Here is a 109,483-nt window from a genome sequence, read left to right as displayed (position 1 = left end):
TCTTTCCTTTTGTTCAAAATATACTAACTATACTTTATGGACATTACTCTATTTGTCAATATCACCTCGCGGGCCTGGGCGTTGCCGGTTTTATCCTGCCTCCACGACGGGGTCGCAGGACGTCAGGCCCCATTGCTGAAAGCTACTGGGGCCAGCAGAACCGCCTTTTCCCAAAGCGTGGACCATTTGATCAAGCTAGAGCTACTGGAACGCAACCCGGGCTATGGCCACCCTCTGCGTCCCGAATTTCGGCTAACCTCGTTCGGCAAATCTATAGCAGCGCTCTCTCACAGCATTCAAAGAATTTCACCCCAGACAGATCACGGCCTGCTGCGCCGCTCTTGGACGCTTCCTGTTTTGACGACATTGCAGACTCCCAACCATTTTAATGATATCAAACGGCAGCTCGGAACCATCACGGATCGCGCCCTGTCCCAGTCGCTCAAAACGATGGAAGATCGGCAATGGGTCAGCCGCACGGTCGACTACATCGCGCGGCCGCCCAAACCGATCTACACTGCCGTCAACACCGGTGCGCACATCAGTCAAATCACGGGGCCCAAGATCGTTTTTGCGCCCTAGAAAGAACCCAGATTTTGTGGGTTAATTTACCGCACTACTCCAGAATTCGGGACTCTCCCTAGCGGCAACCCTTTTCCTTTTGAACCACACGATCTACCTCATCATCAACCAACGGGGGTTGTTATGAGCAAATCCATTTTACTGACCTGTGTCACCGGTTTTATTGCCAAGAAGATTGCCGCTGACCTTTTAAACGCCGGGCATTCCGTGCGCGGCTCATTGCGGTCGATGAAACGCACCCAAGAGGTGAACGCCGCTGTGGCGTCCCAGCTCAAAAACCCCGCCTCGCTTTCCCGTCTCAGCTTTACCGAGCTGGACCTGACCAAAGGCGCGGGCTGGCGCGATGCAATGGCTGGCGTTGATGCCGTCATCCACACGGCCTCGCCGTTTCCTGGTGCCGCGCCAAAAGATGAAAACGAATTGATCCGCCCTGCAGTTGACGGTACGCTTCAGGCTTTGCGCGCCGCGCAAACAGCGGGTGTCAAACGGGTGGTCCTGACCTCGTCGATGGTCGCCATCATGCACAAAGACCTCAATGCTGGTGCGACCCTCGGCGCAGACGATTGGTCCACAATCGACCACCCAACCATGGGCGCCTACGCCAAGGCCAAAACGCTTGCAGAGCAAGCCGCTTGGAGCTTTGTCGCCGAACACCCAGAGATGCAGCTAACGACGATCAACCCCGGTCTCGTGCTTGGCACGCCGACCGATGCAAACTACGGCACGTCGCTCGATCTCATTAGCCAATTCCTGACCGGCAAATACCCGATGATCCCAAATTTTGGCCTGCCAATTGTTGACCTCGCCGATGTCAGCACCGCACATGTCCGCGCGCTCGATATCAACGCCAGCATTGGCAAACGCTTTGTCCTCGCTGATAGCTACATGATGGCGCCTGCCATGGTGGACGTGTTGAAAACCAAACACGCTGACAAAAAGCTGCCCAAACGGATCGCACCTAAATTTATGGTTCGCCTGTTGTCGCTCTTTGATGCGCAGATCAAAACGATCCTACCGATCATTGATTTGGAATTGAACATCGACAACAGCCAGACGCGCGACATCCTCGACATTGATTTCACGCCGTCCCATGACGCGATCATCGCGGCGGCCGAGGCTGTGAGCAAACCGGTCAAACCACTATGATCCGCTTAGCAATGATCTGTGCCATGGCCCTCACGCTCACCGCCTGTCGCGCGGACGAGAGCATCGCGGCCTACGGCGCATCTGGCAAGGTTTGGACCCTCGTCGAACTAGATAGTGATCCGTTTACAGCCACAGCCACACTGACATTTCCCGCACCCGGGCAGATCGCTGGTCGCGCACCTTGCAACCAGTTCTTTGGGTCGCAGACAGCACCATACCCGTGGTTCGAAACTGGCACACTTGGCAGCACCAAGATGGCCTGCCCTGATCTCGCCGCGGAATCTCAGTACCTCACGGCGCTTGGTGAAATGACACTGGCAGAAGTCTCTGGCCCGACGCTAATCTTGTCCAACGACGCAGGGCGCAGCATGGTCTTTACCGCTCAGGAATAGCGCACTAGCGCGTCGACCATTCGACCGCGCGCATCAGGCACAGGCCGGTCACCCAACGCACGCGCCAACCAGTGCTCTAGGAAATATCCCGTCGTCTCGAGCCCTTGCAGGATCTCGGCGTCTGGTGCTGAACCGACCCCCAACAAGACATCCGGCAACGGCAACAACCGATCCGCCCATTCACCTGCACCCTCGGCACTGACTGCACGACCGGATTTGGGCGACACATAGCAGAGCCCCTCGACCGATCCCGTCACAGCGCACGAACCGAGGTCCAGTCCAAACCCCAATTCTTCGAGCAGGGCCAATTCCCACCGCAGATAGGCCAGTGGCCATGCGTCCGTGTTCCCAAGAAGGTCCATCAACACCGTGCTCTGGCGGTAGAGGCTCGGATGCGCCTCGCGCTCGGGCATCGCAAACGCCAACAGCGCGCAAACGGCGTTCAGACCCGCCAGCGCCAATCGGTCGGACATCACCGCCGCTGCACGGCTGCGCACGGGCTCGACACTGAATGATCCTAGATGCTCTTCCAGACGGGCCTTCCAGACGACATCCAGTTGCGCACCGGGTTGCAGAATTGGCGCGATCTTGCGCGACGTGCCACCTCTGACAATGCCGGCATGACGCCCATGTTCTGCAGTAAAGATTTCGACAATGGCGGCGCTCTCGCCGTGGCGACGCACGGACAACAATGCCCCTTCATCCCGCCACTGGATCACGCGCTCTGCCCCCTACTCTAGACCGGGTGCGTCCAACAAATGACGCCCCTCACGGTCCTCGACCTCGATCACCCAGCAATCTGGATCAAACGATCGTTGCTTGTCCAATGCAGCGTCGACATCCGCCTCGACCCCTTCAGCCAACACGACCCAAATCCGCTCGCCGCTCATCAAATCAAATGACCTCTGATAGCAACACGCCTGACCATCCAACGTGTTCATCTTGATCAACACGGCTCCGGCTGTATCATCGCCACGCTTGACCACAAAGACCGGAATATCCTCGACCCGCAGCCGCGTCAGATAGGCCGCAACCCAAAAGTCGGCGGTCAGCCTGCTCAAGCGTTGCCGTCCTTGAAATTCAGCCCCATCTCGTCATAGCGCTCGGCCTCATCCAGCCAATTTGGCCGCACTTTGACCTGCAAGAACAGGTGCACCTTGCGCCCCAAAAACTCGACAAGCTCTTCGCGCGCAGCTTTGCCCACAGCTTTGATCGTCTCGCCCTTGTTGCCCAACACGATACCTTTGTGGCCGTCACGCATGACATAGATCACTTGATCAATCTTCACTGACCCGTCCTTGCGCTCTTCCCAGCTCTCGGTCTCGCAAGTCATCTGATACGGCAATTCTTGGTGCAGTCGCAGGGTCAACTTTTCGCGGGTCATCTCGGCCGCAATCATCCGCATCGGCAGATCGGCAATCTGATCCTCTGGATACAAAAACGGGCTTTTTGGAATGCGACCAGCAAGCCAAGTGCGCAGAGTATCCACGCCGTGACCTTTTTCCGCCGAGATCATGAACGTCTCGGCAAAATCAAAGCGGTCGTTCATTTCTTTGGTCAGACCTAACAAAACTTCGGATTTCACACGGTCGATTTTGTTCAGCGCGAGCGCAACAGGCGCATTGCCGCCACGTTCTTCGAGCGCCTCTAGGATCGCCTCAACACCTTCGGTGATACCGCGGTGCGATTCGATCATCAGGACCACAACATCGGCATCTGATGCGCCGCTCCACGCGGCGGCGACCATGGCGCGGTCCAGCCGGCGGCGCGGTTTGAACAAACCAGGGGTGTCAACGAACACCAGCTGGCTTTGCCCTTCCATTGCGACTCCGCGAATGCGCGCGCGTGTGGTCTGTACCTTGTGGGTCACGATCGACACCTTGGCGCCCACCATCCGGTTCAACAGCGTGGACTTGCCTGCGTTCGGCTCGCCAATCAGCGCGATAAATCCCGCCCGAGTACCTGCGTTCGTCTTTGTCATTTGGTCACCTGTTTTAACAGAGCCTCGGCTGCTGCTTGTTCCGCTTGGCGTTTTGATCCGGCCTTGGCTCGATAGCTCTGACCGGCTTCTAGCCGCACTTCAATTTCAAAAATTGGCGCATGATCGGGGCCCGTACGCGACACTTCGGTATAGTTGGGCGGACCCTCGCCGCGGCCCTGCGCCCATTCTTGCAACGCCGTCTTGGCATCGCGCGCGTCCGCTTTGACCGTGTGAATACGCGTGCCCCACAATCGCAGAACCATCTCACGTGCGGCTTCGAACCCAGCGTCCAGATAGACGGCAGCAATCACCGCCTCCATCGCATCGCCCAAAAGCGCCAGCTTGCGGCGCCCACCTGATTTCATTTCAGAGCGGCCCAGCTTCAAAACTGCGCCCACATCAACCTCGCGCGCCACATCGGCACAGGCCTCTTTGCGCACCAGTGCATTATAGCGCGGGGCCAAAATACCTTCGGGGGCCATCGGGTCCGCCGCCAGCAATGCCTCGGCCATCACCAATCCCAAAACGCGGTCGCCCAAAAATTCCAGACGCTGATTATCGTCACGGTTTGGGCTGGACATGGATGCATGGGTCACGGCCTGCACCAACAACGCAGGCGTCTCGAACCTATGGCCCAACCGCCCTTCAAAGGCTTTGAGGTCGCCGCTTAGTTTCACTCAATTGCCTTGAAATAACGATCTGAACGCCACGTCCAGAACTTGAGCATGCTTGTACCAGCAGACGAGAACATGATGCGGTCTGCCCGTCCGATCAGATCTTCGTAAGGCACAAAACCAACGCCGCGCGCTGTCTGCGCAAAACGGCTGTCATTCGAATTGTCGCGGTTGTCGCCCATAAAGAAAAACTGGCCCTGCGGCACGGTAAAGACACGGGTGTTGTCGCCCGGTCCATTGTCCGTGATGCTGAGGATCGAGTGGGCCACACCATTTGGAAGCGTCTCAGTCCGACGGCTCTTGATGCAATCCGCACCCGGCCCGACAGTACCGTTTTCACAACGGGTCGGTGAATTCTGCGGACCTTGAAGACCGAAGGGCTCAATAAACGGATCCTCATCGACCAACGCGACAGCCTCGCCATTGATCTGCAAAACGCCGTTGATCATCTGAACACGATCACCCGGCAGGCCGATCAGGCGTTTGATAAAATCTGTGCCAGTGACGGGATGACGGAACACGACAACATCGCCGCGCTCGGGATCGCCGCCCCACAAACGATCATTACCGCCCTTGGCAAAGCCACAGAAATCCTCGGCATCGATATCCAGACCCACCGCAGGGATCTTGATCGACGGGCAAGACGCATAGGAATACCCGTAGGCCATCTTGTTCACGAATAGGAAATCGCCGACCAACAATGTGTCTTTCATCGACCCAGATGGGATCCAGAACGGTTGAAAGAACAGCGTGCGGAAAATTCCTGCGATCAGCAACGCGTAGACAACCGTCTTCACGGTCTCAATCACGCTGCCTACGACACTGGTCTGTTCTGACATAAAATGCTCCGGTTTCGGTTTGTCGCTACATGCGGATTGGACGGGTCCGAGTCAAGGCAAACCCTTTATGATCTTGGCTGAATCACTCTGCTACGGGTCGCGCTTCGATGACCACAAACGCCTGCGCCCATGGATGATCATCGGTCAGCGTCACATGAATAACTGCCTCATGGCCCTCGGGGGTCATCTGCGCCAGCCGCTCGGCAGCCCAGCCCGTGACCGCCATTACCGGTTGGCCAGTGCGCATGTTACTGACCGCCATATCCTTCCACGAGATCCCCATGCGTAGGCCCGTGCCCAGCGCCTTGGAACAGGCCTCTTTTGCGGCCCAGCGTTTTGCATAAGTGCCAGCCACATCACGGCGGCGCTCGGCTTTGGATTGCTCGACGTCGGTGAAAACACGGTTGCGGAACCGGTCACCATGACGGTCCAGAACGCCCTGAATTCGGTCAATATTTGCCAGATCTGTGCCGATGCCCAAAATCATTCGATACCCAACGTCTCTTTGACTGTGACCGTGCCGTGCGCTTGGTTGATCGTGACGTCTAATAACACACCGTTGCCAAAGTTCGCTTCGGCATCATAGAGCCGCGATGGCACGCTGATCATCAGTCCCGACTTCGGATTATAGGCTGCTGTTGCGTCAGACAGATTGATGTTGAGATACCCCAAGCTCGGCGTCCAACTGATCAACCGACAATCTTGATAGTAGTCATCCAAGTTTGGGAACAGCACCATCAAATGCGCCCCACAACACACCGGCTCTTCGACAAATAGGTTTAGAAACACGATCCGCCCATTGGCAAATTCGCGGACTGCTTCGTCGTAAGGTACTGATAAATTACGCGCATTCGCGGCATATCCGTCGCACTGACCAACATGGGCGGCTTGGGCGGCACCCGCCGTCAGACCGCACACCAATGCAGCGGTACGCCACATGCTCATGTCAGTCTCGTGGTCAAAATCTTGACCCCCGCCACACCAAAAAGCACGGCAAACACGCCGTCAAATCCGCGCCGCATCCGTGCATATCCAGACATCATCCCCGGCACCGAAAACAAAATCGCCAGCAGATGGAACATCACCATGCTTTGCACACCCACCGCCATAATAACGATAGCCAGATCCGCAAACCCTGCGCCCTCGGGTATTCCGATCGCATAGAGCGCGCCGAAGAACAAAATCGCCTTTGGGTTTGTTAGGTGCAACGCAAGTCCCATCAGATAGGCAGTCCGCCGCGTGCCTTGCACGACCTTGGCCACAGGTGCAGGGCCACGGCGCAGCGCGCCCTTCGCTGACTTGAACGCGAGCCACAACAGATAGATCGCACCAGCATAGCGCACGACCTCTAACATCCAGACATTCGCGGCCATCACAGCGCCCAGCCCTAGGGCGGCGGTCACGGACCAAATCAACGATCCCGTTGTGATCCCCGACGCCAAGGCCAATCCCTGACCGCGTCCACGGCTCATGGATGTGTTGGCAATTGCCAGCGTCGCGGGGCCAGGGCTGACCGACGCAACCAGTGCTGCCAACAGAATGAGCGCTAACGCCGACGCAGTCATCCTCGTGCCTCGTCCATCAAACGGCGCATTTCGGCCATCGCATCGGGCAGTCCACGAAAGATGCTCTCACCAATCAGAAAATGGCCAATGTTCAATTCCTTGAGTTGGGGAATTGCCGCCACTGGCAAAACACAGTCATAGGTCAGCCCGTGCCCCGCGTGCACTTCGAGACCCAGCTCGTCTGCGACGGCGGCCATCTCGACCATCCGCGCCAATTCGGCGTCCCGCAGGGCGATGTCACCATCTATGTGAGCGTGACAATAGGCCCCTGTGTGAAGCTCAATAATGTCCGCACCGATCCGCGCAGCTGACTCGATCTGGCGTTGATCCGCTGCGATAAAGATCGAAACGCGCGATCCTGCCTCACGTAGCGGCGCAATAAAGTCAGCCAGCTTGTTTTCATCACGCGCGACCTCTAGGCCACCCTCGGTCGTGCGCTCTTCACGCTTTTCCGGCACGACGCACACAGCATGCGGTTTGTGCCGCAGCGCGATAGCCTGCATTTCATCTGTCGCGGCCATCTCGAAATTCAACGGGATGCTCAGCGCGTCCATCAATGCATCAATATCCGTATCCACCATATGGCGACGGTCTTCACGCAAATGCGCGGTGATGCCGTCAGCTCCGGCCTCTTGGGCCAGCAAACCCGCGCGCACAGGATCAGGCACAGCCCCGCCCCGCGCATTGCGCACGGTCGCCACGTGGTCGATGTTCACACCCAGTCTCAACAGTTCGGTCATTGCAGCCCCTCGCACTTTGATGCAACTGACCCAACCTTAGCCAGCCCTAGGTCAGTCGTCAGCCTGATTTTGATGTAGCTTCTCTAGTTTCGCACGCAAGGCTTTGCGGCGACTGTTCTGATAAGCGCGGATCACAGGGACACTGACGTAGTAACAAATCGTCGCGGCAATGATCCCCGGCAATATGCCCCCGACCATATACGGCAAAAACACCTCGTCATAAAACATCAACAATCCGTGCCAGTCAGTCTTTTCGTGGGTAAAGATCGCCTTGAAATTATGCCACAGATCGCGAAACGCATTACTGAACTGGCACCCGATACCACAAACAGATTTATCCTCGGGGGCTGCCAACAGATTCAGATCTAGCCGTGTCCCCAGCATCCAATGACCTGTCGCCAACGACGCATAGGCGATCGGCAGATATGTAAGTGGGTTGCCAAAAAACGTCGCCATCAACGAGGCCACAATGTTGCCGCGCATGACCAATGCGATCACCGCACCAATGACCATATGCAGCCCGTAGAACGGCGAAAATGTGATAAACACACCGGCCCAGATGCCGCGGCTGATTTTCTCAGGTGTGTCAGGGAGCCGTTGAACGCGATGGCGCACGTAATTGAATGCGCGACCCCAGCCGCCACGGGGCCAGACGAAATCGAGGATGGCCTTGCCTATCGACCTCCGATCTCTTCGCTTGAATACCACCCGTTTTGATCCTTTTGCCGCCCCGTTAAGGGGCCGGTTACGTCTGAGCTTCGTCCAACGCGTGCTGCGCATGATCGCGCGATGCGTCGCGGTGTCGCAAAATCGCTGCAACGTCCGTGTCTGCCTCTAGCACGGTCAATACGTTATGTAGATGCGCCGCATCTCTTAAATCGACATCAACAAAGAGACGATAGTAATCCGGCTTACGATCTTTAAACACTAGGTCCGAGATATTGGCGCCCTGCTCGGCAATCAAGGTGCAAATCCGACCTAAAACACCCGCAGCATGACTGATTGTCAGATCCAACGTGACGGCGTGGTTCGCGGGATGTTTTCCATCATGCCAATGCAGATCAACCCAGCGGATTGTCTGATCTTCATAGCGGGTCAATGACGCACAATCGATCGCGTGGACCACCGCCCCCTGTCCTTTGAAATTGATCCCCACGATCCGCTCGCCCGGGACCGGCTGGCAACATTGCGCGCGGGCAAAAGGTTGATCAGGACGCAAACCGATGACTGCGCGACGACCATCAATCTCTTCACCTTTGGCCTCGGCCAGATCGGGGTAAACGGCTGCAACCACTTCGCGCGCCGTGATTTCGGCACTGCCAAGGCGCGCCAACATCTCGGGCATGTTCGGCATCGCCAAACCCTTGGCCGCTGTGCGCAGCGCCTTGTCTGTGGCCTTGCGACCAATATGTTCAAAAGCCACTCGCGCTAATTCGCGTCCCAAGGTGATGAACCGATCACGGTCTTCTTCGCGCAACGATTTGCGAATTGCCGCTTTGGCCTTACCCGTCACCGCGATATCAATCCACGTCGCCTGCGGGGTCTGGCCCTCGGCTGTGATGATCTCGATTGACTGGCCGTTCTTCAGTCGCGTCCACAACGGCACTCTGATGCCGTCAACTTTGGCACCGACACAAGCCGCGCCGATCCGTGTGTGGATCGCATAAGCGAAATCAATCGGTGTCGCACCACGCGGCAGCTTGATCACATCCCCCTTGGGCGAGAAACAGAACACTTGGTCCTGATACATCTCTAGCTTGACCGCCTCGAGGAATTCATCGTGATCCTGCGCCTGATCCAAACGCTCGGTCAGTTGGCTGATCCATTTCGCTGGATCCACCGCAAAGGGGTTTTCGACCCGCTGACCATCACGGTACGACCAGTGCGCAGCCACGCCCGCCTCGGCAACTTCGTGCATCTGCTTGGTCCGGATTTGAACCTCGACGCGTTTGCCATCACGGCCCGACACGGTCGTATGAATAGACCGGTACCCGTTCGACTTTGGCTGGCTAATGTAATCTTTGAACCGACCTGGAACAGCATACCACCGCTGGTGAATGGCTCCGAGCGCACGATAACAATCTGCCTCGCTTTCGGTGATGATCCGGAATCCGTAGATGTCCGACAGCCGGGAAAAGCCCTGATCCTTTTCCTGCATCTTGCGCCAGATCGAATAGGGCTTTTTGGCGCGGCCAAAGATCTCGGTTTCGATATGAGCAGCGGCAAGCTCGTGCATCATGTCCTGCGTGATCTTGCTGATCACATCACCGGTCTCTTTTTGCAGCGTGATGAATCGCCGAATTATCGAATTACGCGCCTCTGGGTTCAGCACCCGAAACGCGAGATCCTCAAGCTCTTCGCGCATCCACTGCATACCCATACGTCCGGCCAGCGGTGCATAGATATCCATCGTCTCGCGGGATTTCTGAACCTGCTTTTCAGGCCGCATCGCTTTGATCGTACGCATGTTGTGCAAACGATCTGAAAGCTTGACCAATGTGACACGCAAATCGCGGCTCGTCGCCATGAACAACTTGCGAAAGTTCTCGGCCTGTTTGGTCTCGGTCGAGCTTAGCTGCAGATTGGTCAGCTTGGTGACCCCGTCAACCAATTCGGCGATCTCGGCACCAAACAGGTCAACCACGTCTTTGTAGGACGCGCGGGTGTCTTCGATTGTGTCGTGCAACAACGCGGTGATGATCGTAGCATCATCCATTTGCTGTTCAGTCAGGATAGCCGCGACAGCAATCGGATGGCTGAAATACGGCTCGCCTGAATGACGAACCTGTCCGTCATGCATCTCCATGCCATACGAATAGGCACGGGCGATTAGCTCTGAGTTGGTGTTCGGGTTGTAGTTGCGGACCAGCGCGATCAGATCATCAACGTCGATCATGGGGCCCGCTTACTCCACCGCAACAGGGGTCTTACTTCTGACCCTGTGCTTCCATCAATGCGCGCAACATCTTTTCCTCAGACATGTCGTCTTCGGCTGGCTTGTCGGTTTCGGCACCCATGAGCAACGCCATTGCGTCCTCTTCGGGCTCGTCCACTTCGATCTGTCTCTGATTCGCTTCGATCATCCGCTCGCGCAGATCGTCAGCTGCCTGTGTTTCGTCCGCAATCTCACGCAGCGACACAACAGGATTTTTATCATTGTCACGGTCCACTGTCAGTGGCGCACCAGTTGAAATTTCGCGTGCTCGATGAGCTGCCAGCATGACCAACTCGAACCGGTTTGGAACCTTGTCGACGCAATCTTCTACAGTAACGCGAGCCATTGGCGAACCTCATTTGACGAATGTAAGTATCTATGAAGGACCGCACATACGCCCGAATCCCCGCTTTGACAAGGGCTTGATCGCTATTCCAAGGGCACAACTTCATCGCGTTCAGCCCGCGGCAATGCCTCGACCATCTGATGGATCGTGCGCCCTGACACCGGATGCATCCAATTAGGTGCCACGTCCATCACAGGGACCAAAACAAAGCCCCGATCCTGCAGCCGCGGATGTGGCAGAATTAACTGATCCGGCGCGCGCATCTTTTGCGTCTCAACTGGCAAATCACGCCACGCCTGATATTCCTCCAAATCGGGTGCAATCAGGTCGTCATAGGCTAACAAATCTAAATCCAGCGTCCGCATTCCCCAGCGCTCTTGCCTGATCCGACCAAAGCGCATTTCTACTTCATGCAACGCAACCAGAACGTCAGAGGGTGGCAAATTTGTTTTTACGGCCCACGCGGCGTTCACATATTCGGGACCTGCTCCTGCGGGAAAACACGGCGTCCGAAACGACCGGCTCGCGAAAACATCAGCATTCAGTGCCATTTCAAGTGCAAATCGCGCCATTTTCTGAATTTCGCGCGGCGTCCCCTCGTCTGACGTCACGTTGCCACCGACCCCAATGAGTAGGTTTCCACCCGAAATTGCCATTACTGAGGGTTGCGACATCGTGTATTTCTCGTATTTTATTGCAGGGCTGTTCACGGTTCTAAACACTCACTCACAAGCGTGACCAGCGGATATCGGAAGGACACTATATGTTTTATCGGGACGAGCGCTTAGCGCTCTTCATCGATGGGTCGAATTTATACGCCGCAGCTAAGGCACTCGGATTTGACATCGACTACAAATTATTGCGTACCGAGTTCATGCGTCGCGGGAAAATGCTTCGCGCATTTTATTACACAGCGCTGTTGGAAAATGACGAATACTCGCCGATCCGCCCTCTTGTTGACTGGTTGAATTATAACGGCTTCACGATGGTGACAAAACCGGCCAAGGAATTCACTGACAGCATAGGTCGCCGCAAGATCAAGGGCAACATGGACATCGAATTGGCCGTGGACGCGATGGAATTGGCGCCGCATGTTGATCACATCGTGATCTTCTCCGGCGACGGTGACTTCCGCCCGCTGGTAGAAGCAATCCAACGCAAAGGCGTTCGCGTTTCGGTCGTCTCGACCATCCGCAGCCAACCGCCAATGATCGCGGACGAGCTTCGCAGACAGGCCGACAATTTCATCGAACTTGATGAACTGCGTGACGTCGTTGGGCGCCCACCTCGGGAATTCACTCCCGACCCTGCGCGCGAGCCCGCTCACGCCGAAGAAGACTGATACGGATGTCGCGCCCCACGGGGCGCGATTTTCATTTAGGGCCGCGGCATTGGCGTCACTTTACCTGCGCCCACAGAACGCTTACCTCTGTTACAACGACGGAGAGAGCCTATGACCAAGCCACCCCTCACCCTCTATATGGCCGCCCCGCGCGGGTTTTGCGCCGGTGTTGATCGCGCGATCAAGATTGTTGAGATGGCCCTCACCAAATGGGGGGCGCCTGTCTATGTTCGCCACGAAATTGTGCACAACAAATTTGTCGTCGACAGCCTGCGCGATCAGGGCGCTGTCTTTGTCGAAGAGCTGGACGAATGTCCCGATGACCGCCCTGTGATTTTCTCTGCACATGGCGTGCCTAAAACTGTTCCCGCCGCGGCCCAAGCGCGCGAAATGATCTATGTCGACGCCACCTGCCCGTTGGTGTCCAAGGTCCACATCGAAGCGCAGCGCCACGCCGACAACGGCTTGCAAATGGTCATGATCGGCCACGCGGGTCACCCTGAAACAGTTGGCACGATGGGTCAGTTGCCCGAGGGCGAAGTCCTGTTGGTCGAAACCCCCGAAGACGTCGCAACAGTCACCCCGCGTGATGCGGATAAACTTGCCTTCGTCACCCAAACCACGCTGTCCGTCGATGATACCGCCGATATCGTCGCGGCGCTTCATGCGCGGTTCCCCAAGATTGTCGGCCCTCACAAAGAAGACATCTGCTACGCCACCACCAACCGCCAAGAAGCCGTCAAAGCCATGGCGCCCAAATGCGACGCGATGCTGGTGGTTGGGGCGCCCAATTCGTCGAACTCCAAGCGCTTGGTCGAGGTCGGCGCGCGTGCTGGCTGTGATTATGCGCAACTGGTGCAGCGCGCCACAGACATCGATTGGCGCGCACTCCAAGGGATCAAAACGCTGGGCATTACCGCAGGCGCATCTGCCCCCGAGGTGTTGATCAACGAAGTCGTCGACGCCTTCTCGGACCACTACACCGTCACAGTCGAACAGATCGTAACAGCCGAGGAAAACGTCGAATTCAAGGTCCCACGCGTGTTGCGCGAACCGGCCTAGACCTCTGTTTCCGACACATTTCGTCGATTCCGGTCTATCTCTTTTCGCGCGGGCTATGTGACACTGGTCGCACCCAAACAGGAGAGACACGATGACAGCCTTGGCCAATCCGCTGCCGTTCCCCACCAAAATGCCCGAAACTTTCGAGCCTTTGGCGAACGAGCCGATATTTGATCCGGCCAAGCATCTACAGATCGAAATGCCCGAGGACGTGCTGTCACTGGCCGATTTGGGGTATGGCGCAGATGCAATCGCCGAGTGTCCTACCGATTTTGGCGTCGCCTCGATCTTTCGTGTGCTCAGTGACGAAGGCGCGGCCTGTCTTTTGGATGTGTGTCGCCAACTCGAAGCGTTCACGACCTCAAACGCACGCATCGCCCGCAATGTACGCGGCGGGACCTACCGCAGCCGCTTTCTTCGCAATCTGTGCCAATCACCCGAATTGACCGACGCAATGTCCAAAATCACGGGCATCCCTCTGTTGCCGCATACGATCCCACACCAAATGGGACACTTGAATTACAACCCGCTTGAGATCGGTGAGAACGTCGACAAATGGCACGTCGATACGCTTCGCTTTGACTTTGTGATGTTTGTCACCAACCCCACCACCGTCGAAGGCGGGCAGTTCCAATACTACAAAGGCACCAAGGACGAGGTCGCGGAACTTGCCAAAGCAGGCAAGCCGCTAGACCCCGCCAAAATGGTATCCCCCAACATGCCCGGCCCCGGATACGCAGTGATGCAACAGGGCAATATGGTGGTGCACCGCGCTTGTGGTCTAAACGCACCGGGCGAACGGATCACAATGGTGAATGGCTATGTACCTCGCGATGTTAGCTTTCCCGACTTTAGTCGCTTTGACCAACTGATCTTCGCCGATCCGATGGACATCGTGGCCAGCGAATACGGGCGCCACGTAAATTGGATGGCCCGAGAGCGGGCCACTGCCGCGTTGGATGACTTTGCCTTTGGCGCGAACCCCGACGATCTCGCGACCCACTTTGAAGAGCTGGCCAGCCTGATGCTGGAATCCGCCCGCCAATTGCGCAGCGTAGACACCGCCAAGATGGAGCATTTCGGCGACGGCTAGGCGACCTGTCGGCTTGCCAAACCGCCCGTTCCTGTGAAAACAGGTACACATGGAAAACAGCACAAGAATCCCTCGCTCGGCCCTGATCCTAGGGTTTGCCGGCCTCATCCCATTCCTTTGGGGCGCCATCATCGAGCTTGGCCTTTTTAGCGTCCAAATGGGCGATCCCAGCTCTGGCAATGGCTATCCCCTGCTCGTGCCGGGTGACGGCCGTCTGCTGATGATCCGCTACGGCACAGTGATCTTGTGCTTTATGTCTGGCGTCCTTTGGGGGTTCGCAACCAAGACCGAAGGCACTCAGGCGACCGCTGGCTACATCCTGTCGGTGCTTCCTGCACTCTGGATCTTTGCTTCAATCGGCCGTGGCCCAACCGAAGCTCTCTTGAACCTTGTTGCAGGCTTTGTCGCCGTGCTGTTCCTCGACTACGCATTTTGGAAATGGGGCCTCGCCCCGCGCTGGTGGATGAAACTGCGTATCCCGCTTAGCGTCATCGTCACCGCCTGTCTGCTTGTAGGAGCGTTTTAATGCCCGATCGTGAAACCCTTGATGTCTACGACGCCCGCGCCACGACATACGCGGATCATTTTGCTCGCACCAAACCAGACGCCGACCTGCAACGTTTTATCGATGCCGTCCCTGCTGGCGGCACGGTTCTCGACCTAGGCTGTGGGCCTGCAAATTCTGCCGCGATGATGCAGGCTGCGGGTCTGGTCGCTGACGCATGGGACCCCAGCGCTGGCATGATCAAAGTGGCTCTCGAAACCTTTGGCATGACCGTTCAAAATCGCTCGTTTGATGATTTGGACGCGACCGACCACTATGACGGGATATGGGCAAACTTTAGCCTGCTGCATGCGCCGCGCGCTGACATGCCCCGCCACCTCGCCGCGATCAAAACTGCCTTGAAATCTGGTGGCGTGTTCCACGTCGGCTTGAAAGTTGGCGATGATACCGACCGCGACCATTTGGGGCGGCGCTATACCTACTACACCTTGGACGGGCTGACCGAACTTCTGACCGCCGCAGGCCTGACCATGGAATTTTCGCGCCAAGCGTCCGACATTGGTCTCGCTGGCACCAATGACCCTTTTGTGATTGTACTCGCCCGTGCCTGACCTGATCGCCTACACAGACGGAGCCTGCAGCGGCAACCCAGGCCCCGGTGGTTGGGGTGCGTTGATGATAGCGCGCGATGGCGACACCGTTCTCAAAAAACGGGAACTCAAGGGCGGCGAAGCGCACACCACAAACAACCGGATGGAGCTTTTGGGCGCGATCAACGTGCTTGAAACCCTCGCCAAGCCCAGCGTCATCACGATCGTCACCGACAGCGCCTATGTCAAAGGTGGCATCACCGAATGGATTTTCGGATGGAAACGGCGCGGCTGGAAAACATCCACCAAGAAGCCCGTCAAAAACGAAGATCTGTGGAAGCGTCTAGACGAGGTGACCCAACGCCACACGGTCACGTGGGAATGGGTCAAAGGCCACGCAGGGCACCCCGAGAACGAGCGTGCCGACGAACTTGCCCGTGCTGGGATGGAGCCGTTCAAACCGGCCAAATAGCCCGTCAGCTCTACAGCTGCCGAGGTAATGTTAGTCCCTTGAGAACCTCTGCCGCATCCATCGGCTTTTTCCCAGCCCGCTGTGCGCGCGTGATTTCAACAGCACCTTCGCCGCACGCCACGGTGAACCCATCTAGCACCGCACCAGCGGCACCAGACCCATCCACAACACGTGCGCCCAGCAATTTCACACGCTCGCCCGCAACCTCGATCCATGCCCCCGGAAATGGCGACAGCCCACGAATATGTGCGCTGACCTGAGCCGCCGACAGGTTCCAATCAACCCGTGCTTCGGCTTTGTCGATCTTGGCCGCATAGGTCACGCCCTCTGCGTCCTGAGACACAGCCATCACATCATCGCGCGCTAACGCGTCGACGATCATCCGCGCGCCCAAGGCGCTCAGTCGGTCATGCAATTCACCGGTGGTTTCCTCGTCACCAATGGCAAAGCTTTCGCGTGACAGTACCGGCCCTGTGTCCAGACCCGCCTCCATCTGCATGATGCAGACGCCAGTCTCTGCATCGCCCGCCAGAATGGCGCGGTGAATGGGTGCAGCACCGCGCCACCGCGGCAACAGTGATGCGTGGATGTTCAAACAGCCCCACTTGGGCGCATCCAACACGGCTTGGGGCAGGATCAAACCATAGGCCACAACGACTGCAATATCCGCCTCTAGTGCTGCAAAATCAGCCAACTCTTGGGGTCCTTTGATCGACACCGGATGGCGCAACTCGATCCCCAATGCCTCGGCCCGCGCTTGCACGGGTGACGGCCGATCTTTTTTCCCGCGACCGGCTGGGCGTGGTGGCTGGCAATAGGCCGCGACAACGTCGTGACCCGCCTCAACCAACGCGTCGAGCACCGGCACCGAAAAATCAGGCGTTCCCATGAAAATCACACGCATTGCATTTCCTCTCGGGTTATCCGCACAGCTTGGCAGACTTCTTGATCAGCATATCGCGTTTCGTGCGGCTGACGTGATCGAAATACATCCGCCCCGCCAAATGATCGATCTGATGCTGGACGCTCGTGGCCCACAGACCAACCAAATCCCGCTGCACAAGTTCTCCGTTTGCATCCATGAACTGAACCGTGACCGCACGTGGACGCCCAACAATCGCAGACACGCCAGGTAAATTGGGCGAGGCTTCTTGGTGCGTCCGCATCTCGGCGCTGGCGAACAGGATTTCAGGGTTTGCCATGCGGATCGCCTGACCGCGCGCATCGCTCGCATCCACCACGGCCAATCGTAGCGGAACACCGATCTGAACCGCCGCCAATCCAACGCCGGGCATGGCATCCATCGCCTCGATCATTTCGTCCCAAATCGCACGAATGTCATCCGTGATCTCTGCAACATCCGACGCTGCGGTGCGCAACCGCTTGTCCGGCCACATCACATACGAACGGGTCATCCCCGCGCCATCTCGCGTTTGAGCTTTTGCATCTTGCGGGTGATCATCTGACGCTTGAGCGGCTTGAGATAATCAATGAACAGCTTGCCGTCCAAATGGTCGATCTCGTGCTGCACACAGGTCGCCCACAATCCGTCAAATTGCGCCTCGTACTGGGTGCCTTCAACATCTTGCCAAGTCACTTTGACCTCGGCAGGGCGGTCGACCTCGGCATATTGCTCCGGGATCGACAAACAGCCCTCGTCATATGTGTTCATTTCGTCCGATGTCCACGTGATCTCTGGGTTGACCAGAACCATCGGCTTGGGCTCTTCGCCCTCTTCCTTGACGCAATCCATAACAAAGACGCGGGACATCACACCGATTTGGGGTGCGGCCAAACCAATGCCCGGCGCATCATACATTGTGTCCAACATATCGTCGCCCAACACGCACAGCGCATCGTCGAATTCAGTCACTTCATCGGCCCGCTTTTTCAGTCGCGGGTCAGGATGGATCAGGATCGGTCGTATACTCATGCGCCTGATCTAAAACACCCGTCCGAAATGCGCAATCACTCCCTCTTGCACCCAGCAAAGGCTGCGTTAACGTGGCGACACCAACCAACGGAGAAATCTAATGTCATTTGACGACCCTATCGACCGCCGCGGCACACACTGTGTGAAATGGGACGCAATGGAGACGCTCTATGGCGTCTCCCCCGACGACGGCATCGCCATGTGGGTCGCAGACATGGAATTCCAACCGCCACAGTGTATCCAAGACGCCGTCTCGGCCATGCATGACCACGGCGTCTACGGCTACTTTGGCGACGAAAGCAAATATCGCGCCGCAATCCAGTGGTGGATGAAGAACCGCCACGACTGGGACATCGACCCATCATGGATCTTTACGACCCACGGTCTGGTCAACGGCACAGCGCTGTGCGTTGATACCTACACCCAACCCGGCGACGGCGTTGTGTTGTTCACGCCAGTCTACCACGCCTTTGCCAAGGTGATCCGCGCCAATGGCCGCGAAGTCGTTGAATGCGATCTAGTCAATGACTATGGCCACTACACATTCGATTTCAACGCCTATGATGCGCAAATGACCGGCAACGAACGTATGGTCATCTTGTGCTCGCCCCACAATCCCGGGGGCCGCGTCTGGACCCAGTCCGAACTCAAGGCCGTCGCCGCCTTTGCCGAGCGTCACGAACTGATCATTGTGTCGGATGAAATCCACCAAGACCTCACCTTTGGTAGCCACAAACACATCCCAACCGCCAAGCTCAGCGGTCTGTCCGAACGGTTGATCACTATGACAGCGACGACCAAGACCTTTAACATTGCAGGTAGCCACTCGGGCAACGTGATCATCGAAGACCCCGATTTGCGCGAACGCTTTGCCAACCGCATGCTGGCATTGGGCATCTCTCCCAACAGCTTTGGCCTCTTTATGGCGACTGCGGCCTATTCACCCGAAGGCGCCGAATGGGTGGATGAACTGCGCGGCTATCTCGACGGCAATCGCAAAATCTTTGATGCGGGCATCAACGCGATACCGGGCCTCAAATCCATGCCGCTCGAGGCGACGTATCTCGCTTGGGTCGACTTCAAAGACACTGGCATGTCGCGCGAAGAATTCACAACGCGCGTCGAGAAACACGCACGCATCGCAGTGAACCACGGGCCTACATTTGGCTCTGGCGGTGATACATTCCTGCGCTTTAACTTTGCAGCGCCGCGCGCTCAAATCATCGAAGCCGTGACCCGCATGCAGGCGGCATTCGCCGACCTACAGTGACCTGACAAACGCCCCTTAACGGGGGCGCCACGCCTGCCCGAAAACTTGCGGCCTATTCGGCCGGAATGCGCGCCAGTCGGCCGCCGGTCGACGGCACGATCCAAACTTCGTCCATTGGATACTGACTTTCGTCCTTGGCCCGCAGCTTGCTGATCACTTCGAACTGAAACTCGATCCAACCCATGCGGTGGACAGTCCCTGCCGCGTCTTCAATCTTTTCGTTCAACGCCTTGAGCTGCCAAAACGGTACAGCAGGAAAGGTGTGATGCGCGGTGTGGTATGGCATCTGCCAGCACAGCCAACGGATCAACGCATTGGCCCGCGTCGAACGTGTGTTTTCCAGAATGTCGCTTTCGTGGCTCAGGCCCAAATGTTCGATTGTGTTTTGCAATTGGTGCACCGGTTTGGTCAGAACCATAGGCAAGATCCAGAAAGTCAAAACAGCCCAGCTGCCCGTCAGGGCAGATACCAGCGCGATCACCAGATAACCAAGCATGTGCAAGCGGCTCTCGTGGATGATCTTGGCCTCTTCATTGGGTTTGATGAACGGCTCGAGGATGATCCCACGCGTGCGGCGGACCAATCCAAAGATACGGTTCCGCCAATAGGTGATCCCAGACAGCCACAACAGATAGGTCGTCAGCGTATAAGGCTCGCGAACAAGCTCGCCATCACGCTCCCAATCTTGGGTGTATTGATGGTGCGCAAAATGCATGACCTGATCAAAATCACGCGGGAACACCATGAAGAACCCGACAAACCGGCCAAAGAATTCGTTCAGCTTGCGCGTCTTGAACACCGTTGCATGGCTTAGCTCGTGTTGTGCGGCATATAGAAAATTGATCAGCACACCTAGAACGGCACCCGTCACCCAGACCCAGCCGGATCCCATCGCCATAGCATGCAGCAGCCCCACAACAACGATCGCACCCAAATGCGATGCCATTTGCATTCCGCCCCATAGGTCAGAGCGTGCGGTCAGTGCCCGCATTTCAACGGGGGTCAACAGTTTACGTCTTGAGAATTCAGCTTCCATCGGGGCGGCTCCTTTTCTGGTGCCGCCAGCCTAACCGCAGAAATGCCTGTCAGGAAAGCTTTTAACCGAGCAGAGCGATGGGTGCGCCGTCTGGTCGCACGAAATCCAACGGGGCCGTATCGCGCACCATGGTGTTGCGCTTGAACTCATAGTGGATCTCGCCGTTCTCTTTCTCGGAACGCACGATCAAACACTGATAGAGATGGCGCGCACCGTCATAGAGATCGACCAAGCCGCGCAAATCTGGGGTCGTGTCTGCATCCAGAACAAAGCCACCGTCCGACATGCGCAAAACACGGTACATGTTTTCGCCTACAACAATCCGCAAACGGCTTGCGCGTTTCAATGATGCTTTGCGAGCCATCTCTAGCCCGTCTTGAACCTCACGAGAAACATATGTCGACATCACAGCAGCTCCTTTGACGTCCCCAGTAGCGCCCAATCATTAAGCTACTGTGAAATTTTCAGAAGGCCAGCACTTTTTTATGTCTTTTCAATAACTCGCGGGCGCAACACATGTGGCGTGTCTGGATCATATAACGCGGAATCAACAAAATCTTTGACCTCGCCCAGCGCCGGACCAACCATGATCAACGCCGTGCGTGTGATCTTTTCTGCGCGCACCTTTTCCCGAATATCCGACAGCGTCCCACGCAGGTACAATTCGTCCGGCCAAGAAGCACGATATGCCACGACTACAGGGCAATCCGCACCATAATAGGGGATCAATTGCCGCTCGATTTCACGCAATGCACGGATGCCAAGGTGAATGGCCAACGTGGCACCCGAACGCGCAAAATTCTCTAGCGTTTCACCCTCTGGCATCGACGTGGATTTCATCGACATACGGGTCAGCACGATCGACTGGGCAACCTCAGGAACGGTCAGCTCTGTCCCCATCGCAGCAGCAGCCGCGGCATAGGCTGGAACGCCCGGAATGATCTGATAATCGATGCCATCGGCCTTGAGGCGGCGAATCTGTTCCGCAATCGCGCCATAGAGCGACGGATCACCGGAGTGGACACGCGCAACATCTTGGCCGTTCTTGTGAGCGGCCAGAATTTCAGCATGGGTGTCGTCCAATGTCATTGGCGCTGTATCCATTACACGCGCGCCTTCAGGCGCACAGGCAACAACCGCCTCGGGGACCAGCGATCCCGCATAGAGACAGACGGGGCATTCGCCAATCACACGCGCCGCCTTGAGGGTCAGCAACTCGGGGTCACCGGGACCCGCACCAATGAAATAAACAGTCATAACTTTGTCCTCTTTCGGGATGGATGGGTGGGGTGTCGCCGCAGGCGCACGTCAGCCAGCCAAATCCCCATCAATCTTGCGCGCATACCCGCGCGGTGTGAACATCCGTGGGCCTTCACCCAATTGCGCCAAACGTGAATGGGACGAGCCGACCAAAACCACGGTCAACATATCGACCTCGTCGACTTCCAATTCATCCAAACGGCGGTACCGCACATGTTCCTCGGGCCGACCCAGTGAACTGGCCAACATCACCGGCGTGTCAGCGGGGCGATGTTGCAATAGGATGTCGCGCGCCTCGGCCAGCAAGGTCCGCCGCCGCATAGATACAGGGTTGTAGAACGCGATCACAAAATCGCCCTCGGCCGCCGCATGTAAGCGCTTTACAATATCCTCGCGCGGGGTCAGCAGATCGGACAAGGAAATCGCACAGAAATCATGTCCCAACGGCGCGCCCGCTCTTGCAGCCGCCCCTTGCAACGCGCTCACACCGGGCGAGCTTACGACCTCGACCCGCCGCGCGGCATCGCTAACACCCAATTCCGCCTCTGAGCGATCCAGCAATTCAAACACCAGTGCGCCCATCGCATAGATGCCCGCATCGCCCGAACAAACCAGTGCGACGCTCTTGCCCAGCCCTGCCTGTTCCAATGCATAGCGACAGCGGTCTTCTTCTCCGCCCAGTGGGAAATCTGATAGGTCCTTGCCCGCGGCCAACGGCCCCAGCAGATCGATATATAAACCGTATCCCACCAGTTCTTCGGCATCCGCGACAAGCCGCGACACCTCTGGCGTGCGCCACGTCGCCTGACCCGGACCAATACCCACAATCGACAGTTTCCCTCGCGCCCGACCGCGCATTTCGGTCACCGGCTTTTCGCATCGCGCCAACGCACAGGTGGTCGTGCCTGTCTTGCTCTTGGCGACGGACAATTCTGCCTCTGCGCCACCTGCGGCCAAAGCGGCCCCTTCACACACGCCGTGGCATCCGACCTCGGCAAAAACCACATCTGACGGTGTCGCCAATCGTCCGGCCTCGGCCTCTAGCTCGGCTGCGGTGAACACGCGAAACGGCACACCCAAACGTGCCGCCACCGACAGGATCGCAGGCTCGTCTGCCTTCAGGTCAATAGACGCCACACAGGCCACTGCCCCTTCGGCGACATCAGCCTCGGCCAACATGCCTTGCACATGTGTCCACATCTCGTCTGCGTCGGCATTGCGCGCGCATCCCAATCCCAGCGTGAAACGCTGTGGATGATAGACTAACCGCGTCGATGACCCCTGAGCCTCGGCTTCAGTCACCAACAATTCGACCTCGTCCCCTTCTGGCAATTCAGCGTCAAAGAGCTCTTCGTCGGTCCATGTCACCCCACCACCGGCCAACAATTCGGCCATCACGCCTTGGGCGTCTTGCGGGTTTTTCAAACGGTAGCCTGCGGGCGGCTCATCCAGTGCCACACCCAGTGCAACATCACCTGCGGTCGTGACAGCCGACACAGCGCCTAACGCGGCAGATAGCTCGCCCGCGATCCGGTTGGCGCCACGGTGCCCACCCAAAAGCGGCACAACAACGCTGCCATCATCGGCCACGGCCACCACGGGCGGCTCGACCCGTTTGTCCGCCAACAACGGCGCAACCGCGCGCACCAAAATTCCAGCAGCACAAACACCAACCACTGGGACGCCTGCCGCAAACAAATCACGCACATGGTCCAAGGCATTGGGGAAAAAGGCATCCGCCTGATCAACACGCCCTTCGCGTCCATGAACATCAGCGCCCAGCACATCTGCGATACGGTGCGCGACAGCCTCGCCAGATCGCGATAATGCGACAACAACAGGTTTCACAGACGAATTTACAGCCATGGATCGGCCCCTTTGGTCACAAGTATCATTGAAAAATATGGCGCTGCTTCGGGTGCATCCGCCAACGGGCATACGACCTCTTGAGGCAGGCTCGCCCGTTCGACATACACAGCCTGATCCAACAGACCCAAACTGTCGATCACGCTCCGAATTTTGGTCAGATGACGTCCCACCTTCATGATGGCGACACTCTCGGCCCCCTCAATCCGGCTGCGCAATTCACCCTCGGCCAGCGGGCCTGGCAAAACGGTCAACCGCTCGTTGCGAGCAACCAGCGGCATACCAGCGCGGGCCGCACAGGTCGTGATGCTGGTCACGCCCGGCACAACTTCAACCTGAAACTCGCCCTTGAGACGAGCAAACAAATACATGAACGACCCATAGAAAAACGGGTCACCCTCGCACAGGCACACCACATCGTCGCCGTCAGCCAAGGCTTTTGAAATCGTGGTTGCACCTAGATCATAGGCCGCCTGCGCAGGTCCCCGTTCAACAGTCATGGGGACATCCATCACGATCTCGCGGGCCCCATCTGGGATCACGTCTTCCGCAATCGCGCGCGCAAAACTGTTGCCGCCTGCCAATGTCGGATAGGCGATCACACGCGCCTGCGAAATCAGTTTGCGCGCGCGCACCGTCATCAGATCCGGATCACCCGGACCCAGACCAACACCATAGAGAACACCGCTCATGTCGCCGCTCCTACACTGTTCAACCACTGTCGCCCCGTCATCGCTTTACAAGGTTCCACTGCGTCACGGGCATCGATGGCCGCCAGCCGGTCATACGCCCAACGGGCTCGGCCCGCTGCACAATGATCCGCACCAGTTCACCACCATGCTCGGCGTGCAATTGCGTCAGAACGGCCTCGCTTTCGAGGGTGACCGCATTGGCCACCATCCGCCCCAACGGGCGCAGCGCAGCCCATGCCGCGTCAAAGGTTTCGGCACTTAGACCGCCACCAATGAAAATCGCGTCTGGCGCCTCTAACCCGTCAAGGGCCGCAGGCACCGTTCCGTCCAAAATCTCTAGCTTTGGCGCGCCCAGCGCCAAAGCATTGGTCGCGGCCATTGCGCGACGATCGGCACGTGGTTCAATCCCGATGGCCCGCGCATACCGCGCCGCACGCATCCATTCGATCGCCACCGATCCGCAGCCTGTGCCAATATCCCACAACAACGCCCCGCGCATCGGCATCAGCTTGGCCACAGTGGCCGCGCGCACCTCTTGCTTGGTCATTGTGCCGTCGCTGACAAACAAGGCATCCGCCAATCCTGGCACCCGCGGCAACAACGCCGCATCAGGGGCCGCTACACATTCCACAGCAAGCGTATTGAACGCCGGAACCTCGTGATCCCAACTCTCTGAAACACCGTCAAAACGCAGTTCATTCTCGCCACCCATCGCGGCAAGAACGCTCATCCGTGATCCGCCGAAACCCCGCTCGGTCAGGAACGATGCGATTTGTGCCGGCGTTTGCGCACCCGTCGTCAAAACCAACAACCGCTGATCCGGTTGAATAAACGCGATCATCTGCTCGACGGGGCGACCATGAACGGTCAGCGTCTCAACGTCGGCAAGGCTCCAACCCATCCGCGCCGCGGCAAGCTGAAACGCGCTAAGTTGCGGGTGATAGGTAATCTCAGAGGGATCAATCTCGCGTCCGATCCGCGCACCCACAGAAAACCACAGCGGATCACCCGTCGCCAACACAACAACCCGCTTGCCGCGATACCCGTTCAACACATCAATCAACGCGTCAAAGGGGCTGGGCCACGCAACACGCTCAGACTCGACAGCAGCACTTAAATCATGATGGCGGTCGCCACCGATGATGATCTCTGCAGCCTCGACCACGGACCGCGCCGCCGGAACCAAGCCATCCAACCCGTCCTCGCCAATCCCAACGATATGTAGCCACGCAGCGCTCATTGTTTGTCCTCCGGCAGTCCCGCAGCCAATGCATTCACCGCAGCCGATGCCATCGCTGATCCACCCTTGCGACCCCGCAGAGCCACGAAATCACAACCGCGCGGATCGCCAGACAATTCGGCTTTGCTCTCAGCTGCACCAATAAACCCGACGGCAAACCCTAGGATCACCGCAGGTTTAGGAAACCCCTGATCAATCAGTTCAAGCAGATGAAACAGCGCCGTCGGGGCATTGCCCACAGCCACGACAGCCCCCTCGATATGCGGCTCCCACAGCTCGACCGCAGCTGCCGAACGTGTGTTGCCAATCGACTTGGCGCGCTCGGGCACAGAGGGATCGTTCAATGTGACGACCACATCGTTTTCCGCTGGCAAATAGCGCCGGATCACGCCCGCGCCGACCATCTCACAATCGCACAGCACAGGCTTGCCCGCGACCAACGCCGCGTGCCCTACATCCATCGCCGTATCGGTAAAGGCCAAGCGATCAGCAATCTCGACCATGCCGCACGAATGGATCAACCGCGTGACCATCGGCTGCATCGCCTCAGGAAACCGTTCCATCTTGGCTTCACGACGAACAGTCGCAAAGCTCTCGGCGTAAATCGCCATCGGGTCTTTGATGTAGGGTCTCATGGTCTTGGGTTAGCCATTTGTCTTGCGCACGCTCTCAGGCCCATGCGGATGCTTGGCGTGAGGATATTCAGCATGGTCGTGATGATGGTGATGCCCCTGATCATGGTCGTGCGAATGATCGTGATGATGGTGGTGTGCGTCCTGCATTTCTAGGCGACACATCCCCGTGCAGAATGCATCACACAGCGCACAATCCGCCACGTTCGACCCCGGCGCCGATGCGCCCTGACCTTCGACATGGTGGTGATGGCTTTCTTGCACCGCACCAACCTCAGCTTCAAAGCCCAGCACCTGCGTCCGGTATTTGCACAACACACAGGTTGGCGGCGGAACGTCGGCAAAGGCGGGATGATCGCGACCTTTTTCTTTTGCCATCGCTGCACGCTCGGCTGGGGTGACAGATTGCACACCCTCGTCTTCGATCTCGAGAACCTGAGTGCGGTACTGACACAATCCACAGTTCGGGGGCGGCGTCGCAGACAACTGTTCTGTCACTCGCTCGGCAAACGTCGCCAGCACCTGCTCGTGGTCGTTCAGATAACCCGCTTTGACAAAGGTGATATCCGTGTGCTCGGCCGCAACCTGATCGGTAAAGCCATAGATACGGTCAATCAGAATGCCCGAGAATAGGAAATACGGGAACACGATGACCCGTTTGTAGTCCAGCTTGGACACATGCTGCAGGCATGGCTCAACCAACGGAAAAGTCACGCCGGAATAACCGACTTCGCACCAGCCAAAGCCCATGCCCTCTTGCAGCATCCGCGCGATCTTGGCGACGTTGCCGTTGGCATCAGGGTCCGACGCACCACGCCCGATCACAACCAAACAGGTTTCTTCCAGTGGCAGTTCGCCATGCTCGGTATTGGCCGCATCAACCGCTTCTTGGATACGCCCACCGGCCGCTGCGATCATCTTGGGGTCGACACCCAGCTCGCGACCATACCGCACGTCGATGCCGTGCTTGGCGGCATAGGTGTTCAGAACTGTCGGAATATCGTTCTTGGCGTGCATCGCAGCAAACAGCATGCCGGGCACTGCCAAAATCCGTTCGCACCCCGCCTCACGCAGCTTGTCTAGGCCGTCACGGATCACAGGGTTCGCAAATTCAAGATAACCGTATTCGACCATCCAATCATCGGGGAAATATGCAGGAAGACGTTCGGCCAAAACGCTGAACTGATCCACAGCACTTTTGCTGCGCGACCCGTGGCCGCAAATCATGACACCGGTTTTCATGCGGGTACCTCTTCGCTTTCGTCTTCAACATCGACTGCTTCGTCGTCGCGTGCTTTGGCCCGCTCGCGCAGCTTGCCCGCTAGACCAATCGCAATCGCAATCCCGATGGCCGCACCTGCAGCCCAATGATCATGGCCCACTGCATCCGCGAGATGCCCGACGTGCGCCTGCGCCATACTGCCCAGAACCACCAAGAAACCTGTCAAAAGAATGCGCATCTGCGTCCCCCTATTGTTGTCCATGCGATCAGAGACGGCGGATGCCGATTCAACGATGTGGCGCGTCGGTCTCCGATCTGGATCAACCGCGAGGCCACCAACCTCTCTGGCCCAATGGGCGTCGTTCCCACTCATATACGCGGCCCCCAAAAGATGAGCAAACCAGAATACGCCCCGCCACAGCCCTTTACCGACCTGTGCGCGCTCGCACCAATGCTGTTCGCGACTGTGGGTGTGTTGAATCACAACCACGGGCTACATCGTCCCATAACCGAAGGCTAAAGACTCGCTCAGCGGGCAAGTATCGAAAAAAGGAACAAACCCATGGGGCAACTCGTCGACGGAAAATGGCACGACGTCTGGTACGACACCAAAGCTTCGGGCGGAAAATTCGTCCGCTCAACCGCTGGGTTTCGCAACTGGATCACCCCAGACGGCAGCGCAGGCCCAACGGGTGATGGTGGGTTTCAGGCGGCATCTGGCCGGTACCACCTCTATGTCTCTTACGCCTGCCCTTGGGCGCACCGCACTCTGATCTTTCGCGAACTCAAGGAATTAACGAGCCACATTACAATCAGCGCCGTGCATCCAGACATGTTGTCCGATGGCTGGACATTTGAGAAAGACGACCACGGCGCGACAGGCGACACGCTCTATAACTTGCCATTCGTGCGCGACATTTATACCCACGCTCAACCAGATATTTCCGGCCGCGTCACTGTGCCCATCTTGTGGGACAAAGAACGTGAAACGATCGTCTCGAACGAGTCGTCAGAGATCATCCGCATGTTCAACTCGGCCTTTGACGTCATCACCGGAAACACCCAAGACTACTGGCCCAAAACGATGCGCGATGCGATCGAAGAAGTGAACACCCGTGTGTATTCTGACGTCAACAATGGCGTCTATAAATCCGGCTTTGCCACGACACAGACCGCCTATGACGACGCTGTTGGCAAACTCTTTGCGACGCTCGACTGGCTAGACACGCGGCTCGCTGATCAACGCTATCTTATGGGCGCACGACTGACCGAAGCAGACTGGCGGTTGTTTCCTACGCTTATGCGGTTCGACCCCGTCTATCACCTGCATTTCAAATGCAATGCCAAGCGGATCATCGATTACCCAAACCTCTGGGCCTACACTCGCGATCTCTATCAAACGCCGGGTGTCGCCGCGACAGTGAACATGAACCACATCGTGCGCCATTATCATTATAGCCACGAGACGATAAACCCGCACCGGATCATACCGATCAACCCTGACCTAGACTTTGACGAACCACACGGACGGGGCTGATCACGTCAGACAAATGTGCGGGCTAGTTGCCCCCCGCGTAATGCTCGACAATCGCCGCCAGATCTTCTGGTGGCGCACTGCTTTGAACAAAGGCGCAGGCATTCGGGATGTGTTTATAAATCGACCCATCTGAAAAGAAAGTGGTGTTGGTGACAAACACAACGCGGGTCTGTTCCGAACGATAGGCCGCGAAATCGGCAACCGCAAAAGCACTGCCGTCTTCTAAAACCAAATCCAGAACAATAATGTCGAACGTCCGGTGCTGCATCTCAGCAACCGCGTCGTCTTGAGATGAGGCACAGAACACCTGGGCCCCTAGCCGCCTGAGATGGTCGGCCCAGATACCACGCAGTTGATCATCGCTCTCCACGATCAGTACATTCATTTTAAGCTCAAACCTCATTTACCGCATACAGTACACACCCGCGCTCCGCGATACGTCAGAATTTACTAACAAACTGTTAACAACTTCCTAAGCTAAATTTATCGTGTGTTTGTGACTTGCGATTCCGGCGCTTTTCCGCTTGGAGTTAACGATCAACAGGCAAAGGGCAGCGACATGACAACTTGGATAACAATCTGTGACACTTGCAAACGTGACGATTGGAATGCCGAGACCGCAACCCAAACTGACGGCGAAACGCTCGCCGCTTTGGTCGAGGCGGCAAACTCGGACGGCGCTGATGTCAAAACCCGCCGCGTCTCGTGCCTTATGGGGTGCAAACACGGATGCAACGTCGCGATCCAAGCGAACGGTAAATTGAACTACACGTTGGGCGACTTTGAGCCAGACGCGGACAGCGCTGCAGCCATTGTTGAATACGCGCAGAAACATAGCGCCAGCGAGACCGGCCAAGTGCCGTTTCGCGAATGGCCCCAAGGTGTCAAAGGCCACTTTGTCACCCGTCACCAGCCCATCCCAGAATGACCCAACCCCGCGACCACGGTGGCGGGCTTGATGCCGCAATCGCTGAATTCGGCGGTACCCGTGACGGATGGCTTGACCTGTCTACGGGCATCAATCCGGTGCCTTATCCCGTCGGCGATCTGCCCAATGACGCGTGGACAGCACTGCCTGACAGCGGCGCGATGGACAGATTGCTAAACGCCGCACGGGCGTTCTGGAACGTGCCGGACACAGCTCAGATCTTTGCGGCGAACGGTGCCTCGGCGCTGATTTCGCAGATGCCACGCATTGCACGCGGGATGTCTGTTGATGTCCCCAAGCCAACTTACAACGAACACGCCGCCGCGTTTGACGCGGCGGGCTATGACTTTGACGAAACGTCCCCCGATGTCCGCGTTCTGGTGCATCCGAATAATCCCGATGGCCGTTTGTGGGGCCTATCCAAACCCGCACCTCTGACCATCGTCGACGAGAGCTTTTGCGACGTCAAACCTGACGTCTCACACATTGCAGCAACAGCTAAGCCAGGCACGATTGTCCTCAAGAGCTTTGGCAAGTTTTGGGGCCTCGCCGGTGCGCGACTTGGGTTTGCCATCGCGCACCCTGATACCTTGTCAGGCCTCTCCGATTTGATCGGTCCTTGGTCGGTCAACGGCCCGACATTGGCTATCGCAGAACGCGCTTTGTCTGACCACGATTGGGCCGAGGAAACTCGCACACGTTTGTCCGCCGATGCTATGCGTCTGGATGCATTGATGGCGCAACATGGCCTCATCGCCCAAGGTGGCACGTCGCTGTTTCGCCTCTATGACACAGAAAATGCCGCCAACGCGCAACGCCACCTGGCACAATCCCATATCTGGTCCCGCGTATTTCCATATTCGGACCGCTGGTTGCGTCTCGGCTTGCCCGCACCTGACCGTTGGCGCCAGCTTCACGACGCACTATGATCACCGCGCTGCCTCTCTTGATCGCGCTCATTCTCGACGCGCTTTTGGGCGAACCACGTGTTCTATGGGACCGCGTCCCTCACCCCGCAATCCTCATGGGTCGGGCTGTGGCATGGTGCGATCGAAGGTTAAATTTCGGATCAACACGGCGCATCAAAGGTGTCATCGCGTTGTTGATCCTCACCCTGTCCGCGCTGCTCATCGGCTTGGTCCTCATGGCTCTTCCGGGTCAGATCATCGACGTGGTCATCCTAACCATTCTGCTTGCACAAAAATCGTTGGCCCAACACGTCACAGCAGTCGCCAGCGCCCTCCGATTGTCGCTCGGGGACGGCCGTAAATCCGTCGCAATGATCGTCGGACGTGATACCGCAGACATGCTGCCGGACGCTGTTGCACGCAGCGCGATTGAATCCGCAGCCGAGAACCTTTCCGATGGTGTCATCGCACCTGCCTTTTGGTTCTTGATCGGTGGTTTGCCCGGTCTAATGGTCTACAAAATCACAAATACCGCAGACAGCATGATCGGCTACAAAACCGAGAAATACCGCGATTTCGGGTGGGCTGCTGCGCGGTTTGATGATCTGTTGAATTTGGCGCCCGCACGCCTCGCCGCCCTCATGATTGCACCTTTCAACTGGCAGTCGATTGCCAAGGACGCCAAATTGCATCGCTCGCCGAACGCTGGCTGGCCCGAGGCCGCGATGGCGCAAACCCTTGATATTGCTCTCTCTGGGCCCCGTTCCTATGATGGCGAGATGCGCAATTTCCCCTTCGTCAATCCACGCGGCCGCCGTATGCTGGCCCCAAATGACATCGACGACGCAACCCATATTCTCTGGCGGACGTGGGCCATCGCGTTGGCCGCAACTGCGATTTTAGCACTTCTTTAGATTGGACTTTTTATGCGCCTTGCTCTGACCCTAGCTGCAACACTTCTTGCTACATCGGCCAACGCTCAATGCGGTGGGAATTTTGGTAATTTCGTCGCCGGTCTCAAAGCCGAAGCCACGCAAAAGGGTCACCCAAAGTCTACCGTCGATCGCTTCTTTTCCTCTGCGCGTTTCGAACAATCCGTGATCAATGCTGACCGCTCGCAAGGTGTCTTTCAAAAAGATTTTCTCGCCTTTTCCCAAGCCGTCATTTCACAGGGCCGACTAAACAATGGCGCGCGGAATTCGGATCGTTTCAACAACACATTCCGCCGGATCGAGGCCGAATACGGTGTTCCTCGTGGCGTGCTGTTGGCCTTTTGGGCGCTCGAAACAGACTATGGCGCGGTCCAAGGAAACTTTAACACTTTGAACGCGCTCGTCACTCTTGCGCATGACTGTCGCCGCCCCGAATTGTTCCGCCCCCAGATCTTTGCCGCTCTGGAACTCTTTGAGAATGGCGACTTTGACCCTGCGCGTACAACAGGTGCTTGGGCCGGGGAAATCGGGATGGTTCAAATGCTGCCCGAGGACCTATTGACCAACGGTCGTGATGGCGATGGCGACGGTCAGGTCAGCATCAAGACATCCGCACCAGACGCTCTGACCTCTGCCGCGTCCATGCTGCGCGACCTCGGCTGGCAGCCCAACCAACCGTGGCTGGTTGAAGTAACAGTGCCCACAAATCTCGACTGGTCCCAGTCAGGTTTAACCACCAAGAAAGCGGCTCGGGACTGGGCCGCAATGGGCGTGCGTGCGCGGCGTGGAAACCTCGACAACGGCCTGCCGACCTCGCTGGTCTTACCGATGGGTCGCAACGGTCCGGCCTTCATCGCCTACCCCAATTTTGACGTCTATTTTGAATGGAACCAGAGCTTTGTCTACGTGACATCCGCCGCCTACATGGCAACCCGTTTGTCAGGTGCACAACGCTATAATGAGGGCACGCCCCCACGTGGTTTGTCCGGTGCCGAAGTCGAACAGCTGCAGCGGAAATTGCAATCTCGTGGCCACGACGTTGGCGGTGCCGACGGCATCCTAGGGTCCAAAACCCGTGCTGCTGTGCAGGCCGAACAATCGCGCCTTGGAATGCCCGCAGACGCCTGGCCAACGCGGGAATTGTTGGGGCGCCTTTGATCCGCCCACAGTACCATTTCAGACAGGTCGGCACACAGGTCCATATCTGGGATGTGCGCCGCCTAATCGCGTTGTCCGAAAACCTGCCAGTTGTACAATTGGCGATTTCTGACATCACCGAATTGGACAAGCCCTATTGGCATGCTCTTCCTCCATCGTTACCGGAAATCCGCAATATTGCCGCCCACATGGTGCAAACCCAAGAGGCCGATCTCAGCTATCCGATATTGCTATGTGCAGATGGTTGCGTGATGGACGGTATGCACCGCATCGTGCGTGCCATGACGTTGGGACAGAGCCAAATCAACGTGCGCAAACTTACAGAAACGCCACCGCCCAACTATGTCGATGTAGCGGCTTCTGATCTGCCCTACGACTAATCAACGGACCAGGAAACGGTCGCTATCCTGTGTGATCAGGACCAACCCTCTGGCGTCCTGAACATAGAGATCACACCGTTCAAATCCATGCCTGAAGAACGTGCAAACGACACCATCTTCGCCCAGCTCATAGCGGCCAAAGGCGCGGCCTCCGTCAGGGTAGGTATAGGAATAGTCGACGCTGATCGAATAGAACGAAACGCCGCCATCATAGAATTCGTGGCTCTTCTCGACAATGACGTCGCGCGTCGCGTTGGTGTCGAAAATCTCGTCTCCGCCACGGGTCGGAAACTCTTGTGCCGCGACCGGTGTCGCCATCAAAATCATCGCTATGAATCTCAGCATCATTGTCCCCTTTGGAACCAGCCTAGCGATCAATTGTTAACGCAGGCGTCACAATCCCGCGAGAAGCATCAAGAAATCCTAAACAAAAAGTAATGAACCCTATCGTTCATTTACCATTCGATCAGAACCACAGGATCTAGCAGAAACGGACAGCACGCATACCAAGTCGAAATTATGCAAATTGCGAAACATCGACGCTGAAATACATAAAACTCGTAAATTCCAGACCGCCTTAACGATCTGTTCTACAACCGCCCCAAAAGGGTTAAGCGACCATCGTTTCTGCTTGTTTAAGGTCCACAGACACCAGTTGCGACACACCCTGTTCGCCCATCGTCACACCGAACAAGCGGTCCATGCGACTCATTGTGACCGCGTGGTGGGTGATGATCAGGAACCGCGTATTCGTGCGGCGTGTCATCTCGTCCAAGAGGTCACAGAAACGCGTCACGTTGGCATCGTCCAGCGGCGCGTCGACCTCGTCGAGCACACAGATCGGCGCAGGGTTCGCAAGGAACACAGCAAAGATCAGGGCAAGCGCCGTTAGCGTCTGTTCGCCACCAGACAGCAGGCTCAAGGTGCTCAACTTCTTGCCTGGTGGTTGGCACATAATCTCAAGCCCAGCCTCGAGCGGATCGTCTGATTCCACCAAGACCAGTTTGGCCTCGCCGCCACCAAACAAGTGCGAGAAAAGCACGCCGAAGGAGGAGTTTACCTGCTCAAAAGCAGTCAGCAAACGTTCGCGGCCCTCTTTGTTCAGGCTCGCAATACCGACGCGTAATTCGCGGATCGCACCTTCGAGATCGGCCTTTTCGTTGACCAATTCGTCATGCTCGAATTGGACCTCTTTTGCGTCCTCTTCGGCCCGCAGGTTCACCGCGCCCAATGCATCGCGCTGGCGCTTGTATTGGTTCACATCCGCTTCGATTTTGTCGGACGCAGGCATCTGGTCTACATCCACCTCTAGCGTTTCCAACAGCTGCTCCGGCGTCGTCTCAAGCGCTTCTTGAATGCGCTCGGCTGCATAGGCCACAGTCTCGCGGGCGGCGTCAGCACGGGCCTCGGACCGCGCACGCGCTTCACGTGCTTCTGATGCCAAACGTTCGGCATCGCGCATGTTACGGTCCGCTTCACGCGCAGCGGTTTCCGCTTCGGCCAATTTATCGGCGGCGGCCTTGCGACGCGTCTCGGCTTCATCAATCGCGTCGGCCAACTCGGACCGTTTCGCGGCAATTTCTTCGGGTGCTGCAGTCGCATCTTTCAACTCGAATTCAGACGTTTCCTTGCGCTCGCGCAGCTCGGATGTTCGCGTGTTTGCAGTCTCGAGCCGGTGCTTCCAGCCGCTCGTTTCTTTGGTGATCTCTTGGCTACGACGGGTCCGTGCTTCGCCCTCGCGGCGGACCTCGTCATGGGCCGACCGTTTGGACATCATCGTCATCCGCGCCGCTTCAACAGTCATTTTGACGTCTTCAACTGCCGCACGAGCCGTGTCGAGATCGGCCAATTCCGCAACGCCACGTTCGGCCTCGGTCAAAGTCTTACGAGCCGCTGTCGCCTCGTCTTCATGACGGGTCACTGCCAGCCCCAAACTCTCGAGCCGCCCTTGCGCCAGATTGCGATCCGCCTCGGCCCGCGACAGGCTTCTGTTCGCCTCGGCGACCAAACGATCCGCATCACGGCGCGCTTGTCGCGCGGCCTGATCTGCAGCCGTCAAGTCAGCCATCCGCTGCGTCAACGTCTCGTGTGCCATGCGCGCGCCGTCTGCCCGCGCCGATGCATCTTCGAGATCACGCTTGAGCTCGACCAGACGGTTCAACTGTTGCAGGCGCAATGCAGCCGCTGACGGCGCATCCTCAGCACCCGCACGAAAGCCATCCCAGCGCCACAGGTCACCTTCGATCGAAACGAGCCGCTGACCCGGCAACAAATCCTGTTGCAAGCGCGGGCCATCCGCCGCAACGACCAAACCAATCTGCCCCATACGGCGCACCAGCACCTCGGGGACCGACACGAAATTGGTCAGCGCATCAACACCCGCAGGCAGGAATTGCGCGCTTGCATAGCCAGGTAAAACGGCCCAACCCGACTTGGCATCTGCGCGCACTTGCGGGGCGCGCAGATCATCCGCCAATGCGGCACCCAGCGCCTTTTCATAGCCGCCCTGAACTCGCAGGACATCTAGAATCTGGCCGCCTTCGGTCGCGTCGCGTTCAACCAGTTTTGCCAATGCGTTGACCTCGGCCCGCAGCGCGTTTGCCTCGCCTTCGGCCTCTGATCTTTCGGCCCGTGCATCCGCTTCGCGCCCTTGGGTTTCCGCCCTTGCGGCCTCGGCTGCAACCAATGCCTCATCTGCAGACGCCGCTGTTTTGACCGCCGTCTTCTCGGCTTCTTCAGCCAAACCAAAATCAGTGATAGCTTTTTCAACGGCACCTTGGGCATCGCGAACAGTACCTTGGGCGCGTTCGGCTTCGGCCTCTGACTTTGCCAGTGTCTTTTTGCTGTCATCCAGCAGGCGTGCCGCCGATTGGTGGCGTGCCGCAAGCCGAGCAACATCTTCGGTCAATTGGCTTAGGTCCGACTCGCGGTCTTGCAAAACCTTGGCCGCATCGCGTGCTGCTTCGGACGCTTCGGCCAACCGTTGATCGTGTCCTTCGCCAGCCTTGGCAATCTCGCGGGCTTCCCATTCGAGCCGCTCAATCGTCTCGCCAGCATCCTTGTTCAGACCGCTTTCACGCTCGATGTCGCGGGCCAATTGTTCGATCCGCGCTTCCAGCGTCTCAATCGTCGCAAGCGCGCGTTCCTCTTGATCGCTGAGGGTGTCGCGCTGAACCTGCAATCGTTGCAATACTGCGGCCGCAATCGCCTCTTCTTCCCGCAAAGCAGGAAGCGCCTCGTCCGAAGCAATCCGCGTTTTCGATGCCGTGCGGGCCAGCCCTTCGGCTTGCGCCGCTTGGGTGGTCCGCGTAGTCAATTCGCCCGCAGTTTCGGCGCGCGATTCATCGGCCTCGCGCCACCGACGATACAAAAGCAAACCCTCTGCCTTGCGTAGCGCTTCGCCGATCTCGCGATACCGCGCCGCCTGACGTGCCTGACGGGCAAGCGAGGACAACTGAGACGCCAATTGTTCGATCACATCATCAACGCGAGCGAGGTTTGTCTCGGCCCCACGCAGCTTTAGTTCGGCCTCGTGACGTCGCTGGTACAGGCCCGAAATGCCTGCGGCTTCTTCCAGAATACGGCGCCGTGCCTTTGGTTTGGAATTAATTAGTTCCGATATCTGACCCTGCCGCACCAACGCGGGCGAATGCGCACCGGTCGAGGCATCCGCAAACAGCATTTGTACGTCACGGGCCCGAATGTCTTTGGTGTTCGCCTTGTAGGCCGAACCCACATCCCGCGTGATCCGGCGGATAATCTCGAGATTGTCACTGTCGTTAAACGCCGCCGGCGCCAGACGCTCACCGTTGTCGATGATCAGCGACACCTCGGCAAAGTTACGTGCCGGTCGTGTTGCAGCACCCGCAAAGATCACGTCCTCCATCCCGCCGCCACGCATCGCCGTGGGGCGGTTTTCGCCCATCACCCAGCGCAACGCCTCGAGCAGGTTGGACTTGCCACACCCATTGGGTCCGACAACACCTGTCAGGCCATCCGCGATAATCAAATCGGTCGGATCGACAAAGCTTTTAAAGCCATTTAGCCTGAGTTTCGAAAAGCGCACGTTGCGATGCCCTTGTGATTCCTAGAGTTGAGCAAGCCTGACCGCCCACACTGGCCCAAGTCAACGCCCCAGACACAGCATCTGCCCGTTTCCGCCTACTTATCCACAAGATATTGCCAAACATCTGCGTCTTTATTCACACAAAGCGGGATCCAGAGGCATGACTGGTTCGAAAAACGCCGTTTGAACTGTACGACATGTCGGAATCCTTCTTGACGCCTCCTGCAGCTAAAGCGCAAACCAGAACAGCATGGTTCCCCGCTGTGGCGCAAAGCGTCTGGGGATCAAATGGGAATGTGGTGCGGACCGATCCAAGTCGGGGGTCTCATGCCACAGCCGCCCCCGCGACTGTATGTGGAGAGCGCCCGTCACACGCCACTGGATCACTCCGGGAAGGCGACGACGCGCATCGACCCACAAGCCAGGAGACCAGCCGTGCACGCGTCCAACCTATGGCGTGCGATTTTATCACCCGTCGGGGATGACGGGAGGAGGAGACGACATGAACGATCTGGCTAGGGCGATGCCACCATTCCGCCCGTCCACGCGAACTGCAGCACGGTCTGCGCGACCCGCAGTGCTACTCTGAAAATCTCTTCTTGTGCTTCGAGGGGCTAACGCACCTTCGCTTCACCCTGTTTAATCTATCGAACCAAACGATACCTTGCCGCTCTACGAAAGTTACCGATATGCCCGCTAAAATTCCTGCCACCGTCGTCACCGGCTTTCTAGGTGCTGGTAAAACCACTCTGATCCGCCACATGCTAGAGAACGCGAATGGCAAACGGATCGCGCTGATCATCAATGAGTTCGGCGACTTGGGTGTTGATGGTGACATCCTAAAAGGGTGCGGTGACGAGACCTGCACCGAGGACGACATCATGGAGCTGTCGAACGGGTGTATCTGTTGTACCGTTGCCGAGGACTTTGTCCCAACGATGGAAAAATTGCTCGCTAGAGAAAACGCGCCTGACCACATCGTGATCGAGACCTCTGGCCTTGCCCTGCCACAGCCGCTGGTGCGCGCATTCAACTGGCCCGAGATTTCGACCAAAGTGACGGTCGACGGAGTTGTAACCGTTGTTGATGGCAAGGCCGTGACCGAGGGGCGCTTTGCCCATAACGTCGCCGCCGTCGATGCCCAGCGCAAGATGGACGAAAACCTGGACCACGAGACGCCGCTGTCAGAACTCTTTGAGGACCAGATCGCCTGTGCCGATATGATCGTCGTGAACAAAACTGACCTGCTGGATGGCCCCGAGGCAGAGGCGCTTGTTGCTACGCTCAAATCCGACAGCCGCACGGGCGTGCAGGTCGTGAAAACCTCGATGGGCGCACTGCCGGTTGATGTTCTGCTGGGCCAAGGGATTGGGTCCGAGAATGATTTGGAAGCGCGTCACGAGGTGCATCATCACCATCACGATCATGACGATGATCACCACGACGACCATCACGATGACGATCACCACCATCATCACCACGACCATGATCACAACGAATTCGAGAGCTTTGTCGTCACCCGTTGCGAGATCACCGACGCCGGCGCATTTACAGAACAGGTTGCCGATGTGATCCGTGCCCATGACATCCTGCGGCTCAAAGGTTTTGCAGCAGTTCAGGGCAAACCCATGCGCCTGACGTTGCAAGCCGTTGGCCCTCGCGTTGACACATATTTCGACCAACCCTTTGGCACCAACCCGCGTGAAACCCGTCTGGTCGTCATCGGTCAAGCTGGCCTAGATCGCGCCGCGATTGAAAAGGCATTGGGATGACCGCCACCGTCGAAAAGGGTGATCCTCATCACCCACAGGCCACCGCCCTGCTACAAGCCAGCCATGCATTGATGGAAAGCCTCTTTCCACCAGAGGACAACTATTACCTCGAGGTTGACGCGTTGGTCTCGCCCGACATTTCGTTTCTCGTGGCCAAACGCGACGGCACTATCATTGGCACCGCAGCGCTCGCCAACAAAGGTGACTACGGCGAGGTGAAGTCGATGTTCGTATCCGAGGATGCCCGCGGCTCTGGTGCGGCGGACGCATTAATGACCGGGCTGATCGACGAGGCGCGCGCGCTTGGGTTGGCGACAATGAAATTAGAGACCGGCAACGTTCTATATGCGGCGCACAAACTCTACCGCCGCCACGGGTTTACCGACTGCGGCGTCTTTGGCGACTACGTCGAGGCTAACAGCAGCATCTTTATGGAACGCGTCTTGTGATCCCGTTACTTGGCCGCTTTGTTCTTTTCCACGTTCGCCTTCATACGCGCGAGCAGTTCGGCCTTGTCGGGACGCGATCCAAACGGCTTTTTCGAACTGCCAAAGCTATTGTGTTCGCGGTGACGCGGCGGTTTGCTCGGGCCCTTGGGCGCGCCTGCGGCTTTGTAGTCCATATCTCGTCCTCTAGCGGTGTGGCGCAGCCTGTGCCGCAAATCGCAGCCTAACACAAGGGTCGGCTCATGCATCTTCTTGCCGCCACACCGGGTCAAATCGACGATGGATCAGAACCTATTGATCTAGGTCAAACACCTGCCCAAGTCGTGTTCATCAGTGCGGCTGATACCGAGCTTGCTGCATTGTCCCAAGCGCGATCAGAAATGGACGCCCCGCCAACGTTGCGGTTGGCCAGCATGATGTATTTGCAACATCCGATGTCGGTTGATCTGCATCTCGAAAACTGTGCCGATAAATCCGAACTGGTGATCGTGCGTGTGCTCGGCGGATCGGGCTACTGGAAATACGGATTGGCGCAATATTCCGCGACGCTGCATGCGTGTAATGTCCCTGTCGCGTTCCTGCCGGGTGACGACAAACCCGACGATGAATTGCGCAGCCTGTCATCGGTGTCCGACGCGGACTACGACGCGCTCTGGGCCTATTTGGTCGAGGGTGGCCCCGACAACGCAACCCAGTTTTTGACCTACGCCCGCGCGATGGTGCAGGGCACCGAACGCCCGCCTGCAGCGAGCCCGCTCTTGCGTGCTGGTGTCTATTGGCCCGGTGCTGGGGTCAGTGATCTGACCACAGCTCAGGCAGCATGGACCGACGGCGCGCCAATTGTGCCGCTGGTATTCTACCGCGCGCTCGTCCAAGGCGCGGGACTAAACCCGATCAACCGGATGACCAAGGCGCTTCTAAAGCGAGGATTGAACCCGCTGCCGATTTTTGCGGCCTCGCTCAAAGATCCGGTTTCGCAGGCGACCCTAGAACAGTTGTTCACTGCCGCGCCGCCCAGCGTGATCCTAAACGCCACCAGCTTTGCAGTAGGTTCGCCCCATGCGGGCGACACCGGTCCCGCGAACCCGCTGACACACGCCTCAGCGAACAAGGCGCCCGTCTTTCAAACCGTGCTTGCCGCTGGCACCCAATCGACATGGGAAGACGGGTTAAACAGTCTATCAGCCCGCGACATCGCTATGAACGTGGCCCTGCCCGAAGTGGACGGTCGTATCCTGTCGCGCGCAATCAGCTTTAAGGGCGAAGCCTATTTCGACGAAGCAACAGAATGCGCGATCGCCAGCTATCAGGCCCACGGGAACCGCATCGACTTTGTCGCCGATCTCGCAGCCAATTGGGCACGGCTCAGAACGACCGAAACCACAGATCGCAAGGTCGCATTGATCCTCGCGAACTATCCGAACAAAGACGGGCGTCTCGCCAATGGCGTCGGCCTAGATACCCCTGCGGCAACGGTCCATGCTTTGGGCCTGTTGGCGGCAGAGGGCTATGCAATCGGTGACGTCCCAGCCGACAGCGATGCATTGATGAAACGCGTGATCGCGGGGCCAACGAACTGGCTGACGGATCGGGCGGACCGGACAGGTGGCGAAGCGCTATTACTAGAGCTGTACCAACAGTATTTCGACGCGCTCCCTTGGGACGTCAAACAACAGATCACCGAGCGTTGGGGCAATGCGGCAGATGATCCATTTGTCGATGGGGATGGCATCAAACTGTCGATCCTCAAGTTCGGCAACGCCATTGTCGGGCTGCAACCTGCACGCGGCTATAACATTGATCCGACCGAGACCTACCACTGTCCGGACCTCGTCCCACCGCACAACTATCTCGCGTTCTATTTTTGGATCAGACACCATTGGGGTGCCCACGCGGTGGTGCACATGGGCAAGCACGGCAATCTTGAATGGTTGCCTGGCAAAGCGTTGGCGCTGTCTGAGACCTGCCTCCCCGAGGCGGTGCTTGGGCCGATGCCCCATGTCTATCCCTTTATCGTCAATGACCCCGGCGAAGGCACACAGGCGAAACGTCGTGCGCAGGCGGTCATCGTCGATCACCTGACCCCACCGCTGACCCGCGCCGAGACCTATGGCCCGCTGCGCGATCTCGAAGCGTTGGTCGACGAATACTACGAGGCCGCTGGCATTGATCCACGGCGTATCGAACACCTGCGTCGCGAGATTTTCTCGCTCACGTCAGCGACGGGGTTGGCCGCCGACGTTGGCATGGACACTGGCGACGAATACCGTGATTTGGCCAAGCTAGACGCCTATCTGTGTGACCTGAAAGAGGCGCAAATTCGGGACGGCCTTCATGTCTTTGGACTTTCGCCCGATGGACGTCTGGAACGGGATCTGAGCATCGCTCTGGCGCGTGTGCCACGCGGGGACGGAACCGGCGTAGACGCGTCGCTGTTACGTGCCATGGCCGATGACCTGTCTCTTGGGTTTGACCCGCTTGATTGTGAAATGTCTGGAACCTGGGATGGCCCACGCCCGCAAGTCTTGTCCGATTTGACCGATGACACATGGCGCACAAATGGTGACACTGTTGAACGGTTAGAGCTATTGGCCATTGCCCATTTGGATCGGTTGATCCCAGCCACGGGTGCAGCCAGCCAGCAGGTCTTAGACCACATAGAGACGACGATCCGCCCAACTGTCAGAGCCTGCGGCGGGTCCGAAGCTGCGGGGCTTCTCACCGCTCTTGCAGGGCAGTTCATAGCCCCGGCCCCGTCGGGCGCGCCCACACGCGGGCGGCTTGATGTTTTGCCAACTGGGCGCAATTTCTTTTCTGTCGATAGCCGCGCCGTGCCGACGCCAACGGCATGGGCGTTGGGTTGGAAGTCAGCCAATTTGTTGATTGAAAAGCATCTCCAAGATCACGGTGACTGGCCCCGCACGATGCTGGTCAATGCTTGGGGCACTGCGAACATGCGCACGGGTGGCGATGACATCGCGCAATGTCTCGCGCTCATGGGCGTCAAACCTAAATGGGACAGCGCCAATCGCCGCGTCACAGGCTTTGAGATTTTGCCATCGGGTGTGTTGGGGCGGCCTCGTGTGGATGTGACCTTGCGCGTCTCTGGCTTTTTCCGCGATGCCTTCCCCCAGTTAATCGCGTTGGTCGACAGTGCGGCGCGGGCCGTCATGGCGCTGGACGAACCTGACGATCAAAACCCCGCCGCTGCACGAGCCCGTGCCGAAGGTCAGATGTCGCGGGTATTCGGGTCCAAACCCGGTGCCTATGGCGCGGGTTTACAGGCGATGATTGACGAACGATTATGGGGCGACAAATCCGACCTCGCCGAAGCCTACCTAGAATGGGGCAGCTATGCCTATGGTGCAGGTGGCGAAGGGGTGTTTCATCGCGACGAATTTGAGGCGCGATTGGGTCAAGCAGAAGCGATTGTTCAAAACCAAGACAACCGCGAACATGATATTTTGGATTCCGACGACTACTATCAGTTCGAGGGTGGAGCAGCCGCCGCAATTTCAGCCCTGCAAGGGCGCGACAGGCCAATTTATCACAATGACCATAGCCGTCCCGAACGACCTGTGATCCGCACGTTGGACGATGAAATCGGACGCGTCGTGCGGTCCCGCGTTGTGAACCCAAAGTGGATCGATGGCGTCATGCGTCACGGCTACAAGGGCGCGTTCGAAATGGCCGCGTCGTTGGATTATCTGTTCGCTTTTGCAGCGACGACTGGTGCGGTCAAGAATCACCATTTTGATTTAGTCGAGGCCGCGTTTCTCGAGGACGAAAAGGTCCGTGACTGGATCGAAGAACATAACCCGACCGCGCTGAGTGAAATGGCCGAACGGCTACAAGAAGCGATTGATCGGGGGCTTTGGACCCCGCGGTCGAACTCGGCTCGCGCTAGGATTGATCAAATCACGGCCAAGCGATCTTAGACGATCAACTTGGCCCATTCACGGACCGCAGCCAGCCGTTTGTCATGCCGCCGGTTTTCGTGAATGACGCTCCAGATTTCGCGATAGACGGGTTCAACGCTCTCAACTTTCTTGAGTTTCGGGATTTCGCTCATAACGCGTTCGGGGCCAACGGCCGCGATACCAAGCGCTGCGGCGGCTTCGCCCAATGCAGCAAATGATGTCACCCGCACGAGCGGCGGCCCAGAGAATACCTTGTGCGCCAATTGCATCTCAGGGACCCAGTCCAGAGGTTCGTCCAGCCCCACCCATGCGTCTGGCAGCGCCCCAGTCTCTGACCACAAGTAGAATGGCATTTCAGAGATTTTTGACGCGACAAGCTGCCCTTCGACAGGTCGCGCAAACCGCAGTGCGAGGTCTGCCTCGCCATAAGCTAGGCTAAGTCGTTTGTCCGATCCACGGAGCTTGATCAAGGTATCGGGATAGCAATCGATCGCCTCGTTTATACGTGGTGCAAGAAAGTAAGTCAGCAAGAACTCGATCGATGTAATAGTGATCGTTTCCTGTCTCGATCGACGCTCGCGTAGATCTTCGAGACGATCCACGCGCTCTTGGAAATCGCTGGCCAACTCGAGCAGAGTTTTGCCTTCGTCGGTGATTTTCCATTCACCACCTTGGCCCTGAACAAAGATCATGTAGCCGCTCATATCATTCAATTTTTTGATATGGCGCGACACCGTTGTCGGATTGGTCCCGAGCAATACTGCGGCACGTTTCATCGTGCCGGCTTCGTTCAATGCGAGAACGTATTGAAAATTATTCCAGTCGTACATTCCTAAAAAATATCCTTGGTACACTTTGAAAAACCGTTTGACGGAAAACTAGTGAACCACTGTCGGGGTCGACAGAACATATTACGGACAGGTGGCTATCGGAAAGTATATGACGCTGTATCTAAATATATCATATTAGATACGTCGAAGTCGCAAAAAAGCACGATATCGTCACACTGCAAAAAAGCAATTCCACTACTGCGCAACTATACATCGTAAATCACCATGGCACATTCCACCATTAGAAGGTGCGCAGGAATTATTGCGGCTCGCTACGAGATAGGGCTCAAAATCATTACGGGAGAAACCAAAATGCCTCCGACCATGTCATACCAAGAAGACAGCGATCGGCGCGGATTGCCCACCGGGATCATTTTAATCCTTTTTGCGGGGCACGCCATAGCAGGCATCATGATCGAGCTGAATTACAGCCCAATTTTAGTAAGCGGTGTTTATTTAACAATTTTGACGATGCCAAAGTGGGGACGCCAAATCCTTCCAAAGCGCCTTTCGGATAACCGCCGTTTTCGCCAGCGGCATTATTCAGTCCACAGATTACCAAGATCCTAATGAACATGTTGCACTCCGCCCATGCTCAGGGACGGCCAAGAGCTAACTGTCTATCCCCGTCAGTTCTGTAGGCCCACTCTCGCGTCAGCTGGCAGGCGACGCGTTCGACCGGTAGGTTCCCCAAATACCAACCTACCGGTCGATTTTCCTTTTACCTCGGATTCCGATTGCGTTTTGTCTTGGCATTGGGTCATCTCAATGTCAGCAAAAACGGAGATTTTCGATGACCGAGGATACAGACCGCCACGCGATGAAAATGGCCAAGAAAAAGGCCGCGCGGGACAAGATCATGGCGACCAAGACCGACAAGAAAGGCCTAGTGATTGTCCATACGGGCAAGGGCAAGGGCAAGTCTTCGGCAGCGTTTGGAATGATCTTTAGATGCGTCGCGCATGACATGAAATGTGCGGTCGTCCAGTTCATCAAAGGCGGCATGTCCACCGGCGAAAGAGACCTGATTTTATCAAAATTTACAGATACTTGTGCGTTCCACACCATGGGCGAAGGCTTTACGTGGGAAACGCAAGACAAGAGCCGTGACACAGAGATGGCACAGGCCGCATGGGCCCAAGCCAAAGACCTGATTCGTGATCCCACCAACCACATGGTTTTGCTGGACGAAATCAACATCGCCATTCGCTATGACTATGTCGACGCGGCAGAAGTGGTGGCGTTCTTGCGCGACGAAAAACCCGAAATGACCCATGTGGTTCTGACGGGGCGCAACGCCCATGCCGACCTGATCGAACATGCGGACCTGGTCACTGAGATGGAACTGGTCAAGCATCCGTTCCGGTCTGGGATCAAGGCGCAGATCGGCGTGGAATTCTGATTAACCAAATCTGAAACGGTGAACGAATTGTTCGTTAAGGCGACCGTTCTTTGCCGTATTTTGTGTAATTTTCAGATCTGTTTTATGTATTTTGCATAATTTGATTTTGGTGTGCGCACGGTCGCGCAATCCAAAATGTTGCAAGTTTTAACCAAAGGTTAATGTGCGAAATCGCGGTTAAGATTTCGTTAACGGTTTGTTAAGGGTCGATGGCGGTTTTTTGCTGATTTTTCAAATCCTTGGCAGTGAGAGCGCCTGACGCGGGGTTTTGCCTTTGGCAAAGGCATGGTTCATAACGGCTGGGAACGGGATTGGAGATCAGAATGGCCAAGCGGGTTTTGACAGAATTTGGGATGGGAACATCGCTGCGGCAGCGTGATTATACGGGTGCGGCCAAACGCGCCGTGCAAGACGCGCTATGGCACAATTCGATCAACATGGCCGAAGTCTTTGGGTTCGAAAAAGAGGCGATGCAAATCCTTCTGGAAGTCGGCGTTCAGGAACCGGATGCCGTGGATGCATCTGTGCTGTCGGACGTGTTCCCCTACGGCAATGTCAGCGTGTCGGTTGTCGAGGGCGGGCTGAACATTCCGCGCCCTGACGGTGAGCCGACCATCATTGCCAATGTCGCGATCTCGGTCGCCTTTGAGATGGAGCGCGTGTGATGGACCAGCGGATCATTATCGAGATGGGCATGGGCAACGACCTGTACGGCATGGATTATACCAAGGCCGCGAAACGCGCGATCGAAGACGCGATCCGGCATTCGTCGCTGCCGCTGTTTGAAACGCTCGAGATTTCGCACGACGAAATGCGCGTTCAGGTGACCGTGGGTGTCGGCGATCCTGACGTTGTGGATCTGGATGCACTGACCGAGGGTCTGCCGCGCGGACGTGTCAGCGTCAGCGCCGTCAAAGGCGGATTGAATGTGACGAACCCAGACAACGGCAACGTCATCGTTATTGCGAGCGCTGCGGTCGAAGCGTTCCTGCCGAACCAATCCAAGAACTGGCAGTCCGGATGAAGCTGGACGCGTCCCACCGTGCAGCGCTGAATGACATCCTGCAATGGCGCCGCGATGTGCGCCATTTCCGGCCCGATCCGATTGCGCCCGAGGTAATGGATGCCCTGCGGGTTGCGGTGGATTTTGCGCCGTCGGTTGGAAACGCCCGCCCATGGCGGGTGCGCGAGGTGGCCACGCCCGCGTTGCGTGAGGCCGTTATCGAGAATTTTGCCAAGGCCAATGCCGAGGCTGCCAAGATGTATGATGACGAAGCGCGCGCACGGTATGACGCGCTGAAACTCGCGGGGTTGCGCGAGGCGCCAGTGCATTTGGCGTTTTTCACAGAACTGGCCCCTGCCGAAGGTCGCGGTCTGGGTCGTCAGACCATGCCAGAGATGTTGCAATATTCGACAGTCACCGCGATCCATACCCTTTGGCTCGCGGCACGCGCCCATAACATTGGGGTTGGTTGGGTTTCGATCCTCGACCCTGATGCGGTCTGTTCGGTTTTGGGTGTGCCCGATGGCTGGTCGTTGACTGGCTATCTGTGTTTAGGGCACGCGGCACAGGCGGATGACACGCCGCTGTTGCACCGCGCGGAGTGGCAAGAGAACACTTACGCGCCTTGGCAGATTCTTTAGGTCGCGGCCTCGCGGATTTGGGTCAATGTGCGCCCAGTGGTCAGCGCCTCGGGGTCGACTGTTAGTTCAATGACAGACGGGCCGTTGTGAGCCAATGCACGGGACAGCGCACCCTCTAACTGTGATTGATCCAAGACCGTTTCGCCGTGCCCGCCGTAGGCCTTCGCAAGGGCGGCAAAGTCGGGATTTTCCAACACAGTGCCTGAGACGCGAGAGGGGTAGTTGACCTCTTGGTGCATACGGATTGTGCCATAGCGGCCATTGTTCACAACAATCACAGTCAGGTTTGCGCCATACTGTTTCGCGGTGCTCAATTCGTTGCATGTCATTTGGAAACAGCCATCACCCGCGAGACAAATCACAGGCCGGTCGGGGTGTTCCAGAGCTGCGGAAATCGCCGCTGGAAAGCCGTATCCCATACTGCCCGACGTCGGGGCGAGCTGGGTGCTGTATTTGGTCCAGACATAGTAGCGGTGCAGCCAACCGGCGTAGTTGCCCGCACCGTTGGTGAGAATTGCATCCTCGGGCAGGACATCATTGAGATGGGCGATGACCTGCTCCATCTTAACGTCGCCGGGTGTCTCTTTGGGCGTGATCCACATGTCGTAATCTGCGCGCGCGGATGCGGTCCAATCGTCGATATCACCCGTGACGCGCGGGGCGGTGGCCAGCTGTTCCAGCATCAAAGGTGCGGTCGTGTGAACGGCAAGGGTCGGGGCATAGACGCGGCCCAATTCGTCATCACTTGCGTGGACATGGATCAGCGTTTTGCCGTGACCGGCGGGGTCGAGCAGCGTGTAGCCTTGGGTTTCGATGTCGCCCAACCGAGTGCCCAACAGCAGGATCGTATCAGCGTCACGAACCCGCAGAGCCAGCGCTGGATTGATCGCCACATTGAGATCACCGGCATAACAAGGGTGGCTATTGTCAGCGAGATCTTGGCGCCGGAAACCCGTGGTCATGGGGATGTTCTGGGTGGCTGCAAACATAGCGAGATTATCCGCCGCAGTCTGAGACCAAAGCGGGCCACCCGCGACAATAAGCGGGCGTTCCGCATCCGCCAAAAGATCAAGGATCGCTTGCCCGTCGGGGGCGGGTCTAATTGGCGGCGAAATAGGAGCGGCTGGTGCGTGATCAACCAGCGCGCTGAGCATATCCTCGGGCAGAGCCAGCACCACGGGGCCGGGACGTCCGGACATTGCCACACGGAAGGCACGGGCAATGTATTCGCCCAACCGTTCGGTCTGATTGATCTGTGCCGTCCATTTGGCGAGGCCACCAAACATTTGAGTATAGTCCACTTCTTGGAACGCTTCGCGGTCGGTTTGATCACGGGCGATCTGGCCCACAAACATCACCATGGGCGTGCTGTCCTGTTGCGCGATGTGGATCCCCGCGCTGGCATTTGTGGCCCCCGGCCCACGGGTGACAAAACACACACCCGGTGTTCCCGTCAGCTTGCCATAGGCTTCGGCCATCATCGCAGCGCCACCTTCTTGGCGGCAGACAATGTTGTCGATCCCTGTGTCGTGCAGCCCATCAAGCGCCGCAAGAAAGCTCTCGCCTGGAACAGAGAAAACGCGGCGCACGCCGTAGGTGACCAGATGGTCGGCCAAGACGGCTCCGCCGTGACGGGTGGGGTTGGACATTGAACACTCCTGCGAGATAGGTGTGAGGAGAGTGGCAAAGCCTGCCGCACATCGCAACAGACAAAGGACGCGAGCATGACAACAGTTTTGGGTATTTCGGGATCGCTGCGCGCAGCATCGACAAATACATTGTTGATGCGCGAGGCGCTGCGCGTGTCCGGTGCGGACACATTGATCGAGGCGGATTTGCGTTTGCCGCTCTATGATGGCGACCTCGAAGCGGATGGTTTGCCCGTCGCTGTGCAAACACTAGCCAACCAAATCACCATTGCCGACGCGGTGGTCATCGCCACACCAGAATACAACAAAGCCCTGTCGGGTGTTCTGAAAAACGCGTTGGACTGGGTCAGCCGGACCGATGGCAAACCGTGGGCAGACAAACTCGTCGCGATCATGTCGGCGGCGGCAGGCCGCGCAGGCGGCGAGCGGTCGCAGTTTTCATTGCGGCTGTGCATGGTGCCCTTTGGTGCGCGGGTACTGACGGGACCCGAGGTGCTGGTTGCCGCATCACACAGCGCATTTGACGAAGACGGGCGATTGATTGACGAACGCTACGCCAAGGCACTGGACGGATTGGTCGGGCAATTGGGGCTGTGATATCCCCGTGGATCATCATCGCGTGCTGTGCGGTCGCGGTGGTTCTTGCGGCTTAGCCTGCGAGCGCGTTGTTGGGGTAAGATAACATTTGACTTATGGACAGACGGCCAACCACACTCAGGGGTACTATGGTGTAGATGAATAAAGATTAGGTATCTCACGAAAAATGTCTCAAGAGATCACAAACAAGGCTTCCGATGAGCTCAATCCCTTTGGAAAGACCACTACTAACCGGCTAAAAAAATTCGACCTAGGCAAGGGTTTGTTTGTGGCCTTTGGGATCATTAGCTGTTCATCGGTCTTTTCATATTTTCTATTTTTTGGAACTTCCTCATAGCGTAGCCGCGGTACTGGGGCTGTCCTTCTTAAGCAAACAACTTTCCATTCTGGCGCTATTCTTGGCCGGTGCACTCGGCACGTCTCGGATTGTCACCGCAGCTTTATTTTCTTTCGAATGGATCCCTGGGGCAAGCACTAGTCTTCACAAAACTCTGCGAAACCTATCATTTGCAACGCTGTCTCTATTCCTAATTTTTCTCTTTATGCCGTCGTACATGCGCTTTGACGCTTTGACGTATGAACATAAGCTCTCTCTCGCTGGCATTGCATTGTTGGGCATCACGACAGCGCTGATTTCGTTCATCCTGAGAAGAAAATTCAACTTTGGTCACGCTGGTGGTGGTGCCGCGATGCTTACTGTTGCGTTTATCCTTGGCCTCCTTCCATTCGTAGCGAGTGCCCAAATGGAGTTTTTGACCAATGAGTTTCGCACCGAAATTTGCCTAAAGGACGGTAGGTCCGCCATTGCTGCAGTAGTTGCCGTTGAGAAAGACCTAATTGTTTTTAAGCGGACCACTACTTTTGGTGGTCAAATTTGGGGGCTGGTGCCTAAAAATGAAGTAAGCGCTGTCATCGACCGAAGTAGCCATTTTTCTTCAACGTTTCGAGTGGGGACGGTGGCTACGACTTCTGTGCAAACCTATTCCACGAGTTTTACGAGAATCCGCCTGCCATTGATTTCAGATGACCACCCCCAGCTCGACCAAATTCCCATCGGGGTCGCGTATGTAGATGGACGTAATCGGACCGGTGGCACCGGTGCGGGTGACGGGGCCATCGACGATCTGGATGCCGTAGGCGTTCAGGGTGTCCGTGGGGTCGCTGGTCACAAGAAAACACAGGTCGGCAGAGCCGGGTGTGGCACGGTGGGCTTTGGGTTCGAATTCGGCGCCGGCGAGGTGCAGGTTGATCTTTTGGTTCCCGAATTTTAGCGCGGTGCGGCTGGTTCCATCGGCGGGATGGAACGTCGCGGCCGTCATGCCGAGTTTGGAATAGAACGCGACGGTCGCATCAATATCGGCGACAGTCAGCACGAGATGGTCGAGGCTCAGGATAGATGTCATTCGGGCTTGGCCTTGGGGTTGGATGTCGGGTAGTTACACCAAATGAACACGGGCACCGAACAGAGGCAAACAATAGAAGACGTGATGGACCCCGCACGCGCGGCGGCGTGGGCTGTGGCGCTGGGGCTGGATGACATTCCAGGCTTTGGCGATCCGTTGCCGCCATTTTTTCATCAGCTCTATTTTTGGGATCCGCAGCCGCCTGCTGCGTTGGGGCGCGATGGGCATCCGGCAACGGGGGAATTTACCCGTGACATGGGGTTGCCCCGACGGATGTGGGCCGCTGGAAAATGTGTCTGGCATCAGTCGCTGATTGCAGGGATCAAGGCATCGCGCAGCAGCCAGATCGAGAGCGTCACGCGCAAAGACGGGCGGTCCGGCCCTTTGGCGTTTGTGCGCATTCGCCATGACGTAAAACAGCGGCATCAGTTGGTTCTGACCGAGTGGCAAGAGTTGGTCTATCGCAGTGATCCGGTCGAAGGGGCACCTGTTCCTGAGGCCCCGATGGCGCGCAGTGATGAGGCACGGCTCGAGAATGTGGATTTCGATAGCACGTTGTTGTTCCGGTATTCGGCGCTGACGATGAACGGGCACCGTATTCACTATGACAGCCCCTATGCGCGGCGGGTCGAAGGGTACGAGGGATTGGTCGTACATGGGCCACTGTTGGCGCAGATGTTGATGCTGATGGCGATGCGCGAGCGCGGCGCATTGAACAGTTTTTCATTCAGGCTGACCGCGCCGTTGATTTTGAAAGAACGGGCCGTGTTATGCCTTAAGGGCGATACGGGATGGGTGCGTGCTGCGGACGGGCGGCAGTGTCTGATCGCAGATATCAGCTAGAGCGAGGCGGTTGCTTCGAACCCATCTGGGATTGCGTCGCGTCCTTCTAGGATCAGGTCGGCCATAACCTCGGCCAGTTTCGGCGCCATGCCAAAGCCGATTTTGAACCCACCATTTGCAATGAAATGACCTGTGCGAAACGGGTGGTGCCCGATCATCGGCGCACGGCTTCGGGCACGGGGGCGAACACCTGCCCAACGCTCGATCACTGGGGCGTCGCGCAACATCGGGGCCACGCCGTAGGCGCGTGTTAGGACGTCATCCAGCAGCGCATCGAGATCGGTGTTTTTAAAGTCGCGTTCGGTAGTCGAACCGATGGCGGTCGTCCCGTCATGATGTGGAATGATATGAACGGTGTCCCCAAATAGCTGGGGCAGATCGCGGGCGTCATAGGCAATAAGAGCCGCCTGCCCTTTGATACCTGCACCGACGAGACGGGTGTGCTGGGCTGTCATTTCATCGAGGTCGGTGACGCCTGTCGCCCAGAGGACTGCGCCGCTGTCAGGGGCGTCTGGCACGACAGATCCACCTAGCGCTGTGACAGCCGCCGCCAGAGACAGCGTGGCTTGGCGCGGCATCAAACGCGCCGAGAGTGTGTCGTGGATGATTTCGCCAGACGGTGACAGAGGCGCCCAGTCGCCTGCGTCCTCGATTGTCCATGTGGCGCGGCCTTGCCAGAGGGTTTTAGATGTCTCGGCGCGGGCCTGTGCCAAGCCTAGCGCGTGGTCGTCGGCGATGGGTTGGATGCGACCGGTTCGGGCATAGCCCGTGGGCAACCCCGAGGTCACCTCGACCCCCTGCCAAAAGTCGCCTGACATCATCAGGCTGTCGAATTGAAACGCCTTTTTCGGGTTCCAGTTTTCGGGGGTATGTGGGGCCAGCGCGCCAACGATACCACCCGATGCGCCTGATGCGGGACCGTTCGGATCGACCACCTGCACCCGCGCACCACGGCGGGCACAGACATAGGCGACCGAGAGGCCCATGACCCCTGCCCCACGCACTGTGATGTCATAGCTTGCCAAGACCCAATCCTTTGCTCATGGTCCGCCTTAGGATTTAGGACAGCTGATGACACAAGACCACCCTCTTGCCGTTTTAGACTGGCGCGACAACGGCACACCGGTGTCCAAACAGTTTGAAGATCCGTACTTTTCGCTAGAGGACGGGTTGGCCGAGACACGTCACGTGTTTCTGGCGGGCAATGATTTGCCGGGTCGGTTTGGTGGGTTTTTCCATATAGGCGAGCTGGGCTTTGGCACGGGGCTGAATTTTCTGGCAACTTGGGCTGCGTGGGTCAAAGACGGATCACGGGGTACACTAAAATTCTCGAGTTTTGAGGCCTATCCCATGGCGCTCGAGGATATGGAGCGTGCGCTGGGGTTCTTTCCTGCGGTCGCAGAGTATGCAGAAAAGCTGTTAGCCCAATGGGCAGGACCGGGGATCATGCGGTTTGGCGAGGCTGTCACGCTAGAGGTGATAGGCGGTGACGTTCGCGATACGCTGGGCCCGTGGGATGGGCGTGTGGATGCATGGTATCTTGACGGCTTTTCACCGGCCAAAAACCCAGAGATGTGGGGGGCCGACGTGATGGCCAAAGTTGGCAAGCACACGTTCCAACAAGGCACAGTCGCGACCTATACCGCCGCAGGATTCGTGCGCCGCGCTCTGGAAGACGCAGGGTTTGATATGGCACGCGCCGAAGGGTTCGGCCGGAAACGACACATGAGCGTGGGGCGGATGTTGTGAAGAATACACGTGCTGGAATTTGGCTGATGGTCGGGGCCGCATTTGTTTTTGCCGTCCAAGATGGAATTTCGCGACATTTGGCAGGCGAGTACAACACGATCATGATCGTGATGATCCGCTATTGGTTTTTCGCGGCCTTCGTGATGACAATCGCCGCACGCACCGCGGGTGGCATTCGCGCCGTTGCTGCCACAACGCAGCCGGTTCTACAGATCGGGCGCGGGTTGCTTTTGGCCACCGAGATTTGCGTGATGGTCACGGCCTTCACAATCCTCGGACTGGTCGAGAGTTTGTCGATTTTCATGGTCTATCCATTGCTTGTCGCGGCCTTGTCCGGTCCGATTTTAGGCGAGGCCGTGGGATGGCGCAGATGGGCCGCGATCGCCGTAGGGTTCATCGGGATATTGATCATTTTGCAACCGGGTTACGCGGTGTTTGCACCTGCGGCCGTAATCCCGCTGTGTTCGGCATTTATGTTTGCGCTCTATGGCTTGCTCACCCGTTACGCGGCGCGGCGCGACAGCACGGCGACCAGCTTTTTCTGGACAGGCGTTGCGGGATCGGTGGCTATGACAGCGGTTGGCGTCTGGTTTTGGGAGCCGATGATCAGGCGTGACTGGCTGTGGATGGGCACGCTGTGCATGACCGGCGCATTCGGACACTGGTTGTTGATCAAATGCTACGAGATGGCCGAGGCCAGTTCGGTCCAGCCGTTCGCCTATTTGCAACTGGTATTCGGCGCGATGATCGGGGTTGGCGTGTTCAGCGAAGTGATTACGTGGAACATCGCCGTGGGTGCTGCGATTGTCGTTGCGGCCGGTCTATTTACACTATGGCGCGCACGGATTGCGCAGGCCTAATTGCCTGCTGCCGATGGGCCGGACGGACCAGAAATGCGAGTGGGCGAGGTTGGCTCGCGACTGATCTGGGTGCCGCGGCGCACAATGATTTCAGACCATTGAAGACGTGGCCGTGGTTGAGGTCGCACACTGGTCAAAGGTGCCGTTTGCGGTGGCGTGATTTGAGGTGCGGCGGTTTCGGTCGCGCGCGTCGGGGTCTCGGGAACCGCTTCGGCTTCGGGTGTCAGTACCGTCTCTAGGTTCGTTGTTTGACCGGGGATTTGATCCGCTGCAATCGGGCCAGTTGTGCCCGGGCGAGCGCGAGGGCGGATGCCAACCTGTGTGGTCTGCGGCGCCGCAAATTCCAGCGTCACGTCCGATGTGGGCGCAGGGGTCGCAACACTGGGACGGCTGAGCACGTCAGGCAGTGCACCGATCAACAATTTAGTAAACTCAGGCTCGACGGCTGTGCCCGTCAGGCGCGCGCGGTAGACTGGCAAGCTCTCGGTCACGCGCATCACATAGTTGCGGGTTTCGCGGAACGGGATCATCTCGATATAGTCCACGACATCCAACCCGCCGGTGCGCGGATCGCCGTATTCCTCGGCCCAGTTTTGTGGCCGTGCGGGACCCGCATTATAGCCTGCCGCAATCATGGCTGGGGTGTTGCCGAGGCGATCCTGTAGCTCTTCGAGGTAGGTGATCCCGAGGATCGCATTATAGTTGGGGTCGCTGGTCAGGCGCGATTTCGAGTAAGGCAGCCCGAGATTGCCTGCGACCTCGCGGGCGGTGGCAGGCATCAGCTGCATCAAACCTTGGGCGCCCACGGGGCTGGCCACACGGGGGTTAAATTCGCTCTCGCGGCGCGCGATGGCCAGCGCCAATGCGGGATCAATCGACATCTCGGTTTTGGCAAGCGGATGCAGCGGGAAATACATCTGTGGGATCACGATGCCACGGGTTGCAGCGGCTTTGCCCACCAGAGTTGCGACATAGGGCGCGCGCAGATCAGTGAGCATTTGACTGAGCTGACCCAGATCTGTGCGCGACATGTTTTGCGACAGATGCAAGAAAAACAGCGTTGCATGGTATTGCTCGCCCGCGCCGATCAGCAGGATGCCGGCCTTGGACAGATCAGTCTGGATCCATGCAGCCGTGCGGTAGTCAGGAAAGGTTTCGACACCAGCAAGCGTAGGATCAATGGGCACGCCTGCCTTTTCCGCAGCCAGCAATCCGTAGAATGATGTCTGGTGCTGGGCCGCGTCGGCATAGGCAGTTTGGGCCACAACAGGGTTTTGCAGGACCTCATGGGTGCGCCCCAACCAATAGCCGGCACGCCCGCGCGAAATCGGGGTTTCAGCGGCACGGTCGAATTCTTGGAAATGGCGAAGGGCGAGCACTGGATCATCGAGCCGTTGCAGAGCCAGATACCCGGCCAGCCATTCCAGATCATTGCGGTTGTAGCCGTCAGTCATGTGATGGTTTGCCGCGATGTCATAGGCACGCTGGGGATCGCCATTGCGCATCTCATAGCGGGCCAGCGCGCGGCGGTGGCCGGACCAGCGAAACGGCACGCCCAAGGTGTCAACGCTGGTGGAATTCGCGAGCATGATCTGCATCGCCTCTTCGCGCTTGTTGCGTCCAGCGGCGGATGCAAACCGTGCATAGAGCAGACTGGGTTCGCGTAGCTGTTCGGGGGTCAAATCCGCGAGCGCATCAGCCACATCAGCATTGCGCCGCAGGGCAAGTTTTGCGCGGAGCAGGTTGGCGTCGGCGTCATCCATCACCTCAACCAGACTGTCCGCGTCGGTAAAGCGGTCACGGAACATCAGCATGGTGCCGCGTCTGGCGTGGTGCGGTTTGACCAACGCGGCGTGGTCCGCGATGAACCGATCAAACTCGCGTTCGGTCAGGCCAAAGGTTTTCCACGTCTCGATCAACAATTCGTCGGCCTGCGCCGCCTCGCCCGCCGTGCGCAATGCGCGGGCCATATGCAGCGCACCCCAGCCTGTATCAGGGGCAACCTCTGAGAAATAGTCGAGAATTTGAGCGATGGGCGTGTCGTCGGTGATCTTTTTCTCACCACGCGCGCGAATTTTCAGCGCCTCGGGCCAATCAGGATTTTCATCAAGAAAGGTCGCGTAGTTGGCAAAATCACCCTGTCTGGCAAAAAGCCGGCGCCATGTGATGATATTTTCACCCAAAGAGCCCAGCGCTCCGACACTGGCGTAGGCCCGGGCCGGATCATCCCGCGCCAAATCACCCAACGCTTCGGTCAATCGCTGAGTCGCAGAGAGAGTCACATCGCTGGTTTGAGCATGCGTTTGCGTCCCAGACAGGGTCAAACCCGTCCAAGCACAGACCATAATGAGGCAAACGCGTAACACCAATGGGCCCCTTTCACCCAATCAACGTTGTTAAGGTATGTCATTGTCGGTTTTTCGCAACTCACAAACTTGGCAATCGGCGGGTTCCCGTCTAGGGTCCGCGTCGTTTTCAACTGGCGGGCGACTTGCCCCCACCACACAAAGGAATGCGTCATGTTCAAAGGCTCTTTGCCCGCTCTCGTCACGCCATTTACGAATGGCTCGGTGGATGTGGACGCGCTCAAAAAACTGGTGGAGTGGCATATTGCCGAAGGATCGCACGGGCTGGTGCCTGTCGGGACCACCGGTGAGAGCCCGACGCTGAGCCACGAAGAGCACGACGAAGTGGTGCGGATCGTGGTTGAGACCGCCGCTGGCCGCGTGCCGGTCATCGCGGGTGCGGGATCAAACAACACGACGGAAACTGTGCGTCTGGTCACAGCGGCCAAAGCTGTCGGAGCCGATGCCGCGCTGGTAGTGACGCCCTACTACAACAAGCCGACACAGGCTGGCCTGATCGCACATTTCGAAGCCGCCGCGAGCTGTGACTTGCCAATCGTTATCTACAACATCCCCGGACGGTCAGTCGTTGATATGTCGCCTGAGACAATGGGTGTTTTGGCCAAGAACCCGATGATCGTCGGTGTCAAAGACGCGACAGGCGATCTAAGCCGCGTGCCAAAGCAGCGTATGACCTGTGGTGCGGATTTCGTTCAGCTGTCGGGCGAGGATGCCACGGCCTTGGGCTTTAACGCGCATGGCGGCGTTGGATGCATTTCGGTGACGGCAAATGTCGCACCACGCCTATGCGCCGAGTTCCAAGAGGCAACATTGGCAGGTGACTATGCCGGTGCGCTGGAAAAGCTGGACCGTTTGATGCCACTGCACGAAGCAATCTTTACCGAGCCAGGCTTGGCTGGCGCGAAATACGCGATGTCCGAGCTGGGGCTGTTGGAAAATGAGGTTCGGTTGCCGTTGGTGACTGTCACCGAAGAAACCGCTGCTACGCTGCGCGATGCGATGCGCCATGCCGGTTTGATCAACTAAGTCCTACGGGCAATTGGTAGAAAAGGGCGGCCTGTCTAGGGCCGCCCTTTTGCGTTTTGGGGCTACCAGAAATTGCGGTAGCGGTCTGTGTGGCGCAGGAAGTTCATATCCTGTTGGCGGCGGTATTCGCGCAAGATGCGCTTGCGGGCCTCTTCCTCGTGCGAGGTTGGGGCGTCGGGGTTGCGACCAGCCGCGGTCATCATTGAGCGGGCAAGAAGGTTCAGCATGTCAGTCTCCTGTTTGGTATGTGTCTCTCTGGGATTAGAGATAGACGGCTGGGGCCGTGTTTCCGAGTCAGGAAGATTGACAATATGTAAGTATAACTTACACATGAGATATGGATTGGCGTCATATACCTTCTCTATCTGCGCTGCGGGCGTTTGAAGCCTGTGCACGATATGAAAGTTTGAGTGGTGCTGCGAAGGCCCTAAATGTGACCCACGCAGCAGTGTCGCAACATGTGCGCACCCTAGAGGCACGTTTCGGTCTCGCATTGATCGAACGGCGCGGGCGCGGGATCGGTTTGACGTCCGAAGGGGTACAACTGGCGCGGGGGTTAAGCGAAGGATTCGGCACAATCGCCGACACGATTGCCCAGATGGCCGAGCGCGACGAGGCACGCCCTCTGACGTTATCCGTGACGCCGACGTTCGCAGAAAACTGGTTGATGCCACGGCTGGGGTCGTTTTGGGCCGCGCATCCCAAAATTGCCCTGTCGATTATACCGTCGCGCACGGTTGTTGATTTACGCAGCGACCGCGTGGATGTGGCGCTGCGCTATGGCGACGGGGATTGGTCGGGCGTGCATGTGTCGCCGCTGACGACGCCGTCGTTTGTTGTGGTGGGGCGACCGTCCCTGTTTGACGGATCACTGCGCGCCAGCGAAGCCAAGCAGCGGCGCAAGCCGTGGTTTTTCGAGGCGGGTAGGTCCGAGTATTGGTATTGGGCGCGCGACATGGGGCTGGTTGGTGATGACACCCCCTATACAAGGCTAGAGACCAACCAGCTGGTGATTTCGGCTGTGCGGTCGGGGTACGGGTTGTGTGTTCAGGCAAGAGCCTTGGTCGAGCAGGATGTAGAGAGCGGTCGTTTGGCGATTTATTGCGAGGATCGCGAGACCGCGCTGCGCTATCACGTGGTGACCATGCAGCCACCGGAAGGGCGGATCAAAACCTTTGTCGATTGGGTCGTGCGCGAGGCGGCAGCACGCTAAGGTGTTGGCAAGCCTGCCCAGCCCGCCTATATCGCGGGGATGGCTAAGAAACCCAACACTGACCCCAACTACAAAGTGATCGCCGAGAACCGGCGCGCGCGCTTTGATTATGCCATCGAGGATGACATCGAGTGCGGGATCGTCTTGATGGGCTCAGAGGTGAAATCGCTTCGCACGGGGCAGTCGAATATTGCCGATAGCTATGCCGCTGTAGAGGATGGTGAGTTGTTTCTAACCAATGCCTATATCGCGCCCTACACCCGCGCCATGTTTGGCCACGAAGAGCGGCGCAAGCGCAAGCTGTTGGTGAGCAAGCGTGAAGTTGCACGGTTGTGGAATGCGACGCAGCGCGAAGGGATGACGTTGGTCCCGCTGGTTATGTACTTTAACCACAAGGGTCTGGTGAAAGTGAAAATCGGCACCGCCAAGGGTAAGAAGAACCACGACAAGCGCGAGACGTCGGCCAAGCGTGACTGGGGTCGCCAGAAACAACGGCTTCTCAAGCACGGCGAGTGACGGCTATCCGTTGATGTGGCTTGTCTCTTGTACCTTGAGAAGGTTCGACTGAACCGGCCCACGAATGATCCGCGACACATCCCCAGAGGCATCAAACAGAACAAGGGTCACGTGGTTGACGCCGTAGCGCGCGGCAAACTCGACACCTGATTGGGTTTTGATGTTGGCCACCATGTAGTCAAACGTCTCGTCATCAAAGCCACGCAAGATGCGACGGGTTTGACCCTGAAGCACCTGACATTGATTGCACTGTGGATCGTGGATTTGAACGATGGACGGGCGGCCATTGCCAACGCGGCTGAGGTCAGCCTCGGCCATCCGTGCCTGTACTGACGTCGCACCAAAGTAACCAGCAATACCCAGAATCGGCACCGCGATTGCGCCGGACTTGATCCAGCGCATCATATCGCGTCGCGACATCGGGTTGGGCTGTTTCGCAGGCGCCGCTGCTGTACCATGTCTAGATTTCTGCGGACTGCGTTTGCGTTGCTTCTTCATCTAAACCTGCTCTGATGACGGTGTAGGCGATCTGGGTTTCCGCCCTTGCTGCGACGGTGGTCAACATCCGTCGCGCGCGCAACCGTCTCGCGAAAACGTGAGGATCTGCTGGCACCAAAACCGGACCCCAACCACCGGATCACGCCAGTTCAGGAATGGGCGCCATCCTAACAATCACCAAACCATTCGTGTTTTGATTGCGGAATCCGGCAGATTCAGAACGCGTATGATCCAATATTCAACATACATTTCAATAGGTTATAAAGAGATTGCGGTGACCATGGCCAATAGGGGGAACGGCGCTCGGTTTCTCCCTCTCGTCAGGTGACACCATATATTGTTAGATAGAGTAAACCGGATACTGTTGGTCGTAGCCCGGTGCTTTAGAATGACCGATGGGAAGGAATAGAACATGGAACTCATTATCAGCCTGATTTCGGGTGCGGTTGGCGGCAACGTAGCTGGCGGCCTTTTGAAGAACCTTAACCTTGGCATGCTGGGCAACTCGATTGCTGGTATCGTCGGTGGTGGTGCTGGTGGCGCAATCCTCGCGAACCTCGGTGTGGACCCAGGTGCGGTTGCAGGCGGTGCAGAGGCCGCAGGTCTCGATATCGGTTCGATCATCAGCCAAGGTGCTGGCGGTCTCGTCGGCGGTGGTGGCCTGATGGCAATCATCGGTGTCGTCAAGAACATGATGGCCAAGTAATCGAATTCGAACCCCACGGAGTTTGTCGAATTGAGCGGGGCGTCTGACAGTGGTCAGGGGCCCCGTTTGTCTGTGCCGCAAGGCTTGCCAGATGTAGCGCAGGACGCTAGGGGGTTGAGCATTGGACAGGAGGCCCGCGCCATGACGGATGATCCACAGACACTGGTGTCGACCGAGTGGTTGGCCCAGCACCTAAAAGAACCCGATCTGCGGATCATCGACGCCAGCTGGCACATGCCAGACGCCGGCCGCAATGCTGCTGCTGAATACGAGGCAGGTCACCTGCCCGGCGCGCGGTTCTTTGACATCGACGAAATCAGCGATCACCGCAGCGCGTTACCGCATATGGTCCCACCGGTTGAGAAATTCATGAGCCGGATGCGGGCGATGGGCATTGGCGACGGACATCAGATCGTCGTCTATGACACCAACGGGCTGTTCTCGGCCGCGCGCGTGTGGTGGTTGCTCCGTCTGATGGGCAAGCGCGACATTGCAGTGCTGGATGGGGGCAAGCCCAAGTGGGTTGCCGAGGGACGTCCAACCGAAGATTTGCCACCCGTGATCCGCGACCGTCACATGACAGTCCAGGTCCAAAACCAGCTGGTGCGTGATGTGACCCAAGTGGCCCGTGCGTCCAAGTTGAACGAAGCCGAAATCATCGACGCCCGCGCAGGCGAGCGGTTCCGCGGCGAAGTGCCAGACCCGCGCCCCAACATGCGGTCGGGTCGTATTCCCGGATCCAAGAACGTGTTCTTCAAAGACCTGTTGAACGCGGATGGCACGATGAAAGACGTGGACGGTCTGGCGGCTGTGTTCAAAGCGGCAGGTGTCGCGATGGACCGCCCAATGATCACCACCTGCGGGTCAGGTGTGACCGCCTGTATTCTCTCCCTCGCGCTGCACCGGTTGGGCCGCGACGATGTGGCTGTTTACGATGGATCATGGTCCGAGTGGGGCATGTTTTCCGATCTTCCAATTGCAACAGGAGACACCTGATGTTCGAGGCTCTACAAGACCAACCCAAAGATAAAATTCTGGCGCTGATGGCGCTGTATCGTGCGGACCCGCGCGACAGCAAAATTGATCTAGGTGTTGGCGTCTACAAGAACGCCCAAGGCATCACACCTGTGATGGGTGCAGTGAAAACCGCCGAGGCGCGTTTGGTGCAGACCCAAGAGAGCAAGAGCTATGTCGGCCTGACGGGCGACCCTGCCTTTGCCGATGTGATGGTCGAGCTGATCCTTGGCGATGCGGTTGCGCGCGAACAGATCGCCCATGCGGCGACACCGGGCGGCACTGGTGCTATTCGTCAGGCGTTTGAGCTGGTCAAGATGGCCAGCCCCGATGCAACAATCTGGATGTCGAACCCCACGTGGCCAAACCACCCGTCGATTGCCAAGTATCTGGGCATGAACGTCGCCGACTACCGGTATTTCGACGAAGCGACGGGCGGCGTAGATTTCGACGGCATGTGCGCCGACCTGAAACAGGCGAAACGTGGTGATCTGGTGTTGCTGCACGGCTGCTGCCACAATCCAACAGGTGCAAACCTGACCCTCGAGCAGGTCTGCAAAGTGGCCAGCATCGTCAAAACGACAGGCGCAACTGCGCTGGTCGATATCGCCTACCAAGGGTTTGGCGATGGCTTGAACGATGACGCAGCGGCAACGCGCGTTTATGCATCCGAGATCGACGAAGTGCTGATCGCGGCAAGCTGCTCTAAGAACTTTGGCATCTACCGCGAACGCACAGGCATCCTGTTTGCCATCGCGCGGGATGCGGGAACCAAGGACCGTGCGCAGGCAACCTTGGCCTATTTGAACCGTCAGAACTTTAGCTTTCCGCCTGATCACGGCGCGCGCGTTGTGACTACGATCCTCGAAGACGCAGAGCTGCGCAGCGCGTGGTTGTCCGAGCTAGAGGCCACGCGCCAAGGGATGCTGGATCTGCGGACACAATTGGCCGACGAGCTACGCCGCCTGACCAATTCAGACCGGTTTGATTTCCTTGCTGTGCACCGCGGGATGTTCTCGCGTCTGGGTCTGAGCCCCGAGATTGTCGAGCAACTGCGCGACGATCACGCGGTCTATATGGTGGGCGACAGCCGCATCAACATTGCAGGTCTAAACGCGCAAACTGTGCCCGTTCTGGCGGCCGCGATAGCAGGTGCAAAGATCTAAGATTAAGACCTATGAGCTGAACAAAGAGCGTCCGACCGTTGGGTTGGGCGCTCTTTTCTTTTGTGAGACCCACACGTCGACAGACATAAAAAAGGCCCGATGCAAACATCGGGCCTTCTTTTGTTGCAGCTCTGGAAGACGTTAGCCGCGTGTAAACTCGGGGTAGGCTTCCATTCCCAGTTCGGCAGTATCGAGACCTTCGATTTCTGCCTCTTCGGAGACGCGGATGCCTGTTACTGCTTTGAGCACATACCAGACGATACCGCTGACCACGAAGGTGAAGACACCGACGATGATGATTGGCATCAGCTGACCCATCAGGGTTGCGTCGCCGTTTGTCAGCAAGACTGCGAGTGTGCCCCAGATACCTGCAAAGAGGTGTACCGGGATCGCGCCAACAACGTCGTCGATTTTCAGCTTGTCGAGCATTGGAACTGTGAAGACCACGATCAAACCACCGACGGCACCGATCAGAGTTGCTGCACCCAAGGATGGTGTCAGCGGCTCGGCTGTGATGGCAACCAGACCAGCAAGTGCGCCGTTGAGGATCATGGTGAGGTCAGGCTTTTTGTAGAGAAGCTGTGTCAGGATCAGTGCTGTGAACGCGCCACCGCATGCTGCGGCGTTTGTGTTCGAGAAGATCCGCGAGATGTCAGCAACATCACCCACTGTGCCCATTGCGAGCTGCGAGCCACCGTTAAAGCCAAACCAGCCCATCCACAGGATGAATGTACCCAGTGTGGCAAGCGGCAGGTTGGAACCCATCATTGGGATCGTGCGGCCGTCTTTGTATTTGCCGATACGTGGACCGAGGATCAGAGCACCAGCAAGAGCCGCCCAACCACCGACCGAGTGCACGACTGTCGAGCCAGCAAAGTCGAGGAAGCCGTATTGGCTGTCGAGGAAGCCGCCGCCCCATTTCCAAGATGCTTGGATTGGGTAGATGATGCCTGTCAGGATCGCGACAAAGATCAGGAAGGGCCACAGTTTGACGCGCTCGGCCAAGCAGCCGGACACGATGGAGGCTGTCGCCGCACAGAACATCAACTGAAAGAAGAAGTCCGAACCGGTGGCTGCATAGCTATAGTCGTCTGCTTCTGCAGCACCGATGCCAACCGCCTCGAGAACAGCAGGAGCAAAGAGAATACCGAGGTATCCGCCTGTCTCGTCTGTACCGATCGACCAGCTACCCAGTGGGTACATCAGGTTATAGCCGATCAAATAGTAGGCAATCGCTGCGAGCGAAAAGAGACCCATGTTTTTGGTCAGCTGCATGGTCACGTTCTTGCTGCGTACGAGGCCAGCCTCGAGCATGGTAAAGCCAGCGGCCATCCAGAACACCAAGAAACCGCCCATCAGGAACAAGAGCGAGTTGAAAATAAAGACGCTGTCGGTCGAGGCGTTAACGCCTGCCTCTTGCGCCATAACAGCAGCGGGGGCAGTGCCCAGGGCCGCTGTTGTCAAAAGAAGTTTTGTCAGTTTCATATTCGTTTCCTCTGATCTGCGCTTAGACGGCGTCGTCGCCAGTTTCGCCTGTGCGGACGCGCATTGCGCCTTGGACATCAAGCGTAAAGATTTTGCCGTCGCCGATTTTGTCGGTCTTGGCTGTTGTTGCGATAGTCGACACGACTTGGTCAGCCATGCTGTCGACCACGACGATTTCGAGTTTCACTTTGGGGACAAAGTTCACTGCGTATTCTGCGCCGCGATAGATCTCGGTGTGGCCTGACTGTGCGCCAAAGCCTTTGATTTCTGTGACCATCATGCCTTTCACGCCGATGGTGGTGAGCGCTTCGCGCACCTCCTCGAGCTTGAACGGTTTGATCGTTGCGATGATGAGTTTCACGTCTGTCCCCTTTTGGTTGACTGCGATTCAAATGGACGCGGGCGGTTGATGCCCGTTGCGGCTAGAAAGAGGTGTGTGAAGGGCATGAGCAAGAAATGGCGCACAGAAACATTCATGAATCCGACCACATTGCACAATTTTTGCACAAATTGTGTTGCGCGATTAATTTTTAAGCACACCAGAGTCGAAACCGAGCTGAAAACGGCGGTTACTTTTGGGCAGGGACGCGGTAGTTTGAGCAAAACAAAGAACACACGCCGAATTAAATGGTGGGCAGTAGTATGAGCGGAACAGGTAAAAAACGGCCGCCTTTGGTCGCTGACAAACGCTATGGGGCGGCAAAGCCCAAGCCAAAAGCAAAACCCAAGGCAGCGCCTGCGCGGCGCAAACCGGCTGCGCGTAAACGTACCGCACCTGCGCGCAAGCGGGGGCCTATCGGTCGCCTGTTTGGGTTTCTGGCCAGTTTGATCTGGCGTATTTTCCGATTCTTCTTTGGGTTCTTTTGGCGCGGCGCTGTTGCGGTCACCGTTCTGATCGGACTGGGTGTCTTTTACTATGCCGCGACATTGCCGCCGATTTCTGAGCTGGTTGACGGTCGCGCACGCGGATCTGTCACGCTACAGGATCAGGGTGGGCGCACCTTTGCATGGCGTGGGGAACAGTTCGGCGGAATGATCACCGCAAACGGGGTCAGCCCACATTTGCGCAACGCGGTCGTCGCAACCGAGGACAAGCGGTTTTACGGTCATATGGGCGTGAGCCCGCGCGGCATCGCCAGTGCGGTCCGTATCAACCTGCGCGCAGGACGTGGGCCATTGTCGGGCAACGGTGGATCGACGATCACCCAACAGGTGGCCAAGCTGCTATGTTTGGGGCAACCCTATGTTCCTAGCGATTGGGACAGCGAGGCGGCCTATGAGGCTGACTGTCGCCGCACCACCATTTGGCGCAAGGTCAAAGAGGCGACCTATGCCATGGCGCTAGAGGTCAAATACACCAAGGATGACGTTCTCACGATCTATCTGAACCGCGCCTATCTGGGCAGTGGATCACGCGGGTTCGAAGCCGCGGCAAACCAGTATTTCGGGCATGGGGCCGAGGCCGTCACACCGGCAGAAGCCGCGATGTTGGCGGGATCGCTCAAGGCGCCGTCTGTCTATAACCCTGCGAACAATCTGCAACGCGCGCAAGACCGCGCAGCGACCGTGATCAAGCTGATGCACGAACAGGGGTATCTAAGCGAGAGTGCGCAGCAGCAGGCATGGGACAACCCAGCGACATTGTCACCCGCGGCCCAGCGCCGTGCGGGCGGATACTTTGCCGACTGGGTTATGAAGGCGGGACCAGAGTTCTTTACCCGCAACACCACCGAAGATGTGATCATCAAGACGACACTGGATCAGCGCATCCAGACCGCTGCCGAAGACGCGATGCAATTCGTTTTCGACACCAAGGTCCGTGCAGGGTCAAAGGCGCAGGCCGCAATTGTAGTGATGGATGCGGGTGGCGCTGTGCGCGCTATGGTCGGCGGTCGCGAGACGCGCGTGTCCGGTGCGTTCAACCGTGCCATTCAGGCGCGACGCCAGCCCGGCTCGGCGTTCAAGCCGTTTGTCTATGCGACCGCGCTTGAATTGGGTGCAACGCCCTTTGACATGATCAACGACGCGCCACTGTGTTTGAACATCCCTGGTTCGGGGGAATGGTGTCCGCAAAACTACACCAAGGAATACGAGGGGCCCGTGACGCTGACCCAAGCGTTGGTGGAATCGCTGAACACACCTGCTGTGCGATTGTTTGAACAGGTCGGCGGCGACAATGTGCGTACGGTCGCCACTCAGTTCGGCATTCAGAGCGATCTGGCGCTGGGCCCTGCATTGGCGCTGGGGTCGTCGGAAACCACATTGCTGGAAATCACAGGTGCCTATGCTGGCATCCTCAACGGTGGATCGTCCGTGACGCCATACGGATTGGTTGATCTACGGTTCATTGGGGACGATGCGCCATTGATGGAGACACAGTCAGGCATCGGCGAGCGGGTGATACGCGAAGACGCCGCACGCCAGCTGGTCTGGATGATGAACCAAGTTGTCGAGCAAGGCACCGGCAAGCGCGCCCAATTGGAAGGTATCGAAGTTGCTGGCAAGACCGGCACAACACAGGCCGCGCGCGATGCGTGGTTTGTAGGCTTTACCGGCGATTATGTTGCCGGCGTCTGGATGGGGTATGATGACAACAGCCCGTTGACGGGCGTGACGGGTTCAGGCCTGCCTGCCGACATCTGGCGCGAGACAATGTCACGTGTCACTGTGGGCCAAACAATTGTGCCGTTGCCCATGACCGTGCCTGTCGCACCGCAGGTGGCGCAACCCGCGCCAGCACCAGCAACAGCGCCACAGCAACAACAGCGCGGCAACGATCCGTTAGGCGACGCGATCAACGGGATTCTCAATGATCTGTTTGGTGGTGGGAACTAGGCACAGGTCCGTGCGGACACTGCGCGATGCCGCCGTCGGCTATTCACCGTCGGTGCGCAATGAGTCCAGTGCGATGTCTGCGGCATCACAGGTTTCGTAGGCAAAGGCGTATCCGTTCCACGCTATGATGATCCCACCTGAGGCCGAGCGCATCAACATCGCACGTTCGGTCCATGTTTCGCCCTCGCCCGAGCACTGCATCGTATAGAGCTTGGCATCCATATCGACGACATTGACGGGATTGGTCATGCGGCACTGGCTTTCGACCCCATAGAAAATTCCGTCCTCGATCCGCAAGGCGCCTCCATCCATACCAACGGCCGTGCAATCAGCGTCCGAGGTCAAACGGTAGGTCCCGTCAAAGCTGGTGGCACTGGCGACAGAGGCCATGATCAAAAGGGCGGCGGGGGGGGTCAAAATGGATTTCATCATGGGACAGGACATATACCAATTGAGCAACGTTTCAACGTTGGCGTGACTTTTGCACCGCACTGTGCCCGCAAGGGACGCTGACGCATCAGAAACGGAATGGCGGAAAAATACAAAGGACATCTTAAGTTTATTCCGTCATATTCAGGTCGAATAGCTGCGGTATAAAGACCGCACGCCGAATAGGATGCAGGAACATGGCACATCAACACGCCGCTGGATTAGCAGAGCTACGTGCTGCACGCAGCGAGAGCCGCAAGCTGTATTGGGCCGTCGGAGTGTTCAGTTTCTTTGCCAATCTGCTGATGCTCACTGGGCCGATCTACATGTTGAACGTGTATGATCGCGTGCTCGGGTCGCGGTCGATTGAAACGTTGATCGCGCTTTCTGCGATTGTTGCGTTCCTCTATGGCATGATGGGTTTGATGGATTATGTGCGGGGTCGCGTCATGGGACGGGCTGGCGCACGGTTTCAATCACGGTTGGACAAACGTGTTTTTGATGCGGTCATGCAGATGGCCAGCCGCGGGGCCGCACCGGCCCGCAACACTGGATTGAATAATCTAGAGGCTGTGCAGCGTGTGATGACATCGCCCGTTCTGATGGCGTTGTTTGATATGCCTTGGACGCCGCTATTCTTGGCCGGCATTTTCATTTTCCACCCATGGCTGGGGATGCTCGCCTTGGGCGGAGGGGTGTTGTTGATCCTCGTGACTCTGATCAACCAATGGACCACGCGCCGCCCCGTTACAGAAAGCAACAGCAAGAGCGCGCGTGCCACGCACATCGCCAGACAGCTGAGCGATGATGCCGAGATGGTTCAGGCCATGGGCATGACCAAAGCCGCCTACACCCGCTGGATGGGCGCACGGCAAGAGGCGCTGAGCGCCACGATTTCTTCGTCTGATCTGACAGGTACATTTACCGCGATGACCAAATCGCTTCGGTTGTTTTTGCAATCGGCCATGTTGGGATTGGGCGCGTATCTGGTACTGCAAAACGAACTAACAGCTGGCGCGATGATCGCGGGATCGATCCTGTTGGGGCGCGCACTGGCACCCGTTGAACAGGCGATTGGACAATGGGCCATGGTGCAACGCGGGCAACAAGGTTGGGCCAGCTTGGCTGAGTTGCTGACAGTTGTGCCCGTAGCACAACCGCGCACGGCGCTGCCCCGCCCTGACGCGGTGCTGGACGTCCAAGAAGCAACGATCATTCCACCGGGACAAAAGGCCGCCGCGCTGCGGATGATAAGCTTTACCGTCAAACCTGGTCAGGCGGTTGGTGTGATCGGCCCATCTGGTGCGGGCAAGACCACGCTGGCGCGTGCGTTGACGGGCGTGTGGCCGCCAGCAGGTGGCAAGATCCGTTTGGGTGGTGCTGCGCTAGATCAATACGAGCCCGAAGTTCTGGGCCAGCACGTTGGATATTTGCCGCAGCGGGTGCAGCTGTTTGATGGCACGATCAAAGACAACATCGCGCGGATGATGATGAATGCCGATGATGCCCAAGTTGTTGCCGCAGCTAAATCAGCAGCCGCGCATGAAATGATTGTGGGTCTGCCTGATGGCTATGACACGATTGTCACGGCAGGTGGCGGGCGATTATCCGGCGGGCAAATTCAACGCATTGGACTGGCACGCGCATTGTTCGGAGACCCCGTTGTTGTGATCTTGGACGAGCCAAATTCGAACCTAGACAACGAAGGGTCGATGGCGCTAAACGCAGCGATCAAAACGCTCAAGGCCGAGGGACGCGCCGTGTTGGTCATGGCGCACCGGCCTGCTGCGATCCAAGAATGCGATACCGTTCTTATGATCGAGGGCGGTCTGAAAAAGGCGTTCGGCCCTAAGGATGAAGTGTTGGGCAAGGTCGTGGCGAACGCCAAGGCGCTGGCGCAAAAGAGCAAAGGCGGTGTGACATGAGCACCTCTCAGACATGGAGCGCGCGCAAGCCTCTGATTATCGGATTTCTGGCGCTGATCGTTCTGGTCGGTGGTTTTGGCACTTGGGCTGTGCGGACTCAAATCACGGGCGCCATTATTGCGAGCGGTAGGATCGAGGTCGATCAGAACCGCCAGATCATTCAACACCCAACGGGCGGCATCGTGGCCGAAATTCTTGTCCGTGAGGGTGAGCCTGTCGAGGCCGAAGAGATCCTGATGCGGCTCGACGACAACGCCTATCGGTCAGAGCTAGCTATTATCGAAGGGCAGTTGTTCGAATTGATTGCGCGTCGCGGGCGACTCGAGGCGGAACGTGACGGGATGAAAGAAATCGTCTTTGACATGCTGCTGGATGAGGCTGGCGCGCAGGGTGAAAGCCTGAAGGCGGGGCAGTTGCGTCTCTTTGTGGCGCGGCGTGCATCTGAAGATAACCAGATTGACCAGCTGACGAAACGCGCGGGTCAAATTCGCAATCAGATCGAAGGCATCGTTGCACAGCAGGCTGCCTTGACCGAACAACTGGCGTTGATCGAAGAAGAACTGGTCAGCCAGCAGGCATTGCTGGACCGCGGATTGGCACAGGCAGCGCGGGTTCTGGCGCTACGGCGAGAAAAGGCGAGCCTGTTGGGAAGTCAGGGTGATTTCACAGCACAGATCGCACAGGCCGAGGGGCGGATCACCGAAACCGATATTCAGATCATCACGCTGGACAACGAAAGGCGCGAAGACGCGATTACCCGTCTGCGCGATCTGCAGTTCAACGAATTGGAACTGAGCGAACGTCGGGCCGCGTTGCTGGTGGAATTGGACCGTCTGGACATTCGCGCGCCCGTCTCTGGCATCGTCTATGACCTGACAATTTTTGCACCGCGTTCTGTTGTGCGGCCTGCTGATCCGCTGATGTATCTGGTGCCGCAGGATCGTCCGCTGGTGATCGCAGCCGAGGTTGAAACCATCCACATCGATCAGGTTTTCGTTGGCCAAGAGGTCAACGTGCGCTTTTCCGCATTTGACCAAAGACGCACGCCCGAGCTGATCGGTCGGGTGACCCAAGTGTCCGCAGACGCGTTCGAGGACGAACGGCGCGGTGCTAGTTTTTACCGTGCCGAGATTATTCTCGTGGATGGCGAGATCGAAAAGCTGCCCGATGATCTTACGCTCATTCCGGGGATGCCCGCAGAGAGTTTCCTGCGCACGGATGATCGCACCCCACTGGATTATCTGATCAAACCGCTGGCGGACTATTTTGCCAAGGCGTTCCGCGAATCGTGATCACGCGCGGGGCGTTGCGGGCACCGACAATAGGGGATAGCTTGAGCGCAATATTTGTGTCGAAAAGGACCCCCCTATGAGCATCGAAGCCACCCTCGCCGATTTGGGCGTCACCCTACCGGATGCCGCAGCACCCGCTGCCAACTATGTGCCCTATGTCGTTGTCGGCGATATGGTCTATGTGTCTGGCCAAATCTCGCAGGACGAAAACGGGTTCATCATCGGCAAACTAGGCGACACGATGGATGTCGAGGCGGGCCAAGCTGCAGCCAAGACCTGTGCCATTAGCCTGTTGTCGCAAGTCAAAGCCGCGTGCTGGGGCGATATCGACCGATTGGTCCGCGTTGTGAAATTGACGGCGTTTGTCAATTCGACCCAAGAGTTCGGCGACCAGCCAAAAGTCGTGAACGGTTGCTCTGACTTTCTAGTCGCGGCGCTGGGTGACGACATGGGGCCACATGCGCGTTCCGCCGTTTCAGCGGCCAGCCTTCCGTTTGGTGTGGCTGTCGAAATCGAAGGCATCTTTCAGATCAAATGATGCAGCTACCTGCCTCTTTCTTCGGGCGACCGATTGCGCATCGTGCCTTGCATGACGTGACGGACGGTCGCCCAGAGAACAGCCGTGCGGCGATCATCGCAGCGGTCGAGGCGGGATACGGTATCGAGATTGATTTACAGCTGTCGGCAGATCATGTGCCGATGGTGTTTCACGACTATGATCTGGCGCGCTTGGCCGAGGCCACCGGCCCGATCCAATTGCAATCCGCATCAGACCTCGCGGCGATCCCGTTAAGGGGTGGCACCGAGGGCATACCCAGCTTTGCCGAGGTGTTGGACCTAGTCGCGGGACGCGTGCCGCTGCTGGTCGAGATCAAGGATCAAGACGGCGGGTTGGGACCTGACGTGGGAACGCTAGAGACCGCGACTGCCGAATTGATCAAAGACTACGACGGCGACATCGCTGTGATGTCGTTCAACCCTCATGCGGTGGTGGCGATGCGCGATGTCCTGCCTGATGTGCCCCGTGGATTGGTGACCTGTGACTACAACGTGGACGACTGGCCTGTGGTCAAGGCGGACGTTCGCGAGCGGCTCGCTGACATTCCTGATTTCGAGGCTGTCGAGGCCTGTTTCATCAGCCATGACCGCAACGACCTAAACAGTGCGGCCGTGGCGCGGATCAAAGCCGCCGGTTATCCAGTCTTTACATGGACCATCCGGTCGCCTGCCCAAGAGGCAGAAGCCCGCAAGATCGTAGATAATGTGACGTTCGAGCAGTATCTGGCTTGACCCACGCGGCCCTGACCCCAAATGCTGACCTATGACAGAGACACCAATCGAGATTAACGTCCTGAGCAGCCTGAGCCAGATTGAGGCTACTGATTGGGATGCCTGTGCCTGTCCAGAGGCCGCCATTGGGCGACCCAACGATCCCTTCACAACCCACCGGTTTCTAAGTGCGCTAGAGAACAGCGGCTCGGTTGGTCAAGGCACGGGATGGACGCCGCGATATCTAACTGCGGTGATTGACGGTCAGGTGATTGCCTGTGCGCCGCTCTATGTAAAATCGCATTCGCAGGGCGAGTATATTTTCGACCACAACTGGGCCCATGCTTATGAAAATGCGGGTGGCAATTATTACCCCAAGCTACAGATGGCGGTGCCGTTTACGCCCGCGACGGGCCGACGGTTTCTAACGTGCGCAGGGTTCGAGGAAACCGGTATCGCGGCCCTGACCCAAGGTGCCGTTCAATTGGCTGCCGAGAACGAACTGTCGTCGTTGCATGTGACGTTTTGCACCGAGGACGAGGTCGCCGCGGGCGAGCAGATGGGATTGATGGCGCGAGCGTCACAGCAGTTTCACTGGTTCAATGATGGCTATTCGGATTTCGACGCCTTCCTCGCGTCACTGACCTCGCGCAAGCGCAAGAACATCCGCAAAGAGCGGTCGACAGCGCAAGGGTTTGGCGGGCAGATCCTGACGTTGACGGGGGACCAGATCAAGCCAGAGCATTGGGATGCGTTTTGGTATTTCTATCAGGACACGGGTGCGCGGAAATGGGGCACGCCCTATTTGACCCGTGCGTTTTTTGACCTCGCCCACGAGATGCTGCGCGACGACATGTTGCTGGTGCTCGCCCACGAGAATGGTCGCTACCTCGCGGGGGCGCTGAATTTCATCGGGCGCGATGTTCTCTATGGTCGCTATTGGGGCGCGCGCGAAGACATCTCCTGTCTGCATTTCGAGATGTGTTACTATCAGGCAATCGACTATGCGATTGCCAATGGGCTGTCGCGGGTCGAGGCGGGTGCACAAGGGTCCCACAAATTGGCGCGTGGCTATTTGCCAGTCACCACCCATTCGTTGCATTGGATTGGTGACGCTGGTTTAGCCGAGGCGATTGGCCGTTATCTAGAGGCTGAACGAGCAGCGATTGACGAAGAGATCGAAATCTTGACCAGCTATGGGCCGTTCAAGAAGGTACATGTAGAGGAACAAGAATGAGCGTTTTAATGACCCCGGCAGACCGTGACGCCGAAATCGTACCCCTATTGGCCAACGGTTGGTCAATGGTCGAAGGACGCGATGCGATCCACAAGACGTTTGTTTTTTGGAACTTCATCGACGCGTTCGGTTTTATGACACGGACCGCGATCTGGGCGGAGAAGTGGAACCATCATCCGGAATGGTCAAACGTGTACAAAACTGTCGATGTGGTTTTGACCACCCATGACTGTGATGGGCTCAGCGCGCTGGATGCCAAGCTGGCCCACAAGATGGATCAACTGGCAGGATAGAAAAGAAAACGAGCCGCCACTGTGTCAGGGCGGCCCGATCTAGGAACGAATTTATTCGACTTCGTTTGCGTTATACGCGACCCAACGGCCCAGTTCAGGCAACGTGGAACCATGTTTGGAGGAACCACCAAAATTCATAGTGATGCCAACGCTCAGGGTGTTGAAACTATCGCCATAGCAGAAGCCATCATCGTCATAGAAAATCTGCATATGCTGCATTTTTACAAAGCCGACATAGTTTCCGAAATCACGTTCAGCACCGACTGACAGATCCAAAATTCGGTTAGAGTATTCGTCGTCATACTTAACCCCACCGGCAATCGCCAGTGCGCCTGTCAATGCGTACCCGTTTTCGAGGTTATAGCGGCCCCCGACATTCAGGAACGGTGCATTGCTGGTCGATTCGTTATATTCGTCATCACCATCAACAAAGCCGAATTGGGCATAGTAATCGCCCCAGCTCTGGTCATGCGCGAATTCGACGCCAAGATAGCGATAGGTCATACGCTCGTCTGCGTCGCCATAGTCATCCTGCACACCTGCACCGATAAACACACCATACGACATATCACCGTCCGACTTGAGACCGCGCAACGTGAGGTCAAACAGGGTACTTGTTGCGTCGTCGTCACCAAGGTCGTCGTCGGTCTCAGAAATTCTGCCGTAGTGCAAGGTTGCAACGCCCGTGATGTCACCAAATTCGCGAGCGTATCCGAAAGAAAAATCGCCCTGAACACGTCTGTCCTACCCATCGAGTCCATCGTTGGATTCGAAGTTCGAGCCGCCGTCCTGATTTCCCCAAAGTCCGATCAACCCTGTAAACTGGTACGATGGCTCTTGGGCCACGGCTGGCAATGCTGCTGCCGCCGAAAGCAATCCTGCTAACATAAATGTCTTCATATTCGTCTTCCTCACAAAGCTACAAAGGCCACCCTCGCTTCAGACGATAATACCACCACCAAACTTCCATCTGGGGCATTTGTAAAAGGTTTCTATGCATAAGAAGTGCCTGTATTAACCCAATGACCTTTTTTTCAGCGAGATACGCGAGAAATTGCAATGGAGTAAAGATGTTCAACAAACCCGCGGCACATGGCGGTTTGGGTTTCGGCCAACTGTTTGTGCGCCGAAACTATGAGCATCCATTGATGGAAAGCACAAAAAAGGGCGCTCCCAAGGAGCGCCCTGTTGGTTGAATATTTTGTCTGCAGTTACATCGCGTCGAGCAATGTCTCGCCAGCAGAGATTTCGCATTCGCCGAGCGAGCCTTCGAGGTTTAGGATTTTCACGACGCCGTCTTCGACCAACATCGAGTACCGCTTGGAACGGTTGATCAGGCCAACAGGGGGCGCTGTGAAATCCATGCCGATCGCTTTGGTAAAAGTCGCGTCAGGATCGCCAAGCATGGTAATACCTGCTTCGCCTGCGCCGGTGTCCTTGGACCAAGCATCAAGGACAAAGGGGTCGTTGACGGTGACGCATACGATACGGTCGACGCCTTTGGCACGAAAGGTGTCAGCGGTGCGCACAAAGCTGGGCACATGCGCGGTCGAGCAGACGCCAGTATAGGCACCCGGCAGGCCAAACACTACGACGCGACCGTTGCCGATGATGTCGCCACCGCTCGCCTCTGCTGGGCCGTCCGAACCCATGTGTACGAAAGTAGCGGCTGGCAACGTATCGCCGCTGGAAATTGTCATAATGCACCTCTGATCTGTGATTGCGTCGGTTGATAAGAGGGATATAGGCTGCGGCAAAGCGTTGGACCAGCCAAAGGGCGCATTCATGTCACATATCGTTGTTGTAGGAGCCGGACAGGCCGGATCGTCCTTGGTCGCCAAGTTGCGCGCCGAAGGGTTTGACGGAGAGGTCACATTGATCGGGGTAGAGCCTGTGCCACCCTATCAGCGCCCACCTCTGAGCAAGGCCTACCTGCTGGGCGACATGACCAAAGAGCGTCTGTATTTGCGGCCTGCGGAATTCTACGCGGATCAAAACATCACGTTGCGCACAAGTGTTCGGGTGACTGGGATTGATCCAGTGGCCAAGATTGTCACGCTCGAAGGGTCCGAAGAGATCGCGTACGACCAATTGGCATTCACAACGGGATCGCATCCCAACACGTTGCCCGCGGCGATTGGAGGGACGTTGGACAAAGTCTATACCGTGCGGGATTTACAGGATGCCGATGCGATGGCCCCCCATTTCCAAGCGGGCAAGCGCGCCTTGATTTTGGGTGGTGGCTACATCGGGTTAGAGGCGGCGGCGGTCGCTGCGAAAAAAGGTGTCGCGGTGACACTGGTTGAGATGGGCGAGCGGATTTTGCAACGGGTCGCCTGTGCGCAAACCTCTGACTATTTCCGCGCCTTGCACAGCGACCACGGCGTCGACATTCGCGAAAGCACGGGGTTGGCGCGGCTAATTGGTGACGGTGCGGTCACTGGGGCCGAGTTCACCGATGGCACCACATTGGACGTGGACTTTGTGATCGTTGGTGTCGGCATCAAGCCCGCCTCTGTTTTGGCCGAGGCAAGCGGGATCGAAATGGCCGCTGGTGGCATTGGAACCGATGCGTTCGGGCGCACAAACGATCCGTCGATTTGGGCCGCGGGTGATTGCGCGTCCCTGCCCTATCGTGGAACGCAGCTGCGGCTCGAGAGTGTGCAGAACGCGATTGATCAGGCAGAGGCCGTCGCGCGCAACATGCTAGGCGCTGAAACCGAATATAGGGCCAAGCCATGGTTCTGGTCGGATCAATATGACGTAAAGCTGCAGATTGCCGGTTTGAACATTGGATATGACAACATCGTCGTGCGGGCTGGCGACAAAGACGGATCGGTGTCGCACTGGTATTTCCGTGGAGATGTATTGCTGGCGGTGGATGCCATGAATGATCCGCGCAATTACATGATCGGCAAGCGGTTGATCGAGGCAGGCAAGTCGCCCGCAGCGGCGGCAATCGCGGACCCAGAGACCGATATGAAAGGTCTGCTCAGCGCATGAGAGTGATTGCGGGGCGGCATCGTGGACTGACACTTGCGTCCGTCGGCAAGGGCGATCAGGCGGCGCATCTGCGTCCAACGACGGACCGCGTGCGCGAGAACCTGTTCAATATCCTTGTGAAATATGGACAGCCCAAGGGGCGTGTGCTGGATCTGTTCGCAGGAACCGGCGGTCTGGGAATTGAGGCGCTGTCGCGCGGGGCTGAGAGTGCCGTATTTGTAGACAACGGTCGGCGGGCGCTTGATCTGCTGAAACACAATATCGGGCTGTTGCGCCGAGAAGGCGATGCGGTCGTGATCGCGATCGATGCAGCCTCTTTGCCGGTCAACAAAGGCGCGGCCTGTGATCTGATCCTGTTGGACCCACCCTATGGTAAAAATCTGGGCGCGCCAGCGCTGACCCGTGCACGTGAAAACGGATGGATCGCCGAGGGCGCAATTATCGCATGGGAAGACGAATGTGCCCAAGAGCCACCCCATGGGTTTGATCTGTTGGACCACCGCACCTACGGCAATAGCACGCTGACGTTCTTGGAAAACTCGAACCGCTGATGCGACAAAATGTGTCTGCGGTACGGTTGCAGATTGCCATATCCACAATCGGAACATAAAGTGAACAAATGGTTCAACGTTCTGTTCAGGAAAAGCTCGCCATCCTTAGTGATGCGGCCAAGTATGATGCGTCTTGTGCGTCGTCGGGGTCGACAAAACGGGATTCGCGCGATGGCAAAGGTCTAGGTTCTAACGAGGGGTCCGGCATTTGCCATGCCTATGCGCCGGATGGGCGCTGTATCAGTTTGCTCAAAATACTGATGACGAATTTTTGCATCTATGACTGTGCCTATTGTATGAACCGTGTATCGTCGAATGTGACACGTGCGCGGTTTTCCGTGGATGAAGTGGTCAAGCTGACGATTGATTTCTACCGGCGGAATTATATCGAAGGGTTGTTCCTATCCTCGGGGATCATCCGATCGCCCGATGCCACGATGGAGGATATGGTCTGCATTGCGCGCAAGCTACGGCACGAAGAGCATTTTCGCGGGTATATCCATCTAAAGACAATCCCAGATGCAGCACCCGAGTTGATCGAAGAGGCGGGGCTGCTCGCCGACCGATTGTCGATCAATGTCGAGTTGCCGACAGATGCCGCCGTCAAAAGCTATGCACCCGAGAAAAAGCCCGAGCAAATCCGGGCCGCGATGGCCGATGTTCGGTTGCGCAAAGAGGTTGCCCGCGACCGGACACATACGGGACGCAGGGCGCCCAAGTTTGCGCCTGCGGGACAATCCACACAGATGATCGTAGGCGCAGACGGATCCAATGATGCGGCGGTGCTGGGCCAATCAACTCGGCTCTATTCCAGCTACAAACTCAAGCGGGTGTATTATTCCGCATTCTCCCCGATCCCAGATGCGTCGTCCAAATTGCCGCTGGTGTCGCCCCCATTGCAGCGCGAACATCGGCTGTATCAAGCGGACTGGTTGCTGCGGTTTTATGGGTTTGATCTGGATGAAATCACGGGGGTGACGCCGGATGGGAACCTCGATTTAGGAATTGATCCCAAGCTTGCGTGGGCGTTGCAGCATCGCGGGTTGTTCCCGATGGATGTGAACCGTGCGAGCCGCGAGATGTTGCTGCGGGTGCCGGGGTTTGGTGTGAAGACGGTCCAGCGAATTTTGGGAACACGACGCCACCGTGCGCTGCGATACGAAGATCTACAACGGATGGGTGCGTCGCTGAAAAAGGCGCGGGCGTTTATCACAGCTGTGGGGTGGACGCCGCGCAACCTGACGGACAGTGCAGATTTGCGTGCGCGGTTTGCGCCGCCGCCAGAGCAACTAAACCTGTTGTGACACGACCATGACACGGCGGATCACGATACCCATGATTGGCGCGGCAGAGGCATGGCGCAAAGCCGCACGCGGCGCGTTGCAAGACGGCATTTCGCCCGATCAAATCATGTGGGGCGATGCGGATGCGCCAGAGGATTTGTTCGACACATTTGAGGTCGCGCGCGGCCGTGCTGAGGCTGTGACGGTGCCACGCAGTTTTATCGCGTTGGCCAACCGGGTCGTCTGGCATTCAGACCCCAGCCGGTTTGCGCGGCTCTATGGATTTGTGTGGCGGCTACGGGATGCACCGCATTTGATAACGGACCGCGGCGACGCAGATTTGGCCACATTGCGCGCGATGGAGAAAAATGTCCGGCGGTGCCAGCACAAGATGAAAGCCTTTGTCCGGTTTCGAGAGATTGGCGAGGCTGAGGCCAACAGGCGGTCGTTTGCCGCGTGGTTCGAGCCTACGCATTTCACAGTCGAGCCGACTGCCGATTTTTTTGTCCGGCGGTTTGCAGACATGGATTGGCGGATCTATACACCGTCGGTTTCTGCGGTGTTCGAGGACGGCAAGTTGCGGCTAGAGGCAGGTTGCGACAAGCCGGATTTGCCCCACGATGGGGGCGAGGAATTGTGGGTGACATATTTCCAGAACATCTTTAACCCTGCGCGGCTCAAGGTGCAGGCGATGACATCAGAGATGCCAAAGAAATACTGGAAAAACATGCCCGAGGCGGCATCAATCCCGCAGATGATTGCGGATGCGCCGGCCCGTGCACGCGCCATGGCCGAGGCCGCGCCAACGTTGCCCCATATCCGCGTGGACCGTGTGCTGGCCCAAGCGCAAGCGCATCAATCTGCGTGGGACGGACCCGCAGCAGGCCTGCCAGCAGCGATCCGTAATTGCGCGCGCTGTGAACTGGCCTGTCATGCGACACAGGCCGTTCTGGGCGAAGGGCCCAAGACTGCGCCCTTGATGATTGTTGGCGAGCAACCGGGGGACAAAGAGGACCTGCAGGGGCGGCCATTTGTGGGTCCAGCGGGACAGTTGTTTGACGAAATCGCAGAAGAGGTCGGGCTGGACCGCAGCCAAGCCTACGTCACCAACGCCGTTAAACATTTCAAGTTCAAAGCACAGGGACGCAGGCGTATTCACCAGCGGCCAAATAGGTCCGAGATTGACCAATGTCGTTGGTGGTTGGATGCAGAAGTGCGTCGGGTCGCGCCACGACTGATCGTTGCGATGGGTGCTACGGCCGCTGAGGCCCTGACAGGTAATGGCGACGCGATTTTGAAACGGCGCGGGACAGTTCAGATTGCCGACGGACATCCGCCCGTTTTGATCACGCTGCACCCATCTTACATTCTGCGGGCACGTGACATTGATACGCGTTTGCAAGCCGCTGAACAGCTGCGCGTCGATTTGCGTCGCGCAGTCGATTTGGTCGCAGCACCACGCAAGCTGGCGTCAGCCTAGTACGTCGGGTGAAAAGTACCGTTCGGCGAGAGCGTGAAAATCTCAGGCCCATCGGCGGTGATGCCAATCGAGTGTTCGAATTGGGCCGAAAGTGATTTGTCACGGGTCACAGCGGTCCAGTCATCCGCGAGAATTTTCGTCTCGGGGCGACCAAGGTTCACCATAGGCTCGATTGTAAAGAACATGCCCTCTTCGAGAACGGGCCCAGACCCTGCGCGACCATAGTGCAGCACGTTGGGCGGAGCATGGAACACGCGGCCCAAGCCGTGGCCACAAAAGTCACGGACAACAGAGGTGCGTTGTGCCTCGGCATAGGTTTGGATGGCGTGACCGATATCGCCAAAGGTATTGCCCGGGCGCGCGGCCTCGATCCCCAACATCAAAGCGTCGTGAGTAATCTGGATCAGGCGTTCGGATTTCCGCGACAGTTTACCCGCGACATACATACGAGATGTGTCACCAAACCAGCCATCGACGATAACCGTGACGTCGATGTTCAGGATGTCACCATCTTTTAGCGTCTTGTCACCAGGGATGCCGTGACAGACCACGTGGTTCACGCTGATGCAGCTTGCGTGCTTGTAGCCTTTGTATCCGATGGTCGCAGATTTCGCGCCAGCGTCGTCGACCATTTGCGTAATAACGCGGTCGATCTCGGCGGTGGATTGGCCCGGAAACACGTGTTGGAACATCGCATCTAGGATTTCAGCCGCCAGTTTACCTGCGGCATGCATACCTGCGAAATCAGATGGATCGTGGATGCGGATGCCGTCTTTGGTGAGGCGGCCTTTGTGATCGGTCACGGGTAGAACTCCTGCGGTTTCCAGACAAATAGGACAGAACTGAGACGAGTTCTAGGGGGCCGTAAAGCCAAGCGGTTTTCCCAGCGCCGTGGCGTCCGTGCTGATGGTCGTGTCATAACACAGCGTCTCGACGCCAGACGCACGGGCGGCGGTATATGCGGCCGCATAGGCAGGGTCGATATCTACGGCAAGGGTCATGTGATCGCAGGCCATATTTTGCACCAGATAGAGCATGACCGCGCGGTGACCTTGATCAACCATGGCCGAGAGATCACCAAGGTGTTTGGCCCCGCGGGCGGTTTTGCTGTCAGGAAATTCAGCGAGCGTGCCTGCGCGGTGCAACGTGACTGATTTCACTTCGACATAGCAATCGGGCAGACCGTCGCCTGTCAGCAGAAAATCAATGCGCGAGTTGCCAGAATACCTCACCTCGGGCCGAACGTTTGTGTAGGCGGCAAGCTCTGGAATAAAGCCCTCTGCCAACGCCTCGGCGACGATGCGATTGGCAAGGCCAGTGTCGACGGCCACCAGACCCTGTTCGGTTTCGGACAGACGCCAGCCGAATTTCAGCTTTTTCTTGGGATCATCGTTGGGTTCTACCCAAATGCGCGCGCCCGCGTCGCGAAGGCCCAGCATCGAGCCGGGGTTCGGACAATGGGCTGTGACCTCGTGCCCGTCGTCCAAACGGATGTCGGCTAGAAACCGTTTATACCGCTGGATCAGCGTCGCCGGCACAAGAGGGGTTTGAAAGCGCATGGGCGGGACCTATACCCAAGGAGAGATCAAAGGAGAAGAGTGATGGCGAACCCCACAGCAGCGATGTTGGTAATCGGTGACGAGATTTTGTCAGGCCGGACGCGCGATGCGAACATGCATCATCTGGCAAACGAACTGACGGCCAAGGGGATCGATCTAAAAGAGGTCCGCGTGGTGTCTGATGACGCGCCCGCGATCGTGGCTGCGGTGCGCGCGCTGAGTGCGGCCTACGATCATGTGGTCAGCAGTGGCGGCATTGGCCCGACCCACGATGATATCACCGCCGATTGTATTGCCGAGGCGTTCGGCGCCAACATCTGTGTGCGCGGTGATGCAGCCGCATTGTTGGGTGCGCATTACGAACGGCAGGGCCAAGAGTTCAATGAGGCGCGCCAACGGATGGCGCGTATTCCCGATGGCGCAGTTCTGATCGACAACCCTGTGTCTATCGCACCAGGTTTTACGTTGGGAAATGTGAACGTGATGGCCGGTGTGCCTAAGGTATTTCAGGCCATGGTAGAGACTGTTTTGCCCCTTTGGACGGGCGGTGCACCGTTGATCAGCGACACCTTGCGTATCAATAGGGGCGAGGGCGATATTGCGGGACCGTTGGGTCAATTGGCCGAACGCTATTCGGATCTGTCGATCGGGTCTTATCCCTTTCAAAAAGACGGCAAGTTTGGCTCAAACATCGTGATCCGGGGGCAAGACGCCGCACAGGTCGCAGCCGCAATGACGGATTTGGCAGCGGCATTCCCCGAATGACCCTGCCTGACGAAACAAGGCTCTATCAGATCATCGAGACGACATGGCCCCCTGCGGCGACGGCGATGGCCGGACCTTGGACCATCCGTGACGGCGGTGGTGGCCAAGGTCGCCCAAGCAGCCGTGTGACTGCGGCCACTGATGATGGCGGAGCGCGCGAGACAGACATTGATTTGGCCGAAGCCAAGTGTCGTGCATTGAACCAACCCCCGCTGTTCATGATCCGCGCTGGCGAAGACGCATTGGACGGTTGGTTGGCCACACGCGGCTACCTGATCAAAGATCCGGTCAACCTATATGCAGCACCGGTTGAGGCGCTGTTGGGCGACGTACCGCCTGTCACAAGTTTCGAGGTTTGGCCACCGCTCGCCGCATCGCGTCAGGTCTGGGCAGAGGGCGGCATCGGGTCAGGCCGCGTGGCCATCATGGAACGGGCTACCTGCCGCAAAGTCACGTTATTGGGCCGCACCAATGATGCACCCGCGGGTGCCGCCTATATCGGTATCGATGGGGATGCGGCGATGATCCACTGTGTCGAGATTGCACCCGCACATCGGCGCAAGGGGTTGGCGCGGCATCTGATGCGCGCAGCGGCACGTTGGGCACAGGCGAACGGGGCCGCGTGGTTCACGTTGGTGACCACCCGCGAGAATGACGGTGCAAATGCGCTCTATGCTTCCCTCGGGATGCAGGTTGTGGGACACTATCATTACCGTTTCCATCCTGAGGGCTGAACCTATGACCGACCAACCAACCGCATTAGATTTACCGATGGTAGACCCGCTGCCTGAGGCGACGCAAAAATACTTTGATGTGTGTCAGGACAAGCTGGGGATGGTGCCAAATGTTCTGAAATCCTATGCCTTTGACATCGACAAGCTGAACGCCTTTACGGGGATGTATAACGATCTGATGCTGGCAGACAGCGGCATCACCAAGCTAGAGCGCGAGATGATCGCGGTGGTCGTGTCGTCAATCAACAAGTGTTTCTATTGCCTGACGGCCCATGGTGCTGCCGTGCGGGCGATGTCGGGCGATCCAATACTGGGCGAGCAGTTGGTGATGAATTACCGTGTCGCCGATCTGGATGCGCGGCAGCGGGCGATGCTGGATTTCGCGGCCAAGATGACAACGTCGAGCGCCGAGATTGACGAGGCAGACCGAGCAGCGCTGCGCCAGGTCGGCTTTTCGGACCGAGACATTTTTGACATTGCGGGCGTGGCTGGCTTTTTCAATATGACCAACCGTGTGGCCAGTGCGATCGACATGCGACCCAACGACGAATACCACGCACAGGCGCGTACGCTCAAAGCATGATCCGCACAGCTGTCATAGCATGCATTTTGGGCGGTGCGGCACAGGCCGCGACGTTAGAGTTCCCGTCAAATGCCACACGCGCATTGAACGATGTGCGCAGCCCTGACAGCCATTCCGTTGCAATTGGCGCCTATGGCGAAAGCACCGTGCCGATGCGAGAGGTCACAGGCGAGGTCACCCGTCAGGCATGGATGATCGACGCCCCTGGCATCACGACCGCACAAATCATTGGACCGCTGCGCGAACAGCTGGTGGCTGATGGGTTCAATGTTGTCTTTGAATGCGAAACGGATGGCTGTGGCGGGTTTGATTTCCGCTTTGCGATCGATGTGTCGCCAGCCCCTGCAATGATCGTGGATTTGGGCGATTTCCGCTATGTTTCGACCAGCAAGGGGGACGAAGTCGTCAGCCTGATGGTGAGCCGCACCAGCACCCGTGGGTTTGTTGATGTCACCCGTGTTGGGCCGTCAGGCAGCGCCGTCGCACAAAGCAGCGCACCGGCTGTCCGCGCAACCGTCGCCCGAACAGATGCGGCGGCCGTGCCAGATGATTTCGGCGCCGCATTGGAAACGGATGGGCGTGTGGTTCTCAGCGATCTGGCGTTTCAGGTCGGGTCGTCAAATTTGGGGGATGCCGCGTTCGCATCGCTTGATCTGTTGGCCGAATACCTGAGCGCAAATCCGAACAAGACCATCGCGCTGGTCGGACACACGGACAGCTCGGGGCCATTGAACGGCAACATCGCGTTGTCCAAACGGCGTGCGTCATCGGTTCTGGATCGGTTGACCCGCGACTATGGCATTCCTCGTCGCCAGATGGAGGCCGAGGGCATGGGGTATTTGTCGCCACTGTCCACGAACCTGACCCAAGAGGGCCGAGATCTGAACCGGCGGGTCGAAGTGATTGTCACATCAACCGAATAGCATGCGCGCACAAGAAAATGGCGTGAACCGGTATGGGTCCACGCCAGTTGGGCTTGCAGTATCTTCGAAAAGAGGTCGTCAGGGGGTCACCAAACGTCGGGACCCTTTTCCGCGAATGCGTTGACGAGGAAGTCGATAAAGGCGCGGACCTTGGGCTGGGTAAACCGACCCGGGGGGTAGACCGCGTAGATGCCTTGGGTTTCGACGGGCAGATCAGGGATCGCTTCTTCGACCAGACCCTGCTCGAGCGCGTCAGCATAGAGGAAGGACGGAAGGTAGGCGATGCCTAGACCGCTGGTTGCCGCGTTGAGCAGCGACTGGCCGTCGTTAACGGTGAGCCACCCTGCGGTGCGCACTTGGCGTTTTTCACCTGAGGGGGCTGTCAGCTTCCATACCGCGCCATTCGATTGGTTCGAATAGTGCAGAAGCTTGTGTTCGTTCAGGTCGTCGATTTTCTCGGGACGACCGTATTGTTCAAAGTACTCTGGGCTTGCAACCATGCGGCGGGTCGTCTCGGTCAGCTTGCGAGCGCGCAATGTGCTGTCTTCGAGTTCACCGATGCGGATGGCCATGTCAAAGCCTTCGGAGATCAGTTCAACATAGCGGTTGTTCAACACCATGTTGACGGTGATATCCTGAAATTCATTCAAGAACTCGCCCAAAGTCGGGCTGAGGTGATTGACGCCAAAGTCGGTTGCCACGCTGATGCGCAACAGACCGGATGGGGCCGATTGCATCGAGGTGACAAGACTGTCGGCCTCGCCAGCGTCATTCAAAACGCGGCGGGCGCGGTCGTAGTATGCCAAACCGATTTCGGTCGGGCTGACGCGCCGTGTTGTTCGGTTCAAGAGGCGCGCACCAAGACGCGCTTCTAGTGATGAGACGTGCTTGGAGACGGCGGATTTCGAAATCCCCATCTTTTTCGCTGCGTCTGTAAATCCACCTTGATCCACAACTGTGGCGAAGGCTTCCATTTCCGTGAGGCGATCCATAGCCGCTCCTCTGACTGCTCTTTTCTGAGTGTTGGGTATCTGGGGCAAATCAGGCAGGAATGAGATGGTTCTGAGACGATAAGGCGGTTTCTGTGCGGATTGTTTATGGCACGGAAACAGTGAAACAGCCGTTTCTTGGTGTTTTTGAGTGGTCGGGTTAGGATCAGCGCATGAGAAAAACACCTCATTTAGATGCAGCCTATGCGCTGAGTTCGCCTGACGACAATCGCACGCTGTATGCGGATTGGGCGCAAAGCTATGACGAGACATTCACCGAAGCCACTGGATATGCAGTGCCGCATCATATCGCCCATGAGGCCGCAGCCCGTGGCGGTTTGGGGCCTGTACTGGATGTGGGTGCGGGAACTGGAGCGGTCGCATCAGAGATCGCCGCACGCATTGAACCGATTGATGCGCTGGATTTGTCGCCTGAAATGTTAGAGGTCGCGCGGTCCAAGGGGCTGTACCGCGACCTGATCACTGCGGATTTGACGCAAACGCTAGAGATCACGGATGAAACCTACGACACGATTGTGAGCGCGGGCACGTTTACTCATGGGCATGTCGGGCCGGATGCCTTGGACGAATTGATCCGCGTGGCACGGCGTGGGGCGCTGTTTGTGCTGTCAGTCAATGCCGAGCATTTTGGGGCGCGGGGTTTCACAGCGAAATTCGCGTCGCTCGCGGATCGGATCACCGATGACCAGATCCTGTCGCGCCCGATCTATGGTGGGGCCGCGCCCAAAGGCCATGCGGATGACACCACGAACATCGTGGTGTTTCGCAAAGCCTAGAGTGCAGCGGCCAAACGGGTGCCCTGATCAATGGCGCGTTTCGCATCAAGTTCGGCGGCGACATCTGCGCCTCCGATCACGTGTACCGTAGTGCCAGACGCCTCGAGCGTGTCTGCAAGATCGCGTTGCGGCAACTGACCAGCACATAGCACAATCGTGTCAGCGGCAATTAACGTGGGGTTTTCGCGCGCCTCGCCGAACGACACATGCAAGCCATCTGCATCGATGCCCTCATAGTTAACGCCACCGACCATTTCGACGTTCTTCATCTTGAGCGCGGCGCGGTGAATCCATCCTGTGGTTTTGCCCAATCCAGCGCCAAGTTTCTTGGCTTTGCGCTGCAACAACGTAACCTGCCGCGTCGGCGCATCAGGTTGCGGGCCCTCGGGACGTAGGCCGCCGCGTTGATCAGATGGATCACCGATACCCCATTCCAGTTTCCATGCCTCGAGGTCTTCGGTCAGGCTGTCGTCCGTCACGAGGAATTCCGCCACATCAAAACCAATGCCCCCTGCCCCGATGATCGCGACGTTGTCGCCGACAGGTGCGCCGTGACGCAGCACGTCGATGTAGGACAGCACGTTGTCACCGTCTTGACCGGGGATTTGTGGATCGCGCGGGATGACACCTGTCGCGATGATGACCTCGTCAAAGCTGGCCAGCATGTCGGTGGTCGCGTCTGTATTCAGGCGTAGGGTAATCCCGCTTACTGCGACTTGCGCCTCGTAATAGTCGACGAGACCCCAGAACTCTTCTTTGCCGGGCACTTGTTTGGCCATGTTGAGCTGGCCACCAAGTTTGTCCGCACGGTCGATCAGGGTGACGGCATGACCACATTCGGCCGCCGTCAGTGCCGCAGAGAGGCCCGCAGGCCCAGCGCCGACAACAGCAATCGATTTGGGTGTGTCGGTTCGTGTCAGCGTCAGCTCGGTTTCGTGACAGGCGCGCGGGTTCACCAGACATGACGACATCTTGCCGCTGAATGTATGGTCGAGGCAGGCTTGGTTACACGCGATACACGGCGCGATCATGGCAGACTGACCTGCCTGCGCTTTGGCCACAAAATGCGGATCAGCGAGAAACGGACGCGCCATCGATACCATATCGGCGCAACCATCGGTCAGAACCTGTTCGACAACGTCGGGTGTATTGATACGGTTCGACGTGATGACGGGAATGCTGACTTCGCCCATCAGTTTCTTGGTCACCCAGCTGAACGCACGACGCGGAACGGATGTGGCGATGGTCGGGATGCGGGCCTCGTGCCAGCCGATACCGGTGTTCAGGATTGTGGCGCCGGCTTCTTCGATCGCGCGGGCCAATGTGATGACTTCGTCCCATGTTGATCCATTCGGGATCAGGTCAATCATCGACAGGCGGTAGATCAGGATGAAATCAGCGCCAACAGCCTCGCGGACGCGGCGGACAACCTCGACTGGCAGGCGCATACGGTTTTCATAAGAACCGCCCCAGCGGTCCTCGCGTTTGTTGGTGTGGGTGACGAGGAACTGATTAAGAAAGTAGCCTTCGGAGCCCATAACCTCGACGCCGTCATAGCCGGCCTGTTTGGCACGGGCTGCGGCAGTCGCTATGTCATTGATTTGTTTTTCGATGCCGTCCTCGTCCAGTTCGCGCGGTGGGAATGGCGAGATCGGAGATTTGACCGGAGAGGGTGCGACGCAATCGGGCGCATAGGCATAGCGCCCAGCGTGCAGGATTTGCATTGCGATCTTGCCACCTGCGTCATGGACGCGGTCGGTCACGATGTTGTGGTTGGCGATATCCTCGTCCGTGAATAGACCTGCCGCCCCGGGAAAGACGCCACCCTCTGGGTTCGGAGCCATGCCACCGGTGACCATCAAGGCAACACCACCGCGCGCGCGTTCTGCGTAGAATTCAGCCACGCGATTCCAGTCGCGGGTCTCTTCGAGACCGGTATGCATAGATCCCATGAGTACGCGGTTTTTTAGCGTGGTAAAACCCAGATCAAGGGGGGCTAGCATGTTGGGATAGTCAGTCATCGCAGTGCTCCAAAACGTAGGTATGTCACTGTCTCGCAAATTGACGGGCACGTCACTTAAGACGCGGCGTCACCCAGAGGTCTAGCCGAGGGTTTCAACGCAATGGCGGCGGAATGCCTTTTTCAGCATGTCGAGTTCAGCGCGCAGCAGATCCATTTCCGAACGGAGATCTCCGGCCATGCCGTCACCCGCGAGCAGAGCAAAAGATCCCAGAATAGACGCGTCGCGATCATCAAGAATGAGAAACGTCTGGACGCCATCGCTGATCGTATCCACCGGAATTTCGATACGGACCAACCAATGACCTGCGTCGCGATCCTCGGTGACCGAAACACCGTCGATGGGAGTTTCTAGATGAGTGACCGTTACGCTGGGTTGGAAATTGCCTTCGCCCGAATAGGAAATCACACCTTCCCAAATGCCAGAGGCGAGACGGGTCTCGGTCAATCTGATATCGTTCATGACAGTGTCCTTAAATCTCGGCGCGAGGATAGCGGCTAAAGGTAAGGTCGCGCAGCGTGACCTGATTCATTTCGGGGCCTTCAAAAATCAAATCGATCCAAATCGCATCGACGCGCTTTTCGTTCAGCTTGGTATACGCCAGGTCAAATTCGACCATCGCTTCTTCTTGGTTCAGAGGGATTTCGCGTACGACCTGTTCGGTGTTGGGGCCGTGTTTGATGTTGAGGCGCACAAAGACTTCGAGCGGCTTTTCTACCTCGATCTTCATGTCCATCCGAACGAGGTGCCGTTTGCGCAGGCCAACAGTTGCAGATTCGGGCAAGTCGAGCACAAGACTGAGAAACGAGCCATCAAACCGAAACACGTCCATGCGAAGACCAAAGGGGGCGAGGTCCTCTTCACGGGTGTTGCGCAGCTGGCGCAGGGTCAGTTCAGAGATTTTGCAATCGTGAAAGATGCTGACTTCGCCGCCGATCTTTTGCTTGCTCTTAACGCTCGACATACCCTTGCGGACAAGCGGGCCGCGCCAAAGCTCGGGTCGCCATGACCAATCGGTGCCACCAGGTTTTTGAAATGCGTTCAAGCCAATCCGTGGCAAGGCGAGCCGGCTGTCTGCGACATACATCAATTCATCAAGGTGATGGCGTAGCTGCCCCGCGCGCTGACGCTGGACGCGGAGTTTGCTGAGCTCGGCCGTGTCGGCGCGCCGAGCCGCGCGCGCCCAACGCGACAAAAACCGTCGGTGCAGGAGTTTATCCAGCAATCTCGAACTTGGGGCTCGCATAAAAAGGCAGTTCCTTGGGCACAGTAACGACTCAGACAGGTTTAGCCCATTGAACAATGATGGGAAACTGTTTCCAAAAAAGAAACAACAGTCAGGTTTCGGATGTCACATTCGCAGCGCGCAGGCAGGTCACCATCTCTTTGAGCAGAGCCAGACCCTGTTCTTCGGTCATTGGATTATCCGTCAGGCTGAGTGCCGACAGCGTCACCGCACGCCCCTTGAGATCAAGAAACGCACGCCAACTGGTGGATTGCACACCGTCGAGCATATTGCCGCCCTCTTCGGTGATCTGTACAAAAAACACACCTGCGCCTGCTTCGGTCGCACCGACTTTGACACGGTTGTCGTTGGCAGATGACAGGGTCTGCGCGCCTTCAGGCGAAGATATCAGATCGGCAAGCTCGGCTTCGGCACCGGTGACAAAGGCGCTGTCTGCGTCACCGACCTGAGCCGTCAGAACACCCGCAACTTTGGGGAGGTCTGATGCCTGAGACACGACGGCGCAGCTGGCAAAGATTGCGAACCCGCCACGTGCGTTGCTGGACGGTGTGTCGATACAGTAGCCCGACGGGCCAACCAAATTGATCGCATCACGGCGCACAGAAAACTGGCGGATGCCGTCGGCCGGAAGTTCACCCACGACGGAACCAGACACGCGGGCAGTCACGGCTTCTAAGATTGGGATCTCTGACAAGGTTTCACACCCTGTCAGAGCCAAGATTGCTAGCCCCAGAACTGCGGGGCGACCAAATACACGAAACATTATGGTTAGATGTCCATATAGATGTGACGCTCTTCTTCGGCGCCGGGGTGCGTGGTTGCACCGGTCCGCGCCGGACCAACAAGCTGGGCGTATTTCCACAGCGCACCCGAAGCATACATCGTTTCGCGTGGGCCCGCCCAAGCTGCGTGACGTGCCGCCAGTTCCTCATCCGTCAGGTCGACCGAAATCTCGCCTTTCAGCGCGTCGATGGTGATCAAGTCACCATTTTCGAGCAGAGCAATCGGGCCGCCATGCGCAGATTCTGGGCCAACGTGACCAACACAGAAACCGCGTGTCGCGCCAGAGAAGCGACCATCAGTGATAAGCGCTACCTTTTTGCCCATGCCCTGACCGGACAGGGCGGCAGTCGTTGCCAACATCTCGCGCATACCAGGGCCGCCTGCAGCACCTTCGTTGCGGATGACGAGGACTTCGCCTTCTTTGTATTCGCGCTCTTGTACGGCGGCAAAGGCGTCTTCTTCGCATTCGAAAACGCGTGCAGGGCCGGAAAAGACTTGTTGCTCTTCGTCCATGCCAGCGACCTTAACAATCGCCCCATCGGGTGCAAGGTTGCCCTTTAGGCCGACAACACCGCCCGTTTTGGTCAGCGGAGTGGCGATCGGGTGAATAACAGTGCCGTCTGCTTCGATCTCGATGCGTTCGATCTCTTCGCCGATGGAATAGCCAGTCGCGGTCATGCAGTCACGATGGATAAGACCTGCTTTGTTCAGCTCTTTCATCACAACCATGACGCCACCTGCCTCGTAGAGGTCTTTGGCGACGAATTGGCCACCCGGCTTGAGATCAACAAAGTATGGCGTGTCACGGAAAATTTCGCAGACGTCTTCGAGCGTGAATTTGATGCCAGCTTCGTGGGCAATCGCTGGTAAGTGAAGACCAGCATTGGTCGACCCACCTGTACAGGCCACGATGCGCGCCGCGTTTTGCAGCGACTCGAGTGTGACGACGTCTCGGGCCCGAATGTTTTTCTCGAGCAGGTTCATCACTGCTTCGCCAGACGCGATCGAATACTGGTCACGGGATTCGTATGGCGCGGGGGCACCCGACGACTGTGGCAACGCAAGGCCGATCGCCTCGGACACACAAGCCATGGTGTTGGCGGTAAACTGGCCACCACAGGCGCCGGCAGATGGGCAAGCCACACGCTCGAGTATTTCGAGAGCCGTGTCAGAGAGACCGCCCGCTTGGTGACGGCCAACAGCCTCAAACATGTCCTGAACGGTCAGATCACGGTCAGCGTATTCTGCAGGGACATCGGCACCTTCTGGTGCGCGACCCGGAAGGATCGATCCGCCATAGATGAACACGGACGGCGTGTTGAGACGGACCATTGCCATCATCATACCGGGCAGGGATTTGTCACAACCGGCCAGACCAACCAGCGCGTCATACGAGTGGCCGCGCATTGTCAGCTCGACCGTGTCAGCAATTGCCTCGCGGCTGGCCAAGGATGACCGCATGCCTTCGTGGCCCATCGCGATGCCGTCGGTGACAGTGATGGTTGTGAATTCACGAGGCGAGCCATGGGCCGCTTTAACGCCAAGTTTCACCGATTGAGCCTGACGGTTCAGCGCAATGTTACATGGGGCGGCTTCGTTCCAGCAGGTTGCGACGCCGATCAACGGCTGTGCAATCTCTTCTTCGGTCATGCCCATCGCATAATAATACGACCGGTGCGGCGCACGCGAGGGTCCAACGGACACGTGGCGGCTGGGAAGGTTTGATTTGTCGAATTTGCCCTTGAGCATGGCGCGTCTCCCTCGCGTAAAATTGTCCGAAACGGTCTAAGGGGTCTGGACGCGGTGAACAAGACCCCAGCACATCCACATTGTTTGCAATTCGGCGCAGGCATGGCTATCTGAAACCAACAGAATATACAGAAAGCTGGCCCATGAACTGGATCACCAACTACGTCCGTCCTCGGATCAATTCAATTTTCTCGCGCCGTGACGTGCCAGAAAACCTGTGGACCAAGTGCGATGAGTGCGGAACCATGCTGTTCCACCGCGAACTGTCAGACAATCTAAACGTCTGTACCCATTGCGGACACCATATGCGGATCGCTCCGCGTGACCGGTTCCACGGCCTGTTTGACAATGGGATCTTTGTCGAGATTGACGTGCCTGCGCCTTTGGCTGATCCCCTGCACTTTAAAGATCAAAAGAAATACCCTGATCGTTTGAAAGCGGCGCAAAAGAATACGGGCGAGCAAGACGCTATGCTGGTTGCCGAGGGTGAGATTGGGCGCACGCCTATCGTTGCCTGTGCGCAGGACTTTTCATTCATGGGCGGCTCGATGAGCATGTACGTCGGCAACGCGATTGTTGCGGCCGCTGAACGTGCTGTTGAAATGGGGCGGCCATTGGTGCTGTTTTCCGCAGCCGGTGGTGCGCGGATGCAAGAAGGCATTATGGGCCTGATGCAAATGCCCCGCACGACAATTGCGATTGAGATGCTCAAGGAAGCAGGCCTGCCCTATATCGTTGTGTTGACCCATCCAACGACAGGCGGCGTCACCGCGTCCTATGCGATGCTGGGTGATGTACAGATTGCCGAGCCAAACGCGATGATCTGTTTTGCTGGCGCACGCGTGATCGAACAGACAATCCGTGAAAAGCTGCCCGAGGGGTTCCAACGGGCGGAATATTTGCTGGATCACGGAATGCTGGACCGCGTGACCTCGCGCACTGAGTTGCGCGACGAGCTGGTGACGATTGTTCGGATACTGATGGATATGCCGCCGGCGATCAAAGGTGATCTACCCCCACCGTCAGCCAACGAGACGGACAATGCCGAGGCAGCCGAGCCTAGCGAGTGATGATCGGGCCGCTTTTGATAGGCGGTGGTTTAGGTCTTTTGACAATTGTGGGCATGGCCCGAACGGGCATGATCGCAGAGCGCGCAGCGGCAGCAGTAATGCTGATTGCAGTCGCTTTGTTCTTTCCTGTTTTTGCGTTTGACGCCGGAACGATTTGGGATCAAGTCCTACATATCGGTATTTTCTGTGTGTTTATTATTTGGGCGGTATTTGGGTTTCGGATCGGTGTGCCAGTCATTGCGGCTGGGCTGATCGCACATGGTTTCATGGACGCAGTGTTCCACGCGACACATCACCCTGCCCCTGAATGGTGGCCTATGTTCTGTGCCGGATTTGATGTTGTCGCGGGTGGCGGGCTTTTGCTGATCCACCGCAAAGAGAAGGGTCTCTTATGACGCAAGGATCGGATGTCATTCTCGAGCGCATGATGGCGCTTCACCCCAAGATCATTGATCTAACGCTGGATCGTGTTTGGCGGTTGCTAGAGGCGCTGGACAACCCGCAGAACAAACTGCCGCCCGTCATTCATATCGCTGGCACCAACGGCAAAGGGTCGACGCAGGCTATGATCCGCGCGGGTCTCGAGGCCGCGGGTCTGCGGGTACATGCCTATACATCGCCGCATCTGGCACGGTTTCATGAACGTATCCGTTTGGCAGGCGCGCTGATTTCCGAAGAGTTGCTGACAGATATTCTGGACGAATGTTACGCAGCCAATGGCGGCGAGAGCATTACCTATTTCGAAATTACGACAGTCGCAGCGATCCTAGCTTTTTCTCGGGTACCTGCGGATTACGTCCTGCTCGAGGTTGGCTTGGGCGGGCGCTTGGACGCAACCAATGTTGTGGAACAACCAGCACTGTCAGTCATCACGCCTATCGATATCGATCACCAACAATTTCTGGGCAACACACTGCCCGAAATCGCGGGCGAAAAGGCTGGGATCATCAAACAGGGTGTCCCTTGCGTCATTGGACGCCAACACGAAGAAGTCATGGCCGTGATCGAACATCGTGCGGCCGCGCTGGGTGTGCCGATCATTGCCCAAGGGCAGCATTGGCATATCGAAGCCGAGCGCGATGGCGTCGTGTTCCAAGATGATACTGGATTGCTGGATTTGCCGCGCCCCGCCCTGCCGGGTCCGCATCAAATTCAGAATGCGGGGATGGTGATTGCCGCTCTGCGTCATTTGGGATTGAGGCCCGAGGTTTGCGAGGCCGCTCTGCGCAACGCAACTTGGCCTGCGCGGATGCAGCGGTTGGCGACGGGGCCACTGGTCGATGCTGCAAAGGGCGCCGATCTCTGGTTGGATGGTGGGCACAATCCTGCAGCGGCGATTGCGATTGCCGAAACCTTGGCTGAACATCCTGATCGCGAGACCTATCTGATCACCGGCATGCTCAAGACCAAGGACGTGAGCGGATATTTCAAACCGCTCGCCAGCTTTGCGCGGCATGTCTATGCGGTATCGATCGAAAACGAGGCCGCGACGTTGAGCGCCCAAGAGACCGCAGATGCAGCTATCGGGGCGGGGTTGTCTGCGACACCTATGCCATCAGTCGAAGCCGCCGTCGCGCAGATCGTCCAAGACGCGCCACATGCCCGCATTTTGATCTGTGGGTCACTTTATTTGGCGGGCGACATCCTAAAAACCCACGGCTGACACCCGTCACAGTTGCGACTCACCCTCAAAAAAAGCGAATTAGCGATTCGTTTTTGCTTTGACGAGCGAATCACCTTGCCCCGATATGTTGTGTCACAACCAAAAAGCACTGGGCCTGCCAGCCATTATTTCCAGATAAAGTGCTTTGGACCTCTGGGGGGGCATTAGGATGAAAAAGATTTTAAGGGCGAGCTTTGCGTTCGCGATAATGTTGAGCACCACCGCGCAGGCCCAAAGTGAAGGCACATCTTTTGTCTTCAACGGCCAACGTATGGTCATCACACAGTCGCCACAAATTAACACCGCCGCACTCGCCGCCTTTGCTGAAAGCAGTGAGAATTGCACAGGTCTATGTGAAAATGCGCTGCAAGTGGACAGACGGGTCGCAAAGGTCGGCGAAATTGAACTGATCAAATTTCTGACGTGCCAAGTCGAAGACGGATCGGGCCTGTTGACCGACGCACGCATCCCGCGCGAGCGTCAGGTCGGCTTCATCGTAAGCTCGGTCAATGTTCCAACCCAAACGGTCGCGCCAACTAACCCCTTTAGCGCGCAGATCCTCGCGGCACTGGGCGGCGTACCCCAAGGCAACGGATACGATTTTAGTAACGCCTATGACCTGATGATTTACGATTCGGGCCCGGGTTCAGAGCAGGCGCAGCAATTGGTTGCGTTATTAATCGACGCGAATTTCCCAACGGAAAAGCTCGCATATTACAGAGGCGGAATGCAGGTTTGCGCTGGGCTCGGACTGTCATTCGTTGAACCACAATCATGAGCCAGGATCCAATGTCGCCAAAACTCACAACAAATTTGCCTCACCCCGAAAACGCTTCGGCTGCGGTTCCTAGCTTCTTGCAACGCCCCCAAGAGGCGGCGTCAGCGGCACCCATCGTTGCATAAAATCGGATCGTTCGCGCATGTATGCCTTTGCAGCGATCGGCGTTTTCGCCTTTGTCGTCGGCAGCCTCGTGACCTACCAAATCGCACGCGCCACGTTGCAGCCCACTGTTCAGATCGTCGAAGTGCCTGTCGAAGCAGACACACCATCAGTCGAGAACATCGTGACACGCCTCGAGGCATCCAACGTTTTGACAGCACCTGCAGCCCCACAGGTTGAAACAGGCAACGTCACAACAGCCGAGCCGAACACAACCGACACTGCACGCGACGCCCAAGTCGCCCTGATGCGCAAAGCAGCGGCACGGATCAGCAGCGTCGGTGGCGCAGCGACACTGCAACAAGCGATCACCAACGGTGCGGTCTCTGAAGTGAACCGCGGTCGTGACACTGTCGAAGTCGAAGAACTGCTGCGCAATGCGGCAAACAACGGTCTGATCCAAGTTCCTGATGGTCTGGTAGACAGCCGTGGTTCGGTCGACACACGTTCATTGTTGCTGAGCCTCGTCGAGCAAGCCGTCGACGTATGTGACGGCCTCACATCCAACTGTGGCAACGCGGCGGTCAGCAACGCAGCATTCAACCCAACGGCACCTGCGGCCCGTCCATCTACGAATGGCGAGCCTCAGTTCTACACAGTGGTATCTGGCGATAGTCTCGCTGCGATCTCGCTGCTCTACTACGGAAACACATCGAGCTATAACGCGATCTTCAACGCAAATCGCGGCATTCTGGCTAGCCCAGATCGGAGTCGCATTGGTCAGCGCTTGCTGATCCCTGCCATCTAAGAACACACTGACGGGGCAGGTTGACCAGAGAAGTCAGCCGCCCCACCCATGGCTTTGCATCTCGCGCAGACGGCTGGCCGTTCTCTCGAATTCAAATGTTCCCTCACCTTCGAGATAGAGCATCTCGGGCGTCGCATCAGCGCTGGCGATCAGTTTGACCTGCGCCTCGTAGAGCGCGTCGATCAAGGTCACAAAGCGTTTCGCCTCGTTGAAATTGTCGCGGCCCAAACACGGGATTGCCTCGAGGATCAGCAGCCGCGCAGTTTCAGCAAGCGCGAGATAGTCGGCAGCCCCCAACGGCTGGCCACACAGATCATGAAACCGCGCACGCGCGACACCATTGTGAAACATCGGGATCACGACATCACGCCCCTTGACCCGCAACGTCAGTGGCGCGCCCCGCCCGCCTGTCAGCCCATCCCAGATTGCATCAATGGCCGTACGCGCCGCACCGTCAGCTGGGGTGAAATAAACCGGTGATCCGGCAAGCCGATCCTGCCGATAATCCGTGGGGGACGCCAATTCATGCACGACCATCTGGTCCTTGAGCAGTTCGATAAACGGCAGAAACAGTTGGCGGTTTAGCCCGTCCTTGTAGAGATCATCAGGGATGCGGTTGGACGTTGTCACAACGACCACGCCAGCCGCGAACAGCGCCTCGAACAGGCGCCCGACGATCATCGCATCCGTGATGTCCGTGATCTGCATCTCGTCGAACGCCAAACAACGCACCGTGCGAACCACCTCGGCCGCGACAGGTGCGATGGCATCTTCGACGCCGTCTTTGCGGGCCTCGTGCATGGCCGCGTGAATCTCTTGCATAAAGGCGTGAAAATGGACGCGGCGCACGGGTACATCTAATCCATACACAAACAGGTCCATCAACATTGATTTACCACGACCGACACCGCCCCACAGATACAGCCCTTTGGGAGCTGGCCGCGCTTTGCGGAACCACCCTGTTGGCTTTGCCTCGGTCAGCCCTTCGGCAATTCGATCAAACTGCGCCATCACCAATTCCTGTGCGGGATCAGTGGTCAGCGTTCCTGCCGCCACGCGGGCCTGATAGGTCTGCAACATCGTCATACCCCTGACATACGCGTGCAACGGTCCGCAGAAAAGTCACTATGTCTTGGTTCGTGTCAAAACTGGTGGGGACAGGGCCAATCGGCATATCGCAATTCGTGGGGTGCAGATCACAACTGATGAATTGACCCTCTGTGCAAATTCCCCCAACGTCGCGGCCATGGAACAACGGACCTCTTTGATCACACCTGTCCTAGTTGCGGGCTGCATTATTATCATGACCGGCTTTGCGATCCGGGCGTCATTTGGGGTGTTTCAAATCCCGATCGCTGAAGAGTTCGGTTGGCTGCGGTCTGAATTTTCGTTGGCGATCGCGATCCAGAACCTTGCGTGGGGAATAGGTCAGCCCATCTTTGGTGCGATTGCAGAAAAGGTTGGAGACCGAAAGGCCATCATTCTAGGCGCTGTTACATATGCGGCCGGTTTGATCCTAAGCTCGGGTGCGACAACACCGATCGCGCATCAAATGTACGAAGTATTCGTCGGCTTTGGCATTGCGGGCACAGGCTTTGGTGTGATCCTCGCGGTTGTGGGACGAGCGTCATCAGATGAAAACCGGTCCATGTCACTGGCGATTGCAACGGCGGCAGGTTCGGCAGGCCAAGTCTTTGGTGCGCCGCTTGCAAAATACTTGCTGACATTCCTCACGTGGCAGACGACGTTCCTTGTCTTTGCGGGTTTGATCCTTGCGACGCTGATGACATTGCCCTTTATGCGATCGCCCACAGTGGCGACCAAAGCCGAGCTAGAAGAATCGATGGGCGCGATCCTCAAGAAAGCGTTTCGCGATCCGTCCTATACGTTGATCTTTTTGGGATTCTTTTCTTGCGGCTACCAGCTGGCCTTTATCATCGCGCACTTCCCTGCGTTTGTCACCGAAATGTGCGGACCGATTGCCGTGGGTGGTGTGCTTCATAGCGCAGGTATCACCACCACCTCGGCGCTAGGCGCGGTCGCAATCTCGCTGATCGGTTTAGCCAATATCGGCGGCACGCTTCTTGCTGGTTGGTTGGGCAAACGGTATTCCAAGAAATATCTGCTGGCGGGCATTTATACAGGACGCACCGTGATCGCGGCCATTTTCATTCTCACGCCGATCACGCCTATGACAGTGATTGTCTTTTCGATCACGATGGGATCGCTGTGGCTGGCAACGGTGCCGCTGACCAGCGGTCTTGTCGCGCATATTTACGGGCTTCGGTATATGGGCACGCTCTATGGGATCGTGTTCTTTAGCCACCAGTTGGGCAGCTTCTTGGGTGTCTGGCTGGGTGGGGCGTTGTACGATATCTATGGCAACTACAACGCAGTCTGGTGGGTAGGTGTCGGTGTCGGCGCGTTTTCGGCGATCGTTCACTTGCCGATCAAGGAACGCCCGTTGCCCGCAGCGGCGGCCTAATGTCCGCCGGCCATAGCCTGTTGGATGCTTTCAACGACCTTGGATCCGTGTGTAAACGGCAGGCCGTGATCCGCGTACTGCACAACGTCTTGGCGCGTTTCACGGTTCAGTTGTGCCAATGTGCCCAAGGCACGGATCGGGATGACGCGGTCTTCTTCGCCCCAAATGGCGATCACAGGAATGGCTGACCGTGCGATGCTGCGGTGATCGTCGATCATAAACTCAGCCAACATGTGGCGGCGGCTGGATAACACGGCGGGGGCAAACCCACGGCGATAGGTTTCGGCGCGCTGCAGTTCGTTAATTCCGCCCACTTCGGACGCGACCTTGCGCGACCGAAACAACGCCCACCGGCTGCGCATCGGGCGCACCAAAGCATGCAGCCAATCACCCAGAAACGGCGTTTTGACGCAGAGCTTGGAAAAGGCGCTATCATTTGTCTCGAGCCCCGCAGTCGCCACCAAGAAGAGGCGTGTCAGGCGGCTGGGAGATCGGGCGGCATAGGTGGTCGCGATTGATCCCCCCATCGAATAGCCCATCAAGACGAACTGACCCGTGATCCCTTGATGTTCGAGAAGATCATCCAGCTGCTGCAGGTAAAACGCGCGATCGTGGTCCCCTTTGGGTGCGTCTGAAAACCCACGCCCGTACAGATCATACACCAATGTGCGGTAGCCAAGTTTGGCCAAACCATCCGCGATCTTTTCCCAAACGGGCGACGGCGTGGTGAGCCCGTGGACCGCAACAATGATCGGTCCGTGGGATGGCCCGATCCAACGAAAATGCGTGCGGCCTTGGGACAGGTCAGCCATAGATCCGGGAGCAAAGGCAGTGTCTGGCACCTCGCGACGTGCCTCAAGCACGAACGGGAGAACCGCCAAAACACCAAGTCCGATGAGACCCCAAATCACGTAGCTGCCACCCATTGGTCCAAAACATATTTGCTGACCATCAGGTCCATATGCGCCCCGCCGCCATTTTTGAACATCGTAATGTCCTGTGGTGTTTGGCGCTGGAATTGGTCCAGATCATAGTAGTCAGCCACGATACGATCACGATCGATCACGCCACTTTCAAGTGGTATTTTAATTTCGCCAATATGACCCAGGGTTGTGTCATAACTGTCAACAAATACCCGAGACCTCAGCAACGCGACATCATCAGCCTCGCGCATATCAGGGCGGTAGGCTCCAATGAGATCGAGATGTTGACCGGGTTGCAGCCAATCACCTTGGATCAGGGGCGCGGTCGACATGGTCGCACAAGTAATGATGTCGGCAGACATGACTGCCGTTTCCAGATCAGTCGCCACGTCGACGTTGCTGTATTGCGCGGCAAAGGTGTCAGCGCCTGCGGGCGTTCTGTTCCAAACAACAAAACGCGCCTCAGGAAACGCCGCCGAATACGCCTGTTTCAACGAATGGCCCACGGTACCCGCACCGACGATTAGAATGGTTTCGCTGTCGGGGCGCGCCAGCCGTGTCGCGGCGAGCAAACTGTCACCCGCCGTCTTCCATTTGGTGATCAGGTGAAAGTCGATGACGGCTTCTAGAGAGCCATCCGTGTCCGAGAACAAGCTGACCGCGCCCCCGATCATCGGTTTGCCGTGGTCGCGGTTTCCGGGGAACACAGTCGCGGATTTCACGGCCAACCCCATCCCGTCGATCCATGCTGCGCGAGACAACAGCGTGTCTGTGCCGCGGTAGATGAACGTGTCCTCAACTTGTGCCTTGGGGCGATTGTGACCCTTGGCAATGGCGCGGGTCAGTTCCATCCAATCGAGATGTGCTTCGCCTTCGGCAAAGGGAATGTTGTGAAACGTCATTGAGCTTGCTCCTGCGTTAACAATCCTTCGGCGACCAAACGGTCCGCCCATCCTGCGGGATGGTCAAACAGATGGGTGTGCCAGCCACGTGCAGCGGCGGCATCCAAGTTCTCTTGGCGGTCATCTGCAAAGAGCAACGTGTCGGGTTGTTCTGGCACGTCCGCTTCGAGCTGTGCGTAGATGTCTGCATCGGGTTTGATCACGCCCATATGCCCCGAGATATAGCGCCGTTCGAATTCACCCAGAAACGGATAGACGGGTTCGGCCACATCAAACGTCTGAATGCCAAAGTTCGTCAGAGCATAAACCGGAACACCCGCTGTTCGCAGAGCGCGCAGCAAACGGACAGAATGGGGGATCGCCGGTGCGGCCATTTCGATCCAACGGTCGTGCCAAATACGGATTTCGGCCTCAAACTCGGGATAGGCTGTTGCGGTGTCGTAGATTACATCGCGAAACGTCTCGCCCCGATCCACGCGGTCGTTCATTCCGTGCAAATCAACCGCTGCAAACATGGCGCGGCGGCGGTCCTCGCCCACAACCCTGTCAAAGAACCGTTCAGGTTGCCATTCGATCAGCACATTTCCGATGTCAAAGATCACAGCCTTGATTGTCATGGTGTCTCTCGTGCGGCAGCGCGCAGTTCACGCTCTAACGCGTCAAGAAAACGCGAGCGGTCAGTTTTGGAAAACGGTTTGCCACCCCCTTGGCGAAACGGATCGGCCGCGCGCATGTCGGCCATCAAATCGCGGGTTGCCAGCACATTGCCGATGTTGGCCTGTGTCAGTGCCTCGCCGTTGTGTTTGAGAACCCGTGCTCCAGCCTCAACGCATTTGGCGGCCAGTGGGATGTCACCCGTAATCACCACATCGCCCACGGTGGCGCGGTCAGCGATCCACATGTCTGCAATGTCGGGACCGTCTGGGACGATCACGGTTTCGACCAATGGATTTTGCGAAGGGCGCAAGCCGCCGTTTGAAACGATGAACATGCGGGTTTGATGTCGCGAGCCAACCTTTTCGACCTCGGACTTTACCGGGCACGCATCGGCGTCGACGTAAATCATGCCCAGAGCGCCTCGGCGTGGAAGCTCACGTGGTCCTCCATAAAGGTTGAGATAAAGAAATAGCTGTGGTCGTAGCCCTTTTGCAGCCGCAACAGGCCGTTTTGACGTGCATCTGTCATCGCTGCCGCGAGCGCCGTGGTTCCAAGCAAATCCCAGAATTGGTCATCGGTTCCGGTATCGATCAGCATTGGACCGTCAAACCCGCCGTCCTGCATCAAAAGGGTTGCGTCGTGAGGGCCCCAGTTTGCTTCGTCACCCCAATAGGCCGCGAATTGTTTGCGGCCCCAATCGCTGGCCGTTGGGTTGCAGATCGGCGCAAATGCCGACACGGAACGGAACCGCCCCGGCAATGACATGGCCAAGGTCAACGCACCATGGCCGCCCATCGAATGGCCCGTGATCGATTGACGGTCCATATCCAATGGAAAGTTCTCGCCCAAGAGCGCGGGAAGCTCTGTCGCGATGTAGGACCACATCTTGAAGTGTTCGGACCATGGCGCCTCGGTTGCGTCGATATAGAACCCTGCGCCTTGGCCCAGATCATAGGCATCGTCGTTGGGGACACCGTCGCCGCGCGGAGATGTGTCAGGGAAGACAAGGGCAATGCCCTGTTCGGCCGCCCATGCCTGTGCGCCTGCCTTGGTCATGGCGTTTTCGTGGGTGCAGGTTAGACCGGACAAGAACCACAAAACGGGGACGGGTCCATCGCGTGCCTCAGTAGGCAAGAACACGGCAAAGGTCATGTCACAGTTGGTGGCGGTCGATGCGTGTTTATAGACGCCCTGCGTTCCACCAAAACAGATGTTTTCTGAAATCGTTTCCATGACGAGCCCCTTTATTCATGCGTGTTGAACTAGGGCTAACTTAGACGCCCTAAATTGTCACCCATGCAATCACAAATGACACCGTCAGAACACTGATCGCGGTCGAGATCAGGATCGATGCTGACACCCGTTGAGGGGCGACGCCGTAGTGCTGTGCGAGGATGTAGACGTTGCCCGCAACAGGTAAGGCGGCGGCGGCGATCATGACGCCAGCGGCATAGGGATCAACTGAGAACACCAGTAGGCCTGCGACGGCCACAGCGGCCGGGTGTAGCACCAATTTGCAAAGGCTGAGCCAACCCGCAACGCTAACCCGTTCGGCAGATTTGCTGGCAAGAGAGGCCCCAATCGCAAACAATGCACCAGGGGTGGCTGCCGCACCGAGCAGAGCCAAAAATTCGTTCATGGGCGCAGGGATCGGTATCCGCAGGGTGGACCAGATGAGGCCCAACGTGATTGAGACAATCATTGGATTGGAGACAAGACCCAAGCCCACGGTGCGCAACATACCCAAAGACATTCGACCGTCGCGCGAGCCTGTGATCAAGATTACGATGAGGCTGCCAAACACCATCAGATCAACCGCAAGGACCAGCATCACTGGCCCGATTGCGGCCTCGCCCAACAGCAAGACTAGCATGGGGATACCTAGAAATCCGACGTTGCCGACCACTGCGCATTGGGCTTCGACGGCGGCCTCTTCGATCCCGCGCTTGCGCAATAAGGCGACAAGCGTGGCAAGCAAGTAAACAACAAACGAGCCCCAGAGGTAGGCAACGACAAGCGGCCAGTTCATGATCTCGGCCAACGATAGATTTGCCGAAAACCGGAACAGCATTGCCGATAGGGCAAAGTAGAAGACAAACTTGGTCAGGTAAGCGGTTGCTTCGGGTGTAAAAAACCGCGTGCGTCCTGCCCCATAGCCTAGACCGATGAGCGCAAAGAAGGGCAGTGTTTTCAGGAATATCTCAATCACGCCCGAGACCTAGCATATCTTGGCCTGCGCGCGCTAGCCCGAGCCGATCAAGACACCCGCGGCAAAGACCAATGCACCGCCGAGAACAACCTGAAACGCCGCACGAAAGAACGGCGTGTTCATGTATTTGTTCTGGATCCACGCGATCGCCCAAAGCTCGACAATCACAACAAAGATCGCAACCGTGGTCGCCGTCCAGAAATCGGGGATCAGATAGGGCAGCGCGTGACCCAAGCCGCCCAGCGTGGTCATGACACCAGAGGCCACACCGCGTTTGATGGGCGAGCCGCGACCCGAAATCTCACCATCGTCTGACGCAGCTTCGGTAAAGCCCATCGAGATACCGGCGCCAACAGATGCGGCGAGACCCACAAGGAATGTGGTCCACGTGTCTTGAGTCGCAAAGGCCACCGCAAAGATCGGCGCAAGGGTCGATACGGAACCGTCCATCAAACCCGCTAAGCCCGGTTGCACCCATGTCAGCACAAATTGTTGGTGGGCGGCGGACGCTTCGGTATAGCGGTCATCCTCGGTTAAATGTTCATCTGTCAACTCTTGGGCGCGTTCGGAATGACCGGCCTCAGCAGCGGCGAGATCACCGAGCAGTTTGCGCGTAGCGGCATCTGTCGTGGCTGCAGCAGCCGAGGTGTAGAACCGTGCGGCGTCCCGTTCCATCTGTTTGGCCTCGTCGCGGATACGGTCCAGCGACAGGTTTTCGATCAGCCAGACAGGGCGGCGTGCATAGAAGCCCGAGACATGTTCACGTCGGATCAATGGGATCACATCGCCAAAGCGTGCGGTGTGCAGGTCGATCAAAGCGCGGCGGTGACCGTCCTCTTCTAACGCCATCCCGTCAAAGACCGCCGCCGATGAGGGAAAGTCAGCGCGCAGATGTTCCGCATAGCTGCGGTAGATACGTGCGTCGTCCTCTTCGGATGAGATGGCGAGGGCCAGAACCTCTTGCTCTGACAGGTCGCGGAAACGACGTCGGTGTTCAAATCCGAGGATCATGACGGGGCCTATTAGTTTAGAATGTTTCTAAAGTAGTGACGATGGGAAATTTAGCAAGTCAGAAAAGTGAACCGTTTAGTTCATTTACATCTTGCAAAGTGAACTGATCGGTATAGATAGGAAACTGAACCAACCAGTTTAGTTATGGAGACCCCAGATGAAACCGACCCTGATTGCCCTGACCGCCGCACTCACACTGACACTCGCCGCACCGGCCTCGGCTTACGGACTGGCTGTGACGTTGCCGAACCTGTCATTCCCCGAGACACCCTCCACCCCTGATGTTGGCCAAGGCTGCGTTAATCCCGCGACCCTGACCCAGTTGGGTTGCGCAGCCACTGAATAATCCCTGCCCTCTATCAGCACATTTGGCGGGTCTTCGGGCCCGCCTTTTTTGTTGTCTTGTTCGAGCTGAACCAAACAGTTTATAGTTAGATTTCCACACAGGAGCCTTTATGACCGCAATGCGCCCCACCGTCCGCAAAGGACGCAAATTCGACCAAGTGCTAGAAGGCGCTCGTGACGTCTTTATGGCCGATGGCTTCGAAGGGGCGAGCGTGGACGACATTGCGCGCAACGCTGGCGTGTCCAAGGCGACGCTCTATAGCTATTTCCCCGACAAACGCTTGCTGTTTATGGAGGTCGCCAAAAACGAATGCCGCCGCCAAACAGAGATGGCGCTTGATGAAATTGATATGAGCCTGCCTGCTGACGAGGTGCTGACCATCATCGCGCAGCGGTTCACGTCGTTCCTGTTTTCCGATCTGGGACAACGGGTGTTTCGCATTTGCGTCGCCGAGGCCGACCGTTTTCCTGAATTGGGCCGCGAGTTTTACGAGACAGGCCCCGAGCAGATGCACAAGCTGATGGTCGAATTCCTGCAAAAGGCGATCGCACGCGGAGAGCTACAGATCGACGATTGCCATTTGGCCGCTGATCAATTTGCCGAACTGTGCAAAGCGGACATGTTCCCGCGTCTAGTGTTTGGGATTGATACGGAATTTAACGAGACCGAGATCAATCGCGTGGTCCACGGTGCTGTTGATATGTTCATGTGCCGCTACAAGGCGACCGCATAAACGCAAAACGCCCGGAACACGTCCGGGCGCTTTGACGATTTCCAGAATAGATCAGTAGACCACGACCGAGCGAATGCTTTCGCCAGCGTGCATCAGATCGAATCCTTTGTTGATGTCATTCAGGCCCATTGTGTGGGTGATCATCGGATCGATCTCGATCTTGCCGTCCATGTACCAATCGACAATCTTTGGCACATCCGTCCGACCGCGTGCACCGCCAAAGGCCGTACCGCGCCAGCTGCGTCCTGTGACAAGCTGGAATGGACGGGTCGAGATTTCGGCGCCAGCAGGAGCCACACCAATGATGATGCTTTCGCCCCAGCCTTTGTGTGCAGATTCCAGCGCGGTGCGCATCACGTTCACATTGCCTGTCGCATCAAAGGTATAGTCGCCACCGCCGCCCGTTAGTTCGACCAGATGGCCAACCATGTCGCCGTCAACGTCGTTAGGGTTCACGAAATCAGTCATGCCGAAACGCTCGGCCATTGCTTTTTTGTCGTTGTTCAGATCGACACCGACGATTTGGTCCGCACCCGCGAGGCGCAAACCTTGGATCACGTTGAGGCCAATACCGCCCAGACCAAAGACAATCCCAGTCGAGCCGATTTCGACCTTGGCTGTATTAATGACCGCGCCGATACCGGTGGTCACACCACATCCAATGTAGCAAATTTTGTCAAAAGGCGCGTCTTTGCGTACTTTGGCCAGTGCGATTTCCGGCAGAACCGTGTGGTTCGCAAACGTCGAACACCCCATGTAGTGCAGGATCGGCGTGCCATCGAGCATGGAAAAACGGCTGGTACCGTCAGGCATAAGTCCCTGCCCTTGGGTCGAACGGATCGACTGGCACAGGTTCGTTTTAGGGTTCAGACAATAATCACAGGTCCGGCATTCCGGCGTATAAAGCGGAATCACGTGATCGCCGACCTCGAGTGACGTCACACCCGGGCCAACCTCGACCACAACGCCCGCGCCCTCGTGCCCTAGGATCGCAGGGAACAGCCCTTCGGGATCAGCGCCAGAGAGGGTAAATTCATCTGTGTGGCAAATGCCAGTGGCTTTGATTTCGACCAGCACCTCTCCAGCGCGGGGGCCATCAAGATTTACGTCCATCACTTCGAGCGGCTTACCAGCTTGTAATGCAACTGCAGCTTGGGTTCTCATTTGGGTCTCCCTCCCTCATTCTTCGTCTTAAAAGTCTAATAAAGTGCAATTCAATTCAAGCGCTCAATTCTGTGTGCTATGAAGCATGAAACAAGACCGAGTGGAGCGGAATAAAATGAGAATTGGGATCACAGCCACGGCGCTGGCATTGCTTGTCTCAGCGTGCACACCGGCAGACACTGAAACACCGGCACCCGAACTGAACGGGCCAGCCTTTCCAACGGGCGTATACGACAGCTGCAAAGCCTCTGAATACAAGCAATTCATCGGCCAAGATGCTACAACCTTGGAAACCGAACTGATCCTTGCGCCTGTACGGGTGATCTACCCCGGCTCGCTTGTCACCCAAGACCTGCTGACCAAGCGGATCAACTTTATGGTCGACGGCAACAACACGATTTATCAAATCACCTGTGGCTAAATGCAGAAAAGGCCCTGCCTCGCGGCTGAGCCCATCTGTTCGCGAAACACCCTGAACCTGACGAACTGGGTGGGGGCTAGAATACCGCCATGCCCAAGGGTGCGTTTCGCTTGAGACAAGTTTGGCAGGTGATCTAGGCCGCTTTGGGGTTCGTGAAGGGTTTTTTGGTGGTCTATTCGCGGCCAAACAAAGGCATGGCTTGATTTGCGAGCCGAATGACGCAACTCTGTTCATATGAACGCGCAGCCCCCCTCTCCGTTTCCCGGACGTGCCCCTGAACAGATTGCTTTCCACCGGACCGAGCTGGGTGTGATCCTATCGCTCTATGGTCGGATGGTGGCCGCTGGGGAATGGCGTGACTACGGAATTTCCCATCTTCGCGATGTTGCTGTGTTTTCAGTTTTTCGTCGAACGGCGGAACATCCACTGTACCGCATAGAAAAGCGCCCCAAGCTACGGCTCAAGCAGGGGCAGTATTCTGTGATCGGTTTGGATGGACAAATCTTGAAACGCGGAAACGATCTGAAAACGGTTCTGCGCGTGCTTGAACGCAAGCTGATCCGCGCCGTTGACTAGAGCCTGCGGCGTTTGGTGACAGGGCCGTCGCCCTGAGCCTCAATTCTGATTTTGGCGGATTCAATCGGCTCATAAACCGTTGCCATATGATGCGCGTTGGCGTGCAAGAGCGTGTCGGCATCGACCAAGACTCCGACGTGACCCTTCCAAAAATAGAGATCCCCGCGTTGGCGGTCGGCGTCCAGCGCGATCTCTTGGCCTAGCGTTGCCTCTTGCATGTCGCTGTCGCCAGCACAGTCGATATCGCAGGCATGGCACGCCGCTTGGATCAGACCCGAGCAGTCGATGCCGCTGGTGCTGTTGCCACCCCAGAGATAGGGCACGCCAAAATGCAGCTGGGCCGCCGTCACAAAATCCGCCATCGGATGATCGATTGGGCGCAAATGCTTTTTCGGAACAAACCCAAGCGTCGTTTCGAACATCTTGGGGCGTTCATCTATCACCGTGACGCGCGCGCCGAACACCACGCGCTGCAGATCAACGGACTTAAAGCTTTCGGCGGCGTAGATATGCGTTGCAGGTGTGCTGACCAAATGGGTGGGTGCCGCGGTTTGGGCCAGCGCATCCTCGGCGATATAGCCAACATAGCCATCGCGCACCGACCTGACAAAGCTGTGCCCTTCATGTGTCTCAAGAACGTCCAACTGGGCACCGAGCAAGACCTGCCGATCGCGTTTTCCGTTCGGGCGGGCAAGGAGGTCAGCAACGGTATCGGCCACGTACATCTGTATCCCGATGTCATAGCGCGGCGCATCGGCGACACCGGCCAGCGACATGTGGGCGACCCGATCATTGGCAAAGGTTGTGCGACGGTCCATTTACAGCCCCAAGATTTCTGGCAGAGCGTTCAGGATCGCGCGGGTGCCTTGGCCGACCCCACCCTTGGGGCGCGCAGGCGCAGCGCTGGGTTGCCACCCGTAGATATCAAAATGCACATAGCGCGGGCTGTTTTCGACAAACCTACGCAGGAACAAGGCCGCAGTGATCGTCCCCGCGAACCCACCTTTTGGCGCGTTGTCTAAATCAGCGATTCCCGGTTCGATCATCGATTCATAGGGATCATGAAACGGCAATCGCCACACCGGATCAGCATTGGCCGCAGCCGAGGATTCGATCGCGGTCGCGGTCGCTGCATCGTCGGTGAAATAGGGGGCAAGATCTGGCCCAACGGCCACCCGTGCAGCCCCGGTGAGGGTCGCCATAGAGATGATACAATCGGTCGGCTCTTCGTCCGCGAGCGCGAGCGCATCTGCAAGAACAAGCCGGCCCTCGGCATCTGTGTTGTTGATTTCAACTGTCAGCCCCTTACGGGAGGTCAGGATATCTTGGGGGCGGAAGGCATTGTCGCTGATGCTGTTTTCCACGGCTGGGATCAAAACACGCAGTCGCAATTCCAGCCCCGTCCCCATGATCATATGCGCAAGACCCAGAACCGCAGCCGAGCCGCCCATGTCCTTTTT

General features: G+C 57.4%; 122 protein-coding genes and 1 riboswitch (1 of these 123 cut by a window edge). Of the genes, 61 read left to right on the top strand and 61 right to left on the bottom strand.

All coding sequences use genetic code 11. The features are described from left to right. The first annotated feature begins 177 nt into the window (after nt 1-177). The 3 genes from TR2A62_RS13970 to TR2A62_RS13960 all read left to right on the top strand — a co-directional run bounded on the left by TR2A62_RS13970 (nt 178) and on the right by TR2A62_RS13960 (nt 2,120). Complete coding sequence (locus TR2A62_RS13970) at nt 178-582, top strand: winged helix-turn-helix transcriptional regulator (protein ID WP_369699506.1); 405 nt, start codon at nt 178-180, stop codon at nt 580-582. Nucleotides 583-705: 123 nt separating this feature from the next. Beyond that, nucleotides 706-1,728, top strand: a complete 1,023-nt coding sequence (locus TR2A62_RS13965; RefSeq protein ID WP_009158976.1) for an NAD-dependent epimerase/dehydratase family protein — start codon at nt 706-708, stop codon at nt 1,726-1,728. Beyond that, on the top strand, nt 1,725-2,120 hold the full coding sequence (locus TR2A62_RS13960) for an META domain-containing protein (protein WP_040820789.1): 396 nt from the start codon (nt 1,725-1,727) through the stop codon (nt 2,118-2,120). The genes TR2A62_RS13965 and TR2A62_RS13960 overlap by 4 nt, the downstream gene beginning before the upstream one ends. On the opposite strand, the gene recO is transcribed toward TR2A62_RS13960, so the two are convergent. The 13 genes from recO to folK all read right to left on the bottom strand — a co-directional run bounded on the left by recO (nt 2,111) and on the right by folK (nt 11,874). After that, nucleotides 2,111-2,836, bottom strand: a complete 726-nt coding sequence (gene recO, locus TR2A62_RS13955; RefSeq protein ID WP_040821567.1) for a DNA repair protein RecO — start codon at nt 2,834-2,836, stop codon at nt 2,111-2,113. The two genes, TR2A62_RS13960 and recO, sit on opposite strands and share 10 nt — an antisense overlap. A 15-nt stretch (nt 2,837-2,851) precedes the next feature. Beyond that, the gene (locus tag TR2A62_RS13950; RefSeq protein WP_009158434.1) at nt 2,852-3,181 is read right to left on the bottom strand and encodes a DUF1491 family protein; all 330 of its coding nucleotides are present in this window, start codon (nt 3,179-3,181) and stop codon (nt 2,852-2,854) included. Then, the gene (gene era, locus TR2A62_RS13945; protein ID WP_009159288.1) at nt 3,178-4,101 is read right to left on the bottom strand and encodes a GTPase Era; all 924 of its coding nucleotides are present in this window, start codon (nt 4,099-4,101) and stop codon (nt 3,178-3,180) included. The genes TR2A62_RS13950 and era overlap by 4 nt, the downstream gene beginning before the upstream one ends. Beyond that, nucleotides 4,098-4,778 carry a ribonuclease III gene (gene rnc / locus TR2A62_RS13940; RefSeq protein WP_009160115.1) on the bottom strand — a complete coding sequence of 227 codons (681 nt, stop codon included), beginning with the start codon at nt 4,776-4,778 and terminating at the stop codon, nt 4,098-4,100. The genes era and rnc overlap by 4 nt, the downstream gene beginning before the upstream one ends. Then, entirely contained in the window at nt 4,775-5,614 is an 840-nt protein-coding gene (lepB, locus tag TR2A62_RS13935) for a signal peptidase I (protein ID WP_009158176.1), read from the bottom strand. The genes rnc and lepB overlap by 4 nt, the downstream gene beginning before the upstream one ends. 82 nt (nt 5,615-5,696) lie before the next feature. Next, nucleotides 5,697-6,101 carry a holo-ACP synthase gene (gene acpS, locus TR2A62_RS13930; protein WP_009158158.1) on the bottom strand — a complete coding sequence of 135 codons (405 nt, stop codon included), beginning with the start codon at nt 6,099-6,101 and terminating at the stop codon, nt 5,697-5,699. Continuing rightward, the gene (locus TR2A62_RS13925; protein ID WP_150103495.1) at nt 6,098-6,559 is read right to left on the bottom strand and encodes a hypothetical protein; all 462 of its coding nucleotides are present in this window, start codon (nt 6,557-6,559) and stop codon (nt 6,098-6,100) included. The genes acpS and TR2A62_RS13925 overlap by 4 nt, the downstream gene beginning before the upstream one ends. Continuing rightward, complete coding sequence (locus tag TR2A62_RS13920) at nt 6,556-7,179, bottom strand: LysE family translocator (protein ID WP_009159631.1); 624 nt, start codon at nt 7,177-7,179, stop codon at nt 6,556-6,558. The genes TR2A62_RS13925 and TR2A62_RS13920 overlap by 4 nt, the downstream gene beginning before the upstream one ends. Next, on the bottom strand, nt 7,176-7,919 hold the full coding sequence (locus tag TR2A62_RS13915) for a pyridoxine 5'-phosphate synthase (protein WP_009160661.1): 744 nt from the start codon (nt 7,917-7,919) through the stop codon (nt 7,176-7,178). Before TR2A62_RS13915 ends, TR2A62_RS13920 begins: the two co-directional genes overlap by 4 nt. Before the next feature lie 51 nt (nt 7,920-7,970). Next, on the bottom strand, nt 7,971-8,627 hold the full coding sequence (locus TR2A62_RS13910; protein ID WP_040820785.1) for a DUF2062 domain-containing protein: 657 nt from the start codon (nt 8,625-8,627) through the stop codon (nt 7,971-7,973). 37 nt (nt 8,628-8,664) lie between these two features. Beyond that, nucleotides 8,665-10,815, bottom strand: a complete 2,151-nt coding sequence (locus tag TR2A62_RS13905) for a bifunctional (p)ppGpp synthetase/guanosine-3',5'-bis(diphosphate) 3'-pyrophosphohydrolase (RefSeq protein WP_009160758.1) — start codon at nt 10,813-10,815, stop codon at nt 8,665-8,667. Between the two features lie 31 nt (nt 10,816-10,846). Next, nucleotides 10,847-11,200, bottom strand: coding sequence for a DNA-directed RNA polymerase subunit omega (gene rpoZ, locus TR2A62_RS13900; RefSeq protein ID WP_009157475.1), 354 nt, complete (start codon nt 11,198-11,200; stop codon nt 10,847-10,849). A gap of 83 nt (nt 11,201-11,283) precedes the next feature. Continuing rightward, nucleotides 11,284-11,874: a 2-amino-4-hydroxy-6-hydroxymethyldihydropteridine diphosphokinase gene (folK, locus tag TR2A62_RS13895; RefSeq protein ID WP_083791071.1), complete on the bottom strand. Its 591-nt coding sequence runs from the start codon at nt 11,872-11,874 to the stop codon at nt 11,284-11,286. An 89-nt stretch (nt 11,875-11,963) separates the two neighbouring features. Here folK and TR2A62_RS13890 point away from each other — a divergent pair, with 89 nt between their 5' ends. The 6 genes from TR2A62_RS13890 (at nt 11,964) to rnhA (ending at nt 16,264) form a co-directional block, all read left to right on the top strand. Continuing rightward, on the top strand, nt 11,964-12,542 hold the full coding sequence (locus tag TR2A62_RS13890) for an NYN domain-containing protein (RefSeq protein WP_009160030.1): 579 nt from the start codon (nt 11,964-11,966) through the stop codon (nt 12,540-12,542). A 111-nt stretch (nt 12,543-12,653) separates the two neighbouring features. Next, on the top strand, nt 12,654-13,604 hold the full coding sequence (ispH, locus tag TR2A62_RS13885; protein ID WP_009160343.1) for a 4-hydroxy-3-methylbut-2-enyl diphosphate reductase: 951 nt from the start codon (nt 12,654-12,656) through the stop codon (nt 13,602-13,604). A gap of 91 nt (nt 13,605-13,695) precedes the next feature. Beyond that, nucleotides 13,696-14,697 (top strand): hypothetical protein, encoded by a 1,002-nt coding sequence (locus tag TR2A62_RS13880; RefSeq protein WP_009160551.1) that lies wholly within the window; start codon nt 13,696-13,698, stop codon nt 14,695-14,697. Between the two features lie 49 nt (nt 14,698-14,746). After that, nucleotides 14,747-15,223 (top strand): DUF3429 domain-containing protein, encoded by a 477-nt coding sequence (locus TR2A62_RS13875; protein ID WP_009158297.1) that lies wholly within the window; start codon nt 14,747-14,749, stop codon nt 15,221-15,223. After that, nucleotides 15,223-15,813, top strand: coding sequence for a bifunctional 2-polyprenyl-6-hydroxyphenol methylase/3-demethylubiquinol 3-O-methyltransferase UbiG (locus TR2A62_RS13870; protein WP_009159547.1), 591 nt, complete (start codon nt 15,223-15,225; stop codon nt 15,811-15,813). Before TR2A62_RS13875 ends, TR2A62_RS13870 begins: the two co-directional genes overlap by 1 nt. Further along, a complete protein-coding gene (gene rnhA, locus TR2A62_RS13865) occupies nt 15,806-16,264 on the top strand; it encodes a ribonuclease HI (RefSeq protein ID WP_009159736.1) in 459 nt (152 codons plus the stop codon). The genes TR2A62_RS13870 and rnhA overlap by 8 nt, the downstream gene beginning before the upstream one ends. A gap of 10 nt (nt 16,265-16,274) precedes the next feature. On the opposite strand, the gene fmt is transcribed toward rnhA, so the two are convergent. From fmt to def (TR2A62_RS13850), 3 genes are read right to left on the bottom strand one after another with little or no spacing between them, the layout of a single operon-like run. Further along, nucleotides 16,275-17,168, bottom strand: coding sequence for a methionyl-tRNA formyltransferase (gene fmt / locus TR2A62_RS13860; protein ID WP_009159359.1), 894 nt, complete (start codon nt 17,166-17,168; stop codon nt 16,275-16,277). Between the two features lie 16 nt (nt 17,169-17,184). Then, nucleotides 17,185-17,679: a peptide deformylase gene (gene def, locus TR2A62_RS13855; RefSeq protein ID WP_009158152.1), complete on the bottom strand. Its 495-nt coding sequence runs from the start codon at nt 17,677-17,679 to the stop codon at nt 17,185-17,187. Further along, nucleotides 17,676-18,197, bottom strand: coding sequence for a peptide deformylase (gene def / locus TR2A62_RS13850; protein ID WP_009157297.1), 522 nt, complete (start codon nt 18,195-18,197; stop codon nt 17,676-17,678). Before def (TR2A62_RS13850) ends, def (TR2A62_RS13855) begins: the two co-directional genes overlap by 4 nt. A gap of 100 nt (nt 18,198-18,297) precedes the next feature. Between def (TR2A62_RS13850) and TR2A62_RS13845 the strand changes: the two genes are divergently transcribed. After that, the gene (locus TR2A62_RS13845) at nt 18,298-19,467 is read left to right on the top strand and encodes a MalY/PatB family protein (protein WP_009159775.1); all 1,170 of its coding nucleotides are present in this window, start codon (nt 18,298-18,300) and stop codon (nt 19,465-19,467) included. 52 nt (nt 19,468-19,519) lie between these two features. Here TR2A62_RS13845 and TR2A62_RS13840 read toward each other — a convergent pair whose 3' ends face one another. The 9 genes from TR2A62_RS13840 to TR2A62_RS19200 all read right to left on the bottom strand — a co-directional run bounded on the left by TR2A62_RS13840 (nt 19,520) and on the right by TR2A62_RS19200 (nt 27,788). Further along, on the bottom strand, nt 19,520-20,503 hold the full coding sequence (locus tag TR2A62_RS13840) for a fatty acid desaturase (protein ID WP_009160782.1): 984 nt from the start codon (nt 20,501-20,503) through the stop codon (nt 19,520-19,522). A gap of 61 nt (nt 20,504-20,564) precedes the next feature. Further along, a complete protein-coding gene (locus tag TR2A62_RS13835) occupies nt 20,565-20,909 on the bottom strand; it encodes a hypothetical protein (protein ID WP_009157521.1) in 345 nt (114 codons plus the stop codon). Nucleotides 20,910-20,986: 77 nt separating this feature from the next. Next, the gene (cobM, locus tag TR2A62_RS13830; protein WP_009158489.1) at nt 20,987-21,760 is read right to left on the bottom strand and encodes a precorrin-4 C(11)-methyltransferase; all 774 of its coding nucleotides are present in this window, start codon (nt 21,758-21,760) and stop codon (nt 20,987-20,989) included. Between the two features lie 51 nt (nt 21,761-21,811). Beyond that, nucleotides 21,812-23,629: a precorrin-3B C(17)-methyltransferase gene (cobJ, locus tag TR2A62_RS13825; RefSeq protein ID WP_009159159.1), complete on the bottom strand. Its 1,818-nt coding sequence runs from the start codon at nt 23,627-23,629 to the stop codon at nt 21,812-21,814. After that, complete coding sequence (gene cobI, locus TR2A62_RS13820) at nt 23,620-24,321, bottom strand: precorrin-2 C(20)-methyltransferase (protein WP_009160186.1); 702 nt, start codon at nt 24,319-24,321, stop codon at nt 23,620-23,622. The genes cobJ and cobI overlap by 10 nt, the downstream gene beginning before the upstream one ends. Nucleotides 24,322-24,358: 37 nt before the next feature. Then, nucleotides 24,359-25,561 carry a bifunctional cobalt-precorrin-7 (C(5))-methyltransferase/cobalt-precorrin-6B (C(15))-methyltransferase gene (locus TR2A62_RS13815; protein ID WP_009157609.1) on the bottom strand — a complete coding sequence of 401 codons (1,203 nt, stop codon included), beginning with the start codon at nt 25,559-25,561 and terminating at the stop codon, nt 24,359-24,361. Continuing rightward, complete coding sequence (locus tag TR2A62_RS13810; protein WP_009158918.1) at nt 25,558-26,196, bottom strand: precorrin-8X methylmutase; 639 nt, start codon at nt 26,194-26,196, stop codon at nt 25,558-25,560. Before TR2A62_RS13810 ends, TR2A62_RS13815 begins: the two co-directional genes overlap by 4 nt. Before the next feature lie 9 nt (nt 26,197-26,205). Further along, complete coding sequence (locus TR2A62_RS13805; protein ID WP_009157787.1) at nt 26,206-27,435, bottom strand: sirohydrochlorin chelatase; 1,230 nt, start codon at nt 27,433-27,435, stop codon at nt 26,206-26,208. After that, nucleotides 27,432-27,788 (bottom strand): DUF6732 family protein, encoded by a 357-nt coding sequence (locus TR2A62_RS19200; RefSeq protein WP_223296122.1) that lies wholly within the window; start codon nt 27,786-27,788, stop codon nt 27,432-27,434. Before TR2A62_RS19200 ends, TR2A62_RS13805 begins: the two co-directional genes overlap by 4 nt. Nucleotides 27,789-27,977: 189 nt before the next feature. On the opposite strand from TR2A62_RS19200, the gene TR2A62_RS13795 reads away from it, so the two are divergent. Next, nucleotides 27,978-28,952, top strand: a complete 975-nt coding sequence (locus TR2A62_RS13795) for a glutathione S-transferase family protein (protein ID WP_009157435.1) — start codon at nt 27,978-27,980, stop codon at nt 28,950-28,952. Nucleotides 28,953-28,974: 22 nt separating this feature from the next. On the opposite strand, the gene TR2A62_RS13790 is transcribed toward TR2A62_RS13795, so the two are convergent. Beyond that, a complete protein-coding gene (locus TR2A62_RS13790; RefSeq protein WP_040820780.1) occupies nt 28,975-29,337 on the bottom strand; it encodes a response regulator transcription factor in 363 nt (120 codons plus the stop codon). 174 nt (nt 29,338-29,511) lie between these two features. Here TR2A62_RS13790 and TR2A62_RS13785 point away from each other — a divergent pair, with 174 nt between their 5' ends. The 5 genes from TR2A62_RS13785 to TR2A62_RS13765 are packed head-to-tail and all read left to right on the top strand — an operon-like array spanning nt 29,512 to nt 33,258. After that, nucleotides 29,512-29,880, top strand: a complete 369-nt coding sequence (locus TR2A62_RS13785) for a DUF1636 domain-containing protein (protein WP_009159474.1) — start codon at nt 29,512-29,514, stop codon at nt 29,878-29,880. Further along, on the top strand, nt 29,877-30,809 hold the full coding sequence (locus TR2A62_RS13780) for a threonine-phosphate decarboxylase (RefSeq protein WP_009158898.1): 933 nt from the start codon (nt 29,877-29,879) through the stop codon (nt 30,807-30,809). Before TR2A62_RS13785 ends, TR2A62_RS13780 begins: the two co-directional genes overlap by 4 nt. Continuing rightward, a complete protein-coding gene (gene cbiB / locus TR2A62_RS13775; RefSeq protein WP_009158073.1) occupies nt 30,806-31,702 on the top strand; it encodes an adenosylcobinamide-phosphate synthase CbiB in 897 nt (298 codons plus the stop codon). The genes TR2A62_RS13780 and cbiB overlap by 4 nt, the downstream gene beginning before the upstream one ends. A gap of 12 nt (nt 31,703-31,714) precedes the next feature. Further along, nucleotides 31,715-32,878, top strand: coding sequence for a lytic murein transglycosylase (locus TR2A62_RS13770; RefSeq protein ID WP_009160319.1), 1,164 nt, complete (start codon nt 31,715-31,717; stop codon nt 32,876-32,878). After that, nucleotides 32,875-33,258 carry a hypothetical protein gene (locus tag TR2A62_RS13765; RefSeq protein WP_009159600.1) on the top strand — a complete coding sequence of 128 codons (384 nt, stop codon included), beginning with the start codon at nt 32,875-32,877 and terminating at the stop codon, nt 33,256-33,258. The genes TR2A62_RS13770 and TR2A62_RS13765 overlap by 4 nt, the downstream gene beginning before the upstream one ends. On the opposite strand, the gene TR2A62_RS13760 is transcribed toward TR2A62_RS13765, so the two are convergent. Further along, a complete protein-coding gene (locus TR2A62_RS13760) occupies nt 33,259-33,603 on the bottom strand; it encodes a hypothetical protein (protein ID WP_009160685.1) in 345 nt (114 codons plus the stop codon). It abuts the gene before it with no gap. Nucleotides 33,604-33,868: 265 nt separating this feature from the next. After that, nucleotides 33,869-37,324, bottom strand: a complete 3,456-nt coding sequence (gene smc, locus TR2A62_RS13755; RefSeq protein WP_009159617.1) for a chromosome segregation protein SMC — start codon at nt 37,322-37,324, stop codon at nt 33,869-33,871. A 234-nt stretch (nt 37,325-37,558) separates the two neighbouring features. Next, nucleotides 37,559-37,777, top strand: a riboswitch (cobalamin riboswitch). A gap of 236 nt (nt 37,778-38,013) precedes the next feature. Between smc and cobW the strand changes: the two genes are divergently transcribed. Both cobW and TR2A62_RS13745 read left to right on the top strand, forming a co-directional pair. Next, the gene (gene cobW / locus TR2A62_RS13750) at nt 38,014-39,096 is read left to right on the top strand and encodes a cobalamin biosynthesis protein CobW (RefSeq protein ID WP_009159509.1); all 1,083 of its coding nucleotides are present in this window, start codon (nt 38,014-38,016) and stop codon (nt 39,094-39,096) included. Then, complete coding sequence (locus tag TR2A62_RS13745; RefSeq protein ID WP_009158562.1) at nt 39,093-39,545, top strand: GNAT family N-acetyltransferase; 453 nt, start codon at nt 39,093-39,095, stop codon at nt 39,543-39,545. Before cobW ends, TR2A62_RS13745 begins: the two co-directional genes overlap by 4 nt. Before the next feature lie 5 nt (nt 39,546-39,550). On the opposite strand, the gene TR2A62_RS18835 is transcribed toward TR2A62_RS13745, so the two are convergent. Further along, nucleotides 39,551-39,718, bottom strand: coding sequence for a hypothetical protein (locus TR2A62_RS18835; RefSeq protein ID WP_009158065.1), 168 nt, complete (start codon nt 39,716-39,718; stop codon nt 39,551-39,553). Nucleotides 39,719-39,784: 66 nt separating this feature from the next. Here TR2A62_RS18835 and cobN point away from each other — a divergent pair, with 66 nt between their 5' ends. Then, nucleotides 39,785-43,480 (top strand): cobaltochelatase subunit CobN, encoded by a 3,696-nt coding sequence (gene cobN, locus TR2A62_RS13735; RefSeq protein ID WP_009159647.1) that lies wholly within the window; start codon nt 39,785-39,787, stop codon nt 43,478-43,480. Here cobN and TR2A62_RS13730 read toward each other — a convergent pair. After that, the gene (locus TR2A62_RS13730) at nt 43,477-44,292 is read right to left on the bottom strand and encodes a LysR family transcriptional regulator (protein WP_009160182.1); all 816 of its coding nucleotides are present in this window, start codon (nt 44,290-44,292) and stop codon (nt 43,477-43,479) included. The two genes, cobN and TR2A62_RS13730, sit on opposite strands and share 4 nt — an antisense overlap. Before the next feature lie 225 nt (nt 44,293-44,517). Between TR2A62_RS13730 and TR2A62_RS19195 the strand changes: the two genes are divergently transcribed. The 5 genes from TR2A62_RS19195 (at nt 44,518) to bluB (ending at nt 47,338) form a co-directional block, all read left to right on the top strand. Continuing rightward, nucleotides 44,518-44,862 carry a hypothetical protein gene (locus TR2A62_RS19195; RefSeq protein ID WP_223296121.1) on the top strand — a complete coding sequence of 115 codons (345 nt, stop codon included), beginning with the start codon at nt 44,518-44,520 and terminating at the stop codon, nt 44,860-44,862. Nucleotides 44,863-45,085: 223 nt separating this feature from the next. Further along, nucleotides 45,086-45,694 (top strand): cob(I)yrinic acid a,c-diamide adenosyltransferase, encoded by a 609-nt coding sequence (gene cobO, locus TR2A62_RS13725; RefSeq protein WP_009159026.1) that lies wholly within the window; start codon nt 45,086-45,088, stop codon nt 45,692-45,694. 323 nt (nt 45,695-46,017) lie between these two features. Further along, nucleotides 46,018-46,359 carry a Lin0512 family protein gene (locus tag TR2A62_RS13720; RefSeq protein ID WP_009159845.1) on the top strand — a complete coding sequence of 114 codons (342 nt, stop codon included), beginning with the start codon at nt 46,018-46,020 and terminating at the stop codon, nt 46,357-46,359. Next, nucleotides 46,359-46,718: a Lin0512 family protein gene (locus TR2A62_RS13715; protein WP_009160454.1), complete on the top strand. Its 360-nt coding sequence runs from the start codon at nt 46,359-46,361 to the stop codon at nt 46,716-46,718. The genes TR2A62_RS13720 and TR2A62_RS13715 overlap by 1 nt, the downstream gene beginning before the upstream one ends. Further along, on the top strand, nt 46,715-47,338 hold the full coding sequence (bluB, locus tag TR2A62_RS13710) for a 5,6-dimethylbenzimidazole synthase (RefSeq protein WP_009158299.1): 624 nt from the start codon (nt 46,715-46,717) through the stop codon (nt 47,336-47,338). Before TR2A62_RS13715 ends, bluB begins: the two co-directional genes overlap by 4 nt. Here the strand turns inward: bluB and TR2A62_RS13705 are convergent. Next, nucleotides 47,335-48,987: a thiamine pyrophosphate-binding protein gene (locus TR2A62_RS13705; protein ID WP_009159426.1), complete on the bottom strand. Its 1,653-nt coding sequence runs from the start codon at nt 48,985-48,987 to the stop codon at nt 47,335-47,337. The two genes, bluB and TR2A62_RS13705, sit on opposite strands and share 4 nt — an antisense overlap. Before the next feature lie 75 nt (nt 48,988-49,062). On the opposite strand from TR2A62_RS13705, the gene TR2A62_RS13700 reads away from it, so the two are divergent. Further along, nucleotides 49,063-49,584, top strand: coding sequence for an NADPH-dependent FMN reductase (locus tag TR2A62_RS13700; protein WP_009157484.1), 522 nt, complete (start codon nt 49,063-49,065; stop codon nt 49,582-49,584). A gap of 1,019 nt (nt 49,585-50,603) precedes the next feature. Here TR2A62_RS13700 and TR2A62_RS13695 read toward each other — a convergent pair. Further along, nucleotides 50,604-50,987, bottom strand: coding sequence for a VOC family protein (locus TR2A62_RS13695; RefSeq protein WP_009158008.1), 384 nt, complete (start codon nt 50,985-50,987; stop codon nt 50,604-50,606). A gap of 42 nt (nt 50,988-51,029) precedes the next feature. Here TR2A62_RS13695 and TR2A62_RS13690 point away from each other — a divergent pair, with 42 nt between their 5' ends. Then, nucleotides 51,030-51,830: a MaoC family dehydratase N-terminal domain-containing protein gene (locus TR2A62_RS13690; protein WP_009159642.1), complete on the top strand. Its 801-nt coding sequence runs from the start codon at nt 51,030-51,032 to the stop codon at nt 51,828-51,830. Here TR2A62_RS13690 and TR2A62_RS13685 read toward each other — a convergent pair. After that, nucleotides 51,827-52,855, bottom strand: coding sequence for an FAD-binding oxidoreductase (locus TR2A62_RS13685; protein ID WP_009160257.1), 1,029 nt, complete (start codon nt 52,853-52,855; stop codon nt 51,827-51,829). The genes TR2A62_RS13690 and TR2A62_RS13685 overlap by 4 nt on opposite strands. A gap of 46 nt (nt 52,856-52,901) precedes the next feature. Here TR2A62_RS13685 and mnmD point away from each other — a divergent pair, with 46 nt between their 5' ends. Both mnmD and TR2A62_RS13675 read left to right on the top strand, forming a co-directional pair. Next, complete coding sequence (gene mnmD, locus TR2A62_RS13680; protein WP_009159088.1) at nt 52,902-53,579, top strand: tRNA (5-methylaminomethyl-2-thiouridine)(34)-methyltransferase MnmD; 678 nt, start codon at nt 52,902-52,904, stop codon at nt 53,577-53,579. Next, nucleotides 53,576-54,439, top strand: a complete 864-nt coding sequence (locus tag TR2A62_RS13675; protein ID WP_009157807.1) for a DMT family transporter — start codon at nt 53,576-53,578, stop codon at nt 54,437-54,439. The genes mnmD and TR2A62_RS13675 overlap by 4 nt, the downstream gene beginning before the upstream one ends. Here the strand turns inward: TR2A62_RS13675 and TR2A62_RS13670 are convergent. Further along, entirely contained in the window at nt 54,436-56,805 is a 2,370-nt protein-coding gene (locus tag TR2A62_RS13670) for a lytic transglycosylase domain-containing protein (RefSeq protein WP_150103494.1), read from the bottom strand. The genes TR2A62_RS13675 and TR2A62_RS13670 overlap by 4 nt on opposite strands. A 153-nt stretch (nt 56,806-56,958) precedes the next feature. Between TR2A62_RS13670 and dapA the strand changes: the two genes are divergently transcribed. After that, on the top strand, nt 56,959-57,831 hold the full coding sequence (gene dapA / locus TR2A62_RS13665) for a 4-hydroxy-tetrahydrodipicolinate synthase (RefSeq protein WP_009157958.1): 873 nt from the start codon (nt 56,959-56,961) through the stop codon (nt 57,829-57,831). A 62-nt stretch (nt 57,832-57,893) separates the two neighbouring features. Here dapA and TR2A62_RS18830 read toward each other — a convergent pair whose 3' ends face one another. Continuing rightward, entirely contained in the window at nt 57,894-58,058 is a 165-nt protein-coding gene (locus TR2A62_RS18830; protein ID WP_009158966.1) for a hypothetical protein, read from the bottom strand. Between the two features lie 110 nt (nt 58,059-58,168). Between TR2A62_RS18830 and TR2A62_RS13660 the strand changes: the two genes are divergently transcribed. Together TR2A62_RS13660 and smpB are read left to right on the top strand one after the other, a co-directional pair. After that, nucleotides 58,169-59,044, top strand: coding sequence for a LysR substrate-binding domain-containing protein (locus TR2A62_RS13660; protein WP_009160021.1), 876 nt, complete (start codon nt 58,169-58,171; stop codon nt 59,042-59,044). Nucleotides 59,045-59,083: 39 nt separating this feature from the next. Continuing rightward, on the top strand, nt 59,084-59,560 hold the full coding sequence (smpB, locus tag TR2A62_RS13655; protein ID WP_009160197.1) for an SsrA-binding protein SmpB: 477 nt from the start codon (nt 59,084-59,086) through the stop codon (nt 59,558-59,560). A gap of 3 nt (nt 59,561-59,563) precedes the next feature. On the opposite strand, the gene TR2A62_RS13650 is transcribed toward smpB, so the two are convergent. Then, nucleotides 59,564-60,058, bottom strand: a complete 495-nt coding sequence (locus TR2A62_RS13650; protein ID WP_009158366.1) for a thioredoxin family protein — start codon at nt 60,056-60,058, stop codon at nt 59,564-59,566. A gap of 412 nt (nt 60,059-60,470) precedes the next feature. On the opposite strand from TR2A62_RS13650, the gene TR2A62_RS13645 reads away from it, so the two are divergent. The 3 genes from TR2A62_RS13645 (at nt 60,471) to TR2A62_RS13635 (ending at nt 62,944) form a co-directional block, all read left to right on the top strand. Further along, the gene (locus TR2A62_RS13645) at nt 60,471-60,764 is read left to right on the top strand and encodes a hypothetical protein (RefSeq protein ID WP_009160413.1); all 294 of its coding nucleotides are present in this window, start codon (nt 60,471-60,473) and stop codon (nt 60,762-60,764) included. 141 nt (nt 60,765-60,905) lie between these two features. Beyond that, nucleotides 60,906-61,760, top strand: a complete 855-nt coding sequence (sseA, locus tag TR2A62_RS13640; RefSeq protein ID WP_009160557.1) for a 3-mercaptopyruvate sulfurtransferase — start codon at nt 60,906-60,908, stop codon at nt 61,758-61,760. After that, nucleotides 61,760-62,944 carry an amino acid aminotransferase gene (locus TR2A62_RS13635; protein WP_009160916.1) on the top strand — a complete coding sequence of 395 codons (1,185 nt, stop codon included), beginning with the start codon at nt 61,760-61,762 and terminating at the stop codon, nt 62,942-62,944. Before sseA ends, TR2A62_RS13635 begins: the two co-directional genes overlap by 1 nt. 141 nt (nt 62,945-63,085) lie before the next feature. On the opposite strand, the gene TR2A62_RS13630 is transcribed toward TR2A62_RS13635, so the two are convergent. Then, on the bottom strand, nt 63,086-64,429 hold the full coding sequence (locus tag TR2A62_RS13630; RefSeq protein ID WP_009158850.1) for an ammonium transporter: 1,344 nt from the start codon (nt 64,427-64,429) through the stop codon (nt 63,086-63,088). A 22-nt stretch (nt 64,430-64,451) separates the two neighbouring features. Beyond that, entirely contained in the window at nt 64,452-64,790 is a 339-nt protein-coding gene (locus TR2A62_RS13625) for a P-II family nitrogen regulator (protein ID WP_009159683.1), read from the bottom strand. Nucleotides 64,791-65,071: 281 nt separating this feature from the next. On the opposite strand from TR2A62_RS13625, the gene TR2A62_RS13620 reads away from it, so the two are divergent. Beyond that, nucleotides 65,072-67,264: a transglycosylase domain-containing protein gene (locus TR2A62_RS13620; RefSeq protein ID WP_009157706.1), complete on the top strand. Its 2,193-nt coding sequence runs from the start codon at nt 65,072-65,074 to the stop codon at nt 67,262-67,264. Between the two features lie 39 nt (nt 67,265-67,303). On the opposite strand, the gene TR2A62_RS13615 is transcribed toward TR2A62_RS13620, so the two are convergent. Next, the gene (locus tag TR2A62_RS13615; protein ID WP_223296120.1) at nt 67,304-67,696 is read right to left on the bottom strand and encodes a hypothetical protein; all 393 of its coding nucleotides are present in this window, start codon (nt 67,694-67,696) and stop codon (nt 67,304-67,306) included. Between the two features lie 194 nt (nt 67,697-67,890). On the opposite strand from TR2A62_RS13615, the gene TR2A62_RS13610 reads away from it, so the two are divergent. From TR2A62_RS13610 to TR2A62_RS13585, 6 genes are all read left to right on the top strand, one after another. Next, complete coding sequence (locus TR2A62_RS13610) at nt 67,891-69,618, top strand: type I secretion system permease/ATPase (protein WP_009159507.1); 1,728 nt, start codon at nt 67,891-67,893, stop codon at nt 69,616-69,618. Further along, nucleotides 69,615-70,910 (top strand): HlyD family type I secretion periplasmic adaptor subunit, encoded by a 1,296-nt coding sequence (locus tag TR2A62_RS13605; RefSeq protein WP_009160069.1) that lies wholly within the window; start codon nt 69,615-69,617, stop codon nt 70,908-70,910. Before TR2A62_RS13610 ends, TR2A62_RS13605 begins: the two co-directional genes overlap by 4 nt. Before the next feature lie 76 nt (nt 70,911-70,986). Continuing rightward, entirely contained in the window at nt 70,987-71,448 is a 462-nt protein-coding gene (locus TR2A62_RS13600; protein WP_009158058.1) for a RidA family protein, read from the top strand. After that, on the top strand, nt 71,445-72,200 hold the full coding sequence (locus TR2A62_RS13595) for a glycerophosphodiester phosphodiesterase family protein (RefSeq protein ID WP_009159100.1): 756 nt from the start codon (nt 71,445-71,447) through the stop codon (nt 72,198-72,200). Before TR2A62_RS13600 ends, TR2A62_RS13595 begins: the two co-directional genes overlap by 4 nt. Nucleotides 72,201-72,231: 31 nt before the next feature. Continuing rightward, nucleotides 72,232-73,416, top strand: a complete 1,185-nt coding sequence (locus tag TR2A62_RS13590; RefSeq protein WP_009159993.1) for a GNAT family N-acetyltransferase — start codon at nt 72,232-72,234, stop codon at nt 73,414-73,416. An 8-nt stretch (nt 73,417-73,424) separates the two neighbouring features. After that, nucleotides 73,425-73,709: a 4a-hydroxytetrahydrobiopterin dehydratase gene (locus TR2A62_RS13585; protein ID WP_369699505.1), complete on the top strand. Its 285-nt coding sequence runs from the start codon at nt 73,425-73,427 to the stop codon at nt 73,707-73,709. 51 nt (nt 73,710-73,760) lie between these two features. On the opposite strand, the gene TR2A62_RS13580 is transcribed toward TR2A62_RS13585, so the two are convergent. The 3 genes from TR2A62_RS13580 to TR2A62_RS13575 all read right to left on the bottom strand — a co-directional run bounded on the left by TR2A62_RS13580 (nt 73,761) and on the right by TR2A62_RS13575 (nt 75,409). Next, nucleotides 73,761-74,381, bottom strand: a complete 621-nt coding sequence (locus tag TR2A62_RS13580) for a hypothetical protein (protein ID WP_009159672.1) — start codon at nt 74,379-74,381, stop codon at nt 73,761-73,763. 72 nt (nt 74,382-74,453) lie between these two features. After that, nucleotides 74,454-74,609 carry a hypothetical protein gene (locus TR2A62_RS18825; RefSeq protein ID WP_009157735.1) on the bottom strand — a complete coding sequence of 52 codons (156 nt, stop codon included), beginning with the start codon at nt 74,607-74,609 and terminating at the stop codon, nt 74,454-74,456. 311 nt (nt 74,610-74,920) lie between these two features. After that, complete coding sequence (locus TR2A62_RS13575) at nt 74,921-75,409, bottom strand: peroxiredoxin (RefSeq protein ID WP_009159160.1); 489 nt, start codon at nt 75,407-75,409, stop codon at nt 74,921-74,923. 85 nt (nt 75,410-75,494) lie between these two features. Here TR2A62_RS13575 and TR2A62_RS13570 point away from each other — a divergent pair, with 85 nt between their 5' ends. From TR2A62_RS13570 to TR2A62_RS13555, 4 genes are all read left to right on the top strand, one after another. Then, complete coding sequence (locus TR2A62_RS13570) at nt 75,495-76,712, top strand: NAD(P)/FAD-dependent oxidoreductase (RefSeq protein ID WP_009160722.1); 1,218 nt, start codon at nt 75,495-75,497, stop codon at nt 76,710-76,712. Next, a complete protein-coding gene (rsmD, locus tag TR2A62_RS13565) occupies nt 76,709-77,263 on the top strand; it encodes a 16S rRNA (guanine(966)-N(2))-methyltransferase RsmD (protein ID WP_009158057.1) in 555 nt (184 codons plus the stop codon). The genes TR2A62_RS13570 and rsmD overlap by 4 nt, the downstream gene beginning before the upstream one ends. A gap of 68 nt (nt 77,264-77,331) precedes the next feature. After that, a complete protein-coding gene (locus TR2A62_RS13560; protein WP_009159519.1) occupies nt 77,332-78,567 on the top strand; it encodes a putative DNA modification/repair radical SAM protein in 1,236 nt (411 codons plus the stop codon). A 7-nt stretch (nt 78,568-78,574) separates the two neighbouring features. Next, the gene (locus TR2A62_RS13555) at nt 78,575-80,026 is read left to right on the top strand and encodes a UdgX family uracil-DNA binding protein (RefSeq protein ID WP_040820769.1); all 1,452 of its coding nucleotides are present in this window, start codon (nt 78,575-78,577) and stop codon (nt 80,024-80,026) included. On the opposite strand, the gene map is transcribed toward TR2A62_RS13555, so the two are convergent. After that, complete coding sequence (gene map / locus TR2A62_RS13550; RefSeq protein WP_009159641.1) at nt 80,023-80,829, bottom strand: type I methionyl aminopeptidase; 807 nt, start codon at nt 80,827-80,829, stop codon at nt 80,023-80,025. The genes TR2A62_RS13555 and map overlap by 4 nt on opposite strands. A 51-nt stretch (nt 80,830-80,880) precedes the next feature. Next, a complete protein-coding gene (gene sfsA, locus TR2A62_RS13545; RefSeq protein ID WP_009158389.1) occupies nt 80,881-81,585 on the bottom strand; it encodes a DNA/RNA nuclease SfsA in 705 nt (234 codons plus the stop codon). A 42-nt stretch (nt 81,586-81,627) separates the two neighbouring features. Between sfsA and TR2A62_RS13540 the strand changes: the two genes are divergently transcribed. The 4 genes from TR2A62_RS13540 to TR2A62_RS13525 are packed head-to-tail and all read left to right on the top strand — an operon-like array spanning nt 81,628 to nt 84,590. Next, nucleotides 81,628-82,350: a molybdopterin-binding protein gene (locus TR2A62_RS13540; protein WP_009160213.1), complete on the top strand. Its 723-nt coding sequence runs from the start codon at nt 81,628-81,630 to the stop codon at nt 82,348-82,350. Further along, nucleotides 82,347-83,084 (top strand): N-acetyltransferase, encoded by a 738-nt coding sequence (locus TR2A62_RS13535; protein ID WP_009159168.1) that lies wholly within the window; start codon nt 82,347-82,349, stop codon nt 83,082-83,084. Before TR2A62_RS13540 ends, TR2A62_RS13535 begins: the two co-directional genes overlap by 4 nt. 4 nt (nt 83,085-83,088) lie before the next feature. Next, a complete protein-coding gene (locus TR2A62_RS13530; RefSeq protein WP_009158623.1) occupies nt 83,089-83,667 on the top strand; it encodes a peroxidase-related enzyme in 579 nt (192 codons plus the stop codon). Continuing rightward, a complete protein-coding gene (locus tag TR2A62_RS13525) occupies nt 83,664-84,590 on the top strand; it encodes an OmpA family protein (protein WP_009157592.1) in 927 nt (308 codons plus the stop codon). The genes TR2A62_RS13530 and TR2A62_RS13525 overlap by 4 nt, the downstream gene beginning before the upstream one ends. A gap of 86 nt (nt 84,591-84,676) precedes the next feature. On the opposite strand, the gene TR2A62_RS13520 is transcribed toward TR2A62_RS13525, so the two are convergent. Then, entirely contained in the window at nt 84,677-85,582 is a 906-nt protein-coding gene (locus TR2A62_RS13520; protein WP_009159366.1) for a LysR family transcriptional regulator, read from the bottom strand. A 170-nt stretch (nt 85,583-85,752) separates the two neighbouring features. Between TR2A62_RS13520 and TR2A62_RS13515 the strand changes: the two genes are divergently transcribed. Continuing rightward, a complete protein-coding gene (locus TR2A62_RS13515) occupies nt 85,753-86,376 on the top strand; it encodes a class I SAM-dependent methyltransferase (protein WP_009158667.1) in 624 nt (207 codons plus the stop codon). Here TR2A62_RS13515 and TR2A62_RS13510 read toward each other — a convergent pair. The 5 genes from TR2A62_RS13510 to ilvD form a co-directional block, all read right to left on the bottom strand. Beyond that, nucleotides 86,373-88,397, bottom strand: coding sequence for an NADPH-dependent 2,4-dienoyl-CoA reductase (locus TR2A62_RS13510; protein WP_009159707.1), 2,025 nt, complete (start codon nt 88,395-88,397; stop codon nt 86,373-86,375). The two genes, TR2A62_RS13515 and TR2A62_RS13510, sit on opposite strands and share 4 nt — an antisense overlap. Before the next feature lie 81 nt (nt 88,398-88,478). After that, nucleotides 88,479-88,859 (bottom strand): hypothetical protein, encoded by a 381-nt coding sequence (locus TR2A62_RS13505; RefSeq protein WP_009158080.1) that lies wholly within the window; start codon nt 88,857-88,859, stop codon nt 88,479-88,481. Nucleotides 88,860-88,869: 10 nt separating this feature from the next. Next, entirely contained in the window at nt 88,870-89,643 is a 774-nt protein-coding gene (locus TR2A62_RS13500) for a DUF6478 family protein (RefSeq protein ID WP_009160015.1), read from the bottom strand. 91 nt (nt 89,644-89,734) lie between these two features. Then, nucleotides 89,735-90,406: a hypothetical protein gene (locus tag TR2A62_RS13495; protein ID WP_009158956.1), complete on the bottom strand. Its 672-nt coding sequence runs from the start codon at nt 90,404-90,406 to the stop codon at nt 89,735-89,737. Between the two features lie 5 nt (nt 90,407-90,411). After that, nucleotides 90,412-92,175: a dihydroxy-acid dehydratase gene (gene ilvD / locus TR2A62_RS13490; RefSeq protein ID WP_009157431.1), complete on the bottom strand. Its 1,764-nt coding sequence runs from the start codon at nt 92,173-92,175 to the stop codon at nt 90,412-90,414. 143 nt (nt 92,176-92,318) lie between these two features. Between ilvD and accD the strand changes: the two genes are divergently transcribed. The 6 genes from accD to TR2A62_RS13465 all read left to right on the top strand — a co-directional run bounded on the left by accD (nt 92,319) and on the right by TR2A62_RS13465 (nt 96,596). Next, entirely contained in the window at nt 92,319-93,245 is a 927-nt protein-coding gene (accD, locus tag TR2A62_RS13485; protein WP_040820767.1) for an acetyl-CoA carboxylase, carboxyltransferase subunit beta, read from the top strand. Nucleotides 93,246-93,298: 53 nt separating this feature from the next. Then, complete coding sequence (locus TR2A62_RS13480; RefSeq protein ID WP_223296119.1) at nt 93,299-93,640, top strand: hypothetical protein; 342 nt, start codon at nt 93,299-93,301, stop codon at nt 93,638-93,640. Further along, on the top strand, nt 93,637-94,908 hold the full coding sequence (locus TR2A62_RS13475; RefSeq protein WP_009157578.1) for a folylpolyglutamate synthase/dihydrofolate synthase family protein: 1,272 nt from the start codon (nt 93,637-93,639) through the stop codon (nt 94,906-94,908). The genes TR2A62_RS13480 and TR2A62_RS13475 overlap by 4 nt, the downstream gene beginning before the upstream one ends. A gap of 169 nt (nt 94,909-95,077) precedes the next feature. After that, the gene (locus tag TR2A62_RS13470; protein ID WP_009157899.1) at nt 95,078-95,686 is read left to right on the top strand and encodes a hypothetical protein; all 609 of its coding nucleotides are present in this window, start codon (nt 95,078-95,080) and stop codon (nt 95,684-95,686) included. Continuing rightward, nucleotides 95,683-95,811 carry a hypothetical protein gene (locus TR2A62_RS19425; RefSeq protein WP_255346162.1) on the top strand — a complete coding sequence of 43 codons (129 nt, stop codon included), beginning with the start codon at nt 95,683-95,685 and terminating at the stop codon, nt 95,809-95,811. Before TR2A62_RS13470 ends, TR2A62_RS19425 begins: the two co-directional genes overlap by 4 nt. Nucleotides 95,812-95,828: 17 nt before the next feature. After that, nucleotides 95,829-96,596 (top strand): LysM peptidoglycan-binding domain-containing protein, encoded by a 768-nt coding sequence (locus TR2A62_RS13465; RefSeq protein ID WP_009160633.1) that lies wholly within the window; start codon nt 95,829-95,831, stop codon nt 96,594-96,596. 33 nt (nt 96,597-96,629) lie between these two features. Here the strand turns inward: TR2A62_RS13465 and zapE are convergent, their stop codons facing one another. Next, a complete protein-coding gene (zapE, locus tag TR2A62_RS13460; RefSeq protein ID WP_040820763.1) occupies nt 96,630-97,682 on the bottom strand; it encodes a cell division protein ZapE in 1,053 nt (350 codons plus the stop codon). Nucleotides 97,683-97,842: 160 nt separating this feature from the next. Between zapE and TR2A62_RS13455 the strand changes: the two genes are divergently transcribed. Then, on the top strand, nt 97,843-99,081 hold the full coding sequence (locus TR2A62_RS13455; protein WP_040821553.1) for an MFS transporter: 1,239 nt from the start codon (nt 97,843-97,845) through the stop codon (nt 99,079-99,081). Here TR2A62_RS13455 and TR2A62_RS13450 read toward each other — a convergent pair. Genes TR2A62_RS13450 through mbfA form a run of 7 tightly spaced genes read right to left on the bottom strand, consistent with a single transcriptional unit; the run spans nt 99,078 to nt 104,783 of the window. Then, entirely contained in the window at nt 99,078-100,007 is a 930-nt protein-coding gene (locus TR2A62_RS13450; RefSeq protein ID WP_009158221.1) for an alpha/beta fold hydrolase, read from the bottom strand. The two genes, TR2A62_RS13455 and TR2A62_RS13450, sit on opposite strands and share 4 nt — an antisense overlap. Further along, the gene (locus TR2A62_RS13445) at nt 99,989-100,906 is read right to left on the bottom strand and encodes an ornithine cyclodeaminase family protein (RefSeq protein WP_009159626.1); all 918 of its coding nucleotides are present in this window, start codon (nt 100,904-100,906) and stop codon (nt 99,989-99,991) included. The genes TR2A62_RS13450 and TR2A62_RS13445 overlap by 19 nt, the downstream gene beginning before the upstream one ends. Beyond that, complete coding sequence (locus TR2A62_RS13440; protein WP_009159193.1) at nt 100,903-101,523, bottom strand: HAD family phosphatase; 621 nt, start codon at nt 101,521-101,523, stop codon at nt 100,903-100,905. Before TR2A62_RS13440 ends, TR2A62_RS13445 begins: the two co-directional genes overlap by 4 nt. Further along, a complete protein-coding gene (locus TR2A62_RS13435) occupies nt 101,520-101,972 on the bottom strand; it encodes a YaiI/YqxD family protein (RefSeq protein ID WP_009158643.1) in 453 nt (150 codons plus the stop codon). Before TR2A62_RS13435 ends, TR2A62_RS13440 begins: the two co-directional genes overlap by 4 nt. Beyond that, the gene (fghA, locus tag TR2A62_RS13430; RefSeq protein ID WP_009160220.1) at nt 101,969-102,796 is read right to left on the bottom strand and encodes an S-formylglutathione hydrolase; all 828 of its coding nucleotides are present in this window, start codon (nt 102,794-102,796) and stop codon (nt 101,969-101,971) included. Before fghA ends, TR2A62_RS13435 begins: the two co-directional genes overlap by 4 nt. Nucleotides 102,797-102,845: 49 nt before the next feature. Continuing rightward, nucleotides 102,846-103,772, bottom strand: coding sequence for an AEC family transporter (locus TR2A62_RS13425; protein ID WP_009159234.1), 927 nt, complete (start codon nt 103,770-103,772; stop codon nt 102,846-102,848). Between the two features lie 33 nt (nt 103,773-103,805). Next, on the bottom strand, nt 103,806-104,783 hold the full coding sequence (gene mbfA / locus TR2A62_RS13420; protein ID WP_009159060.1) for an iron exporter MbfA: 978 nt from the start codon (nt 104,781-104,783) through the stop codon (nt 103,806-103,808). 157 nt (nt 104,784-104,940) lie between these two features. On the opposite strand from mbfA, the gene TR2A62_RS13415 reads away from it, so the two are divergent. Then, nucleotides 104,941-105,129 carry a hypothetical protein gene (locus tag TR2A62_RS13415; RefSeq protein WP_009158024.1) on the top strand — a complete coding sequence of 63 codons (189 nt, stop codon included), beginning with the start codon at nt 104,941-104,943 and terminating at the stop codon, nt 105,127-105,129. A 109-nt stretch (nt 105,130-105,238) separates the two neighbouring features. Beyond that, nucleotides 105,239-105,862, top strand: coding sequence for a TetR/AcrR family transcriptional regulator (locus TR2A62_RS13410; RefSeq protein WP_009159984.1), 624 nt, complete (start codon nt 105,239-105,241; stop codon nt 105,860-105,862). A gap of 51 nt (nt 105,863-105,913) precedes the next feature. Here the strand turns inward: TR2A62_RS13410 and TR2A62_RS13405 are convergent, their stop codons facing one another. Then, a complete protein-coding gene (locus TR2A62_RS13405) occupies nt 105,914-107,026 on the bottom strand; it encodes an S-(hydroxymethyl)glutathione dehydrogenase/class III alcohol dehydrogenase (protein ID WP_009158907.1) in 1,113 nt (370 codons plus the stop codon). Between the two features lie 115 nt (nt 107,027-107,141). Between TR2A62_RS13405 and TR2A62_RS13400 the strand changes: the two genes are divergently transcribed. Together TR2A62_RS13400 and TR2A62_RS13395 are read left to right on the top strand one after the other, a co-directional pair. Beyond that, on the top strand, nt 107,142-107,447 hold the full coding sequence (locus TR2A62_RS13400; RefSeq protein WP_009158332.1) for an I78 family peptidase inhibitor: 306 nt from the start codon (nt 107,142-107,144) through the stop codon (nt 107,445-107,447). 234 nt (nt 107,448-107,681) lie between these two features. Beyond that, nucleotides 107,682-108,023, top strand: a complete 342-nt coding sequence (locus TR2A62_RS13395; RefSeq protein ID WP_009157613.1) for a DUF2794 domain-containing protein — start codon at nt 107,682-107,684, stop codon at nt 108,021-108,023. On the opposite strand, the gene TR2A62_RS13390 is transcribed toward TR2A62_RS13395, so the two are convergent. Together TR2A62_RS13390 and TR2A62_RS13385 are read right to left on the bottom strand one after the other, a co-directional pair. Beyond that, nucleotides 108,020-108,841 (bottom strand): NlpC/P60 family protein, encoded by an 822-nt coding sequence (locus tag TR2A62_RS13390; RefSeq protein WP_009160743.1) that lies wholly within the window; start codon nt 108,839-108,841, stop codon nt 108,020-108,022. The two genes, TR2A62_RS13395 and TR2A62_RS13390, sit on opposite strands and share 4 nt — an antisense overlap. Then, nucleotides 108,842-109,483, bottom strand: partial view of a M17 family metallopeptidase gene (locus tag TR2A62_RS13385; protein WP_009158908.1) — the final stretch only. It continues 744 nt past the right edge of the window; only the last 642 of its 1,386 coding nucleotides appear in the window; the start codon falls outside the window, past its right edge — the gene reads right to left on this strand; its stop codon occupies nt 108,842-108,844.

Origin of the sequence: Thalassobium sp. R2A62 (assembly GCF_000161835.1) — a bacterium.
In the GTDB taxonomy this organism is placed as follows: domain Bacteria; phylum Pseudomonadota; class Alphaproteobacteria; order Rhodobacterales; family Rhodobacteraceae; genus Thalassobium.
Note: the sequence above shows the minus strand (reverse complement) of the source record. Positions and strands in the feature narration are given on the sequence as shown.

What these genes read in the sequence shown, in the direction of transcription:
- TR2A62_RS13965 (WP_009158976.1), top strand. Translation starts at nt 706, where the DNA reads ATGAGCAAATCCATTTTACTGACCTGTGTCACCGGTTTTATTGCCAAG.
- TR2A62_RS13960 (WP_040820789.1), top strand. Translation starts at nt 1,725, where the DNA reads ATGATCCGCTTAGCAATGATCTGTGCCATGGCCCTCACGCTCACCGCC.
- era (WP_009159288.1), bottom strand. Translation starts at nt 4,101, where the DNA reads ATGACAAAGACGAACGCAGGTACTCGGGCGGGATTTATCGCGCTGATT.
- lepB (WP_009158176.1), bottom strand. Translation starts at nt 5,614, where the DNA reads ATGTCAGAACAGACCAGTGTCGTAGGCAGCGTGATTGAGACCGTGAAG.
- acpS (WP_009158158.1), bottom strand. Translation starts at nt 6,101, where the DNA reads ATGATTTTGGGCATCGGCACAGATCTGGCAAATATTGACCGAATTCAG.
- TR2A62_RS13925 (WP_150103495.1), bottom strand. Translation starts at nt 6,559, where the DNA reads ATGAGCATGTGGCGTACCGCTGCATTGGTGTGCGGTCTGACGGCGGGT.
- TR2A62_RS13920 (WP_009159631.1), bottom strand. Translation starts at nt 7,179, where the DNA reads ATGACTGCGTCGGCGTTAGCGCTCATTCTGTTGGCAGCACTGGTTGCG.
- TR2A62_RS13915 (WP_009160661.1), bottom strand. Translation starts at nt 7,919, where the DNA reads ATGACCGAACTGTTGAGACTGGGTGTGAACATCGACCACGTGGCGACC.
- TR2A62_RS13905 (WP_009160758.1), bottom strand. Translation starts at nt 10,815, where the DNA reads ATGATCGACGTTGATGATCTGATCGCGCTGGTCCGCAACTACAACCCG.
- rpoZ (WP_009157475.1), bottom strand. Translation starts at nt 11,200, where the DNA reads ATGGCTCGCGTTACTGTAGAAGATTGCGTCGACAAGGTTCCAAACCGG.
- folK (WP_083791071.1), bottom strand. Translation starts at nt 11,874, where the DNA reads ATGTCGCAACCCTCAGTAATGGCAATTTCGGGTGGAAACCTACTCATT.
- TR2A62_RS13890 (WP_009160030.1), top strand. Translation starts at nt 11,964, where the DNA reads ATGTTTTATCGGGACGAGCGCTTAGCGCTCTTCATCGATGGGTCGAAT.
- ispH (WP_009160343.1), top strand. Translation starts at nt 12,654, where the DNA reads ATGACCAAGCCACCCCTCACCCTCTATATGGCCGCCCCGCGCGGGTTT.
- TR2A62_RS13880 (WP_009160551.1), top strand. Translation starts at nt 13,696, where the DNA reads ATGACAGCCTTGGCCAATCCGCTGCCGTTCCCCACCAAAATGCCCGAA.
- TR2A62_RS13875 (WP_009158297.1), top strand. Translation starts at nt 14,747, where the DNA reads ATGGAAAACAGCACAAGAATCCCTCGCTCGGCCCTGATCCTAGGGTTT.
- TR2A62_RS13870 (WP_009159547.1), top strand. Translation starts at nt 15,223, where the DNA reads ATGCCCGATCGTGAAACCCTTGATGTCTACGACGCCCGCGCCACGACA.
- fmt (WP_009159359.1), bottom strand. Translation starts at nt 17,168, where the DNA reads ATGCGTGTGATTTTCATGGGAACGCCTGATTTTTCGGTGCCGGTGCTC.
- def (WP_009158152.1), bottom strand. Translation starts at nt 17,679, where the DNA reads ATGACCCGTTCGTATGTGATGTGGCCGGACAAGCGGTTGCGCACCGCA.
- def (WP_009157297.1), bottom strand. Translation starts at nt 18,197, where the DNA reads ATGAGTATACGACCGATCCTGATCCATCCTGACCCGCGACTGAAAAAG.
- TR2A62_RS13845 (WP_009159775.1), top strand. Translation starts at nt 18,298, where the DNA reads ATGTCATTTGACGACCCTATCGACCGCCGCGGCACACACTGTGTGAAA.
- TR2A62_RS13840 (WP_009160782.1), bottom strand. Translation starts at nt 20,503, where the DNA reads ATGGAAGCTGAATTCTCAAGACGTAAACTGTTGACCCCCGTTGAAATG.
- TR2A62_RS13835 (WP_009157521.1), bottom strand. Translation starts at nt 20,909, where the DNA reads ATGTCGACATATGTTTCTCGTGAGGTTCAAGACGGGCTAGAGATGGCT.
- cobM (WP_009158489.1), bottom strand. Translation starts at nt 21,760, where the DNA reads ATGACTGTTTATTTCATTGGTGCGGGTCCCGGTGACCCCGAGTTGCTG.
- cobJ (WP_009159159.1), bottom strand. Translation starts at nt 23,629, where the DNA reads ATGGCTGTAAATTCGTCTGTGAAACCTGTTGTTGTCGCATTATCGCGA.
- cobI (WP_009160186.1), bottom strand. Translation starts at nt 24,321, where the DNA reads ATGAGCGGTGTTCTCTATGGTGTTGGTCTGGGTCCGGGTGATCCGGAT.
- TR2A62_RS13815 (WP_009157609.1), bottom strand. Translation starts at nt 25,561, where the DNA reads ATGAGCGCTGCGTGGCTACATATCGTTGGGATTGGCGAGGACGGGTTG.
- TR2A62_RS13810 (WP_009158918.1), bottom strand. Translation starts at nt 26,196, where the DNA reads ATGAGACCCTACATCAAAGACCCGATGGCGATTTACGCCGAGAGCTTT.
- TR2A62_RS13805 (WP_009157787.1), bottom strand. Translation starts at nt 27,435, where the DNA reads ATGAAAACCGGTGTCATGATTTGCGGCCACGGGTCGCGCAGCAAAAGT.
- TR2A62_RS19200 (WP_223296122.1), bottom strand. Translation starts at nt 27,788, where the DNA reads ATGAGTGGGAACGACGCCCATTGGGCCAGAGAGGTTGGTGGCCTCGCG.
- TR2A62_RS13795 (WP_009157435.1), top strand. Translation starts at nt 27,978, where the DNA reads ATGGGGCAACTCGTCGACGGAAAATGGCACGACGTCTGGTACGACACC.
- TR2A62_RS13790 (WP_040820780.1), bottom strand. Translation starts at nt 29,337, where the DNA reads ATGAATGTACTGATCGTGGAGAGCGATGATCAACTGCGTGGTATCTGG.
- TR2A62_RS13785 (WP_009159474.1), top strand. Translation starts at nt 29,512, where the DNA reads ATGACAACTTGGATAACAATCTGTGACACTTGCAAACGTGACGATTGG.
- TR2A62_RS13780 (WP_009158898.1), top strand. Translation starts at nt 29,877, where the DNA reads ATGACCCAACCCCGCGACCACGGTGGCGGGCTTGATGCCGCAATCGCT.
- cbiB (WP_009158073.1), top strand. Translation starts at nt 30,806, where the DNA reads ATGATCACCGCGCTGCCTCTCTTGATCGCGCTCATTCTCGACGCGCTT.
- TR2A62_RS13770 (WP_009160319.1), top strand. Translation starts at nt 31,715, where the DNA reads ATGCGCCTTGCTCTGACCCTAGCTGCAACACTTCTTGCTACATCGGCC.
- TR2A62_RS13760 (WP_009160685.1), bottom strand. Translation starts at nt 33,603, where the DNA reads ATGCTGAGATTCATAGCGATGATTTTGATGGCGACACCGGTCGCGGCA.
- cobW (WP_009159509.1), top strand. Translation starts at nt 38,014, where the DNA reads ATGCCCGCTAAAATTCCTGCCACCGTCGTCACCGGCTTTCTAGGTGCT.
- TR2A62_RS13745 (WP_009158562.1), top strand. Translation starts at nt 39,093, where the DNA reads ATGACCGCCACCGTCGAAAAGGGTGATCCTCATCACCCACAGGCCACC.
- TR2A62_RS18835 (WP_009158065.1), bottom strand. Translation starts at nt 39,718, where the DNA reads ATGGACTACAAAGCCGCAGGCGCGCCCAAGGGCCCGAGCAAACCGCCG.
- cobN (WP_009159647.1), top strand. Translation starts at nt 39,785, where the DNA reads ATGCATCTTCTTGCCGCCACACCGGGTCAAATCGACGATGGATCAGAA.
- TR2A62_RS13730 (WP_009160182.1), bottom strand. Translation starts at nt 44,292, where the DNA reads ATGTACGACTGGAATAATTTTCAATACGTTCTCGCATTGAACGAAGCC.
- TR2A62_RS19195 (WP_223296121.1), top strand. Translation starts at nt 44,518, where the DNA reads ATGGCACATTCCACCATTAGAAGGTGCGCAGGAATTATTGCGGCTCGC.
- cobO (WP_009159026.1), top strand. Translation starts at nt 45,086, where the DNA reads ATGACCGAGGATACAGACCGCCACGCGATGAAAATGGCCAAGAAAAAG.
- TR2A62_RS13720 (WP_009159845.1), top strand. Translation starts at nt 46,018, where the DNA reads ATGGCCAAGCGGGTTTTGACAGAATTTGGGATGGGAACATCGCTGCGG.
- TR2A62_RS13715 (WP_009160454.1), top strand. Translation starts at nt 46,359, where the DNA reads ATGGACCAGCGGATCATTATCGAGATGGGCATGGGCAACGACCTGTAC.
- bluB (WP_009158299.1), top strand. Translation starts at nt 46,715, where the DNA reads ATGAAGCTGGACGCGTCCCACCGTGCAGCGCTGAATGACATCCTGCAA.
- TR2A62_RS13705 (WP_009159426.1), bottom strand. Translation starts at nt 48,987, where the DNA reads ATGTCCAACCCCACCCGTCACGGCGGAGCCGTCTTGGCCGACCATCTG.
- TR2A62_RS13700 (WP_009157484.1), top strand. Translation starts at nt 49,063, where the DNA reads ATGACAACAGTTTTGGGTATTTCGGGATCGCTGCGCGCAGCATCGACA.
- TR2A62_RS13695 (WP_009158008.1), bottom strand. Translation starts at nt 50,987, where the DNA reads ATGACATCTATCCTGAGCCTCGACCATCTCGTGCTGACTGTCGCCGAT.
- TR2A62_RS13690 (WP_009159642.1), top strand. Translation starts at nt 51,030, where the DNA reads ATGAACACGGGCACCGAACAGAGGCAAACAATAGAAGACGTGATGGAC.
- mnmD (WP_009159088.1), top strand. Translation starts at nt 52,902, where the DNA reads ATGACACAAGACCACCCTCTTGCCGTTTTAGACTGGCGCGACAACGGC.
- dapA (WP_009157958.1), top strand. Translation starts at nt 56,959, where the DNA reads ATGTTCAAAGGCTCTTTGCCCGCTCTCGTCACGCCATTTACGAATGGC.
- TR2A62_RS18830 (WP_009158966.1), bottom strand. Translation starts at nt 58,058, where the DNA reads ATGCTGAACCTTCTTGCCCGCTCAATGATGACCGCGGCTGGTCGCAAC.
- TR2A62_RS13660 (WP_009160021.1), top strand. Translation starts at nt 58,169, where the DNA reads ATGGATTGGCGTCATATACCTTCTCTATCTGCGCTGCGGGCGTTTGAA.
- smpB (WP_009160197.1), top strand. Translation starts at nt 59,084, where the DNA reads ATGGCTAAGAAACCCAACACTGACCCCAACTACAAAGTGATCGCCGAG.
- TR2A62_RS13650 (WP_009158366.1), bottom strand. Translation starts at nt 60,058, where the DNA reads ATGAAGAAGCAACGCAAACGCAGTCCGCAGAAATCTAGACATGGTACA.
- TR2A62_RS13645 (WP_009160413.1), top strand. Translation starts at nt 60,471, where the DNA reads ATGGAACTCATTATCAGCCTGATTTCGGGTGCGGTTGGCGGCAACGTA.
- sseA (WP_009160557.1), top strand. Translation starts at nt 60,906, where the DNA reads ATGACGGATGATCCACAGACACTGGTGTCGACCGAGTGGTTGGCCCAG.
- TR2A62_RS13635 (WP_009160916.1), top strand. Translation starts at nt 61,760, where the DNA reads ATGTTCGAGGCTCTACAAGACCAACCCAAAGATAAAATTCTGGCGCTG.
- TR2A62_RS13630 (WP_009158850.1), bottom strand. Translation starts at nt 64,429, where the DNA reads ATGAAACTGACAAAACTTCTTTTGACAACAGCGGCCCTGGGCACTGCC.
- TR2A62_RS13620 (WP_009157706.1), top strand. Translation starts at nt 65,072, where the DNA reads ATGAGCGGAACAGGTAAAAAACGGCCGCCTTTGGTCGCTGACAAACGC.
- TR2A62_RS13615 (WP_223296120.1), bottom strand. Translation starts at nt 67,696, where the DNA reads ATGATGAAATCCATTTTGACCCCCCCCGCCGCCCTTTTGATCATGGCC.
- TR2A62_RS13610 (WP_009159507.1), top strand. Translation starts at nt 67,891, where the DNA reads ATGGCACATCAACACGCCGCTGGATTAGCAGAGCTACGTGCTGCACGC.
- TR2A62_RS13605 (WP_009160069.1), top strand. Translation starts at nt 69,615, where the DNA reads ATGAGCACCTCTCAGACATGGAGCGCGCGCAAGCCTCTGATTATCGGA.
- TR2A62_RS13600 (WP_009158058.1), top strand. Translation starts at nt 70,987, where the DNA reads ATGAGCATCGAAGCCACCCTCGCCGATTTGGGCGTCACCCTACCGGAT.
- TR2A62_RS13595 (WP_009159100.1), top strand. Translation starts at nt 71,445, where the DNA reads ATGATGCAGCTACCTGCCTCTTTCTTCGGGCGACCGATTGCGCATCGT.
- TR2A62_RS13590 (WP_009159993.1), top strand. Translation starts at nt 72,232, where the DNA reads ATGACAGAGACACCAATCGAGATTAACGTCCTGAGCAGCCTGAGCCAG.
- TR2A62_RS13585 (WP_369699505.1), top strand. Translation starts at nt 73,425, where the DNA reads ATGACCCCGGCAGACCGTGACGCCGAAATCGTACCCCTATTGGCCAAC.
- TR2A62_RS18825 (WP_009157735.1), bottom strand. Translation starts at nt 74,609, where the DNA reads ATGAAGACATTTATGTTAGCAGGATTGCTTTCGGCGGCAGCAGCATTG.
- TR2A62_RS13575 (WP_009159160.1), bottom strand. Translation starts at nt 75,409, where the DNA reads ATGACAATTTCCAGCGGCGATACGTTGCCAGCCGCTACTTTCGTACAC.
- TR2A62_RS13570 (WP_009160722.1), top strand. Translation starts at nt 75,495, where the DNA reads ATGTCACATATCGTTGTTGTAGGAGCCGGACAGGCCGGATCGTCCTTG.
- rsmD (WP_009158057.1), top strand. Translation starts at nt 76,709, where the DNA reads ATGAGAGTGATTGCGGGGCGGCATCGTGGACTGACACTTGCGTCCGTC.
- TR2A62_RS13560 (WP_009159519.1), top strand. Translation starts at nt 77,332, where the DNA reads ATGGTTCAACGTTCTGTTCAGGAAAAGCTCGCCATCCTTAGTGATGCG.
- TR2A62_RS13555 (WP_040820769.1), top strand. Translation starts at nt 78,575, where the DNA reads ATGACACGGCGGATCACGATACCCATGATTGGCGCGGCAGAGGCATGG.
- sfsA (WP_009158389.1), bottom strand. Translation starts at nt 81,585, where the DNA reads ATGCGCTTTCAAACCCCTCTTGTGCCGGCGACGCTGATCCAGCGGTAT.
- TR2A62_RS13540 (WP_009160213.1), top strand. Translation starts at nt 81,628, where the DNA reads ATGGCGAACCCCACAGCAGCGATGTTGGTAATCGGTGACGAGATTTTG.
- TR2A62_RS13535 (WP_009159168.1), top strand. Translation starts at nt 82,347, where the DNA reads ATGACCCTGCCTGACGAAACAAGGCTCTATCAGATCATCGAGACGACA.
- TR2A62_RS13530 (WP_009158623.1), top strand. Translation starts at nt 83,089, where the DNA reads ATGACCGACCAACCAACCGCATTAGATTTACCGATGGTAGACCCGCTG.
- TR2A62_RS13525 (WP_009157592.1), top strand. Translation starts at nt 83,664, where the DNA reads ATGATCCGCACAGCTGTCATAGCATGCATTTTGGGCGGTGCGGCACAG.
- TR2A62_RS13520 (WP_009159366.1), bottom strand. Translation starts at nt 85,582, where the DNA reads ATGGATCGCCTCACGGAAATGGAAGCCTTCGCCACAGTTGTGGATCAA.
- TR2A62_RS13515 (WP_009158667.1), top strand. Translation starts at nt 85,753, where the DNA reads ATGAGAAAAACACCTCATTTAGATGCAGCCTATGCGCTGAGTTCGCCT.
- TR2A62_RS13510 (WP_009159707.1), bottom strand. Translation starts at nt 88,397, where the DNA reads ATGACTGACTATCCCAACATGCTAGCCCCCCTTGATCTGGGTTTTACC.
- TR2A62_RS13505 (WP_009158080.1), bottom strand. Translation starts at nt 88,859, where the DNA reads ATGAACGATATCAGATTGACCGAGACCCGTCTCGCCTCTGGCATTTGG.
- TR2A62_RS13500 (WP_009160015.1), bottom strand. Translation starts at nt 89,643, where the DNA reads ATGCGAGCCCCAAGTTCGAGATTGCTGGATAAACTCCTGCACCGACGG.
- TR2A62_RS13495 (WP_009158956.1), bottom strand. Translation starts at nt 90,406, where the DNA reads ATGTTTCGTGTATTTGGTCGCCCCGCAGTTCTGGGGCTAGCAATCTTG.
- ilvD (WP_009157431.1), bottom strand. Translation starts at nt 92,175, where the DNA reads ATGCTCAAGGGCAAATTCGACAAATCAAACCTTCCCAGCCGCCACGTG.
- accD (WP_040820767.1), top strand. Translation starts at nt 92,319, where the DNA reads ATGAACTGGATCACCAACTACGTCCGTCCTCGGATCAATTCAATTTTC.
- TR2A62_RS13480 (WP_223296119.1), top strand. Translation starts at nt 93,299, where the DNA reads ATGGCCCGAACGGGCATGATCGCAGAGCGCGCAGCGGCAGCAGTAATG.
- TR2A62_RS13475 (WP_009157578.1), top strand. Translation starts at nt 93,637, where the DNA reads ATGACGCAAGGATCGGATGTCATTCTCGAGCGCATGATGGCGCTTCAC.
- TR2A62_RS13470 (WP_009157899.1), top strand. Translation starts at nt 95,078, where the DNA reads ATGAAAAAGATTTTAAGGGCGAGCTTTGCGTTCGCGATAATGTTGAGC.
- TR2A62_RS19425 (WP_255346162.1), top strand. Translation starts at nt 95,683, where the DNA reads ATGAGCCAGGATCCAATGTCGCCAAAACTCACAACAAATTTGCCTCAC.
- TR2A62_RS13465 (WP_009160633.1), top strand. Translation starts at nt 95,829, where the DNA reads ATGTATGCCTTTGCAGCGATCGGCGTTTTCGCCTTTGTCGTCGGCAGC.
- zapE (WP_040820763.1), bottom strand. Translation starts at nt 97,682, where the DNA reads ATGACGATGTTGCAGACCTATCAGGCCCGCGTGGCGGCAGGAACGCTG.
- TR2A62_RS13455 (WP_040821553.1), top strand. Translation starts at nt 97,843, where the DNA reads ATGGAACAACGGACCTCTTTGATCACACCTGTCCTAGTTGCGGGCTGC.
- TR2A62_RS13450 (WP_009158221.1), bottom strand. Translation starts at nt 100,007, where the DNA reads ATGGGTGGCAGCTACGTGATTTGGGGTCTCATCGGACTTGGTGTTTTG.
- TR2A62_RS13445 (WP_009159626.1), bottom strand. Translation starts at nt 100,906, where the DNA reads ATGACGTTTCACAACATTCCCTTTGCCGAAGGCGAAGCACATCTCGAT.
- TR2A62_RS13440 (WP_009159193.1), bottom strand. Translation starts at nt 101,523, where the DNA reads ATGACAATCAAGGCTGTGATCTTTGACATCGGAAATGTGCTGATCGAA.
- TR2A62_RS13435 (WP_009158643.1), bottom strand. Translation starts at nt 101,972, where the DNA reads ATGATTTACGTCGACGCCGATGCGTGCCCGGTAAAGTCCGAGGTCGAA.
- fghA (WP_009160220.1), bottom strand. Translation starts at nt 102,796, where the DNA reads ATGGAAACGATTTCAGAAAACATCTGTTTTGGTGGAACGCAGGGCGTC.
- mbfA (WP_009159060.1), bottom strand. Translation starts at nt 104,783, where the DNA reads ATGATCCTCGGATTTGAACACCGACGTCGTTTCCGCGACCTGTCAGAG.
- TR2A62_RS13415 (WP_009158024.1), top strand. Translation starts at nt 104,941, where the DNA reads ATGAAACCGACCCTGATTGCCCTGACCGCCGCACTCACACTGACACTC.
- TR2A62_RS13410 (WP_009159984.1), top strand. Translation starts at nt 105,239, where the DNA reads ATGACCGCAATGCGCCCCACCGTCCGCAAAGGACGCAAATTCGACCAA.
- TR2A62_RS13405 (WP_009158907.1), bottom strand. Translation starts at nt 107,026, where the DNA reads ATGAGAACCCAAGCTGCAGTTGCATTACAAGCTGGTAAGCCGCTCGAA.
- TR2A62_RS13400 (WP_009158332.1), top strand. Translation starts at nt 107,142, where the DNA reads ATGAGAATTGGGATCACAGCCACGGCGCTGGCATTGCTTGTCTCAGCG.
- TR2A62_RS13395 (WP_009157613.1), top strand. Translation starts at nt 107,682, where the DNA reads ATGAACGCGCAGCCCCCCTCTCCGTTTCCCGGACGTGCCCCTGAACAG.
- TR2A62_RS13390 (WP_009160743.1), bottom strand. Translation starts at nt 108,841, where the DNA reads ATGGACCGTCGCACAACCTTTGCCAATGATCGGGTCGCCCACATGTCG.